Origin of the sequence: Kitasatospora sp. NPDC004723 (genome assembly GCF_040609255.1) — a bacterium.
Taxonomy (GTDB): domain Bacteria; phylum Actinomycetota; class Actinomycetes; order Streptomycetales; family Streptomycetaceae; genus Kitasatospora.
This window is the reverse complement of the sequence record NZ_JBEXJT010000013.1, coordinates 1-114,368: the sequence shown is the minus strand read 5'-3', so window position 1 is coordinate 114,368 and position 114,368 is coordinate 1. Positions and strand designations below refer to the sequence as shown.

Below are 114,368 nucleotides of genomic sequence, written 5' to 3'. Positions count from 1 at the left end.
GGCGGTGGTCTTCGCTACGGTCCATGCTGTCCACACTCTGCTGATTCGTGGTGCGCTGCCCCACCTTGAGCTGGGAGTGTTCCTGCACCGGGATGGTGTTGCTTTCGACGGTGTTCACGGCGGCCCCTCTCGACGGCTGTCCTCTCCTTTTTCCAGCCCAACGCACCCCGTATCGAAAGGTTGCGCCAAACACACGTTCGAGTGAATTATTCGGGAGTTGGCTGACTCGATCAAGGCTTTGTTGTACATCGATTAAATGTTCGATCGGAAGGCGCTCCCGGAATCCTAGTCCGCGCCGACACGCCCATGGGTCTACTTCCCTCGCAGGCCTAGATGTAGTGGCTACAGTCCTCTCCGTGGCCCAGTACTTGTGGTCGAGGCCTCAAGATCGGGTTGCGACCAGCGGCCCGGGATCGCATAGACTCGACCAGTCCGCACGTCCTGCCAGGGAGGGATCCTCAGGTGCACTGCCCCTTCTGCCGGCACTCCGACAGCCGCGTCGTCGACAGCCGGACCACCGAGGACGGCAGCTGCATCCGCCGTCGTCGGCAGTGCCCGGACTGCGGCCGCCGCTTCACCACCGTGGAGACGGCCGCCCTGATGGTCATCAAGCGCAGCGGCGTCACCGAGCCGTTCTCCCGGGAGAAGGTCATCTCCGGCGTCCGCAAGGCCTGTCAGGGCCGCCCGGTCACCGAGGACGCGCTCGCCCAGCTCGGCCAGCGGGTCGAGGAGTGCGTGCGGGCCACCGGCAACGCCGAGCTCACCACCCATGACGTCGGGCTGGCCATACTCGGCCCGCTGAAGGAACTCGACGTCGTCGCCTACCTGCGCTTCGCCAGCGTCTACCAGGCGTACGACGGACTGGAAGACTTCGAGGCCGCCATCGCGGAACTCCGCGCCGAGCGGCCCGCTCCCGAGGCGGACGGCACGCCCGTGCCCGTCGCCTCCGCCGCGCCCTAGCCGGCCCGGCCCCCCTCACCGGCCCCTTCCGGGGTCGGCAGCACCCCCGGCCCCTTCGAGGGCCGACGTGTGCCCGAAAACGGCGCACAGACCATGACAAATCGTGCGCGGTCGGCGGGGACTCCCGCCTGCCCGCACACCGGAAGAGCGAACCAGCCGTGCCCGGATTTTTCGGGGCACTCCGGGCGTTTGCCCAACCAGGAGGAGGAACAGAAGTGACAGACACCACGAGCGGTTCCGCACGCGGGTCGAAGTCCGACAAGACGGCGGCCAAGGGCGGCGCCGGCAAGGCCCCCAAGGGCGGCCTTCGGATCGGGCGCATCTACACCACTCCTGGCGTGCACCCGTACGACGAGGTCCGTTGGGAGCGGCGCGACGTCGTGATGACCAACTGGCGTGACGGTTCGATCAACTTCGAGCAGCGCGGCGTCGAGTTCCCCGACTTCTGGTCGGTCAACGCGGTCAACATCGTCACGTCCAAGTACTTCCGCGGCGCGGTCGGCACCCCGCAGCGCGAGTGGAGCCTCAAGCAGATCATCGACCGCGTGGTGCTCACCTACCGCGCCGCGGGGGAGAAGAACGGCTACTTCGCCACCCCGGACGACGCCGAGGTGTTCGAGCACGAGCTGACCCACGCCCTCCTCCACCAGGTGTTCAGCTTCAACTCGCCGGTCTGGTTCAACGTCGGCACCAAGCAGCCCCAGCAGGTCTCCGCCTGCTTCATCCTGTCCGTCGACGACTCCATGGAGTCGATCCTCGACTGGTACAAGGAAGAGGGCATGATCTTCAAGGGCGGCTCCGGCGCCGGCCTCAACCTCTCCCGGATCCGCTCCAGCAAGGAACTGCTGTCCTCCGGCGGAAACGCCTCCGGCCCGGTCTCCTTCATGCGCGGCGCCGACGCCTCCGCCGGCACCATCAAGTCCGGTGGCGCCACCCGCCGCGCGGCCAAGATGGTCGTGCTCGACGTCGACCACCCGGACGTCGAGGCCTTCATCGAGACCAAGGTGAAGGAGGAGGAGAAGATCCGCGCCCTGCGCGACGCGGGCTTCGACATGGACCTCGGCGGGGACGACATCACCTCCGTCCAGTACCAGAACGCCAACAACTCGGTCCGCGTCAGCGACGAATTCATGACCGCCGTCGAGAACGGCACCGAATTCGGCCTGCGCGCCCGGATGACCGGCGAGGTCATCGAGACCGTCGACGCCAAGAAGCTCTTCCGCAAGATGGCCGAGGCCGCCTGGGCCTGCGCCGACCCCGGCATCCAGTACGACTCCGTCATCAACCACTGGCACACCTGCCCGGAGTCCGGCCGGATCAACGCGTCCAACCCCTGCTCCGAGTACATGCACCTGGACAACTCCAGCTGCAACCTCGCCTCGCTCAACCTCATGAAGTTCCTCCGCGACGACGACTCGTTCGACGCCGAGACCTTCGCCAAGGTCGTCGAGCTGGTCATCACCGCGATGGACATCTCGATCTGCTTCGCGGACTTCCCGACCGAGAAGATCGGCGAGACCACCCGCGCCTACCGCCAGCTGGGCATCGGCTACGCCAACCTCGGCGCCCTGCTGATGGCCACCGGCCACGCCTACGACAGCGAGGGCGGCCGTGCCCTGGCCGGGGCCATCACCTCGCTGATGACCGGTACCGCCTACCGCCGCGGCGCCGAACTCGCCGGTGTGGTCGGCCCGTACGACGGCTACGCCCGCAACGCCGCCCCGCACCAGCGGGTCATGAAGCAGCACGCGGACGCCTCGAAGGCCGCCGTCTCCTTCGACGACCTGGACGCCCCGGTCTGGGCCGCGGCCACCGAGGCCTGGGGTGACGTGCTCCGGATCGGCGCGCAGAACGGTTTCCGCAACGCCCAGGCGTCGGTGCTCGCCCCGACCGGCACCATCGGCCTGATGATGGACTGCGACACCACCGGCGTCGAGCCGGACCTCGCGCTGGTCAAGTTCAAGAAGCTGGTCGGCGGCGGCTCGATGCAGATCGTCAACGGCACCGTCCCGCGCGCCCTCAAGCGCCTGGGCTACCAGGACGAGCAGATCGAGGCGGTCGTCGCCCACATCGCCGAGCACGGCAACGTGGTGGACGCGCCGGGCCTGAAGACCGAGCACTACGAGGTCTTCGACTGCGCCATGGGCGAGCGCTCGATCTCCCCGATGGGCCACGTCCGGATGATGGCCGCGATCCAGCCGTGGATCTCCGGCGCCATCTCCAAGACCGTGAACATGCCGGCCTCGGCGACCGTCGAGGACGTCGAGGAGATCTACTTCGAGGCGTGGAAGCTGGGCGTCAAGGCGCTCGCCATCTACCGCGAGAACTCGAAGGTCGGCCAGCCGCTCTCGGCCAAGAAGAAGGACGAGAAGGCCGAGGAGGCCCCGGCCGCCGCGGTCGAGAAGGTCGTCGAGTACCGCCCGGTCCGCAAGCGCCTGCCCAAGGGCCGCCCGGGCATCACCACCTCCTTCACGGTCGGTGGCGCCGAGGGCTACATGACCGCCAACTCCTACCCGGACGACGGCCTCGGCGAGGTCTTCCTGAAGATGTCCAAGCAGGGCTCGACCCTCGCGGGCATGATGGACGCCTTCTCCATCGCCGTCTCGGTCGGCCTCCAGTACGGCGTGCCGCTGGAGACCTACGTCTCGAAGTTCACCAACATGCGCTTCGAGCCGGCCGGTCTGACCGACGACCCGGACGTGCGGATGGCGCAGTCGATCGTCGACTACATCTTCCGCCGCCTGGCGCTGGACTTCCTGCCGTTCGAGACCCGCTCGGCGCTCGGCATCCACTCCGTCGAGGAGCGCCAGCGCCACCTGGAGACCGGGTCCTACGAGCCGCTGGAGGCCGAGGAGGAGCTGGACACCGAGACGCTCGCCCAGTCCGCCCCGGTGGCCCCCGCCGCCAGGCCGGCCGCCGCTGCCGCCCCGGCCGCGAAGGCCACCCCGGCCCAGGCCCACAACTCGACCGAGCTGATCGAGATCCAGCTGGGCCTGAACGCCGACGCGCCGCTCTGCTTCTCCTGCGGCACCAAGATGCGCCGCGCCGGCAGCTGCTACCTCTGCGAGGGCTGCGGCTCCACCAGCGGCTGCAGCTGACCCCGGCCCGCACCTCGCGGATGAGGTGAGCCACCGCTGAAGGCGGGGCGAGGACATGACGTCCTCGCCCCGCCTTCCGGCTTTTCGCGTCAACCGGGGTTGACGCCGGACTGGTGTCAACCTAGGTTGACACCATGAACGAGAGCGGAGAGCTGGCGGCCGCAGCCGGCAGCCGGGACCCCGCAGTGGGGCTCCGGGCCGTCCGGGCCCTGCGGGACCTGGCGGACCGGCTGGAGGGCCTGCAGGTCGACAACGCGCGGGGCCAGGGCTGGTCGTGGCAGTCCATCGCGACCTGTCTGGGAGTGACCAGGCAGGCGGTGCACAAGAAGTACGCGAAGCGCGGGACCGGCGATGCCGGGAAGGGCGGGGAGTGAACCATGTTCGAGCGATTCACCGAGGAGGCCCGGCGGGTGGTCGGGCGCGCGGGGCAGGAGTCCGCCGAGCTGCGGCACGACCACATCGGCACCGAGCACCTGCTGCTGGCGATCCTGGCCGAAGTGGAGGATCCCGCGGCGCGGGTGCTGATCGAGGCGGGCCTCGACCGTGCGGCCGCCGGGCGGGCGGTGCGGCGGCTGCTGGGGGAGGGGGACGACGCCAGGGCGCTGGCCTCGATCGGCGTGGACCTGGACGCCGTGCGGGCCGCCGTGGAGTCGGTGTTCGGCGAGGGCGCACTGGACGCGGCGCCGAAGGAGGAGCCGCGGCGGCGTGGATGGTTCCGTCCCCAGGGGCGGGCCGGGCGCTCGCCGTTCACCGCGCGGGGGCGGAAGGTGCTGGAGCTGTCGCTGCGCGAGTCGCTGCGGCTGAAGTCCGGTCACATAGCGGTGGGTCACCTGCTGCTCGGACTCCTTCGGGAGGGCGAGGGGCTCGGGGCGCGGGTGATCGCCGATCACGGCCTGGACTTCGGCGCTGTGCGGCGTGCGGTGGAGGCGGCGGCCGTGCGCTGACCGGCGCGGGGGTGGCGGCCGTCCTACGGGTGATCATTGCGGCGGGTCACGAGACCGCGGTGAACCTGATCGGCAGATGCCGTGCGGGCGCTGATCTCCCTTGGACGTCGCCGACCAGCAACTCCCGGGACACCCGGGAGCGAAGGGCGTTCCCGGACCTTGGCGGCGCGTGGCGGCTGCGTTAACGTCTTCAGATCGGCCGGCCGCCGCGTCCCTGTCGATCGTCCAACTCCTGCACAGCGCAATGTCGTTCCGTCGTACAGCCGAGCGTTCGCGCCCTGGCGAGGAGGACCGCGTTGACTCCCACCCCGACCGTGCCGCCCACGACCGCCCTGCCGCCCGCCGACCGCAGGCACCGGCGCCGCCCGCGCCGGCCGCTCGCCGCGGTGGCCCTGCTGGCCGCCGCCGCACTGACCGCGGCCTGTTCCAACAGCTCGGACAGCTCCGGAAGTTCGGGAGGGTCGGGCGACGGCCGGACCCTCTCCGCCGACTGCGCCGCCTACCAGCCGTACGCCGGGCACTCCGGCAGGACGGTGACGGTCTTCGCCTCGATCCTCAGCCCCGAGTCGGACAACCTGGAGAAGTCCTGGGCGGACTTCGCGAGGTGCACCGGCATCAAGATCAGTTACGAGGGCAGCAACGACTTCGAGTCCCAGCTGCCGGTGAGGGTGAGCGGCGGCAACGCCCCGGACTTCGCGATCATCCCGCAGCCCGGCCTGCTGGCGCAGATGGTCAAGAGCGGCAAGGTGGTCAAGCCGCCGGAGCGGACCGTGGCCAACCAGGGGAAGTGGAGCCCGGTCTGGAAGAGCTACGGCTCGGTCAACGGCACCTTCTACGCCGCGCCGATGAGCGCCAACATGAAGTCCCTGGTCTGGTACTCGCCCAAGGCGTTCAAGCAGGCCGGTTACACCCCACCGAAGACCTGGGCCGACCTGATGGCGCTCAGCGACACGATCGCCAAGGCGGGCGGTGGCAAGCCGTGGTGCGGCGGCATCGCCTCCGGCACGGCCACCGGCTGGCCGGCCACCGACTGGCTGGAGGAGGTGGTCCTCGGCTCGTACGGCGGTGAGGTGTACGACCAGTGGGTGAACCACCAGGTGAAGTTCTCCGACCCGAAGATCGCCGCGGCGATGAAGACGGTCGCCGACTGGATGCAGAACCCGGCCTGGGTCAACGGCGGCTACGGCGACGTGAAGTCGATCGCCACCACGACCTTCCAGGACGCGGGCGCGCCGATCCTCACCGGCAAGTGCTTCATGCTCCAGCAGGCGTCCTTCTACAAGGCGCAGTGGCCCAAGGAGACCAGGATCGGCCCGGACGGCGACATCTTCGCCTTCCCGCTGCCGGCGGTGAGCCCGTCGGTGGCCAATCCGGTCGAGGGCGGCGGCGAGTTCCTCACCGCGTTCGCGAACCGGCCCGAGGTGCAGGCGGTGCAGAACTACCTGTCCAGCAGCGAGTGGGCGAGCAGCCGGGTGCGGACCGCGACCGGCTGGGTTTCGGCCAACCAGGGCGTGGACAAGAGCCTGTACACCGATCCGATCGACCGGATCTCCGCCGACGCCCTCACCGACCCGGCGGCGACCTTCCGGTTCGACGGCTCGGACCTGATGCCGGCCGCGGTCGGCGCCGGGCAGGAGTGGAAGTCGCTCACCGCCTGGTTCGCCGAGGGGCAGTCGATCCAGAAGACCGCCGCGGACATCGACGCCGCCTGGCCGCAGTAGCGGCGCGCGGCGCAGGACCACCTGCCGAAGGGCGGTGCGGGGCCACCCACCCGCACCGCCCGCCCCTCTCCGTGCTTCCCGGCCCTCCCCGCACTCCCGAGCCTGCCGCCGCCCCCTGTCTCCGGCGTGCGCGGGTCTCGGGTCTCGGGTCTCCACACCTTCTGTTCCTCCCGGTTCCCCGTTCCGCCCTCCGTTGGGAAAGGACGTCCCGCCATGTCCCTCTCCGCCGGCGCCTGGGGCGACGCGATGGTCAAGTTCGGCAACGGCTTCGGAGCGATCGCCGGCTTCCTCGGCATCCTGTTGCTGGTCTTCCTGGTCGCCGGGCGCGCCTCCGGCCGGCTCGCCCGCCCGCTGGCCGTCCTGGTCCTGCTCGGTCCGGCCGTGGTGCTGCTGCTGGTCGGCCTGGTCGCGCCGCTGGTCCGCACGGTCTACCTGAGCTTCTACAGCGACGACAGCAGCCGGTTCGTCGGCGGCGAGAACTTCCGCTGGGCGCTGACCAACGACTCGGTGCGCGACGTCCTGGTCAACACCCTGCTGTGGCTGGTGATCGCCCCGCTGGCGGCCACCGGTCTCGGCCTCGTCCTGGCCCTGCTGGTGGACCGGATGCGCGGTCAGGCCGTCTACAAGTCGCTGCTCTTCATGCCGATGGCGATCTCGCTGGTCGGCGCCTCGATCATCTTCAAGTTCGTCTACGAGTCGCGCGATCCCTCGCAGCGGCAGATCGGCCTGCTCAGCCAGGTGGCGATCACGCTCGGCTGGGACGATCCGCCGAACTGGCTGCTCTCCCAGCCGCTCAACACCTTCCTGCTGATGGCCGTCATGGTGTGGGTGCAGACCGGCTTCGCGATGGTCGTGCTCTCGGCGGCGATCAAGGCGATCCCGGACGAGGTGACCGAGGCGGCCCGGCTGGACGGCGCCCGGGGCGTGCGGCTGTTCTGGTACGTCACCGTGCCGATGATCCGCACCACCGTGGTGGTGGTGCTGACCACGGTGATGATCACCACGCTGAAGGCCTTCGACATCGTCCGCACCATGACCGGCGGCAACTTCGGCACCCAGGTGCTGGCCAACGAGATGTACTCGCAGTCCTTCGTCCAGTTCAACACCGGGCGGGGCAGCGCGCTGGCGGTGCTCCTCTTCCTCGCGGTGCTGCCACTGGTGGCCTACAACATCCTCCAGCTGCGCAAGGAGCGTGCGGTCCGATGAGCGTACGGCGCGACGGCAACGCCGTCCGGAAGGCCTTCTCCTCCCCACTCGGCTCGGTCTTCGTGATCGCGGTGACGGTGCTGTGGACCGTTCCCACGCTCGGGCTGCTGGTCACCTCGCTGCGCCCCAAACAGGACGTCACCGCCGACGGCTGGTGGAACGCCCTGCTCCACCCGGACCTCGGCCTGGACAACTACCACACCGTGCTGTTCGAGGGCGGCTCCGGCGTCTCCACGGGGCTGATGCCCTTCCTGGTGAACTCGCTGGCGATCAGCGTGCCGGCCACGCTGTTCCCGCTGGTGCTGGCGGCGATGGCCGCGTACGCGCTGGCCTGGGTGCGGTTCCGGGGCAGCGACACGCTGTTCTTCGTGATCTTCGCGCTCCAGGTGGTGCCGATGCAGATGGCGCTGATCCCGCTGCTCCAGCTGTTCTCGGGCGGGGCGCACCTGGGCTCGCTGACACTGCTGCCGGCGCTGGACCTCAAAGGCACCTACGCGCCGGTCTGGCTGGCGCACACCATGTTCGCGCTGCCGCTGGCGACCTTCCTGCTGCACAACTTCATCGCCCAGCTGCCGCGCGACCTGATGGAGGCGGCGGTGGTGGACGGCGCCTCGCACATGAAGATCTTCCGCTCGATCGTGCTGCCGCTCTGCACCCCCGCGCTGGCCTCGTTCGCGATCTTCCAGTTCCTCTGGGTCTGGAACGACCTGCTGGTGGCGCTCACCTTCGCCGGCGGCACACCGGAGGTGGCGCCGATGACGGTCCGGCTGGCGCAGCTGTCCGGCTCCTTCGGCGGGCGGTGGGAACTGCTCACGGCGGGGGCGTTCCTGTCGATCGTGATCCCGCTGGGGGTGTTCTTCGCGCTCCAGCGGTACTTCGTGCGCGGGCTGCTGGCCGGGTCGGTCAAGGGGTGACCCCGGCTCCGTCCGGGCCGGGTGGGGCGTTGCCCGGGGGACGTCGGGGTTCACGCCGTTCGATGGCGAATGTGGTGATTCTGTGGACACGGCCGACGGGCAACCGGTACACCGTTAGGGAGTTGGCCGAGATGACACAGGGGGGCGGTCATGGCGGACGCGGGTGCCGGCATACGCGCACGAGCGGGTACGGGCGGCGCGGGCAGAGGTGGAGACCGAGGCAGGGGCGGTTCGTGGCGGCGGCGGGCGGTGGGACTGCTCGCGGCGCTCGCCACCGCGGCGGCGCTGGCCACCGGACCGGGCGCGCCCCCGGCGGCGGCCGCCTCGGCGACGCTGGGCGCCACCGAGGCCGGCGCCCGTACCGACACCGCCGACTCCCACTACCTCAACGCCTCGCGCTACGTGACCGGTTCGTCGGGCGGCACGGTCAGCAGCATCTCGGTGTACGTGGACAGCGTGGACGCCGCGCCCAACGACCGGTTCCAGACGGCGATCTACCAGGACAACGGCGGCAGTCCGGGGGCGCTGCTGGCGAGCAGCGACACCGCGACCCTCACCGGGCCGGGCTGGAACAGCGTCCCGGTGGCGGCCACCCTGGCCGCCAACACCCCCTACTGGCTGGCCTACAACACCAACGGCTCCGGCCCCACCGTCAACAACCTGCGCTACGCCCCGGGCGGCACCAGCGCCTACGGCAACGCCGGCCAGCCGTTCGGCAGCTGGCCGGCCACCGCGGGCCCGGTCACCACGATCGCCACGAGCTTCTCGATCCACGCCACGTACACCACCGCCGAGGTGGCCCCGTCCGATCCGGCCCCGGGCGCCGGGCCGGGCGCGGAGGGCCCGATCCTGCTGGTCACCAGCCAGGCCAGTCCGTACAGCCGCTACCTGGCGGAGATCCTCAAGGCGGAGGGCCTGAACGCCTACCGCCAGGTGGACGTCTCCGCCGTCACCAGCGCCGTACTGGCCTCCGCCGATGTGGTGCTGCTCGGCGAGATGCCGCTCACCGCCGCCCAGGCGAACCTGTTCAGCACCTGGACCACCGCCGGCGGACAGCTGGTGGCGATGCGCCCGGACAAGCAGCTCGCGCCGCTGTTCGGGCTCACCCCGGCGTCCGGTACCCGCGCCGACGCCTACCTCAGGGTGAACACCGCGGCCGCGCCCGGCGCCGGGATCACCGGCGACAGCATGGGCTACCACGGCGCCGCCGACCTCTACACGCTGAACGGTGCCACCGCCGTCGCCACCCTGTACAGCGACGCGGCGACCGCGACCGCCAATCCGGCGGTCACCCTGCGCGCGGCCGGCCGCGGCCGGGCCGCCGCGTTCAGCTACGACCTGGCCAAGTCGGTGGTGCAGACCCGCCAGGGCAACCCCGCCTGGGCCGGCCAGCAGCGCGACGGTGTCGACGGCTACGAGGCCAGCGAGATGTTCTTCGGGACCGGCGGCCAGCCGGACTGGAACGACCTGGACAAGGCGCTGATCCCGATCGCCGACGAGCAGCAGCGGCTGCTCGCCAACCTGCTCACCCAACTGGCCTCCGGCGAGAAGCCGCTGCCCCGGTTCTGGTACTTCCCGCGCGACGTCAAGGCCGTCGTGGTGATGACCGGTGACGACCACGGCGTCGGCGGCACGGCCGGCCGCTGGGACGGCTACCTCGCGCAGAGCCCGCCCGGCTGCTCGGTCGCCAACTGGGAGTGCGTGCGCGGCTCCTCGTACATCTACACGGACGACCCGCTCACCCCGGCCCAGGCCAAGGCGTACAGCGACCAGGGCTTCGAAGTCGGCGTGCACGTCACCACCGACTGCCGCCCCTGGGGCAGCACCGCGGTCCTGCAGGGCTACTACCGTGACCAGTTGGCCGCCTGGCGGGCCAAGTACCCGAACCTGCCGAACCCGTCGAGCAGCCGCACGCACTGCGTGGAGTGGGACGACTGGGCCACCCAGGCGAAGACCAAGCTGGCCAACGGGATCCGGCTGGACACCGACTACTACTTCTACCCGTCGAGCTTCACCCAGGACCGGCCCGGCTACTTCAACGGCACCGCCCAGATCATGCGCTTCGCCGACACCGACGGCAGCGTCATCGACGAGTACCAGGCCACCACTCAGCTCACCGACGAGTCCGGCCAGTCGTACCCGGGCACCGTCACCACGCTGCTCGACGCCGCGTACGGCGCCCAGGGCTACTACGCGGCGCTGACCGCCAACATCCACACCGACTTCGCCGCCTCCGCCGCGTCGGACGCGGTCGTCGCGGCGGCCAGGGCGCGGGGCGTGCCGGTGGTGTCCGGCCGGCAGATGCTCACCTGGCTGGACGGGCGCAACGGCTCGGCGTTCGGAAAGCCGGCCTGGCACCCGAGTGCCCCGGGCGGGGGCTCGCTGACCTTCGACATCACCGGCGGGGCCACCGGGCTGCGCGCCATGCTGCCGTTCAACGCGGCCGCCGGCACGCTCACCGGGATCACCTCCGGGGGCCGCCAGGTGCAGTACCGGGTCGAGACGGTCAAGGGCGTGGCGTACGCGTTCTTCGACGGCGCGGCGGGCTCGTACACGGCCGACTACGGCCACGACGACACCGCGCCGACGGTGCTCGGCACCACCCCGGCCGCCGGGGCGAGCGGGGTGGCGCCGGGCACGGCGGTGCGGTTCTCCTTCGGCGAGCCGCTGGACCCGGTGAGCGTGACCGGCGGGTCCGTCACCCTGCGGCCCGCCGCGGGCGGCGCGGCCGTCGCGGGGACGGTGGGCTACGACGCGTCGACGGCGAGCGTGGTGTTCACCCCGGGCGCCCCGCTGGCGCTGACCACCGGGTACACCGCGACCGTCCAGGGCGTGCGGGACCTCGCCGGGAACGCGCTGGCGGGTCCGTACGCGGTCTCGTTCACCACCGGGGGAGCGGAGCCGCGCACGATCGGGAACACGGCGGTGGGCTCGCTGATCGACGACACCGACTCCAACCACCTGAACGGCAGCCGGGTGACCACCGGGGCCGACCCGGTGGCGCTCACCTCGCTGAGCGTGCACGTCGGTCCGGTCGGCGCGGCGCCCGCCAACCGGTACCAGCTGGCCGTCTACACCGACGAGGGCGGTTCGCCCGGGGCGCTGGTCGCCAGTACGGGGACCGGCACGCTGACGGCCAACGCCTGGAACTCGCTGCCGGTGGACCTCACGCTGAGCGCCCGCACCTCGTACTGGTTCGTCTACAACACCAACGGGGCGAGTTCCACGGTCAACAACATGAACTACTCGACGGGTGCCGCCGGGCAGGGCGCGTACAGCAACACGGTGGTGCCGTTCGGCACGTGGCCGGCGGACTTCGGGCCCTCGGTGAAGGACTCGTTCCGGTACTCGCTGTTCGGGACGTACTGAGCGCGCGGCGGCGCTGACCGGGCCGGCGCCGAAGGGCTCTGAGCGCTGCTCAGGAGTGCGCCGGGACACCGGACCCGGTTCTGTCACAGGGGTGTGACGGAGCCGGGTCCGGTGTTTTTGAACTTGTTCAGAATGGTCTACAGTCGGCATCGGCCGCGGTGCCCGGTGCCTTCACCGGTGTGGTTCCGCGTGCTCGTCGGCGGACCGCCCGGAGGGTGGCTTCCGCACGCCCACCCGACCATTGAGGGGGAAGCCATGTCCGGATTCAGCATGCCCGCCGCGGACGGAGTGCCGCCCGGCGGCGGCGCCGGGGCCGGTTCCGTGCCCGGGGCCGCGCCCGGTTCCGTGCCCGGGGCCGCGCCGGGTTTCGGGCCCGGGGCCGCGCCGGGTTTCGGGCCTGCCTCCGGCTACGGCCCCGGCGTTGGACACGGCCCCGGCTACGGCCCCGGTCCCGCCGCCGGACCGTACCGGGCGCCCGGTACGCCCGCGCCGCAGCCGTTCGCCTGGCTGCGGCCCGGCGACCCCGACAAGAAGGCCCCGGCCACCGGCCGGACGGTGCTGGCGGCGGTGCTGGCCGGCCTGCTCACCTCCTGGCTCCTGATCGACGGACTCGGCGTCAACCTGCTGCTCTGCGCGGCGTTCACCGCCGCCGGTGCCGGGATCGCCGCCCGCGCGGCCGGCCGCCGGCTGCGCGTCTGGACCGTCGTGTGGAGCGCGGTGGCACTCGCCCTGCTCGCCGTCCCGGCGCTGTACGAGGCAGGCTGGCCGGTGCTGCTGAGCACCGTCCTGGCCCTCGGCCTGGCCTCGCTGGCGCTGCACGGCGGGCGGCGCTGGAGCGGTGTCCTGCTCGCGCTGCCGGGCGTGCTCTGGCAGCTCGTGCCGGCCCTGGTGTGGGCGCGGGCGAGCCTGCGGGCCCGCGGCGGGAACGGCCGCGCCCGAGTGGTGCCGGTGCTCAAGGGGGTCGTCGTGGCGGCCGTGCTGCTGGCCGTCTTCGGCGCCCTGTTCGCCAGCGCCGACGCCGCCATGGCCGACGTCCTCGGAAGCCTGGTGCCCAGCCTGGACCTCGGCCGGCTCCCCGCCCGGGTGGCCCTGTTCGTGCTCGGTCTGGCGACCGCGCTGGGCTTCGCCCACATCGCGGCGGGCCCGCGCCGCTGGGACCGCACGCGGGTCCGGCCGGGCCGCGCCAGGGGCCGGCTGGAGTGGGCCGTGCCGCTGGTCGCGCTGAACCTGATGTTCGGCGCCTTCGCCGTGGTGCAGGGTGTGGTGGTGCTCGGCGGCGGCGAGGCGGTGCTGGAGCGCACCGGGATGAGCCGATCCGAGTACGCCCGGCAGGGCTTCTGGCAGCTGCTCGCGGTCACCGTGCTGGCGCTGGTGGTCGTCGCGGTCGCCAAGCGCTGGGCGCCGCGCGGGACCGGGACCGACCGCCGGCTGGCGCGGTCGCTGCTCGTCGCGCTCTGCCTGCTCACCCTGGTCGTGGTGGCCTCGGCGCTCGGCCGGATGTGGTTCTACGTGGACGCCTCCGGGCTGACCACGCTCCGGCTCTGGGTGCTGGCGGTCGAACTGTGGCTGGGGGTGGTCTTCCTGCTGCTGGTCGCGGCGGGCCTGACCCCGTCGGCTGGCTGGCTGCCCCGCGCGGTGGTGCTCAGCGCGGCGCTGGCCGCCGCCGGGTACGGGCTGATCGGGCCGGACGCCCTGGTCGCGGAGCAGAACGTGGCCCGCTTCGAGCGGACCGGGCAGATCGATCTGCGCAATGTCCGCGGCCTCTCGCCGGACGCCGTCCCGGCCCTGGACCGGCTGCCGGGCGACTACCGGATCTGCGCGCTGAACGTCGTCGCCGCCGACCTGGCGCAGGACGGTCCGGCCCCCTGGTACGCCACCAGCCTGGCCGGGGCGCGGGCCCGGGACATCCTCACCGATCGCCCGGCGGCGGATCGCCTCTCGGACGGGAAGAACGCCTGCGACCGGGTCGGGCTGCGCCCCGGCCGCACCTTCGGCGGCTGAGCCCGGCCGGGGAACGGTGCGGGGGACGGGGGACGGGGGACGGGGGACGGGGGACGGCGAGGGCCGGCCGGGAGCGTGCTGCTCCCGGCCGGCCCTCGCCCGTCCGGTCCGCCTCCCCCGGGAGGGCGGCCGATCGGTGCGTCGTGACGTCGGTGCGTCGTGAGGTCAGTGCAGCGCGACGCCGGCGGTGTCCGACGGCAGGTCGGCGGCCTTGGCCTTGACGACGACGACGGCGACCACGAAGGCGAGGCCCGCCATCACGGCGCCCACGATGAAGCCGTGCGAGATGCCCTGCGCGAGCACCTCGTTGGCCGCGGCGGTGCCCTTGGGGAACTCCTGCTTCTCCATCAGCCAGGCCTTCTGCTCCGGCGTGGCGGTGGCCATGAAGCCGGGCAGCTGCGCCTTGGCCTCGCTGGTCGCGTAGTGCGCGAACACCGTGGTCAGGATCGACAGGCCGAGCGAACCGCCGATCTGCTGCATGGAGTTCAGCAGGCCGGAGGCGGCCCCGGTCTCCTGGCCGGAGACGCCCGCGACGGAGAGCAGCATCACCGGGACGAAGATCAGGCCCATGCCGAAGCCGAAGACCACCGTCGGGCCGAGGATCCCGTCGACGTAGCCGCTGTCCGCGTTCATGAAGGTCAGCCAGGAGAGCCCGACGGCGACCAGCAGCGCGCCACCCGCCATGAACGGCTTCGGGCCGTACTTGACCTGCAGGCTGGAGGCGAGCTGGGCGGCCACGATGATGGACGCGCTGATCGGCATGAACGCGAAGCCGGCCTTGAGCGGGCTGTAGTCCAGCGGGCCCTGCACGAAGAGGGTGATGTAGAAGAAGATGCCGAACATGGCGGCGGCCACGCAGAGCATCATCACCAGGCCGCCGGTGCGGTTCCGGTCGGCGAACAGTCTGAGCGGGGTGATCGGCTGCGCGGTCCGGCGCTCGATGATCACGAACGCGACCAGCAGGATCACACCGGCGGCGAAGGAGCCGAGCGTCAGCCCGTCCTTCCAGCCGTCCGACGCGGCGCGGATGAAGCCGTAGACCAGGCCGACCAGGCCGAGCGTCGAGGTGAGCGCGCCGGGCAGGTCGAAGCGGCCCGGGTGGCGCTCGGACTCGGCGATGTAGCGCGGCGCGGCGAAGGCGATGAGCACCGCGATCGGCACGTTGACGAAGAAGACCCAGCGCCAGTCGAGGTACTCGGTCAGTACACCGCCGGCCAGCAGGCCGATCGCGGCGCCGGAACCGGCCACCGCCGAGAACACGCCGAAGGCCCGGTTGCGTTCGGGTCCTTCGTCGAAGTTGGTGGCGATCAGGGCGAAGGCCGTCGGTGAGCAGATCGCGCCGCCGATGCCCTGGAGCGCGCGGGCGGCCAGCAGCATGCCGCCGTCCTGCGCGAAGCCGCCGAGCAGCGAGGCCAGGCCGAACAGCAGCGTGCCGGCGATGAAGACCCGGCGCCGGCCGAGGATGTCGCCCGCGCGTCCACCGAGCAGCAGCAGGCCGCCGAAGGTCAGGGTGTAGGCGTTGATCACCCAGGACAGGTTGGTGGTGGAGAAGTCCAGGGCGTCCCTGATCTGCGGCAGGGCGATGTTCACGATGGTGGCGTCGAGCACCACCATCAACTGCGAGGCCGCGATGACGGTCAGGGTGATGCCCTTGTGCGTGCTGCGGCCACCCTGCGGTGGAGAGTTCTTGCTGAGCGTGTCGGAGATAGCCAAGTTGATGCCCCCTGCTGGCTATTGCTTCGTATGCTGCGGACCTTGGGGTCCGGCGCGGCCCGTCGGCGTCCCGCGGGCTATGAAGGAACGGAATCGTTCACTAATGTGGACGATAGCGTTGGCGAGATTATGAACGCAAGCGTTCCTTAGGGTTGGTGACAATGGATCAGTTGGTGCGGCGCCAGGCGGCGGACCGCTCGGGCGGTCTCCCGGTGGCTCTTCCGGCAGGTCTCCCGGTGGCTCCTCCGGTCGGCCGGTCGGCCGGTCGGCCGGCGCAACGGGGATCCGAGGCCCCGCGGGCCGCCTGCCCCGTCCAGGTCGTCGCCGAGGCCCTGGGGCGGCCGGGTCGGCGGCGGGGGAGGGAGCTGGAGGCGGCGATCTTCGAAGCGGCGCTCGATCAGCTCACCTCCGGCGGATTCGCGCGGCTGACGATGGAGGGGGTCGCCGGTGCCGCCCGGACGGGGAAGGCCGCGCTGTACCGGCGGTGGGCGTCCAAGGTGGAACTGGTCATCGACGCCCTGGACTCCACTCTGCCACGCCCCACCGACACCCCCGCCCTCGGGTCCGCCCGAGCCGAACTGCACCACCTCGTCGAGAGTTTCGTCTCCGTCACGAGCTCCCGGGCGGGTGGCGCGGTGAGCGCGCTGATGGCCGAGCTGGATCACGACCAGGCCGAGCTGTTCAAGGACTTCATCGCCCAGCGGATGCTGGAGCCGACCAAGGCCGTGATCCTGGCCATCCTCCGCCGGGGCGCCGAGCGCGGCGACGTCCGGCCGGGTGCGGCCACCCCGCTGGTCGCCGACGTCGTTCCGGCGATGCTGCTGTACCGGATCAAGGTGTGCGGCCGCCGGACCGGCCCCGAGTTCGTCGACCAACTGGTCGACGAGGTGCTGGTCCCCTTGATCCGCCCCTGAGGCCGCTCCGGTCCCGGGGCGGGGCTGTGCCGGCTCGGGGCGGGGCGGTGCCGGGCCGAGCCCCGGGGGTGCGACGGTGTGACGTCGACGCCACCCGGGCGCGCCGACGGGTGGCATAGGCTGGAGTCCGACCAGCTGAACGGACCCCATCATGCCCATCGTCCCGCCGACGCACTCCGTCGAGCGCTCGCTGCGCCGCGCCGGTGCCAAGGTCGTCGTCGGCCTCGACGAGGTCGGGCGCGGTGCCTGGGCCGGGCCGGTCACCGTGGGCGCGGCCGTCACCGGCCTGCGCCGGCCCCCGGAGGGCCTGACCGACTCCAAGCTGCTCACCGAGCTCCGCCGCCGCGCGCTCGCGCCCGTGCTCGCCGACTGGGTCACCGCGTACGCGCTCGGCCACGCCTCGGCGCTGGAGTGCGACGAGCTCGGGATGACCGCCGCGCTGCGGCTGGCCGCCGTCCGCGCGCTGGAGGCGCTGCCGGTGGAGCCGGACGCGGTGATCCTCGACGGCAAGCACGACTACCTCGGCGGCCCCTGGCGGGTGCGCACGGTGATCAAGGGCGACCAGTCGTGCATCTGCGTGTCCGCCGCCTCGGTGCTCGCCAAGGTCCACCGCGACGGTCTCATGGCCGATCTCGGCGAGCAGTGCCCCGAGTACGGGTTCGCCGACAACGCCGGCTACCCGTCCCCGGTCCACCGGGCCGCGCTGGAGGAGCTCGGTCCGACCGAACACCACCGCCTCTCCTGGTCCTATCTCGACGGGCTGCCCCGGTGGCGCCACCTGAAGCGGATCCGGACGGTTCCCGGACCCGGCGGCGTGGGCTCCGCGGAGCCCGTCGGCGAGCAGCTTGCGCTCGGTTTCTGACGGTACGTCTGGAAACTCCCCGGGTCGCCGGTGGGGCCCGCGGTGCCCAAGGGGTGGGGCGCCCGTGCGCGCCCGACCGGCATTTGATAGATATCCGGGTATGCCTGTCTTCCCCGAGGAGCCGGAGATTAACGAGAGCCTCCCGGGCCCCGGCGTTCCCAGCCCCCGCGAGTCGGACGCACAAGCCCTCCGCGTGCCCGCCACCGGCGGCGCGACCACCGCCGTACCGTCGGCCGTCGGAGCCGTGCCGGCCCCGGCCCCGGTGCCGGGCCCCCGCCCCGCACCGCCGCGGCCGGCAGCGCCGCGTACGGCGGCCGCGCGGGCGGACCGTCCGGGGCCTTCGCCGCGCCCGAACCCGATCCCCAAGCCCACCCCTCCGCGACCCGCGCCGCGCCCGGCGTCGGTCGAGGTCCGGCACGTCCCCGCCACCGAGGCGGAGGCGCTGGACCGCGCGGACGAGACCGTCGACCAACTGCTGGACTCCGGCCGCGACCCCGGCACCGTCCTGGTGCTGACGGTCGGCGCGGCGCACCCCTGGCAGCAGCACGAGCTGACCTTCGGCGAGGAGCGCTACTGGGCGCAGCTCGCCGAGGGCGGCGACGTGTTCTACGCCGACGCCGAGCTGACCCGCCCGGCCCGCCGACCGGTGGTCGTGCTGGCCGTCAACGGCGGTCCGGCCGACCGTGCCGCAGCGGCGTACGCCAAGGCGCTGCGGCACGCGGAGGCGCTGCTGGTGGTCTGCGGCGGAGCCGCTCCGGCCACCGCCGGTGCGTCGCGCGCCGCGACCGGTGCTCCGGCCCCCCGCAGGCAGTCCGCCTGACACCGGCGGCGGGGCCCGGCGGTCCTGACCGCCCGGGAGACCCGACGACCATCCCGGCCCGGCACCCCTCGTGGTGCCGGGCCTCGGCGTTCCCGCCGCGCGCCGACGGGTGCGCGGGGCCGGGGCCCGGTCACGGGTGTCGGCCGTGGGCCGTGCCGGACCGCGGGCGGGCCGACGAAAGGTCAGCGGGTGCGTCAGGCGGTGCCGGTGCGCCGGGCCGTTTCGATCGCCGCGACCCGGGCCGGCCCCCACGGGCGCTCGGACTGGCGGGACCGCGGGGAGCGCTCGCCGCGCTGCGGCAGTTCCGTCACGGTGTGGACCGGCCCCTCCGCCCACGAACCCGCGTGCGGATTGCGTCCGCTCCGTCCGTCGCCGAGGATCTGCCAGCCGGCCGGGGTCAGCGCGACATACGCTCCGCAGCGCAGCCCGTGCAGGCCGGCCGCGTCCCGCAGCGCCCACATCCAGGCGCCGTCCTGCTCCGTCCAGCCGGCCGAGCCCTCGCGGCAGCTCAGCAGGACGGCCGTCCGCTTCGGGGCGGGCAGCCGCAGATCGTGCGGGGTGACCTGGCGCAGGTGAGTGAGGATCGCGTTGCGGTGCAGCCAGCCGTCCGTGTCGTGCGGCCAGGGCGCGAACGAGGCCGAGGCGGTCACCCGGTGCAGCGCGTCCAGGACGGCGACCACCACCGTGCCGGGCTGCGGCAGATGGCGCCGGTGCAGTTCCAGGACGAATTCGCGGGGATCGCGGAGCAGCGGGATCCCCGAGGCCGTCCAGGTCTCCAGATCGAGCACCCGTCTGAGGGTCGAACTCCGGACGAGGGGATACTGACCTCGGTCGGTTCCGCTGATCACGGCCCTCCTTCCCGACCCGCGGGTGCGCGGGTGCCTGCGTACGCCAGAGGCATGGTCCAAAGGACCAGGCTCCGGGTACGGTCCAATTCTCAGGGCAGATGGGGTTGAGCGGCAATGATGAAATGATGAACGCCGCCCGAAAGCCAACGTTCTGCCGGATATATTCCACGGCCGCCCGGAACCGGCCCGGCCGTCGCCGGACCGTGGTCCGGCCGGACCACGGGGCGCTGCGAAGCCTTCCGGACAACTCCGTCCCTCCTTTTCCGCGACGATCTCCCGGTGGTCTCCCCTCCGCCCGGTCGACGGTTCCGGCCGGGTACGGAGAGATGGACGAGAACCTGTGATTACTCCGATCGGGTGCGGCGGTCCTGCGAGGTGGTGCTGCGACGCGGCCTGGTGATGCGGTCCCGCTCCGGCCGGTGCCGCGTCCGGTCGTGCGGGGAGGCGGTCAGCCCTGGACGCCCAGCACCAGCGGCAGCACCGCGCCCGCCCCGGCGCGGCGCAGCAGCCGGGCGGCCACGGTGACCGTCCACCCGGAGTCCACCAGGTCGTCCACCAGCAGCACCGGCCCGCCCGCGGCCGCCACCGCCGACGCCGTCTCCGGCGGGAGGGTCAGCGCGCCCGCCACCGAGTTCAGCCGCTGGGCGCTGTTGCTGCGCGAGCCGTGCGGCGGCTGCCCGGTCGCGTACTCGATCCGCCCGAGCAGCGGCAGCCGCCCGATCTCGGCGATCCTGGCCCCGAGGCTGCCGACCAGCTGCGGCCTGGTGGAGGAGGCCATCGTCACCACGCCGACCGGCCGCTCCAGCCGGGCACCGTCGGTGGTCGCCGGGCCGGCCCAGCCACCCGGCCCGCGCGCCCAGTCGGCCAGCACGGTGACCAGGGCGTCCACCACCTCGCCGGGGACGGGCCCGTCCGGGGCCTGGTCGGCGAGCAGCGAACGCAGCCGGGTGCCCCAGCCGATGTCCGAGAGGCGGCCGAGTGCCCGGCCCGTCTCGGCCTGCTCGCCCGCCGGGATGCGGCCCTTGAGCGGGACGCCGAGCGCGTCCATGCCGGTGGGCCAGAGCCGGCGCGGCTCGAAGCCGACGCCCGGCCGGCCGAGGGCGGCGCGGGCGGCCTCCAGGGCCTGCGCCGAGACCTCTGGTCCGTGCAGCGGCCCGGCGCAGTTGTCGCACCGACCGCAGGGTGCCGCCTGCTCGTCGTCCAGCTGGCGGCGCAGGAACTCCATCCGGCAGTCGCCGGACGCCGCGTACTCGCGCATCGCCCGCTGCTCCGCCTCCCGGGAGGCGGCCACCTTGGCGTAGCGGGCGGTGTCGTACTCCCAGCTCCGGCCGGTGGCCGTCCAGCCGCCCTTGACCCGCCGGACGGCGCCGTCCACGTCGAGGACCTTGAGCATGGTCTCCAGCCGGGTGCGGCGAAGGTCCACCCGGGGCTCCAGCGCGGCGGTGGACAGTGGCCGGCCGGCCTCGGCCAGCGCGTCGATCGTCCGGCGGACCTGCTCCTCGGGCGGGAAGGCGAGCGAGGCGAAGTAGCGCCAGATCGCCTCGTCCTCGCGGCCGGGCAGCAGCAGCACCTCGGCCCGGTCGACCCCGCGCCCGGCCCGGCCGACCTGCTGGTAGTAGGCGATCGGGGAGCTGGGGGAGCCGAGGTGGACGACGAAGCCGAGGTCCGGCTTGTCGAAGCCCATGCCGAGGGCGGAGGTGGCGACCAGCGCCTTGACCCGGTTGGCGAGCAGGTCGGCCTCGGCGGTGCGGCGCTCGGCGTCCTCGGTGCGGCCGGAGTAGGAGGCCACCGGGAAGCCGCGCTCGCGCAGGAAGGCGGTGACCTCGTCGGTGGCGGCGACCGTGAGGGTGTAGATGATGCCGGAGCCGGGCAGCCGCTCGAGGTGGTCGGCGAGCCAGGCCAGCCGGTGCGCGGGGTCGGGCAGGGTCAGCACGCCGAGGGTGAGGCTCTCGCGGTCGAGCGGGCCGCGCAGCACGAGCGCGTGCTCGTCGCCGGTGCCGGTGCCGAGCTGCTCGGCGACGTCGGCGGTGACCCGGGAGTTCGCCGTGGCGGTGGTGGCCAGCACCGGGACGCCCGGCTGGAGCTCGGCGAGCATGGTGCGCAGCCGGCGGTAGTCGGGGCGGAAGTCGTGGCCCCAGTCGGAGATGCAGTGGGCCTCGTCGACCACGAGCAGGCCGGTGGAGGCGGCGAGCTTGGGGAGCACCTGGTCGCGGAAGTCCGGGTTGTTCAGCCGCTCGGGGCTGACCAGCAGGACGTCCACCTCCCCGGCGGCGACCTCGGCCTGCACGGCGTCCCACTCGTCGGTGTTGGCGGAGTTGATGGTGCGGGCGTGGATGCCGGCCCGGGCCGCCGAGTCCACCTGGTTGCGCATCAGGGCGAGCAGCGGCGAGACGATCACCGTCGGACCGGCGCCGCGGGCCCGCAGCAGGGCGGTGGCGATGAAGTAGACGGCGGACTTGCCCCAGCCGGTGCGCTGCACCACCAGGGCCCGGCGGTGGTCGACGACCAGGGCCTCGATGGCCGTCCACTGGTCCTCGCGGAGGGTGGCGCCGGGGCCGGCCAGCTCGCGCAGGACGGCCTCGGCCCGCGTCCGGACCTCGGCGCGGTCGGCGGCGGTGGCGGTGGTGTGGGTCTTCGGCTGCTGCATGGCCCCCATGTAACCCCGAGGAACCGACAAGGGGCGAACGGCGGCGGGTGCGGAGCGGGCGAAGCCGGGAGGTGTTTCATCCGTTCTTCTGCTGAACGGCAGCCGATTTTCCCCCGGAAGAGTGGCTCGACGATAGGCCGATCGAGGGAGGAGATATTCACAGGCCGGGTTTATCCACAGATCCGGAAGAATTTTCCAGGAGCTCCGGGGAATTGCGGCAGCCTTCCGCCCATGACCGACGAACCCATCGCGCTCCCCTTCGGCGACGGCCCCGGTGGCCGTCCGATCACCATGCGGGGCCCGGCCGACATGGCCGAGGCGCTGCCCTACCTGCTCGGCTTCTTCCCCGACGACAGCATTGTCGCGGTCGGCCTCCAGCCGCCCGGCCTGCACCAGGGCGGGGTGATCCGGCTGGACATCCCCGAGTCGGCCGAGGAGTGGCCGGCCGCCGCCGAGGAGACGGCCGCCCTCCTCGTCCGGCTCTCCGAGCGGCAGGACCGACGGCCGGTCCAGGTCCTCCTGTACCTCTGCCAGGATCCCGCCGGGCCGCGGCCCGGCGGGGAGCACGGCCCGCCGGTCGCCGAACGGCTGCGACCGCTCGCGGAGCGGTTGCAGCAGGCCTTCGAGAGCCGCGGTGTGCGGGTCAAGGAGTCGTTGTGCGTCTCGGCGGACCGCTGGTGGTCCTTCCTCTGCACGCGGGAGGGCTGCTGCGATCCGGCGGGGCACCCGATCCACCGCACGCCCGGCCCCGGCCCGGTCGCGGTGGCGGCGACCGTCGCCGGCCTGGCGCCGCGCGGCAGCCGCAAGGAGATCCTGGCCGCCCTGGCCCCGCTCGGGCCGCCCGGCGCGGACGCCGTGCGCGGCGCCCTCGCCCGGGCCGGGGCCGGGCCGTCGCCCGGGCGGCGGCTGTCGCTCGACCGGCGGGAGCACGCCGCGCTGCTCGACGCGGCCGTGGCCGAGTTCATGGCCGGAGCCACCGAACTCGACGAGGAGCGGACGGCGCGGCTGCTGCTGGCGCTCCAGGACCGGATCGTCCGGGACCGCGCGGCCGAGTACGCCAGACCGGACGAGCTCGCGTCCGCCCAACGGCTCTGGCGCTTCCTGGCCACCCGCTGCGTGGCGCCCTACGAGAGCTGTGCCGCGCCGCCGCTCACCCTGCTGGCCTGGACCTCCTGGGTCGCGGGGGACACCGCCACCGCGCGCGTGGTGCTCGGCCACACGCTCCGCCGCCACCCTTCCTACCTGCTCGCGCAGCTGCTGTACGAGTCGCTGAACAGCGGCTTCTCGCCGGACACGCTGTTGACGAGCGTGGAGACGGAGCGCCGTCGCCGCACCGAGCGGGAGGCACGGGAGGAGCAGGAGCGGGCGGTCGAGCAGGCGGCCGGGGACCGGGCGCCGGAAGCCGATCCGGACCCCGAGGGCGATCCGGAACGGGAGTCCGGGCCGTCGTCGGGTCCCTCCCCGGCGCCGGCGCCCGTCGCGGAGGGGCCCGCGCCCGGGAAGGTGCGTGGCCGTGGCCGTCGACGGCGCGGCCGTCCGGCGGTGGCGGGTACCGAGGGTGCGGCGGGCACCGCGGAGGCGGCCTCCGACGGGCCCGCGGGCCCCGGCCGCCCGGCCGGGGTGCCGCCCGGGCGGGAGGGCACGGGCGGCGACCCGTCGGGTGGCCGAGGCACCGGGACGGCCACCGCGCGGGCGCGGTGCGCGGCGGTCGGTGTCCGCCCGGGCGCCGCTCCGGCGCCGGGCTGCCGGGCCCAGGACCGCCGGCGTGCCCTCCGCACGGCACGGTTCGCCCGCCCGATCCCCCGGCCGGTGCCCTGCCCGTCGTCCGCGGCGGTGGGCGGCTGCCGGCGGGGCCGCCTCCGGGGCGTGTGCGGAGAGGCGGCGGAGCGTCGTGGCCGCTGACGTCCTGGCGGTCGCGGCGGGTGGGCCGGGCCCGTCCGGCCGCCACCGGAGCGGCTTCCCCGACCGGCGCGCCGGGCGGCCGGGGAAGCCCCGGCCGGGCCCGTTCCGCCCGGTGGCCGGTGCCGGTGACGCGCTACGCCTCGCCGCGCGCCATCGCGATCAGGCGGTCGAGTACCTTGCCCCCGCTGACCCGCAGGCCGTCGTGCTCCCACTCGTTGGTGATCCAGGTCCGCAGCCCCCGCACGGCCCGCGCGGTCTCCAGCGAGTCGGCGGTGTCGACGTACATGTCGTCGTGGTACACGGCCGCCACCACCGGCACGTCGTTGGCGGCCAGCCGCTCGGGGTCGTAGAGGTCGGGCCAGTCGGTGCGGGCGGCCAGCAGCTCCGCGGTCTCCTTCAGCGGGCGCAGCGCCGGGTCGGTGTCGAACATCCAGGGGTAGATCATCTCCCCGGTGAACAGCACCGGCGCGCCGGACTCCAGCGCGGCCCGGGCGTCGAACTCCGGGAACTCCGCGCGGACGCGTGCGGCGGACCAGCCGGTGCCGGCCGGGTCCACCGAGCGCTGGCCGTAGATCGACTCGTGCAGGACGGCGTAGAGCGGGCCCTGCGCGAAGGAGAGCTGCGCCTGGGTGCCGGCGAGGAAGGTGTCGGAGAGCTCGGGGCCGGCCGGGCCCTCCACCCAGGCCTCCTCCAGCAGGTAGTGGAGGGTCCCGGAACCGCTGCCGCCGCCGAGCAGCAGCCCGAGCGCCTGGAACGCCTCGACGGTGAGCCGGCCGCCGTCGGGCAGGTCGGCGGGGGCGTCGGCGAGGTGGGCGGCGATCCGCCGCACCGCCTCGACGTCCTGCGGGAAGCGCGCGTAGTGGCCCTCGTTCTTGCGGACGACGCGCGGGTAGGCGGCCCGGTAGACGTCGTCGGCGGAGCTGCGCAGGCCGGCCAGGCCACCGGTGATGAAGGCCTGGTCCAGTCCCTCGGGAGCGATGGAGAGGTAGGTGAGGGTGCAGAAGCCGCCGAAGCTCTGACCGAGCACGCTCCACCGGCGGTCGTCGCCGAGCAGCCGACGGCGGATCAGCTCGGCGTCCCGCACGATCGAGTCGGCCCGGAAGCGCGCCAGGTAGTCCGCCTGCTCCTTGGCGCCGCCCCGCCGGGCCAGCGTCTGCCGGGTCGCGGGGGTGGACCGCCCGGTGCCGCGCTGGTCGAGCAGCAGCACCCGGTGGTCGTCGAGCGCGCGATCCAGCCAGCCGTCCCGGCCGAGCGGGCGGCCGGCCTTGCCGCCCGGGCCGCCCTGGAGGAACAGCAGCCACGGCAGACCGGTGTCCCCGGTGCGGTCCGCGGCGACCACCTCACGGGCGTACACCTCGATCTGCTCGCCCTGCGGGGCGGCGTGGTCGAGCGGCACCCGGAAGACGTGGTCGGTGAAGGCAATCCCGGGCAGCCGGCTGGCGGTGGACATACAACTCCTCGGTCTCTGCTGGTCACAGCGGTCGCGCCGGCCCAGGCCGGGGTTGCCGGTGACGGGGCCGCGACCACCGCACCGTATCCTGACCGCGGTCCGAGGCCGCCCCGGCGGCCACCGCCCGCGACCGCCCACCCGGCGGCCCGTGCGGCCGGGCGCGACGGACCGGCAGCGGCAGCGGTCCGGCCGGCGGCCACGCCGCTCGGGCCGGCACCGGTGCCCGGTCGACCCGGCGGGCGTGACCTGCCGCCGGTCTCCGGCGTTCACTCCGGGGGCCTTGTGCCGGCGCGCCGACAGCCCCGCGGGGAACGGGCGCCGGTGCCGGACCAGGGTCCGGCGTCGTCACCGGCGCGGGCGGGCCGAGGGGCCCGGCGGTGTGCCGGGCGGTACGGCGGCGGCCGGGTGCGACGACGCCCGGCGGCGAACGACGCGGGGCCGGTACCGATTCGGTACCGGGCGCCGCTTGGCACGGCCCGGCACCGGGTACGGCCAGACACGGCACAGCGGCCGGCGGGGTGTCCGCCGACCCGACACCAGCACGCACGCGATCGAACATGCTCGCGGCCCACCGGCCCTGACCGGCCACCGGACCGCCGAGGGGAGGAGAGTCCGGTGACCGCGATCAGGCCACCACAGGCCACGCCGGCCGAGAGTGTGGTCGGCGCGCCGAGACCGGTCGGCCGGCCGGAGCAGGCCCAGCCGGCCGGCCCCGGCGTCCCGGCCCGGCCCGCGCCGCCGCGCCCGCAGCCGGCCGCCACCCACCACGCGGTGCTCTGCGTGAACGCGCCCGCGATGGCGGCCTCGGGTCCCGACGGCCAGCTGCGCGGACACGGCCTGCACGGCTTCTACCGCTCCGGGGTCCGGGTGGTCGCCCGGATGGAGCTTCGCCTCGGAGGGGTCGAGCCGCTTCCGCTCCAGGGCACCCTGACCTCGGCGGCCCAGGCCCGCTTCCTGGGCGCCGTCCGCCTCCCCGGCGACCTCGACCCGGACCCCGCGCTCACCGTCGAGCGGGTGCGCCACGCCGACGGCGTGGAGACCGTCACGGTGCGCAACGCCGGCAGCCGTCCGGCCCGGCTGCCGCTGGAGATCGCCCTCGCCACCGACCTCGGCCCGGTCGGCGAGATCGCCGCCGGCCACCGCCCCCCGGACCTGCCCGGCCAGGTGCAGTCCGCGGGGCTGCGCTGGGCGGGGCCCACCCACAGCGCCACGGTCAGCGCCCAGCCCTCGCCGCACGCCGTGCTGGCCGGGGCCGGCGTGCTGCGCTGGGACCTGGAGGTCCAGCCGGGCGCGCGCTGGTCGGTCGAGCTGCGGGCCGTGCTGGAGGCCGCGGCGCCCGCCCCGCGCCCGCCGGGAGGCCGCGGCGCCGGGGTCCCGCTGCCGTGGGCCGAGCCCGAGGTGCGCTGCGACGACCCTCGCGCGGGCCTGGTGGTGTCGCGTTCCCTGGACGCCCTCGGCGGGCTGCTCTTCGCCGACCCCGACCGCCCCACCGACCTCTACCTGGCCTCCGGCGCGCCCTGGCGGTTCGGCCTGGCCCCGGCCGACGCGCTGTGGGCGGCCCGGCTGACCCTGCCGCTCGGCACCCGGCTCGCCGCCGGCACCCTGCGGGCCCTGGCCCGCCGTCAGCAGCCCGCCGGCGCACCCGGCCAGGGCCCCCGCCGCCCCGACGGGCTGCTCCCCGGCGCGCTGCGGCACGGCGGCCCCGAGCTGCCGCCGACCTGCACCGCCACCGAGGCGACCCTGCTGTTCGTCACCGTGCTGGCCGAGGCCTGGCGCTGGGGCCTGTCCCGGGCCGAGGTGGCCGAACTCCTCCCGGCCGCCGAGCGCGCGCTCGGCGCGCTGCGCGAAGGCCTGGTGGACGGCTTCGTCACCGACCTGAGCCGCCCCGTCGAGGAGCGGTCGGCCCACCCGGTGCCGGCCAGGGCCGAGGTGCAGGCCCAGGCGCACCGGGCCGCGCTGCACGGCGCCGAACTGCTGGAGGCCTTCGGACGGCCCGGCGCCGAGGAGTGGCGCGGCTGGGCGACCGCCCTGCGCGGCCGGTTCCGCGACCGGTTCTGGGTGGACGACCTCTCCGGCGGCCGCCCCGCCGCCGGGCTCGCCCCGGGCGGCCAGCCGCTGCCCGCCGTCGCCGCCTCCCTGGTCCACCTCCTCGACCCGGGCCTGTCCGCCGACGGGGGCCGGCACGAGAGCCTGCTGGACCGCGAGCAGACCAGGCTGCTCGCCCAGCGGTTGGCCGCGCCCGAGCTCGACAGCGGCTGGGGGCTGCGCACGCTCAGCGCCAAGTCGCCCCGGTTCAACCCGCTGGGCCACCGCAGCGGGGCGGTGCGCGTCCACGAGACCGCCCTCGCCGTCGCCGGGCTCGCGGAGGCCGGTCACGAGAATGAGGCCGGGGCCCTGCTGGAGGGACTGCTCGCCGCCGCCGCCCACTTCGAGGGCCGGCTGCCCGAGATGTACGCGGGGGAGCAGTGGACGCCCGGCAGCCCGCCGGTGCCGCACCCCGGGGCCTGCCGGCCGGCGGCGGTCTCGGCTGCCGGGGCCGCGCACGCGGTGTTCGCGCTCGCCGGCGTCCGGCCGGACGTCCCCGGCGGGCGGGTGCTGGTCCGCCCGGCCAGCACGGCGCCGCTCGGGGAACTGGAACTGACGGGGCTGCGGGTGGCCGGCGAGCCGTTCTCGGTGAGGGTCAGCCGGATCGGCGTGGCGATGGTCGAGGAGGCCTCCGCCGAGCTCCAACTGGTGGCCCGCTGACGCCGTCCCCGCCCCCACCGCCCGGGCGCGGGCCGGACTCCACCGGCCCGCGCGGGGCGGACGGCGTGAACGGACCGCCGCAGTACGGCCCGTCCGCGGGCCTGTGCTTATCGTCAGAGAGACGACTATGATCGTCGCCATGTCGCGTTATGACCCGTCGGCCTTCCCGCCCTTCGCTGTCACGGTCGACCTGGTCGTGCTGACGGTGCGCGAGCACGCGCTCTGCGCCCTGCTGGTCCGCCGGGGCGAGCCGCCCTACCAGGGCTACTGGGCGCTCCCCGGGGGATTCGTGCGCCCCGACGAGGGACTGGCCGAGGCCGCTTCGCGGGAGCTGGCCGAGGAGACCGGTCTGCGCGCCTACTCCGCCCCCGGCCACGACGCGGCCGGGCCCGGCACCGCCGGCGCCCACCTGGAACAGCTCGCCACCTACGGCCACCCGCAGCGCGACCCCCGGATGCGGGTGGTCAGCGTGGCCTACCTGGTGCTCGCGCCCGACCTGCCGACCCCGCGCGCCGGCGGCGACGCCAGCGGCGCCCGCTGGGCCCCGGTCACCGAACTCCTCGGCCCGAACCAGGTCGACGGCGTCCCGCTCGCCTTCGACCACGGGCTGATCCTGGCGGACGGGGTGGAGCGGGCCCGCTCCAAGATCGAGTACTCCTCGCTCGCGACGGCCTTCTGCTCGGCCGAGTTCACCGTCGGCGAGCTGCGCCGGGTCTACGAGGCGGTCTGGGGCGTGGTCCTCGACCCGCGGAACTTCCACCGCAAGGTGACCGGCACCCCCGGCTTCCTGCTGCCCTCGGGCGGGACGACGACCCGTCAGGGCGGACGCCCGGCCCAGCTGTTCACCTCCGGCGGGGCCAATGTGCTCAACCCGCCGATGCTGCGCCCGGAGTCCTGAGCCGCCGCGCCGGGAGCCCTGAGCCCCTCGCGGCCGGTGGTCCGAACGTCCAGGTCGCAGGATCGGATTGTCCCCTGATCGGGTGAGGTGTGCGGGCGGTGGGCCCGTGCCGCTCCCGTAATGCCCGGAATCGCCGCCGTGGCCCCCTAATGTGCTGGCGCGGAACCGTACCGGCGCGATCCGGCGCCGCGCGGAGCAGGTCGGCCGAGGGCATGGGAGCAGCCAGCGATGATCCAGATCACCGGACTGACCAAGGTCTACCGCCGGGGCGTTCCACCGGCGCTCCTGGACCTGACCTTCGACGCCCGCCCGGGTGCGGTGACGGCGCTGCTCGGTCCCGAGGGAGCGGGCAAGTCGACCGCGCTGCGGCTGATGCTGGAACTCGAACGCGGCCGGGGCGTCACGCTCTTCGCCGGCCGGACCTACCGCCGGCTGCGGCGGCCCGAGCACGAGGTCGGCGTGCTCCTCGCCGGAGCGGGCGGTGCGCCGGTGGCGGCGGAGACCGTCGGACACCCCGACCGGAAGGCCCGGGGACACCTCAGGATGCTGGCCGCGGCCGTCGGGGTGCCGACCCGGAGGGCCGACGAACTGCTGGAACAGACCCGGCTCGCGGCCGTCGCCGACCAGCGACTGCGCACCTTCTCGCCCGGGATGCACCGCCGGCTCGCGCTCGCCGCCGCGCTGCTCGGCGAGCCCGGCACGCTGCTCCTGGACGCGCCCACCGAGGGGCTCTCCCCGCGCAACGTGGAGTGGTTCCACTCCTTCCTGCGCTCGTTCGCCGCCGCTGGCGGCACGGTGCTGGTCACCACCCGCACCCCGCAGGAGGCCGCCGCTCTCGCCGACCGGGTGATCACCCTGGACGAGGGCCGGATGGCGGCCGACCAGCCGGTGCCGGAGTTCCGGCGCACCAGGCTCAGCCCCGAGGTCGCCGTCCGGGGACCGCAGATGGCCCGGCTCGCCGATCTGCTGGCGGGCCACGGCGCGCAGGTCCGCCGGGACGGCGGGGCGGGGCTCGCGGTGGCCGGGATCGGCCGGACCGAGATCGGCGAACTCGCCTACCGGCACGGCATCCTGCTGCACGAGCTCGCCGACCGGGTGGTCGAGCAGCCCGCCCCCAGGGCCGCCCTGCCGGCCGGCTCCGGACGGTCGGGCCACCTCCGGACGCAGGCCGGGCCCGCGCCGGCCCGGCCGTCGAAGCCCCGGGCGGCGGGGGACGGGGCCGAGGAACGGCCGGGCGACCGGGCCACGGCACCGGCGACGGCAGCGGTGATGGCAGCGGTGATGACACCGGCGACGGCCGAGCGGACGACGGCGATGCCGGTGGTCCGGCCGCCGGCGGAGGAACCGGTGCCGGAGGGAGCGGCGCTGGAGAAGACGGTTCCGGAGAAGGCCGCGACGGTGATGCGGCGGGGCGCCGTCGATCGGGAGCGGGACCCGGCGCCCACCCTCGCGCTGCCGGTCGTGGCCCCGGCGGGCCTCTCGGCCGCGACCGCGCTGTCGGCGCTGACCGCCCGCAGCGGGATCAGGGCCGTCCCCCGGCGCGCGCCCGCCGAGAGCGGGCGGGCCCTGCCGGCGGCCGGTGGCGGTGGGCGGCGCGAGGAGGAGGGCTCGCCGGTCGTCGCCGTCGACCGGCTCTTCCGGGACGGGCTGACCGGCCTCGTCCGCCCGGCGGACGGCCGCCCCGGCGAGGCCACGGACCTCAGGGCGGACGACACCATCCGGCTGGGCCGCGTCGCGCACCCGACCGTCGCGCACCCGCCGGTCACCCGGCCGCCCGCCGCACAGCCCCCCGCCGTGCAGCCGCCCGTCGCGAAGCCGCCCGCCGCCCGTCCGGCCACCGAGCAGCTGCCCGCCGAGGCCCCCGTCGTTCCCCTGACCTCTGACCTTCGGAGCGAGTGAACCGTGCGAGTTCTGGCATACGAGCTGCGCCGGGTGCGCGGCCTGCGTTCGACCTGGCTGCTGCTCGGCCTGGTGCTGATCGCCGACGCCGCGGTCGCGGGCGTGCTGGCGAACCGGACCGCCGACGGCGAGCTGGACGGTGCGGCGGCGGTGCGGCTGCTGACGGCGGCGGTCCCGCTGGTGCCGCTGCCGTTCGCGGCGCTGGGGGCCGGGCTGCTGGGCGCGCTGTCGTACGGGCACGAGGTCCGGCACCCGGGGCTGGCGGCCTCCCAGGTGGGCTGTCCGCGCCGGGTGCGGATGCTGGCGGGCAAGCTGCTGGTGACCGGCGCGGTCGCGGCGCTGCTGGCGCCGCTGACGCTGCTGGTCGACGCGGTGACCGTGCACTTCGCGCTGCCGGCCGGGGTGGCGGTCGAGGCCTGGTCGGACCCGGACGCGCTCTCCGGGCGGGTCGTACGGGTGCTGGCCCGGGCCGGTCTGGGCGGGGCGGACGCGCTGCCGGGGGCGCTGGCGCCGCTGGCCCTCGGGGCCGGCCACGGGACGCCGGCCGCGCTGCTGGCGTTCGTCCTGCTGGTGGTCGTGGCGGCCTGGACCGGGGTGCTGGCCGCCGCGCTGACCCGCAGCACGGTCGCCGGGATGCTGCTGCTCTGCGCGCTGCCGCCGCTGCTGGAGTCCGGGGTGACGCTGCTGCTGCGGTGGACCGGGACGCCCTGGCCGGCCCGGGCGGCGGAGCTGCTGCCGTTCCACTCCGGGATCGAGTGGGCGTACGGATGGGTGTACGGCGGGGGCCGCCGGGTTGCGGCGGGCGGTTCGGTGCTGTCCGATCCGGCGCTGCTGGCCGCGGTGACGGCGCCGGCCTTCGTATTGCTGCTGGTCACCCTGGCGGTGCAGGTCAGACGCCGCGCGCTGTGACTCCCGGCCCGCCGGGGGCGGTTCGTCTGCGGTTCGTCAAGATCGACCAAGGGTGACCGCAATGCGTGCTTCGCCCTGATAAGAAGTCAATTATCCAGTCACGGTCGATCACCCTTTCGTGTGCTTTTCACGAGAATTCTCAAGCTGCGCCCGCCGATCGCCGACAAAGGACCTGTGAACACCCTTGCGCACCCCACCATGACCCCCGCCCGTTCCGTCGACGGGGCCATCCCCGGCCCCGCCGACCTGGACCGCTTCTCCTACGCCGACCGGCCCACCCCGCCGGCGCCCCGCTGGGAGGGCGCCGAGTCGGACCTCGCCCGGGTCGGCCGCAAGACCACCAGCAGCCGAGGCCGCGGCCTGCACGGCCAGCTCGTCCAGCAGCTCGGCCAGATGATCGTCTCCGGCGACCTCGGCGCCGACCGGCCGCTCGTCCCCGAGGAGATCGGCCAGCGGTTCGAGGTCTCCCGCACCGTCGTCCGCGAATCGCTGCGGGTGCTGGAGGCCAAGGGCCTGGTCAGTGCCCGCCCCAACGTCGGCACCCGGGTCCGCCCGGTCAGCGACTGGAACCTGCTCGACCCGGACATCATCGAGTGGCGCGCCTTCGGCCCGCAGCGCGACGAACAGCGCCGGGAGCTGTTCGAGCTCCGCTGGGCGATCGAGCCGCTGGCCTCCCGGCTCGCCGCCGGGCACGGCCGGGAGGACGTCCAGCAGCGGCTGGCCGAGCTGGTCGAGATCCTGGGGCACGCCTGCGCCCAGGCGGACCTCGCCACCTACGCCCGGGCCGACGCCGAGCTGCACGGCCTCGTCCTGCAGCTGGCGGGCAACCGGATGCTGGAGCACCTCTCCGGGATCGTCGCCTGCGCGCTCCAGGTGTCCGGCGGTCCGGCCACCTCCTGCGAGCGGCCCTCGGAGCCCTCGGTCGGGCTGCACGCCCGGCTGGTGGACGCGCTCGGCACCGGTGACGGCACCGCCGCCGAGACCGCGATGCGGGCGCTGCTCACCGTCCACCCCGAGATCGAGCCCTCCGTCCCGGCGCCCCGGGAGCACTGAGCGGACCGTTCGGCGACCGGGCGCCGCACCTCGGCCCCGCGACCCGTCCACGGACCGCCCCGTCATGATCCGTCCGACCGAGACCCTCCCCGCGGCCTTACGCCGCCCCCTCCGCGACCCGGGCCCTCCGGCTGCCGCCACGGTGCAGCCGGGGGGCCTCCGCGTTTTCACCGGCGGCCGCCGACGGAGTCGAATGTCGTGTCCATGGAGAATGGTTGGTGCGCGGGTGGGGGATGATGGAAGTCGGCCCCGGGCCGCGGGGCGCCGTCCGGTGTGACCCGCGACACGAAGGCCATGCGTAACACTTGACGAGTAGCAGCGATGTGTCCTGAGCGGAAGCAGCTCCGGAATACCCCAACATGTCAGAATGCTGTGTTGGTCTGCGGCGCTGCTGCCGTCCTGCAAACCCAGTCCTCAAGCCCGAGTCGGTCGGAATCGACACCGCGTGCCCGACGCGCGTTTTCCTTCCCCGCCCGCTCGGGCGGCCGGTACGGGTTCGAGTCCACTCATCGTCCGAGAGGTTGTTCGTGTCGGCCAGCACATCCCGTTCGCTTCCCCCCGAGATCGCCGAGTCCGCGGCTCTGCTGGCGCTCATCGAGCGGGGCAAGGCCCAGGGGCAGATCGCCGGTGACGACGTGCGCCAGGCGTTCGAGGCGGACCAGATCCCGGTCACCAAGTGGAAGAACGTCATGCGCAGCCTCAACCAGGTTCTGATTGAGGAGGGGGTGGACCTCATGGTCAGCGCGGCCGAACCGGCCGGCGCCAAGCGCAAGAGCGTTGCCGCCAAGAGCCCCACCAAGCGCACGGCGACCAAGGCGGTCACCACCCGGACCCCGGCCGCTCCGTCGGCCCCGACCAAGCCGCCCGTGCGCATCGCGCCCGGTGCGACCATCTCCACCCCGGCGGTCGCCGCAGCCGCGGCGCCGGTCGGCACGGTGTCCGCGGAGATCACCTCCGCCGCGACGGCCCCGGCCGCCGAGGCGAAGGCCGCGCCGGCGAAGAAGGCGGCCCCGGCCAAGAAGGCCGCCGCCAAGAAGACCGCCGCGCCGGCCAAGAAGGCCGCCGCCAAGAAGACCGCCGCCGGCAAGACGGCCAAGGGTGACGAGGAGCTGCTCGGCGAAGAGGAGCTGCTGGAAGAGGTGGCCCTGCCGGGCGACAAGCCCGGTACCGAGGGCGACGCCCCGGAGGAGGAGTCGGAGGGCTTCGTCCTCTCCGACGACGACGAGGACGACGCGCCGGCCCAGCAGGTCGCCGTCGCCGGTGCCACCGCCGACCCGGTCAAGGACTACCTGAAGCAGATCGGCAAGGTCCCGCTGCTCAACGCCGAGCAGGAGGTCGAGCTCGCCAAGCGGATCGAGGCCGGCCTGTTCGCCGAGGACAAGCTCTCGGCCGCCGACAAGCTCGCCCCCAAGCTCAAGCGCGAGCTGGAGATCATCGCCGAGGACGGCCGCCGCGCCAAGAACCACCTGCTGGAGGCCAACCTCCGCCTGGTCGTCTCGCTGGCCAAGCGCTACACCGGCCGCGGCATGCTCTTCCTGGACCTCATCCAGGAGGGCAACCTCGGTCTGATCCGTGCGGTCGAGAAGTTCGACTACACCAAGGGCTACAAGTTCTCCACCTACGCGACCTGGTGGATCCGCCAGGCGATCACCCGCGCGATGGCCGACCAGGCCCGCACCATCCGCATCCCGGTGCACATGGTCGAGGTCATCAACAAGCTGGCCCGCGTCCAGCGCCAGATGCTCCAGGACCTGGGCCGCGAGCCCACCCCGGAGGAGCTGGCCAAGGAACTCGACATGACCCCGGAGAAGGTCATCGAGGTCCAGAAGTACGGTCGCGAGCCCATCTCGCTGCACACCCCGCTGGGCGAGGACGGCGACAGCGAGTTCGGTGACCTCATCGAGGACTCCGAGGCGGTCGTCCCGGCCGACGCGGTCTCCTTCACCCTGCTCCAGGAGCAGCTGCACTCGGTGCTGGACACCCTGTCCGAGCGCGAGGCGGGCGTGGTCTCGATGCGCTTCGGCCTGACGGACGGTCAGCCGAAGACGCTGGACGAGATCGGCAAGGTGTACGGGGTCACCCGTGAGCGCATCCGCCAGATCGAGTCCAAGACCATGTCCAAGCTGCGCCACCCGTCGCGCTCCCAGGTGCTGCGCGACTACCTGGACTGATCACCCGCTGGACTGATCACCGGTACCGGTCACCGGTACCGAACGGAAGGCCCGGAGCCCTGCGCTCCGGGCCTTCCGGCCGTTCGGGGCGGGTCGGCGTCAGCGTCCGGGTGGCCGTTGTCGCTCGTCCGGGTGGTGGTTCGGCGGTGATCGGTCGCGGATCGTAGCCGGTCACCTACGCTGTGCCGGTTGCCTGCTGCCGAGCCACCTGGAGCCACGGTGTCGCCCACCCCGGACCGTCCGGACCGCGTCGATCCACCGACCCACGCGCCCGCCGCGGCGCCCGTCGCACCCGCGGCCGCGGGCCCGGTGTCCCGGCGGCGCCGGGCCGCCGCCCTGGCGATGCTGGCCGCGCTGCCCGCGCCGCTGCTCGCCCTCGGCCCGTCCGCGCCGGCCGCCCAGGCCCGGCCGCAGGGCCGGATCGTCGGCGGCGGGGCGGTGACCACCGGCGACCACCCGTGGATGGTCGCGCTGTCCAGCCGCCAGCAGTTCGGCTCCGGCCGCTCGGGCCAGTTCTGCGGGGGAGCGCTGGTCACCCCGACCAAGGTGGTCACCGCGGCGCACTGCTTCTACGACGAGTCCAGCGGGCGCCGGGTGGAGCGGCCCGGTCTGCGGGTCGTGGTCGGCCGGGACGACCTGCGCGGTTCGGCCGGCCGCGAGGTGGCGGTGCGCACCGTCTGGGTCCACCCCGACTACTCCTTCACCACCAACATGAACGACGTGGCGGTGGTCACCCTGGCCGAGGCGCAGAGCGGTCCGGTGATCGACCTGGTCGGCCAGGGCGAGACGGAGCCCTACCGGCCGGGGACCAGGGCGCAGGTGTACGGCTGGGGGGACACCACCGGCCGCGGCGACTACTCGCCCGCGCTGCGCAGCGTGGACGTGCCGGTCATCCCCGACCAGGCGTGCGCCCAGGCCTACCCGGGCGGCCCGGAGGGGCGCTTCGACGCCCGGGGCATGGTGTGCGCGGGTGAGCAGCGGGGCGGCAAGGACGCCTGCCAGGGGGACAGTGGCGGACCGCTGGTGGTCGCCGGCCGGCTCGCCGGGCTGGTCTCCTGGGGGACCGGCTGCGCCGAGGCGGAGCATCCGGGCGTCTACACCCGGATCGCCTCGGTGGCCGACGCGGTGCGTTCCGCTCTGTAACCGTTCGGGCACCGGGTGCCGACCCCTCCGGGCCGCGCCCGGGACGCGGGCGGGGCGGCGGGTGGAGCCGGTCCGGGAACGACGAAGCCGGACGACCGGCCCCCGGAGGGGCGGTCGCCCGGCTCACCCGGTCACGCGCGGTGCGGTACCGGACACACAGCTCGACGCTGGTTGCTGTTTGGCGCCTCGGATCAGCGCTCGTCGTCGTCGGCCGTGGCGGACGTGCTGCCCAGGCGGCCGCTCTCGTCCTGTATCTCCACGGCGATCTTCTTGAGCTCGGGCTCGAACTTCCGGCCGTGGTGGGCGCAGAAGAGCAGCTCTCCACCGCTGGCGAGTACGACGCGCAGGTAAGCCTGGGCGCCGCAGCGGTCGCAGCGGTCAGCCGCGGTCAGCGGGCTCGCAGGTGTCAGAACAGTAGTCACGTCGCCTCTTCTCTAGCTCGACGAGCTGTCGTACCAGGGTCAACATCCAACCAGGCCGAAAACGTTCCCGCTCGTGGCTTTTCTTCTCTGAGGATTCTGCTGTGTTGATGAGGACGTGCCCCGGGGGCCGGTGGTTCATGCGTACCGAATCCCAGGATCCGCCCGTCGCTCGAACGCCCGATCGGAACCGGGTGCCGGAGTCCGCGTAGCATAATCCTCTGCTGGGTTGGAGCATAAGCCCCGTCCCGGGCCCCGGTAGCCTGCATAACGGCAGTTCCGGAGCCTGTGCCCGGTCCCACGGTCCGCCAGGAGCGGTGGTACCGGGAGGAGATGGAGCCCCGGCGGCCCGAATCCGGCACGGCCCTTGTTCGCGCAGCGCGTACAAGCTGCGCGGGACGGGCCCGCCGTGCTGTGCACCCAGCGGAGGGGTGCGCACACGCAGGGGAAGCGGCTGTCGGTGCGGCGTGCTGCACTGGCGGACGGTTCCGGACACGTCCGGATGTGACCGATGAGACAGAACTTGACCGAGGAGAGTGCCGCGTGAGTGCCGAAACGACCGTGCCGTCCGCTCTGCTGGCCGGCGACGACGGTTCCAACTACACCGCTCGGCACCTGCTCGTCCTGGAGGGCCTGGAGGCGGTCCGCAAGCGCCCCGGCATGTACATCGGCTCGACCGACAGCCGTGGCCTCATGCACTGCCTCTGGGAGATCATCGACAACTCCGTCGACGAGGCGCTGGGCGGCTACTGCGACCGGATCGAGGTCGTGCTGCACGAGGACGCCTCGGTCGAGGTCCGCGACAACGGGCGCGGCATCCCGGTGGACGTCGAGCCGAAGACCGGGCTCTCCGGCGTCGAGGTCGTGATGACCAAGCTGCACGCCGGCGGCAAGTTCGGCGGCGGCTCCTACGCGGCCTCCGGCGGTCTGCACGGCGTCGGCGCCTCCGTCGTCAACGCGCTCTCCGCCCGCCTGGACGTGGAGGTCGACCGCAGCGGCCACACCCACGCGATCAGCTTCCGCCGCGGCACCCCCGGCATCTTCACCGAGTCCGGGCCGGACGCCCCGTTCGAGCCGGCCAACGGCCTGGCCAAGGCCCGCAAGGTGCCCAAGACCCGCACCGGCACCCGGATCCGCTACTGGGCCGACCGGCAGATCTTCCTCAAGGACGCCCGGCTCTCCCTGGAGCACCTGCACGCCCGGGCCCGGCAGACCGCCTTCCTGGTGCCCGGCCTGACCATCGTCGTGCGTGACGAGCGTCTCACCGAGAGCGAGAAGGTCGAGGAGAGCACTTTCCGCTTCGACGGGGGCATCGCCGAGTTCTGCGAGTTCCTGGCGCCCGACAAGCCGATCTGCGACGTGCTGCGGCTGCACGGCGAAGGCACCTTCAAGGAGACCGTGCCCGTCCTGGACGAGCTCGGCCACATGACGCCGACCGAGGTCACCCGGCACCTCGGGGTGGACATCGCGCTGCGCTGGGGCGCCGGTTACGACACCACGCTGCGCTCCTTCGTCAACATCATCGCCACCCCCAAGGGCGGCACCCACGTCACCGGTTTCGAGCGCTCGCTGGCCAAGACGGTCAACGAGGCGCTGCGCGCCGCCAAGCTGCTGCGCGTCGCCGAGGACGACATCACCAAGGACGACGCCACCGAAGGCCTCACCGCCGTGGTCACCGTCCGGCTCGCCGAGCCGCAGTTCGAGGGCCAGACCAAGGAGGTGCTCGGCACCTCGGCGGCCAACCGGATCGTCGCGGCCGTCGTCGCCAAGGAGCTCAAGGCCTTCCTCACCTCCGGCAAGAAGGACGAGAAGGTCCAGGCCCGGGCGGTGCTGGAGAAGGTCGTGGCCGCCGCCCGCACCCGGGTCGCCGCCCGCCAGCACAAGGAGGCCCAGCGCCGGAAGACCGCGCTGGAGACCAGCTCGCTGCCGGCCAAGCTGGCCGACTGCCGCAGCGACGACGTCGACCGCAGCGAACTCTTCATCGTCGAGGGCGACTCCGCGCTCGGCACCGCCAAGCTGGCCCGCAACTCCGAGTTCCAGGCCCTGCTGCCGATCCGCGGCAAGATCCTCAACGTGCAGAAGGCGTCCGTGAGCGACATGCTCAAGAACGCCGAGTGCGCGGCGATCATCCAGGTGATAGGGGCCGGTTCGGGCCGCACCTTCGACATCGACCAGGCCCGCTACGGCCGGGTCATCTTCATGGCCGACGCCGACGTCGACGGCTCGCACATCCGCTGCCTGCTGCTGACGCTGTTTCAGCGCTACATGCGGCCCATGGTCGAGCAGGGCCGGGTGTTCGCCGCCGTGCCGCCGCTGCACCGGATCGAGCTCACCAACCCCAAGCGCGGGCAGGAGAAGTACCACTACACCTACTCGGACGCCGAGCTGCGCTCCACCCTGCTGGAGTTCCAGCGCAAGGGCCTGCGCTGGAAGGACCCGGTCCAGCGGTACAAGGGTCTCGGTGAGATGGACGCCGACCAGCTGGCCGAGACCACCGTGGACCCGCGCCACCGCACGCTGCGCCGGATCAACCTGGGCGACCTGGAGCAGGCCGAGAAGGTCTTCGACCTGCTGATGGGCAACGACGTGGCGCCGCGCAAGGAGTTCATCGTGGACTCGGCGGCCACCCTGGACCGCTCGCGCATCGACGCCTGAGCCGTCCCGGCGCCGGAAGGGCCCTCCACCCGCGGGTGGAGGGCCCTCGTGCGTCCGTTCCACCTGCCGTCCACCCGGGCGCCGATGCCCCGCGGGCGCCGGATCCGTAGCGTCAAGGAGGTCAGCCGGATCAGCCTCCCGGACGGAGAAAACCGATGTCTGCCCAGGTCAACGCCGCTCTGGTGGTCGTGGTGATGCTGCTGGTGCTGCGGCGCCAGATGAGCGCCCGGCGGCTGGACACCGAACGCCGCTTCTGGGTGCTGCCGGTGGTCCTCGGCGCGGTCGCGCTGCGTGACCCGCAGCTGCTCGACCACCGGGACACCGCGTGGTCCGCCGTGCTGGTCGGCTCCGGGCTGCTCGCGGTGCTCGCGGCGGGCTCGGTCTGGGGCTGGACGGTCCGGATCTGGCGGGAGCCGGACGGGGCGCTCTGGGTCCGGGGCACCGCGGCGACGCTGGCCGCCTGGGGCGGGCTGATCGCGATCAGGTTCGGTCTGTTCGGGATCGGGGAGGTCCTGCACCTGCACCAGTCGAGCAGCGCGCTGCTGCTCGGGCTGGCGGTCCTGCTGCTGGTCCGCACGCTCGTGGTGAACTGGAGGGCGCGGGCGCTGGAGCCCCCGGGGCGGGCGACCGAGTCCTGCTGACCGTCGTCGTGAACTCACCGGGAGGAACGTTTGGCCAAGGGGTACTGGACCCGCTGGCCGGCCCATGAGGGGCTGCGGCACGACGCCGAGAGCCGGCCGCGGCGGATCCTCACCGCGCTCGGCCGGCTCGTCGTCCTGGTCAGCGTCTGCTGGGGGACGTTCGCCGGCGGCAGGTACAGCGGCTGGGCGATGGTGGCCGGGGCGGTCGGGCTGGTCGCGGCGGTCGGCCTCGCCGCCGGCTACCTGCACGCCAGCCGGGAGCAGTGGGCGACGCGCTCGTACCTGCTGGCCGCCGGGGTGTTCGCAGCCGCCTGGCTGGCCAACTGGGGGAAGGCCTACCTGCTCTCCGACGTGCTCTGGTACGGACTGGCGGTGACCGCGCTGATCCGGCTGCCGGTCGGGCCGGCGCTGATCGTGGCCGGGGCCTCGCTCGGCTCGTACGCCGCGGTGAGCTGGGCGAGCTGGCTGAGCATCACGGCCACCGCCGGCGGACTGGTGCTGCTCGGCCACCTGCTGCGGCTGGACACCGAGGCGCGCGGCACCGCGCGCCGGCTGCTCGACCGGGAACGGGCCGCCCGGGCCGCCGAGGCGGAGAGCGCCGCGCTCGCCGAACGGGCCAGGATCGCCCGGGAGATCCACGACGTGCTGGCGCACAGCCTCTCCGCCCAGCTGGTCCACCTGGAGGCGGCCCGGCTGATGCTGGACTCCGGCACCGACCGGGAACGGGTCCGGGAGCGGGTGGTGGCGGCGCGGCGGATGGCGCAGGACGGGCTGGCCGAGACCCGGCAGGCGCTGTCCGCGCTGCGCGGCGAGTTCACCCCGGTCGGTGAGTTCCTGGTGGAGCTGACCGGGGTGGAACGCGCGGCGTTCGGGGTGAGCGGGACACCGCGTCCACTGGCCGCCGAGGTGGGGCTCGCGGTCCGGCGCACGGCGCAGGAGGCGCTGACCAATGTGCGCAAACACGCCCCCGGCGCGCGCTGCACGGTCGAGCTCCGCTATCTGACGGACGAGGTGGAGCTGGAGGTGCGCGACCAGCGCGACCAGCGGGCCGGACGGGCCGGGGTGCCGGGCGAACTGGCGGCCAGCGGCGGCGGGTACGGTCTGCTGGGAATGCGCGAACGCGCGGAACTGCTCGGCGGCACCCTGCTGGCGGGCCCGCACGAGGGGGGATGGCGCGTGCTGCTGCGGGTGCCGGCGTGACGGGGCCGAGGGACGTCAGGGTGCTGGTCGCGGACGACCAGACGGTGGTCCGCGAGGGGATCGTGATGCTGCTCGGGCTGCTGCCCGGGATCGAGGTGGTCGGCTCGGCGGCGGACGGCGAGGAGGCCGTCGCGCTGGTGGCCCGGCACCGGCCGGACGTGGTCCTGATGGACCTGCGGATGCCCCGCTGCGACGGGGTCGAGGCGACCCGGCGGATCCGCGCCGGGTACCCGGGCACCGAGGTCGTGGTGCTCACCACCTACGCGGACGACGACTCGCTGTTCCCGGCGCTGCGGGCCGGGGCGCGCGGCTACCTCACCAAGGACGCGGGCGCCGAGGAGATCGCCCGGGCGATCGCGGACGTCCGTTCGGGGGCGGCCGGGCTCTCGCCGCAGGTGCAGCTGAGGCTGCTGGAGCGGCTGGCGGGCGACGCCCCGGCCGCGCCGGAGGGGGATCCGGGTGCCGGAGCGGGTCCGGCACCGGGTCCGGCACCGGGTCCGGCACCGGCGGCGGAGGGGCTGCCGGCCGGGCTGACCGCGCGGGAGGCGGAGGTGCTGGGGCTGATCGCCCAGGGGCTCTCCAACACCGAGATCGCCCGGCGGCTGTACGTCAGCCCGGCCACCGTGAAGACCCACATCAACAACCTGTTCGCCAAGACCGGCGTGCGGGACCGGGCGCAAGCGGTCGCGTACGCCTTCCGACACGGAATCACCGGGTCTCCGTAGTAGTCGGATGAGCGTCTGTCGGATCATCGATCACCTCATCGAGTGAACGTATCTGCGTTGGGAGTTTGGGGAGTTGTGGCGCCCCCATCATGGTTCGCGTCACAACCCCCCGGTCCAGGAGCAGCCGTGCCACAACAGCAGACGAGAAACCCCGAGCCGGGAGGGCAACTGGACTGGTGGGCGCCGACTCCGGTGATCCCGCCGGAGCCGGCAGCCGTGCCGGAGTCGGTGCTCGTGCCGGAGCCCGTGTTCGCGCCGCAGCCGCTGCTCGCACCGGAGCCGGTGCCCGCGTCGGAGCCCGTGCCGGGGCCCAGCAGCATCGAGGTGTACCGGGCCGTCCAGCGCAGCGCGGCCTTCCAGCGGATCCGCCACAGCTACCGGACGTTCGTGTTCCCGGTCAGCGGCGTCTTCCTCGCCTGGTACCTGCTCTACGTGGCCGCCCAGGCGGCGGCGCCCGCGCTGATGCGCACGCCGGTCGCCGGCCCGGTCAACGTCGCCTGGCTGCTCGGTCTCCTGCAGTTCGCCACCACCTTCGTGCTGGCCTGGCTCTACGCCCGCAATGCCCGCACCAAGCGCGACCGGGCCGCCCTGTCGCTGCGCTGGGACACCCAGGACCAGCTGCGATGAGGACCTCCACCCCGCCCCCCGTCGCCCCCGCCGGGGACCACCACGCCCTGGCCGTGGTGCTCTTCGCCGTCGTCGTCCTGGTCACCCTGGGCATCACCTTCTGGGCCGGCCGCCGCGGCAGCGCCGCCGAGGACTTCTACGCCGGCGGCCGCGACTTCACGCCGCTGCAGAACGGCTTCGCGCTCTCCGGCGACTACCTCTCCGCCGCCTCCTTCCTCGGCGTCGCCGGGCTGATCGCGCTGTACGGGTACGACGGCGTGCTCTACAGCATCGGCTTCCTGGTCGCCTGGCTGGTGGTGCTGATGCTGGTCGCCGAACTGGTCCGCAACGCCGGCCGCTACACCCTGGCCGACGTGCTGGCGCTGCGGTTGCGCCGTCGCAAGGTCCGGGCGGCGGCCGGCGGCGCCAGCGTGGTCGTCACGCTGTTCTACCTGGTCGCCCAGATGGTCGGCGCGGGCAGCCTGGTCGCCCTGCTGCTCGGTACCAACAGCGCCCAGGCCCGCACCTGGACCATCGTGGCGGTGGGCGGTCTGATGATCGTCTACGTCACGATCGGCGGCATGCGGGCCACCACCTGGATCCAGATCGTCAAGGCGTTCATGCTGGTCGCCGGCTCGGTGGTGCTGACCGTGCTGCTGGTGGTCCGCTTCCACGGGGACGTCGCCGAGCTGATGCGGCAGGCGGCACAGCACAGCGGCGCCGGGCAGCGCTACCTGGAGCCCGGGCTCAAGTACGGCAAGAGCTTCACCAGCCGGCTGGACTTCTTCAGTCTGGGCCTGGCCCTCGTGCTGGGCACGGCCGGTCTGCCGCACATCCTGTCCCGTTTCTACACCGTGCCCACCGCGCGGGCCGCCCGCCGCTCCACGATGTGGGCGATCGGACTGGTCGGCGGCTTCTACCTGATGGCCATCGCCCTGGGCCTCGGCGCCACCGCGTTGATCGGCTCGGCCGAGGTCCGGCAGGCCAACTCGGCGGGCAACACCGCCGTCCCGCTGCTCGCCCTGGTGCTCGGCGGCGGCAACGGCTCCACGGGCGGGGTGGTGCTGTTCGCGCTGATCTCGGCGATCGCCTTCGCCACCATCCTGGCGGTGGTCGCCGGGCTCACGCTGGCCTCGTCGGCGGCGTTCGCCCACGACATCTGGGCGGGTGCCTGGCGGGGACGGCCGCGCGGTTCACGGGGCTCGCGCGGCGGGCGCGGGCGGAGCGCCGCGGTCCCGGCCTCCCGGCGGTCACGCCGCGGGGCGGACGGCGCGTCGGCGGTCGCCGAGCACAAGGAGGTCCTGGTCGCGCGGATCGCGGCGGTCGGGATCGGTGCGGTGGCGATCGTGCTGAGCCTCTTCGCCCAGCAGCTGAACGTCGCCTTCCTGGTCGGCCTGGCCTTCGCCGTCGCCGCCTCGGCCAACCTGCCGGTGCTGCTCTACAGCCTGTTCTGGCGGCGGTTCACCGCCCGCGGCGCGGTCTGGGCGGTGTACGGCGGGCTGGTTCCGGCGGTGGTGCTGGTGGCCTTCTCTCCGGTGGTCTCCGGCACCAAGGTGGCGCTCTTCCCCGGGATGGACTTCCACTGGTTCCCGCTGGAGAACCCGGGCATCGTCTCCATTCCGCTCGGCTTCCTGGCCGGCTGGATCGGCACCCTCACCTCGCCCGAGCCGGCCGACCCGGACCGGTACGCCGAGCTGGAGGTCCGCTCGCTGACCGGGGCCGGGGCGGTCTGAGCGACCGAGGAACGGACGACCCCCGGCGGGAATCCGCCGGGGGTCGTCCGTTCGTCACCGAGGGTCCGTCAGAGCTCCCGGAGGGAGACGACCTCCATCCGGGACGGGGTGGCCGGGGCCTTGCCGCAACTCTCCGGGCGGGCCGGCTCGCTGACGCCCTCGACCACCTCGGCCTCCCAGGACCGGCCGTCCTCGTGCCGGACCCCGACCCGCCAGCGGCCCGCACCGTCCGGCCGCTGCGCCACGGTGAGAGCCTCGGCCCCGGTCTCGCCGGTGGCCAGCCGCACGGCGTGGTCGGCCGCCTGGCCCGGGCGCTCCCAGCCGGAGCAGCCGCGCGACCACTCCGGCACCATGTGGCCGGACGCCGTCGCCGCCAGCACCTCCTTGGCGGACTCGGCGGTGAGCCGGCCGTACGCGTAGCCGTACGGCAGCACCAGCATGGTGGGGGAGAAGCGGTGGCCGCCCAGGTGGGTCACCTCCCACACCTCGCTGTGCCCGGCGGCGGCCAGGTCGGCGGCGAGCGGGCGGCCGAGCAGGGCGCAGCAGCGGTCCCGGCGGCCGTTGGTGCACACCAGGGCGATCGGGCCGCCGACGTGCGGTGCGCCGAGGCCGCCGTGGTCGCCGGCGCCCAGCGCCGCGAAGTCGAGGGCCAGCAGCTCCGCCGGGTCCGTCACCGCGTGGCGGCGCACCCAGCCGCGGCCGGCCGCCGGGACGGTGTGCGCCACGAGCACCTCGTGCCGGGCCGTCGGCAGGCAGTCCGCGTGCCGCCCGGGCCGGCGGATCAGCGCCACCCGCACCCCGGTGCCGGCGGCCGCGGCATCGAGCGCGCGCCCCACCTCCGGGTCCAGATGGCTCTCGCCGAGCGCCTTCGCGCCCCACGGGCCGTTCTGCTCGACCAACAGCCAGGTCGTCGCGGTCGCGGCGGTGGCGGCCAGCGGCTCCGACAGTTCACGCGACAGCGTCGCACAGGTGCTCACCCCGGTAAGGCTACCCTTGCCCGCCGATCGGGGCGCGGTCGCCGGGGAGGGGAGGACGGCGGGCCGGTGGGGCGGCGCCGGGAATGCCGCAGGGGCGCCGGAACGCGGAGGTCCGGCGCCCCTGCGGGGGAGTGGGGGTGGGTCAGGCGGGGCCGGCGACGGTGCCGATCGGGGCGGTGACGGGGGTGCCGGAGCCGTCGCGGCGGGGGTCGCGGTCGGGGAGGTCGACCGGGGCGCCCTTGGCGGTGGCGGCCCGGGCCGGGGCCGGGCCGGCCCAGGCGAAGGCGAGGGCGTCCTCGCCGCGCAGGAATCGCTGGCAGCGGACGCCGCCGGTGGCGCGGCCCTTGCGCGGGTACTGCTCGAAGGGGGTGACCTTCCAGGAGGACTGGTCCTCGCCGGCGAGCGTGCCGGAGGTGCCGGCGACCGAGACCACCACCGCGTCGGCGGCCGGGTCGACGGCGGTGAAGGAGAGCACCCGGGCGCCGTCGGCGAGCTTGATGCCGGCCATGCCGCCGGCCGGGCGGCCCTGCGGGCGGACCTGTCCGGCGGGGTAGCGCAGCAGCTGGGCGTCGGAGCTGATGAAGACGAGGTCCTCCTCGCCGGTGCGCAGTTCGACCGCGCCGACCACCTCGTCGCCGTCCTTGAGCGCGATCACCTCGAACTCGTCCTTGTTGGCGGGCCATTCGGGGACCACCCGCTTGACGACGCCCTGGACGGTGCCCAGCGCCAGGCCGGGGGAGGACTCGTCCAGGGTGGTCAGCGCGAGGACCCGCTCGTCGGCCTCCAGCCGGAGGAACTCGGTGACGGCGGCGCCGCCGGCCAGCGTCGGCGAGGGGGTGGGCGGCAGCGCCGGCAGGTCGATGACCGGCAGTCGCAGGACCCGGCCGGCCGACGTGACCACGCCGACGTCGGCACGGGCGGTGGTCGGTACCGCGGAGACGATCACGTCGTGCTTGGCGCGCTTCTCGGAGAGCTCGAACGGCTCGCCGTCGGCGGTGCGGGCGAGCAGGCCGGTGGAGGAGAGCAGCACCCGGCACGGGTCGTCGGCGACCTCCAGCGGGACGGTCAGCGAGGCGGCCGGCGCGGCGCCGGCCTCCAGCAGGACGGTGCGCCGCTCGGTGCCGAACTGCTTGGCGACCGCGCCGAGTTCGCCGGAGACGACGCTGCGCAGCTTGCTGTCGGACTCCAGGATCTCGGTCAGGTCGGCGATCTCGGAGATCAGCTTGGCCTGCTCCTGCTCCAGCTCGACCCGGTCGAAGCGGGTGAGCCGGCGCAGCGGGGTGTCGAGGATGTACGCGGTCTGCGTCTCGGACAGCGAGAAGCGCTCCATCAGGCGCTCCTTGGCCTGGGCGGCGTTGTCGCTGGACCGGATGATCGCGATGACCTCGTCGATGTCGACCAGCGCGACCAGCAGGCCCTCGACCAGGTGCAGCCGCTCCTGTCGCTTGCGGCGGCGGAAGTCGCTGCGCCGGCGGACCACCTCGAAGCGGTGGTCGACGTAGACCTCCAGCAGCTCCTTGAGGCCGAGGGTGAGCGGCTGGCCGTCGACCAGCGCCACGTTGTTGATGCCGAAGGTCTCCTCCATCGGCGTCAGCTTGTAGAGCTGCTCCAGCAGGGCCTCGGGCACGAAGCCGTTCTTGACCTCGATGACCAGGCGCAGGCCGTGCTCGCGGTCGGTGAGGTCCTTGACGTCCGCGATGCCCTGGAGCTTCTTCGCGTTGACGAGGTCCTTGATCTTGGAGATGACCTTCTCCGGGCCGACGTTGTACGGCAGCTCGGTGACCACGATGCCCTTGCGGCGGGCGGTGACCGCCTCGATGGTCGTGGTGGCGCGGATCTTGAAGGTGCCGCGGCCGGACTCGTAGGCGTCCCGGACGCCGGAGAGGCCGACGATCCGTCCGCCGGTGGGCAGGTCCGGGCCGGGGACGAACCGCATGAGGGTGTCGAGGTCGGCGTTCGGGTGCTTGATCAGGTGGCGGGCGGCGGCGACGACCTCGGAGAGGTTGTGCGGCGGCATGTTGGTGGCCATGCCGACGGCGATCCCGGTGGCGCCGTTGACCAGCAGGTTGGGGAAGGCGGCCGGCAGCGCGAGCGGCTCCTGCTCGCTGCCGTCGTAGTTGGGGCCGAAGTCGACGGTCTCCTCGTGGATCGACTCGACCATGGCCATCGAGGCGGCGGTGAGCCGGGACTCGGTGTAGCGCATCGCGGCCGGCGGGTCGTCGTTGCCGAGCGAGCCGAAGTTGCCGTGGCCGTCGATCAACGGCAGCCGCATCGAGAACGGCTGGGCCATCCGGACGACCGAGTCGTAGATGGAGGCGTCGCCGTGCGGGTGCAGCCGGCCCATCACCTCGCCGACCAGGCGGGCGCACTTGACGTGGCCGCGCTCCGGGCGCAGGCCCATCTCGTTGGCCTGGTACAGGATGCGGCGGTGCACCGGCTTGAGGCCGTCCCGGGCGTCCGGGAGGGCCCGGGAGTAGATGACGGAGTAGGCGTACTCGAGGAACGAGCCCTGCATCTCGTCCACGACGTCGACGTCGAGGATGCGCTCCTCGAAGTCTCCGGGGGGCGGGGTCTGCGAACTGCGGCGGGCCATCGCGGCGGGGCTCCCTTACGTCTCGCTTGCGTCTCGTCCACGTCTCGTCGGCGCGGTTGTCGCCGGGGCTGTCGGCGGTTCTGTCAACAGGGCTCGGCGCCCCCATTGTGGACCCTCCCGCCGACAGTCCCGGCCAGCGCCCCTCTTCCGCCCCTGGCGAACGCCCCGTCCGCGCGGACACATCCGCGCGGTCCGCGCGTTGCACCACAATGGGGGACGCCACACGAACCCCGACTTCGACGACGGGAAGGACCCGAGCGCATGGCCAACCCGGCCCCCGCCTCCCAGCGAGGCATCGCCATCACCGAGCACCGCCTGGCCAATGGCCTGCGCGTCGTCCTCTCCGAGGACCACCTGACCCCGGTGGCCGCGGTCTGCCTCTGGTACGACGTGGGCTCCCGGCACGAGGTGAAGGGCCGCACCGGGCTGGCCCACCTGTTCGAGCACCTGATGTTCCAGGGATCCGCCAACGTCTCCAACAACGGGCACTTCGAGCTGGTCCAGGGCGCCGGCGGTTCGCTCAACGGCACCACCAGCTTCGAGCGCACCAACTACTTCGAGACCATGCCGGCCCACCAGTTGGAGCTCGCGCTCTGGCTGGAGGCGGACCGGATGGGCTCGCTGCTGGCGGCCCTCGACGAGACGTCGATGGAGAACCAGCGCGACGTGGTGAAGAACGAGCGCCGCCAGCGGTACGACAACGTGCCCTACGGCACCGCGTTCGAGAAGCTGACCGCGCTGTCCTTCCCGGACGGCCACCCCTACCACCACACCCCGATCGGCTCGATGGCCGACCTGGACGCGGCCACCCTGGAGGACGCCCGGGCGTTCTTCCGCACCTACTACGCGCCGAACAACGCGGTGCTCTCGGTGGTCGGCGACATCGACCCCGAGCAGGCCGTCGCCTGGGTGGAGAAGTACTTCGGCAGCATCCCGGCGCACGACGGCAAGCAGCCGCCGCGCGACGGCAGCCTGCCGGAGACCGTCGGCCGCGAGCTGCGCGAGCTGATCCGCGAGGACGTGCCGTCCCGCGCGCTGATGGCGGCCTACCGGCTGCCGCACGACGGCACCCGCGAGGCGGACGCCGCCGACCTGGCGCTGACCATCCTCGGCAGCGGCGAGTCGAGCCGGCTGTACAACCGGCTGGTCCGCCGGGACCGCACCGCCGTCGCGGCCGGCTTCGGCCTGCTGCGGCTGTCCGGTGCGCCGAGCCTGGGCTGGCTGGACGTCAAGACCTCGGGCGACGCCACCGTCGAGCAGATCGAGACGGCCGTCGACGAGGAGCTGGCCCGCTTCGCGGCCGAGGGGCCGACCCCGGCCGAGCTGGAGCGCGCCCAGGCGCAGATCGAGCGCGAGTGGCTGGACCGGCTCACCACGGTGGCCGGCCGCGCCGACGAACTCTGCCGCTTCGCCGTGCTGTTCGGCGACCCGAAGCTGCTGAACGACGCCCTGCCCAAGGTCCTCGACGTCACCGCCGAGGAGGTGCGGGAGATCGCCGCCGCACGGCTGCACCCGCAGAACCGGGCGGTGCTGGTGTACGAGCCGGCCCCGGCCGAGGACACCGCCGACGACACCGCTGCCACCGCCGAGACCGACGAGGAGGGCGCCGCCGTATGAGCACCGAGTACGTCCCCGCCATGACCTTCCACCCGCAGCCCCAGCCCGGCACCCCCAGCCCGTGGGCGTTCCCGGCACCGGAGCGCGCCGCGCTCGGCAACGGCATCACCGTGCTGCACTGCCACCGCCCCGGCCAGCAGCTGGTGGCCGTCGACGTGCTGCTCGACGCGCCGCTCGCGGCCGAGCCGGAGGGCCTGGACGGCGTCGCCTCGATCCTGGCGCGGGCGTTCAGCGAGGGCACCGACACGCTGACCGCCGAGGAGTTCGCGGCCGAGCTGGAGCGGGCCGGCGCGACCCTGGACGCGCACGCGGACCACCCGTGCATCCGGGTCTCGCTGGAGGTCCCGGCCTCCCGGCTGGCCCGCGGCCTGGACCTGCTGGCCGCCGCGCTGGGCAGCCCGGCGCTGCCGGAGGACGAGATCGAGCGGCTGGTCGCCAACCGGCTGGACGAGATCGTGCACGAGCAGGCCAACCCGGCCCGGCGGGCCGCCAAGGCGCTGTACGCCGAGCTGTTCGACGGCGCCGACCGGCTGTCCCGGCCGCGGGCCGGCACCGCCGAGACGGTCAAGACGATCGACCGGGCCGCCGTCCGGGCGTTCTACGAGGCGCACGTGCGGCCCGCCACCACCACCGTGGTCGTCGTCGGCGACCTCACCGGCACCGACCTGCCGGCCCTGCTGGAGTCCACCCTGGGCGCCTGGAAGGGCTCCCCGGCCGAGCCGAGCGCGCACGCGCCGGTGACCGCCGACGACACCGGCCGGGTGATCATCGTGGACCGGCCCGGGTCGGTGCAGACCCAGCTGCTGATCGGCCGGATCGGTCCGGACCGGCACGACCCGGCCTGGGCCGCGCAGATCCTCGGCACCTACTGCCTGGGCGGCACCCTCACCTCCCGGCTGGACCGGGTGCTGCGCGAGGAGAAGGGCTACACCTACGGCGTGCGGGCCTTCGCCCAGCCGCTGCGCTCGGCCGCCGACGGCAGCGGGCGCTCCCTGCTGGCGATCAGCGGCTCGGTGGACACCGCCTCCACCGCCCCGGCGCTGGCCGACACCTGGACCATCCTGCGCGCGCTGGCCGCCGAGGGGCTCACCGACGCGGAGCGCGCCGAGGCGGTGCAGTTCCTGGTCGGCGTGGCACCGCTGAAGTACGAGACGGCGGGCTCGGTGGCCGGCACCCTGGCCGACCAGGTGGAGCAGCACCTGGCCGACGACTTCCAGGCGGAGGTCTACCGGCAGCTGGCCGAGCTGCCGACCGCCGCCGCCACCGAGGCCGTGGTCAAGGCCTTCCCGCCGGACCGGCTGGTCACCGTCCTGGTCGGCGACGCCTCGGCGTTCGCGGACCGGGTGCGGGAGCTGGGCATCGGTGAGGTCACCGTGATCGGCGCCTGACCCAGCACGGGCGGCCAGGGGCCCGGTGGAGCGTTCCGACGCTCCGCCGGGCCCTTTGCCGTCGTCCGCCGTCGTGGCGTTAATTCCCTTGCACGGGACGCGCGGTGCGTGGGTAGATATCCCCCGGCAACCGGTGCACACACGGAGAGGAGGCGGTCACCATGCGGGTCGAGCCATTCCAGCGGCGCTCCCCGAGACTGTCCTCCCGATGCCCCTTGGCCGCCTGAGCGCCGCCAACCCCTGACATCCCCGCGTCGCGCCGGGTCTCTCTTCGCGCGGCATCCCCCCGTGGCGGCTCCCCGCCTAGGCTTGAACCGTCCGACCTTGGAGGTCGTTGAACCATGTCGTACACCGAGGTACCCGGCGTCCGGGTCCCGATCCGGATGTGGACCGATCCGGCCACCGTCGAGGGCCAGGCGATGCAGCAGCTGCGCAACATCAGCTCGCTGCCCTGGCTGCACGGGCTCGCCGTGATGCCCGACGTCCACCTGGGCAAGGGCGCGACGGTGGGTTCGGTGATCGCGATGCGCGGCGCCGTCTGCCCGGCGGCGGTCGGCGTGGACATCGGCTGCGGGATGAGCGCGGTGAAGACCTCGCTCACCGCGCAGGACCTGCCGGACGACCTGTCGCGGCTGCGCTCGCGGATCGAGCAGGCCATCCCGGTCGGCCGCGGCCTGCACGGCGAGCCGGTCGACCCGGGCCGGCTGCACGGGGTCCCGACCGGCGGCTGGGACGACTTCTGGCAGCGCTTCGACGCGGTCGCGCCCGAGGTGAAGTGGCGCCGGGAGCGGGCGGCCCAGCAGATGGCGACGCTCGGCGGCGGCAACCACTTCATCGAGGTGTGCGTCGACGACACCGGCGCGGTCTGGCTGATGCTGCACTCCGGCTCGCGCAACATCGGCAAGGAGCTGGCGGAGCACCACATGGGCGTGGCCCAGTCGCTGCCGCACAACCAGGGGCTGATCGACCGTGACCTCGCGGTGTTCGTGGCGGACACCCCGCAGATGGCCGCGTACCGGCAGGACCTCTTCTGGGCGCAGGAGTACGCCAAGCGCAACCGGGCGCTGATGATGGCGCTGTTCCAGGACGTGGTCCGGCGGGAGTTCCCGCGGGCGAAGGTCGCCTTCGACGAGGTGATCAGCTGCCACCACAACTACGTGTCGGAGGAGCGCTACGACGGCGTCGACCTGCTGGTCACCCGTAAGGGTGCGATCCGGGCCGGGGACGGCGACTACGGGATCATCCCGGGCTCGATGGGCACCGGCTCGTACATCGTCCGCGGGCTGGGCAACGAGGCGTCGTTCAACTCGGCCTCGCACGGTGCCGGGCGGAAGATGAGCCGCAACGCCGCGAAGAAGCGGTTCACCACGCAGGACCTGGCCGAGCAGACCAAGGGCGTGGAGTGCCGCAAGGACGCGGGGGTGGTGGACGAGATCCCCGGCGCGTACAAGCCGATCGAGAAGGTGATCGAGCAGCAGCGGGACCTGGTCGAGGTCGTGGCGCACCTGAAGCAGGTGGTGTGCGTCAAGGGCTGAGGCCCGGTTCCCCGCGACGAAGCCCCCGGCCATCCGGCCGGGGGCTTCGGCATGCCGCCGGTGTGCCGTCCGTGTGCCGTCGGCGTGTTCCCGGTCCGCCGCCGGGCGCGTTCAGACCCCGTCGCGCTTCGGGTTGAGCCGCCGGTAGCCGGGGTGCACCCCGGCGGTGAGGTGCTGGGCCTCGGCGATGCGGCGCAGCAGCTCCGCCAGGGCGATACGTTCCTGCGGCTCCAGGCCCGAGCAGATGGCCTCCTCGTGGGCGAGCGCCGCCTCGGCCAGCCCGCGCATCGCCTCCTCGCCCTTGGGCGCGAGGTAGAGGTCCTGGAACCGGCGGTCCTTGGGGTTGCGCCGGCGCTCGACCAGTCCGCGCGCCTCGATGGCGTCGACGAAGGCCACGAACCGGCTGGGGGACATGCCGAGCCGCCGGGCGAGCTCCTGCTGGTGCTGGCCGGGGGACAGCGCGACCGACCGGAGCAGACCGGCCTGGGCCGGGGTGAGGTCCAGCTCGGCGACCCGTCGGGCGAAGGCCTGGGCGGCGTGTTCGCCCAACTGGGAGAGGAGAAAGGCGACCTGGGCTCCCTGTGGGCCCGTGTGCGCGATCGGGGCGGGGTCGGGAGGTTCGGTCATGAAAACACGATAGCAGTGGACAATGATGTCCCGGGGTGAACTATTCTGGTTTTGGAACTACCGGCGCCGGTGCCGATCCGTTCGGCGCCGCGCCGGGCCCCAACGACCCGTTCTCGACTGGAGCGCCCCCATGACCACGACATCAGCGGTGCCGGCCGCCTCCGCCCGGCGTTCGCAGTCAGGACCGCCCTTGCTGCTGCCCGCCGTGGCGTTCGCGGCATTGATGGTGGTGTCCATCGTGCTGGCCCGGCAGACCCCGCTGCCCACCGATTCGGCAGCCGACACGCTCGCCTACTACAAGGACCACGCGACCGCCGCGAAGGTCTCCGGGACGCTGCAGTTCGGCGCCTCGCTCCCGCTGGCGGTCTGGGCCGCCATCGTCTACCAGCGGCTGCGCCGGCTCGGCGTGGTCGCGCCCGGCCCCGGCATCGCGCTGGTCTCCGGGGTGCTCGCCGCGGCGTCGATGGCGCTGTGCGGTCTCACCGTCTGGGCCGCCTCCCGGGCCGGTGACCTCGGCGACGCGCCGCTGGCCCGTTCGCTGGCGGACCTGACCTTCGCCTCCGGCGGCCCCGGGCACGTCGTCCCGTTCGCCGTGATGCTGGCCGGTGTGGCGGTGCCGATGCTGCTGCTCGGCTTCGGGCCGAAGGGCTTCGCCTGGGCCGGCCTGGTGCTCGCCGGGATCGGCGTGCTCGGCACCCTGGCGCTGCTCTCGACCAGCCTGGGCTTCTTCCTGCCGATCGCCCGCTTCGGCGGTCTGATCTGGCTGATCGCGGCCAGCGTGATCCTGCCGAAGCAGCGCCTGCCGCGCCGCACCGCCGCCTATGAGGCGGAGGCGGAGACGGTCTGAGACGGTCCGGGCCGGCCCGGACCGGTGCGAACCGGTCCGGGCCGGCCGGGATGACTGCTCCGGTGCGGTGACGGCCCGGACCCCCCGTTGGTGGTGCTCCGGGGGTGGGGCCGCCCGGGCCGGGGGAGGGCGACGGGTCGCGGCGCCGGGAGGCGCGGCGGACCGGTCGCGACCGAGCGGGCCGCTGGGCTCGTGAGGAAAAGGGAAGGCGGCGCGGCGGTGTCCTGGGGAGGAAGGCCGCCGCGCCGCCGGCCGTCGTACGGCGGGTGGTGCGTCCGGGTGCGGGTGTGAGTGCGGGCGCGGGCACGCGGGAGGTGGCGAGGGGCCCCGGTGCGCGTGGGGAGGCGCCCTGCCGTCAGGCCGCCGCGAGGCGGCGGTCGAGAACGGCGAGAATCAGCTCCTCGATCCGGCGGGCCACCGCGGCGCTGTCGCCCTCCGGGCCGGCCAGCAGATCGAAGCTCTCGAAGCTGGTCAGCATGAAGAGCAGTTCCACCAGCTCGTCCAGCTCCGCCTCGCCGACCTCGGCGTCGCGGTCGGCGAGCAGCCGGCCGAGCACCACCTGGAGGCCGCCGCGCCGCCGCTCGCCGCGGCTCTGCAGCGCGGTGTCGAGCTCCGGGTCGAGGATGCCCAGGCCGCGCAGTCGCCGCAGCGCGACCCGGCCGGAGGCGTAGAAGCCGGTGAGCACGTCGAGGATGGCGGTGAGCGCCTCCCGGCCGCTGGGCGCCATGAATGCCGCGGGCATCCTGGCCATTCCGCCGCGCTGGGCCAGGTCGTCGAAGAGCGCCTCCAGGAGGCCGGTCTTCGAGTCGAACTGGTAGTAGACGGTCATCCGCGCCACTCCGGCGGTCTTGGCGACGGCGTCCATGCTGAACGAGGCCGGGCCCTTCTCCCCGGTGAGCAGCTCGCAGGCCGCCTCCAGAATGCGGGTGCGGGTCTGTTCGGCGGCTACCTGGCGTTGGCCGGCTCGGTACTGGCGTGGGCTCATGGGCTGTTGACGTCTCCTGAGGCGGGTGCTATGACATTCATTGTACACTCAGTCTATATAAAAATGCGGGGGCAGGGAACGGTCCGGCACGGACCGTCTCCCGGACCCGCCCCCGCGGAGGACCGGCGCCACTCCCACCAACGACATCTCTCCACGCGGAGGCCACGATGAGGTATCGCCATGTGAGTGTGCCGAGGATCGGCGGAGCCGAGGTCCTGAGGCTGTCCAGTGACGAGCTCCCGGCCCCGACCGTCGGTCAGGTCAGGGTCCGGGTGCTCGCCGCCGGCGTCTCCTACGGTGACATTCTGCTCCGTGCCGGTGTCATCCCCGGCGGGCCCAAGCGCCCCTTCACTCCCGGATACGACCTGGTGGGGGTGGTGGACCAGGTCGGACCGGGCACCCGGGCCCCCGAACCGGGACAGCGGGTGGTCGCGCTGGTGCGCAGCGGTGGCTACGCGGAGTACGCGCTCGTCGCCGCCAACCGCCTGGTCCCGCTGCCCGACGGGGTCGACCCGGTCGAGGCCTCGGCGCTCGCCCTCAACTACTTCATCGCCCAGCAGATGCTGCACCGGGTGGCCGAGGTCCGGCCCGGCGGGACGGTGCTGGTGCACAGCGCGTCCGGCGGCGTCGGCACCGCCTTCCTGGAACTGGCCGGGCTCGCCGGGGTCACCGTGTACGGCACCTGCTCCGCCGCCCGGGCCGAGCAGGTGCGCGCGCTCGGCGGGCGTCCGATCGACCGTGCTGAGGACTTCCTGCGGGTGGTGCGCGGACTGCCGGGCGGCGCGGTGGACGCGGTCTTCGACCCGATCGGCGGCCGGCACTTCATGCGCTCGTACCAGGCGGTGCGGCGCGGCGGCGTGATGGTCGGCTTCGGCCAGAACGCCGCGCTGCGCGGGACCGACCGGCGGGACCTGCTGACCGGCGCCCAGGGGTTCCTGGGCGGCATCGTGCTGCCGAAGCTGATCCCGGACGGGAAGCGGACCCTGTTCTACAACGCCTGGAGCCTGGAGAAGTCCCACCCGGCCGCGTACCAGCAGGACCTCGCGACCGTGCTGGAGCTGCTGCAGAAGGGGCTGGTCAGCCCGCGGGTGGGCCGCACCATGCCGCTGGACGAGGCGGCGGACGCGCACCGCGCGATGGAGAGCGCGGCCGTCACCGGGAAGATCGTGCTGGTCCCGGCCACCGCCTAGCCGGCCGCGACCCGGCGCGCGCCACCGGCCAGGGGGCGCGCGCCGGGTCGCCGGGCTTCCGTCCCCGGGGCAGGGCCCCGTGACCGGGGACGGGGCAGGAAAGGTTCCCAGCGTGTTGGGGATTCCCGACCCATGACGGTGGGACGGCCGGTCCGCAGGATGGCCGTAGCACCGCTTCCCCCCGCTGCCGTCCCGCCGGAGGCCCTTCGATGCGAACCGCCCTGCACCGTGCCCACCGCCGTCTCCTGCTGCGCCGGTGGGCGCGGCGGACCGGCCGCTACCTGGCGGACGGGCTGATCTGGCTCGGACTGGCGATGGGGGCGCTCACCTCGCCCTCCGCCCTGCCGGGGGCGCGGAAGCCGGAGGACGTGCTGCCGCCGCCGGGGGTGCCCGAGTGGCATCCGGAACGGACCGGGCCGTCTCCCGCGCCGCTGACCAGGCGCGAGGAGGAGCTGTGGGCGCTCCTGCTGGAGCGCTGACCGGCGCCGCGGGCCGGCCGGCTCAGTTGCCGAGGCCGGCGCGCCGGGCCCGGACGGCCGCCTCGGCGCGGTCCGCGACCTGGAGCTTGCTGAAGATCCGGGAGAGGTAGTTGCGCACCGTCTTCATCGAGAGGCCGAACTCATTGGCGATGTAGGCGTTGTTGCGGCCGTCCGCGAGCATGGTGAGCACCGCCATCTCCCGGGGGGTGAGGTCGGGGAACGGCTCGCGCTCGGGGGCCGGCCGGCGGACCTGCGCCAGCAGGTGGGCGGCGGCCTCCGGGCCGAACAGCGCCCCGCCCTGGCTGACCGCGGTGATCGCCCGGCGGACGTCGTCCAGTCCGGCGCCCTTGACCAGGTAGCCGCGGGCGCCGGCCCGGACGGCCGCGACGATGGAGTCGTCGTTGTCGTCGGCGGTCAGCATCACCACCGCGACCCGCGGGTGGCGGGCGAGCAGGGTCCGGGTCGCCTCGATGCCGTCGGTGCCGGGCATGCCGATGTCCATCAGCACGACGTCGGGCGCGAGCCGCTCGACGGCGGAGAGCACGTCCGCCCCGCTGGATGCTTCGCCGACCACCGTCAGGGAGTCGATCCGGTCCAGGAGTTGGCGTAAACCCGCCCGAAACAGCTCGTGATCGTCGACGACCAGGATGCGGAGGTTTCGGGGCGCGACCGGGTCCATGGGGGCTCCTAGGGGAGGATGAGGGAACGCGTGGAACACGCGGGAGACCGGGGGCGGGCGCGGGTCGGTCGGGCACGGACTCCGCGACGGCCCCGGGACGGGGAGGGAGGGCCGGGAGCGGGTCAGTCGAGCAGGGTGGCGCCGTCGACCAGTGCCGAGTGCGGCAGCCGGATCCGGACCGCGGTGCCGTGCGGGGTCCGGGCCGACACCGAGAAAACACCGCCGAGTTCTTTGGTGCGGACGCACATCGACGGAAGACCGATTCCGCGGTCGGCGTCCGCGGAAATGCCGATCCCGTCGTCCTCGATCGACAGGTCGAGGCCGCTTCTGCCGACCGATGCGGAGATCCGGCAGACCGACGCCCGCGCGTGCCGGGCGACATTGGCGACGGCCTCGCCGGAGATTTTCTTCAATTCGGTCTGGACGTCGGCCGGGAAATCGTCCAGGACGGTCGGCAGCTCCGTGACGAACCGCAGCCGGCCGGCCCCGGCCTCCTCGAAGGCGTGGACCTGCCGGTCCAGGAACTGGCGCAGCGTTCCGGCGGACTCGAGGGTCCGGGGCTCGGAGCGGTCGAGGTCCCGGATCACCTGGCGGACGTCGGCGATGGCGGTGCTGACGTCCTCCCGGGCCTGGGCCAGCAGGGCCGGTGCCAGCTCGGCGTCGCCGTTCAGGTTGAGGCCGGCCAGTTCCATCCGCATGTGCAGCGCGGCCAGCCGGGGAGCCAGTGAGTCGTGCAACTCCCGCCGGAGGCGGCGTCGTTCGTCGAGTCGGGCGGCGGCGTCCGGACAGCCGGACTCCGCATCGGCGGCCGCGGGCGCGGCCGTGGCGGCAGCCGGGCGGCGTGGCTGGGAAGGCGGCAGGCCGGCCGCGCCGAGGCCGGTGACCAGTCCGAGCAGGGTGCTCACCAGCCGGCCGATCCGGTCGGAGGTGTTCCGTTCGCCGCGTGTGGTGAGCGCTGCCGCGCCACCCATGGCCAGGTTGGTCGGTCTTCGGTCGTCCCTGCCGGAGGGTTTGAGTATCTGGTCCAGCATGGTTCCTGAGATCCCCCCGTCGCTCGCGTCTGACCCACTGTGCACGGGCGTTTCCTGGCGCGGGGAAATGGAATTCCTCGGGCATGTCCGAAAATCGGCACGGCGGACCCCTCGCTATCGGTCCGTCGTACGTTTCAATGCCGTGATCCCAATCCACCCGAGACAAGACCTTAGGCGCGCCGTTGCACGGGGCGCAAGGGTGGGCGAGTCGGGCGGGGGAGGGGGCGGTGACGGATTCGGACACTTGGTTGCACCCATGTGAGTGAGCACTTACCCTCATGGAGTCGGGCCACAGCACGACCGGCGAACGAGGCGCGCGGCGCCCCGCCGGCGTCCCCCGGAGAGCCGAGGAGGCGACCCCATGGGCACATCCCGCACCACCGATCTGACGCTCGATCAGATCGCCGAGATCTACCGGACGATGAGCGTGATCCGGGCCTTCGAGGACCGCCTGCACGGCCTGGCGAAGAGCCTCCCGGGCGCGGTCCACCTCTACAGCGGGCAGGAGGCCGTCGCCGCCGGCGTGTGCGCGGCCCTCGCCCCCGACGACTACCTCGCCAGCACCCACCGCGGCCACGGCCACGCCATCGCCAAGGGCTGCGACGTCGAGGCGATGCTGAAGGAGCTGCACGGCCGGCCGGACGGGATCTGTGGCGGCAAGGGCGGCTCGATGCACATCGCGGACTTCGACCGCGGCATGCTCGGCGCCAACGGCCTGGCCGGCGGCGGCGTCCCGCTCGCCTGCGGCGCGGCACTGACGGCACGCCAGCAGGGCACCGGGCAGGTCGCGGTGGCCTTCACCGGCGACGGCGGCGCCAACCAGGGGGCCGTGCTGGAGAGCCTGGTGCTCGCCCGGATGCTCGACCTGCCGGTGATCTTCGCCGTCGAGAACAACGGCTACGCCCAGGCCACCCCCGCCGACCGGCACTTCTCCGGTACCGACATGGCCCAGCGCGCGGCCGGCTTCGGCATCCCCGGCGAGGTGGTCGACGGCTACGACGTGCTCGCCGTGCACACCGCCACCACCGAGGCCGTGCGCCGCGCCCGGGCCGGCGAGGGCCCGACCGTGCTGGAGTTCCGGGCCGAGCGCTTCCACGGCCACATGGAGCTGTGGGACGACCAGTCCTACCGCCCGGGCGCCGACCCGGAGCGGCTGCGCACCGAGTCCGACCCGCTGCTGCTGCTCCGCTCCCGGATCGCCGACGGCACCGTGGCCGGACCCGCCGCCTTCGAGCTCGACCGGATCGACCGGGACGCCACCGCGCTCGTCGAGGCCGCGGTCGCGGCCGCCGCCGAGCCCTTCACGGCCGACCCGCGCAGCCTGCTCGACCACGTCTACACCCGCTGACCGCCCCGGAGGAGGGATCCACGTGCGCACCATCACGTACCAGCAGGCGATCGGCGAGGCGCTGACCCAGCAGATGCGCTTCGACCGCTCGGTGGTCCTCATGGGCGAGGACAGCACCAACGCCTGGGGCCCGACCAAGGGCCTGCACCTCGAATTCCCGGACCGCGTGCTCGACATGCCGATCACCGAGGCCGCCTTCGTCGGCGCCGCGGTCGGTGCCGCCGCGACCGGCCTGCGCCCGGTGGTCGACCTGCTCTTCGTCGACTTCGCCACCGTCTGCTTCGACCAGATCGCCAACCAGGCGGCCAAGTTGCGCTACATGGCCGGCGGGCGGATCTCGGTCCCGCTGGTGCTGCGCGCGATGTGGGGCACCGGCCTGCGCCGCGGCGCCCAGCACTCGCAGGCGCTGCACCCGCTCTTCGTGCACCTGCCCGGCCTCAAGGTGGTCGCGCCGTCCAGCCCGTACGACGCCAAGGGGCTGATGGCGCAGGCACTGGTGGACGACGACCCGGTGCTGTTCCTGGAGCACAAGATGCTCTACTTCGTGCCCGGCGGCGTCCCCGAGGAGCCGTACGCGATCCCGTTCGGCTCGGCCAAGGTGGTCCGGCCCGGGACGGACTGCACGGTGGTCGCGATCGGCCGGATGGTCTCGGTCGCGCTCGCGGCCGCCGAGCAGCTCGCCGCCGAGGGCGTGCAGATCGAGGTGATCGACCCGCGGACGCTGTCCCCGCTGGACACCTCGACCATCTACGGCAGCGTGGAGCGCACCGGGCGGCTGGTCGTGGTCGACGAGGCCCACCCCCGGTGCAGCCTGGCCACCGACATCGCCGCGCAGGTCGCGCAGGACCGCTTCTCGGCGCTGCGCGGGCCGGTCAGGATGGTCACCGGGCCGCACGCGCCGGTGCCGTTCAGCCCCGAGCTGGAGGACGCCTTCGCCCCGGGGCCGGACCAGGTGGCGGCCGCCGTGCGGGCCACCGGACTGGTGCGGAGCGCGGCCTGAGCGCCGTACTGCCGCACTGCCGCACCGACGATCCATCAGCTTCCGTACCGCTGTGCTGCCGGGCCCGGGTCCGGGCCCGCCGACCGAGGAGGAACCGAGTGACGTCCCAACCGTTCGTGAAGCAGCCCGACGAGGGCCGCGCCATCTGGCACGTGGGCGCGCTGCTCAAGTTCAAGGCGACCGGCGCCGAGACCAACGGGCAGTTCTGGCTCGCCGAGCAGCTGTCCCCGGCGGGCTACGCCTCGCCGGTCCACCTGCACACCCGCGAGGACGAGTTCTTCATCGTCCAGGAGGGTGAGATGGTGCTGCGGATCGGCGACGACGAGCACAAGGTCGGCCCGGGTGCGACGGTCTTCGCGCCGCGCGGCATCGCCCACCAGTACCGGGTGGAGACCGAGGGGACCAGGTTCCTGGTGCTGGGCACCCCGGCCGGGTTCGAGGAGTGGTTCTTCCGGACCGGCGAGCCGGCCACCAGCCTGGAGCTCCCGCCGCCGCTGCAGGGCCCGCCGGACTTCGCCCGGCTGCTCGGCGCGCTGGAGCCGCTCGGCGTGCAGCTGGTCGGGCCGCCGCCCGGGCCGGGCGGGCCCGCCGGGCCGCCGCGCTGACCGGTGCCGCCGCTTCCTTCGCCGGCCCCGTCGCCCTTCGCGGGCGGTGGGGCCGGCGTGCTGGTCGAAACCTGTGAGCGGGCACTCACCTGCACGCTATCCTTCGGGTACCCCTCCGCAGCCGCGGACCGGTTCGCAACCGGCCGCCCCGTTCCCTCGGAGCCTTCATGAGTATGCGCGAGCAGATCGTCGACGCCGCCGAGCGGGTGATCCGGGACCTCGGCCTGGCCCGCTGCACCACCAAGGAGATCGCCGAGGTGGCGGGCTGCTCCGAGGGCACCATCTACCGGCACTTCCGCAGCAAGGAGGACGTCTTCCTGGCCGTCCTCGCCGAGCGGCTGCCCGGCCTGCTGCCGGTGCTGCGGGCGCTGCCGGAGGAGGTCACCAGCGAGGGCGAGGTCCGGGCGGCCCTGCAGCAGGTGGCCGAGGAGGCGCTCGCCTTCTACCGGGAGTCGATGCCGATGCTGCTGTCGGTCTTCGCCGAACCCAAGCTGCTCGACCGCCACCGGGAGTGGATGCAGGCCAACAACGCGGGGCCGCACCGGGCCGCCGAGCTGCTGGCCGACTACCTGCGGCGGGCCCAGCGGGCCGATCTGGTCAGCCGGGACGCCGACCCGGTGGCGGCGGCCCAGCTCCTGCTCGGCGCCTGCTACCTGGCCGCCTACGGGGGCGTGTTCGCCAGCCCGGCCGGCGGTTCGGAGGCGCTGCGCGAGGCCGAGGCCTTCGTCCGCCAGCTCTGGCGGACGCTCGCCCCGGTCGACCGCCCCGCGGCGCCCGCGAAGGGCCGCGGCAAGTCCCGCTGAGGCGGTGACCCTCCCCGCCCCGGCGGCGGGAGGGCGAAGAGCGGCCCGCCGCCCGGTGAGCAGTACCGGGCGGCGGGCCTTCGCCCCGGGAGGGGCCGGCGGCGCAACGGGGCAGGGGCGGACGGCTGGATGCCGTCCGCCCCTGCCCCTCGTACCTCGGTTCAGCCCTGGAGCCCCAGGACCTGGGCCGCCGCCGTGACCTGGCCGAGGTCCCCGGCGCACGGCATCAGCAGCAGCTCGTCGCAGCCCGACTCGGCGTACTTGCCGACGATCCCGCGCAGCTTGCCGGGGTTGTCGGCCGCACCGCGCAGGATGTGGTCGACGAACGGCCCGGCGTCCCGGTAGTAGGACCGCAGATAGCCCTCGGTGTGCTTGCCGGCGTCCTCGCCGAGCGCGAAGTACGCCAGCGCCACCAGCCGCGGCGCCCCGGTCCGCCCCTCGGCGGCCCACTGCTCGCGCAGCGCCTGGGCGCCCTGGGCGAACATCACCGGTCCGGTGCCGCCGCCGATCCAGCCGTCGGCCAGCCGGGCCGCCCGCCGCAGCGCGGCCGGCGAGTGCCCGCCCAGGATCAGCTCGGGCCCGTCCGGCCGGACCGGGGCCGGGCCGACCGCCGGCTCCCGGCCGGACTGCGCGTCGGCCCAGTGCCGGCGCAGCTCGGCCACCTGGGTGCCGGTCCGGGCGCCGCGGCCGGTCTTCTCGACCTGCCCGACCTCGAAGTCGTCCTGGCGCGAGCCGACCGCCAGTCCGAGGGTCAGCCGCCCGCCGGAGAGCCGGTCCACGGTGGCCGCCTGCTTGGCCAGCAGCGCGGTGTTGGCGCGCAGCGGCGAGATGAGGATGCTGGTCGCCAGACCGATCCGCCCGGTCACCGCGGCGGCGGCGGCCAGCGTGGTGAGCGGCTCCCAACTGGTGTGCACCAGGCGGTCGATGGTGCCGAGGGTGGAGAACCCGGCCTCCTCGGCGAGCCGGGCCCAGGCGACCACGTCGGCGCCGGCCGCGCCGGCCAGCGAGGTCGGCAGTCCGATTCCGACCTTCATCTCACTCACCCTCGATCGGCTGGTCGTGGCGGCGGGAGAGCACGTTCTCCATCGAGGCCAGCCGGAAGAAGGCCTGTGCGCCCTCCCGGCTGGTCATGTCGCGGGGAACGGCGAGGTGCTTCTCCAGCTCCCGCTCGAACTCGCGGACGGCGGGCTGCTGGCTCATGTGCGCGGCCACCAGCGGCAGCGGGCCCTCGATCTCGATCACCCGGACGGCCAGTTCCCGGCCCACGAAGGCCTGGGTGCCGAGGAGCTTGCCGACCACGGTGCCGTCGGGCGCCTTGACGTCGAAGTCCGGGCGGCCGCTCTTGCGGAAGAGGTCCTTGACGATGTCCTCGCTGCCCGGCAGCAGCGGGTAGTACAGCGCGTGCCACGTGCTCATGGATCGTCTCCTGACGGTTCGGGGCCGGGCTCGGCCCGTCGGTGGGTGGGAAGGCGCGGGGGTCACTGGCTGGCGGTGACGCCGCCGTCCACGTACAGCACCTGGCCGGTGACGAAGCCGGCCCGCGGCGAGGCGAGGAAGGTGACGGCGTCCGCCACCTCGTGCAGTTCGGCGGTGCGGCCGAGCGGGATCCGGCCGAGCACCATCCGCATGAACTCCGGGTTGCCGGCGTTCTCCTGGACGAAGTCGGTCCGCACGAAGCCGGGGGCGACGGCGTTCACCGCGATCCCGTGCCGGCCCCATTCGGCGGCCAGCTGCTTGACCAGCAGGTCCAGGCCGGCCTTGCTGGCGCCGTAGGCGCTGAAGCCGCGCCGGGCGCCGAACTTGCCGCGCACCGAGGAGAGGTGGACGATCCGGCCGCCGCCGGCCGCGATCATCGCCCGGCCGACCGACTGGGAGAGCCAGAAGGCGCCCAGCAGGTTGGTGTCGACGATGGTGCGCCAGTCCTCCTCGGAGATGGTCTCGGCGCCGACGGTGACCAGCGCGCTGGCGCAGTTCACCAGGACGTCGATGCCGCCCCAGTCGGCCGCCACCGCGTCCACCAGCCGGTCGACGTCGGCGCGGTCGGCGACGTCCACGGCGTGCGGGGCGACCGTGCCGCCGCGGGCGGCCAGCGGGTTCAGCCGTTCGGCGGCCTCCTCGGCCTTCTTCAGCGAGCGGCCGGCGACGGCGACCTTGGCGCCCTGGGCGGCGAGGTCCGCCGCCACGGCCGCGCCGATGCTGCCGTAGCCGCCGACCAGCAGGACCCGGCAGCCGAGGAACTCCCGTTCGGTCGGGACGCGTTCGGGCGCGGGACGGGGCGGTGCCGCGGCCCCGGGCGGGCCGCCGATCCCCGGGGGCGGGCCGCCGACGCCCGGGGGTGGTCCGCCGAAGCCCTGGGGCGGGCCGGGCGGTTGGGTCGGTGCGGCTGCCGTCATGGCAGCACCTCCCTGTCGCGTGTCGGTGTGTGCGGTTGTTCTGACGGAGAGTCAGAAGTGCTCAGGCCGCGGCGGACGAGCCCGGCAGGCCGAACAGCTCGGCGGCGTTGTCGTGCCGGATCCGCGCGACGGTGGCGGCGTCCAGGCCGAGGCCGTCCAGCCGGGCCAGCGAGGCGTCCAGCGGCGCGCTCATCGGCGGGGAGTCGGTGCCGAACATGACGTTGCCGGCCCCGAAGGCGTCGACGGCGGCGGCCACGGCCCGCAGGCTCGGGGTCGCGGTGTCGACGTACACCCGGCGCAGCGCCTCGGCGAGCGGCGGTACGGCGGGCCCGCCCGGCCCGCCCGGCCCGGCGGGCCCGGCCGTCCCAGGTCCGCCGGGACCGCCGGGGCCGCCCGCTCCGGGCCCGCCGACCCCCGGGGGCGGCCCGCCGGGGCCGCCCCCGGGAGCACCGCCCGGCCGCCCGAAGGTGACCGGCATCCGCCGGGCCAGCTCCAGTCGCTCCAGCAGCAGCGGCAGCCCGCCGCCGCAGACCGGGGCGACGATCCGCAGCTCCGGGTACTTCTCCAGCCAGCCGGCGAACAGCACCGCCGCCGTCCCGAGCGTGACGTCGCACGGCCGGGCGATCTGCTCGACCAGCCGCAGGTCGTCCAGTTCCCCGGCCCCGGCCGGTTCGGCCGGCGGGTGCAGCATCACCGGGGTGCGGTACTGGGCGGCCATCGCGAAGAAGGCGTCGGCCTGCGGGGTGTCCAGGAACCGTCCGGCGACGGAGGAGTTGACCATCAGCCCGACGAATTCGTCCTGCTCCAACCGCTTGGCGGCGGCGGCGAGTTCGGCGTCGGATCCGAGCGGGTTGGTGTAGACGTAGCCGCGCAGCGCGGTGGGCCGGGCGCGGACCTGCTCGCCGAGCCAGTCGTGGAAGCGTTCGAGGGTGTCCAGCGGCTGGCGGTAGTTGTCCAGGCCGGGCGTGCGCACCATGGTGCCCGCGCCGACGGGACTGCCGACCAGGGACGTGGTGATCCCGGCCGCCGCCTTGAGCTCCACCATGCCGTCGACGTCGGCGAGGCTCGGCGGCATGGGGAAGCGGCGGAAGAGTTCGGGCGACGTGATGTGGCCGTGCACATCGATCGTCATCGGCTCGGCACCTCCTGGGACGGCCGCCGGCCGGTCGGCGCGGCGGGGGTGGTCACGGGCCCCGGGCACTCGGTGAGTGAGTGCCCGCTCGCACCGTAGGGTGCGGTCGGTGGGCGCGTCAACACGGCCCGGCGGTCGGCTGGTTGGTGCAACGAACGGACTGGGCGAACCGCCCGGGACGGCCGGGATTCGGTCCGTGGGCGGCCGGGCGACGTCCCAGCCCGGTGGAGACGGATGCCTCCTGACACTGGGACCGCCCGGCGGCAAGGATGAGGCGGCGGGGCGCCCCGGGGGCCGAGATGCCCCGGTCCCCGGGGTCCCGCTCTCTCGAAGTGGGCGACCCCGCCCCGGTCCGCCGCACCGTCGCGGCGGACGTCCCGCGATCCCCGATCGATTCGAGGAATCGATATGAAGGACATGAAGGACAACACGGACACCTGGCTGGTGACGTCGTCCAGCGTCCAGCTCGGCACCTTGTGGATCATGAAGACCTCGATCCTGCCGATGCTGAACTCGCTCCCCTACGACCGGTACGTGAACACCTGCCAGCTCATCGACATGCACGTGTTCCACCCGATCGCCTTCTGGAACGGCCTCGCCACCGCCGCCGTCGGCGCGACCAAGGCGGTCCGTTCGGAGAACAAGGTGGCCAAGGTGCTGTACGCGGCCGGCACCGTCGGCATGGCGACCGTCGCGGTCGCCTCCGAGGGCGTCAACCGCCCGATCTGGCGCCAGATCGAGCGCTGGAGCCCGTACCGCGACAGCGACGCCGCGTGGCGCGGCAAGCGCCGCCGCTGGCACCTGGCGCACGAGACCCGGACCATGGGCGCGATCGGCGCCGCGGCCTGCTTCGTGCTCGCCTCGTTGCTCTGACCCGATCCCCCAGCCGCTCCCTCCGTCCCCGGACCCGCCCCCGCCCCCGGCCGTGTGCCGGCCGGGCCGTCCGCCGAGAAAAGGACTGTCATGACCTCGTCCACCGAGAGTGCGGTGGAGGCCAACAAGGCCCTCATCCGCGACCTGACCGAGCGGGCGTTCAACGACGGCGACCTCGCCGCCATCGGCGACCGCTTCGCCGAGGACTACGTGGTGCACGCCCCCGGCCTGCCCCCGATGCCGCCCGGCCCGGACTCCTTCCGCCAGGCCGTGCTGCTCTGGCGCAACGCCTTTCCGGACGTCCATGTGACCGTCGAGGACGTGGCCGGCGACGGTGACCGCGTCTACGCCCGGTTCACCACCCGCGGCACCCACCAGGGGCAGCTGTTCGACATCCCGCCCACCGGCAAGCCGGTCACCGTGCACGAGATGTCGTGCCACCGGGTCGTCGACGGCCGGGTCGTCGAGTCCTGGATCGGCGACAACGTGCCCCGGATCCTGCTCGACATCGGCGCCATCCAGCCGGTCGGCCGCCCGCAGCACTGAGCGGCCCGCGGCCTCACGGCCCAGCAGCCCCAACCACCCGAACCAGCCCGAGGGGAGTCCGCATGCACCGCACCCTGATCATCGCCCGGATGGTGCCCGGAGCGGAGGGCGACGTCGCCCGCGTCTTCGGCGAGTCGGACGAGACCGAACTGCCCCGGCTCGCCGGCGTCACCCACCGCTCGCTGTACCTGCTCGGCGACGCCTACGTCCACCTGCTGGAGACCGACGACCCCGGACCGGAGGCGGTCGAGGCCGCCCGCCGGCACCCGGAGTTCGGCCGGGTCAGCGAACGGCTCACCCCGTTCATCTCCCCCTACCTGCCCACCTGGCGTTCGCCGCAGGACGCGGTCGCCCGGTGCTTCTACACCTGGGAGCCCGGCAACGGCGGTCGCTGAGCCCGCCCTCCGCCGGCGGCGCCGGCCGACCCGGGGCCCGTTCACCCCGGCCGGCCGTGCGGCCCAGGAGCAGTCCCTACACCGGAGAAAAGAGGCAGCACCATGACCGACCACCAGGCCGGCGGGACGACCGTCGTCGTCACCGCGGCGGAGATCGAGAACGTCCTCATCACCAGCGCCGGCGCGGCGCCGGACGTCTTCGAGGGTTCCCGGCACGTCCCCCTGGAGGAGCTCGGCCTCGACTCGCTCGCCGTTCTCGAGCTGGAGGCGGTGATCGCCGACCGCTACGGCCTGAAGGTCCCGGACGGCGCCGTCGCCCTCAGCGTCGACCAGATCGTCGCCGAGCTTCAGACCGCCGGGGCGGTGGGCTGAGGATGGCCGGGCACACCGAGAACAGCATCGTCATCCAGGCCCCGCTCAAGCTCGTCTGGGACGTCACCAACGACGTCGCCGGCTGGCCGGAGCTGTTCACCGAGTACGCGTCCGCCGAGATCGTCGAGCGGCGCGGCGAGACCGTCCGCTTCCGGCTCACCATGCACCCGGACGAGGAGGGCCGGATCTGGAGCTGGGTCAGCGACCGCACCGTCAACGTCGCCGACCGCACCGTCCACGCCCACCGGGTGGAGACCGGCCCGTTCGCCTACATGCAGATCCACTGGCGCTACGAGGAGCTGCCCGGCGGCGGCACCCGGATGACCTGGATCCAGGACTTCGCGATGAAGCCCACCGCCCCGGTCGACGACCAGGGCATGACCGACCGGCTGAACACCAACTCGCCCGTCCAGCTGGAGGTCATCAAGGCCAAGGTCGAGGCCCTCGCCGCCGACCCGAACGCCGTCGCCCCGAACGCCGTCGCCCCGAACACCGCCGAGAAGGAGTGAGCGCCGTGGCCGCCAGGAACATCCGCATCATCGCCGCCGACGACGTCCCCGCCAACCGCAAGCGCGGCGGCGAGACCCGCGCGGTGCTCTCGCCCGGCACCGTCGGCTCGACCTCCGGCTTCATGGGGATCGCCCGGCTCCAGCCGGGGGAGCGGATCAGCGAGCACTACCACCCGTACAGCGAGGAGTTCCTGCTCCTCATCCGCGGCGAGCTGACCCTCGACCTCGACGACAAGCCCTTCGAGCTGTTCGCCGGCCAGGGCCTGGTCATCCCCAAGGACGTCCGGCACCGGCTGCGCAACACCGGCTCCGAGGAGGCCTTCGCGGTCTTCCACCTCGGCCCGCTGGCACCGTCCCCCGAGCTCGGCCACGTCGACACCGAGGACGGCCCGGGGACCACGGCGGACGCCCACATAGTGCTGGGGGAACGATGACCGCCTTCCCCGCCACGGGTGCCCGCCGGGTGGTGGTCACCGGGATCGGCGTGGTGGCGCCCGGCGGCACCACCCGGGAGACCTTCTGGGACCTCATCACCTCGGGCCGCACCGCGACCCGCCGGATCTCCGCCTTCGACGCCTCGGCGTTCCGCTCGCAGATCGCCGCCGAGGCCGACTTCGACGGCGCCGCCGCCGGACTGACCCCGCTGGAGCTGCGCCGCGCCGACCGCTACGTGCAGTTCGCGCTCGCCGCCTCCCAGGAGGCGGTGCTGGACGCCGGCCTGGAGCTCGACGAGCGCACCCGGGAGGCCACCGGCGTGGTGCTCGGCTCGGCGGTCGGCGGCACCATCGTCCTGGAGGACGAGTTCGTCGTCGCCAGCGACTCCGGCCGCAAGTGGCTGGTGGACCCGGACGTCACCAGCCCGTTCCTCTACCAGGGCCTGATCCCCAGCAGCCTGGCCGCCGACGTGGCGGTGCGGCACGGGGCGCACGGCCCGGCGGTGGTCGTCTCCACCGGCTGCACCTCCGGCATCGACGCCATCGGCCACGCCTACCAGCTGCTGCTGGACGGCGAGGCCGAGGTGATGATCACCGGGGCCTCGGACTCGCCGATCTCCCCGGTCACCGTCGCCTCCTTCGACGCCATCAGGGCCACCACCCCGGACAACGACGACCCGGAGCACGCCTCCCGGCCGTTCGACCGGGACCGGCACGGCTTCGTACTCGGCGAGGGCTGCGCGGTGCTCGTCCTGGAGGAGCTGGAGCACGCCCGCCGGCGCGGCGCCCGGATCTACTGCGAGGTGGTCGGCTACGCCAACCGCGGCAACGCCTTCCACATGACCGGCCTGCGCCCGGACGGCCTGGAGATGTCCGAGGCCATCAACGACACCCTGCGCCAGGCCCGCTTCAACCCCGAGGACGTCCGCTACATCAGCGCCCACGGCTCCGGGACCCGCCAGAACGACCGGCACGAGACCGGCGCCTTCAAGCGCTCGCTCGGCCACGCCGCCTACGGGGTGCCGATCAGCTCGATCAAGTCGATGGTCGGCCACTCGCTGGGCGCGATCGGCGCGATCGAGATGGCCGCCTGCGCGCTGGCCGTCGAGCGCGGGGTCGTCCCGCCGACCGCCAACTGGCAGAACCGCGACCCGGAGTGCGACCTCGACTACACCCCCAACACCGCCCGCGAGGTGCGGGTGGACGCGGCGCTCTCGGTCGGCAGCGGCTTCGGCGGCTTCCAGTCCGCGATGCTCTTCGCCAAGCTGGGGAGGGGCCGATGAGCACACGGCGCGCGGTCATCACCGGCATCGGCGTGGTCGCGCCGAGCGGCATCGGCAGCGAGGCGCACTGGAAGACGGTCTGCGGCGGCGAGAGCCGGATCGGCCCGATCACGCTGTTCGACGCCGGCCCGTACGAGACCACGCTGGCCGGCGAGGTCCCGGACTTCGACGTCAACCGCTACGTCGAGCGCCGGCTCCAGGTGCAGACCGACCGGTGGACCCACCTCGCCTACGCGGCGGCCGAACTGGCCCTCGGCGAGGCCGAGCTGGACCCGTCCACGGTCGAGCCCTACAAGCTCTCGGTGGCCCTGGCCAGCTCCTCCGGCGGCAACCAGTTCGGCCAGCGCGAGCTCCAGCGGCTCTGGCAGCCGGACACCTCGCGGACCGTCGGCGCCTACCAGTCCATCGCCTGGTTCTACGCCGCGACCGTCGGACAGCTGGCCATCCGGCACCAGGCCAAGGGCCCGTCCAGCGTGCTCGTCTCGGAGGGCGCCGGCGGCCTGGACTCGCTGGCGCACGCCGCCCGGCTGATCCGCCGGGGCGCCGACGTGGTGCTCGCCGGCGGCACCGAGGCACCGCTCGGCCCGTACGCGCTCGCCTGCCAGCAGCGCAGCGGCCGGCTGTACACCGGCACCGACCCGGCCGCCGCCTACCTGCCGTTCGACGAACGGGCCGGCGGCTACGTGCCCGGCGAGGGCGGCGCGGTGTTCATCGTCGAGGACCTGGAGCACGCGCTCGCCCGCGGCGCCAGGATCCGCGCCGAGATCGCCGGCTGGGCCGCCACCCAGGACGCCGTCGCCGCCACCCGGACCGCCACCGGCTCGGTCCGCCAGTACGCCCGCGCGCTCGGCACCGCGGTCGAACGGGCCGGACTCGTCCCCGGGGAGGTCGACGTCGCCTTCCCCGACGCGGTGGGCGTGCCCGGCTACGACCGCACCGAGGCGCAGGCGCTGCGCGCGGTGTTCGGCCCGGCCGGCCCGGCCGCCGTCACCACCCAGAAGCCGCTCACCGGCCGGCTCTACCAGGGCGGCAGCGCCCTGGACGCGGCCACCGCCGTGCTCGCCATGGACTACGGCCTGATCCCGCCCTCGGCGGGCCCGGCCCGCCCGGCGGACGGCTGCGACCTGCCCTTCGTCCGCGAGGAGCAGGCCACCGAGGTGCGCACCGCGCTGATCGGCGCCCGCGGCTTCGACGGCTTCAACAGCGCCGTCCTGCTGCGCGCCCACGGCTGACCCGATCACCCACCGACCCGGAAGGAGACCGCCATGCCGGTCGTCGAGGGCGCGGCACAGGGCCGCGTGCTCTTCCTCATCACCGTCAAGGAGGAGCGCCGGGAGGACTTCCTCGCGGCGTACGAGCAGATCCGCCACCTGGTCGCCGAGGGCGTCCCCGGGCACCTGCGCGACCAGGTCTGCCAGTCCTCCACCGACCCGGAGCAGTGGCTGATCACCAGTGAGTGGCGCTCGCTGGAGGACTTCGTCGCCTGGGAGCGGACCGAGGAGCACCGGGACCTGGTGCGGCCGATGCGCGAGTGCTTCAGCGAGGCCAGGTCCATCCGTTTCCACATCAAGGCCGAGACCTCGCGGGACACCCCGCGGGCGGGCCTTTCCACTGCTACCACCGCGGGGTGAGGTCATGACACGGACAGTGATCATCGGCGGCAGCGTCGCCGGCCTGGTGGCCGCGCTGGCGTTCGCCGACCTGGGGCACGACATCACGGTGCTGGAGCGGGACGCCAACGAGGCTCCGGACACCGTCGACGACGCGCACGGCGACTGGCAGCGGCCGACCGTGCCGCAGCTGCACCACTCGCACGCGTTCGGCTCGCTCGGCACCAACCTGCTGCGCGACCGGCTGCCGTCCGTCTACCAGGCGCTGGTCGGGGCCGGCGCCCGGGAGATCGAGCTGGGCAGGGCCATGCCGCCGACCCTGGCCGACAAGACGCCGCACCCGGCCGACGCCGAGCTGCGCATGCTCGGCAGCCGGCGCACCACCTTCGAACTGATCCTGCGGCAGGAGGCGCTGCGCAAGCCCGGCATCTCCTTCCGCCGGGGCGAGACGGTGCGCGGCCTGACCGTCGCCGACCGCGGACCGGCCCGGGTGACCGGCGTGGTCACCAAGGACGGCCGCACCGTCGGGGCCGACCTGGTGATCGACGCCAGCGGCCGCCGCTCGCAGGGCCACGAGTGGCTGCGCGAGCACGGCCTGGCCGAGCCCGAACTGGTCGCGCACAGCGCCGACATCACCTACTACACCCGCTACTACCGGGCGCTCGGCCCGCGCCCGGCGGGCCCGCTCAACCGCGGCTTCGGCGCCGGCGGGCTCTGGGACCACTACACCGGCGTGATGTTCCTCGGCGACAACAACACCTTCGCCATCTCCTTCGGCATCCTGCCGGACGACGCCGAGCTGAAGCAGATGCGCGCCGAGGACGTCTTCACCGCGGTGGTCCGGGCCACCCCGCTGCTCGCCCCCTGGGTGTCGCCGGAGGCCTCGGTGCCGATCTCGCCGGTGCACGCGATGGGCGGCCTGGACAACTCGCTGAAGCTGTACGGCCAGGACGCGCAGCCGGTGCCCGGCTTCCTGCCGGTCGCCGACGCGGTCTGCACCACCAACCCCTCGTTCGGCCGCGGCGTCTCGCTGGCCATCGCGCACGTGCTCGGGCTGGCCGACCTGGTGCGCGAGCACCCGGAGCCGGACGCCGAGCAGGCCGCGCTGGCGGCCGGCCTGGCCGGGCGGACCTTCCGCCCGTGGTTCGAGGACGCCGTCCGCAACGACGCGGGCCGCGCCCGGCTCTGGCGGGCCACCGTGGCCGGCCAGCAGCTGCCGCCGCTTCCGCCGGACGTGCTCACCTTCGGGACGGTCGCCGAGGCGGCCGCCACCGACGAGGTGGTCTGGCGCCGGCTGGTCCGCACCATGATGTCGCTCGACAACCCGGCCGGCCTGTACGAGGACGAGGAGATCCGGCTGCGGGTCAAGCAGGCGGTCGCGGGCTCGCCGCCGCCGTTCCCCGCCCCGGACCGGGCCACCCTCGTCGACATCGTCCGCCGCGCCGCGGTCTGACGACCCGTCGGAAACCGGCTCCGCCGGAACCCCTTTCGGTACCGCCCAGCCCCGCACCGCACCAGCACAGGAGGAGAGTCATGAAGGTCGTCGACCACCCGAACGCCAAGCTCATGGAAGCGGTCTACGCCGCCTTCACCGTGGGCGACGTGCAGAAGGCGGCCAGCTACTGGACCAAGGACTGCGTGCACTACTACCCGGGCACCAGCGAGCTGTCCGGCGCGCACGAGGGCATCGAGTCCGCGCTGGCCTTCGCCGGCCGGATGTTCGAGATCTGCCAGGGCCGCATCCAGATGGAGATCCACGAGATCGGCGCCAGCGACTCGTTCGCCTTCGCCACCGTGTTCACCCGCTACGAGCGCGAGGGCAGGAGCCTGGAGATGCCCTTCGTCAACGTGGCGCGCATCCAGGACGGCCTGATCGCCGAGTTCTGGACCTACCCCGAGGACCAGTACGCCGTCGACCGGTTCTGGGCCTGACCGCCCCCCCCCGACGATCGAGAGAGGTCGCATCACCATGGCAGGCATCATCAGCAGTTGGGGTGACAACACCAACGGCCAGCTCGGCGACGGCGGGACCGTCAGCCGGAGCACCGCGCAGGAGATCAAGGGCCTGGAGAACGTCGTCCGGTTGGCGGCCGGCAGCGGCCACGCGCTGGCCCTCACCGGCGACGGCGAACTCTGGGGCTTCGGCCGCAACGCCTTCGGCCAGCTCGGCGACGGCTCCACCGAGAACCAGGCCACCCCGGTGCGCACCGTCGGGCTGCCCGGCCGGGTCCGCGCGGCCGGCGCCGGCGGCGGCCACAGCGCCGCCCTGCTGGAGGACGGCACCGTCTGGGCCTGGGGCGCCGGCTTCTTCTGCGCGCTCGGCGAGGCCAACTTCGGCGTGCAGCCCGTGCCGGTCCGGGTCGAGGGCCTGGAGGACGTCGTCGACCTGGCGGTCGGCGGCGCCCACAACCTGGCGCTCAAGGCCGACGGCACCGTCTGGTCCTGGGGCCGCGACGACCGCGGCCAGCTCGGCGACGGGCCCGGCTCGACCCGTGAGGGCCGGATCGTCCGCTCCTACATGACCGCCTCCTTCGACTGCCGGCCGCGCCCGGCCGTGGTCGAGGGCCTGGAGCCGGCCGTCCGGATGAGCGCCGGCGGCGGCCACAGCATGGTCGTGCACGCCGACGGCACCGCCTCGGTCTGGGGCTTCAACGACCGCGGCCAGCTCGGCGACGGCACCACCGTCGACCGTGCCGCCCCGCAGAAGGTCGCCGGCCTGCACTCGGTCACCCAGCTGGTCGGCGCCTACCACCACACGGTGGCGCTGCTGGCCGACGGCACCGTCTGGGCCTGGGGTCTCAACGACGGCGGCCAGCTCGGCGACGGCACCACCGCCGACCGCGCGGTGCCGGCCCCGGTGCCCGGCCTGACCGGCGTCAAGGCGGTGGCGGCCAGCGGTGGCGGCACCGACGCGGCCCCCGGCAACGGCGGGCACGCGCTGGCGCTGCTGGCCGACGGCTCGGTGCGGGGCTGGGGCTGGAACAACTGGGGCCAGCTGGCCGCCGGGCAGGTCCAGATCGTCCCCACCCCGACCCGGATCGCGCTGGCCGGTCCGGCGGTGGGCCTCGCGGCCGGCGGCGAGATCCCGCCGACCAACAAGTTCATGGCGAACCCGGGCGGAGGCTTCGCCTTCGCCCTGCTGGGCTGAGCCCGGCCCCGTGCGAACGCCGGGCGGCCCCGGCCCGTCCAGGGCCGCCCGGCGCGGGCCCGTCCGGCCCGACCACCCATGACCGCTGACCCCTCGGGCCGGGGGCGCCCGTCCGCCCCGGCCCGGTCCCCGCAGGGAGGCCTCACCCCATGACCGCCGTTCCCCAGACCGCCCCTGCCTCGGCCGGCGCGGTGTTCCTCTCCGAATTGATGTTCCCGTCCACCCCGCGCTGCCTGGCCCTGGCCGCCGAGTTCAAGATCGCCGAGCTGCTCGCCGACGGCCCGCTGCCGGCCGCCGAGCTCGCCGAGCGCGCCGGGGTGGCCGCCGGCCCGCTCGCCAAGGTGCTCGGGCTGCTGAGCGAGGACGGCGTCTTCGAGGAGACCGAGCCCGGTGTCTTCGCCAACACCGCGCTGTCCGAACTGCTCCGCCCCGGTGTGCCCGGTTCGATGGACGCGATGGCCCGGATGGTCGGCGCCGAGTGGCTCTGGTCCTCCTGGGGCGCGCTGGACCACAGCCTGGAGACCGGCAAGCCCGGCTTCGAGAAGGTGCACGGCACCGCGCTCTGGCCCTGGCTGCAGCGCAACCCGGCCGCCGCCGCGACCTTCAACCAGGCGATGACCGACTTCACCGACGCACTCGCCGACGCCCTGGTCTCCGCGTACCCCGACTTCGCCGGGGCCGGCGCGGTCTGCGACCTCGGCGGCGGGCAGGGCACCTACCTGGCCGCGATCCTGAACGCCTACGAAGCCGTCGGCCGCGGCGTGCTGGCCGACCTGCCGAGCGTGATCGAGCAGGCCCGCACCCAGCCGGACGTCGCCAAGCTGGCCGAGCAGGGCCGGCTGGAGTTCCAGCCGGTCGACTTCTTCGCCGGGGTCCCGGCCGGGATCGGCACGTACGTCACCAAGCAGGTCTGGCACTCCTGGCCGGACGAGGCGCTGGTGCGGCTGCTGCGCCGGTGCCGCGAGGCCTCGCCGGGCGCCCGCTTCGTCGCGGCCGAGCTGGTGCACCGCGAGGGCGTGCCGCGGTTCGTGAAGAACTTCGACCTGGTCATGCTGGTGACCATGAGCGGTGAGGTGCGGACCGAGGCGCAGTTCGCCGAGGTCTTCCGGCGCGGTGGTTACCGGCTGAACCGGGTGGTGTCGACCGGGACGGCCTTCTCGCTGCTGGAGGCCGTGCCGGACCCCGACCCGCTGGACTGACCCGGCGGAGCGGCCGGCGGCCCGAACCACCGGCCGGAATGGCGCCGGCCCGGGCCCCCGGAATTCCCGGGGGCCCGGGCCGGTTCCCCGGCCGCCCCGGAAAGCCCGGAAAACCCGGAGAAGGGGCCCGGATCCTTCCTGGATCCGGGCCCGCGGGTGTTTTTCCGGGAAATCCCCGGGGATCAGTCGAAGCGGTATTCCGAAAGGCCCCCGACGGGCCGGAAGCCGAGCGACGTGAAGAGCCCCTGGACGGCCGTGTTGGCCTCGCCGAGCACCGCCAGACCGGTCAGCCCGTCCGCACGTTGCCCGGTCACCGCCTCGGCGAGCAGGGCCCGGACGTAGCCGCCGCGGCGGGCCTCGGGCCGCGAGTACACCGGGTTGTAGCGCACCACCCCGGCGACGGCGGCGGTCCGGCCGACCGCGGCGACCGGCTGCCCGTCGTCCTCCCAGACCCGCAGCAGGCCGCCGGCGATCTGGCCCTGGACCGAGCGCCGGGCGATCTCCCGGCTGAGCCGGGCGCCGTGCGCGGCCTCCAGGCACCAGTCGGTGAGCAGCTCCAACTCCTCGGTCCTGGCGGCCCGGGACTGCCCGGACGGGGCTGGCCGTTCGTTCGGCGCGGCCGGACCGTCCAGGCACAGCACGAGTTCGCGCCGGTCCGCCCGGGCCGGGCGGCCGGTGGTCCTGGACCAGGCCTCGGCGAAGGCGCCCGACGCCGGGTCCGAGCCGATCACGCCGGGCAGCGGGTCGGGGCCGGCGCCCAGCTCGGCGCCCAGGGCGGCCGCGGCGGCGGCCGGCATGCCGCTCAGCACGACCAGGTGCGGGGGAGTGAAGGCCGCCGCGCCGACCACCGGGCCGCCGTCGGACGCGGGGTCCTCGATGCGGCTCCAGTTGGTCGGCGGGGCGGTCGGCGGCCGGAATTTCGCCGCTGCCAGCATGGTCAGCAGGATGGAATTCTCGACCGGGTTGCCAGCAATCCACTCACCGGTTTCGGATATGAACTCTTCGGTGTTCCTTGTGGTTTTCACGAGCATATCGAAAAAATACTCGGAGGGTGGATTGCTGGCAATGGGTGGTACGCCGGGAACCGCCCGTGGACGGTGTCGGGTCAGTTGGCGCCCGGGCGTCCGGCGCCCGGAGCGCCCTGACCCGGAGCGCCCTGACCCGGAGCGCCACCCGGAGCGCCCTGGCCGGGGCCGCCCTGGCCCTGGCCCGGAGCGCCGCCGCCGGGCCGCCCCATCGTCCCGGCCGTGACGCCGGCCGTCATGCCGCCCTCCAGCCCGAACAGCGAGCCGGTGACGAAGCTGGCCGCGTCGCTGCCGAGGAAGACCACCGCGTTGGCGACCTCCTCCTCGGTGGCGATCCGGCCCAGCGCGGTGGCCGCCCCGGCCCGCTCCAGCGCACCCGGCTGGCCGCCGACCCGCCGGCGGAAGTCCTCGGTGTCCACCGGTCCGGTGATCAGCGCGTTCACCCGGATGCCGGCCGGGCCGGCCTCCAGTGCGGTGGCCCGGGTCAGGCCGACCACGCCGTGCTTGGCCGCGGTGTACGCGCCCAGGCCGAAGGCGGTGCCCTGGACGCCGGCGGTGGAGGCGTTGTTGATGATGCTGCCGCCGCCGTTCGCCCGCATGACGGCGATCTCGTGCTTGAGCGAGTGATAGGTGCCGATCAGGTTGACGGCGATCACCTGGGTGAAGGCGTCCGCCGGGACCCGGTCCAGCGGGCCGAACGCCCCGCCGCCGCCCGCGTTGTTGAAGGCGATGTCCAGCCGGCCGTGTCGCTCGACCGTGGTACCCACCAGCCGGGCGACGTCATCCTCGACGGTGACGTCGGCGGCGATGAACTCCGCCTGTCCGCCCTTCTCGCGGATCCGCTCCACGACGGCGTTGCCCAGCTCGGCGCGGCGGCCGGAGACCACCACGTGCGCCCCCGCGGCGGCCAGGGCGGCGGCGGCGGCCGCCCCCATGCCCGAGGTAGAACCGGTCACGAGCGCGATCTTTCCCTGCAGTTGACTCATCGTTAGCTGCCCCTCCGGGCGGCCGGTGGTCGCCCTTGACGTTGGCCCTTGACGGCTAATTTTGATTGTATAGTCTATACGAATTCAAGCTTGGAGCAAGGACTCCGAGCCGGCGAGCGCCTCCTCGAGGAGTACCCCATGAGCGCCCCGTACGCAGCACCAGCCCCGGAAGTGCCACGTAAAACCTTCTTGACGATCTTCGCTGCCCTGGTGCTTGCCATGTTCCTGGCAGCCCTGGACCAGACGATCGTGGCGACGGCCCTGCCGACCATCGCCGGTGACCTCGGCGGCGTGACCCACCTGTCGTGGGTCGTCACCGCCTACATGCTGGCCGCCACCGCGGCCACGCCGCTCTGGGGCAAGCTGGGCGACCTCTACGGCCGCAAGCTGATGTTCCAGTCGGCCATCACGATCTTCCTGCTCGGCTCGGCGCTGTCCGGGATCTCCGGCAACATCGGCCAGCTGATCGGCTTCCGCACCCTCCAGGGGCTCGGCGCGGGCGGCCTGATGGCGCTGGCCATGGCCCTCATCGCGGAGCTGGTGCCGCCGCGCGAGCGCGGCAAGTGGCAGGGCTTCGCGCAGTCCTGCTTCGTGGTCGCCGGCGTGGTCGGCCCGCTGATCGGCGGTACCTTCGTCGACCACCTGTCCTGGCCGTGGATCTTCTACATCAACCTGCCGATCGGCGTGGTCGCGCTGCTGGTCGTCAGTTCGGTGCTGAAGCTGCCGGTCCGCAAGCAGCAGAAGCAGCTGGACTACCTCGGCTCGGCGCTGCTCAGCGGGGCCATCGTCTCGGTGCTTCTGGTCTCGGTCTGGGCCGGCGACCAGTACGCCTGGGGCTCGGTGCAGATCATCGGCCTGCTGGTGCTCGCGCTGCTGCTGCTCGGCGCCTTCGTCTGGCAGGAGAACCGGGCCAGCGAGCCGGTCGTCCCGCTGGCGCTGTTCAAGGACCCGGTGGTCCTGGTGGCCACCCTCGGCCTCTTCCTCACCTCGGTCTCGCTGTTCGTGGCGACCGTCTACACCCCGCTCTTCCTCCAGATCGCCAACGGCGACAGCGCCACCGAGTCCGGTCTGCTGCTGGTCCCGATGATGCTCGCCACCGTGGCCAGCCTGACGCTCTCCGGCAAGGTGGTCGAGAAGACCGGGAAGTACAAGCTGTTCCCGATCGTCGGCCTGCTGGTCATGGCGGTCGGCCTCTACCTGATGTCGACGCTCAAGGCGGACTCCTCGCAGGTCTCCGCGGGCGTCTTCCTGGCGGTCTTCGGCCTCGGCTTCGGTCTGGTCACCCAGGTCCTCATCGTGGCGGTGCAGAACTCCGTCGAGATGCGGCAGCTGGGCGTGGCGACGGCCGCGGCGAACTTCTTCCGCTCGCTCGGCGGTGCCATGGGTGTGACCATCTTCGGCGCGATCCTCAACTCGCAGCTGCGTGACTGGCTGCCCAAGAAGGTTCCGGCGGACGCCCTGGAGCGGCTCGGTACGGACGGTCTGCTGACCGCGCCGGCCAAGGTCCGGGCGCAGGCGCCGCCGGTGCGCGACGGTGTCGCCGCCGCGCTGGCCGAGTCGCTGCACGTGGTCTACCTGATCGGCATGGTCATCGCGCTGGTCGGTGCCCTGGTGGTGGTCTTCCTCCAGGAGCGGCCGATGCGCGCGCCGATGGGCGCGCCCGGCGGCAAGGGCCCCGGTGGCCCGGGCGGCCCCGGCGGTCAGCAGCAGGGCCAGGGCGGCGGCCAGTGGCAGGGTCAGGGTCAGGGTCAGGGTCAGGGCGCCCCGGCGGGCCAGGCCGGCCAGCAGGGTGCCCCGGGTGCCCAGCCCGGCTCCGCGGCCGGCGGGCGACCGGAGACGGCGACCGGCTGACCGCCGCGGCCGGACCGTACCGGTCGGGCGGACCGGCGTTCGCCACCGCTGCCCCTCCTCCCCCACCGTTACCCCCGGCGGTGGGGGAGGAGGTCTGTCCGGACCGTTCCCGGATGCTCCAGGGCGGCTGGGAAAGGTAGTTGACGGCGCCTCAGTGAACGATGCGGCTCGAAACGGACGCCGGAAGCCATCGCGGAGTGAGTGTTCACCCGCTAGGCTGGACAGGCAGTCGGCACCCCGGCCGCGGTGGGGCGGGGTGTCTGGCACGGCCTTCCCCGCCGCACTCCGAGCGCCGGGAACCCGGCGCGACCAGCCCACCAGGAAGCGGGTCGACTCCATGGCCGACATACCCAGCCAGCGGCGTGCACTCTCCCGGGACCTCCCGCCCGCCGCCACCCCCGGCATACCCCCGGCGACCAGGATCGGTGTCATCGGTCTCGGCGTGATGGGCGGCGGGATGGCCTCCCGGCTGCTCGACCAGGGCCACCGGATCGTGGTCCACAACCGCACCCCCGAGCGCACCGCGCCGTTCGCCGCCCGCGGCGCGGAGGTCGCCGCGACCCCGGCCGAACTGGCCGCGCGGGTGGACGTGGTGCTGCTCAGCCTCGCCTCCGAGGCGGCCGTCGAGGAGCAGCTGTTCGGCACCGGCGGGGTGCTGGAGACGCTGCCCGCGCACGGCATCGTGATGGACACCAGCACCGTCTCCCCGGACTTCGCCCGCACGGTGGCCGAGCGGGTCGCCGGGCGCGGCCGCAGCTCCGTCGACGCCTGCATCATCGGCAACGGCCAGCACGCCAAGGACGGCGAACTGCGCTTCATGGTCGGCGGATCCGCCGAGACCTTCGAGCGGCTGGGCCCGGTGCTGGAGCCGCTCGCCAAGGAGATCCGCCACCTCGGCCCGAGTGGCCTCGGCGCCACCGCCAAGGTCATGCTCAACGTGCTGATGGGCGTCGAGATGCAGGTGCTCGCCGAGTCCGTGACGCTGGCCCAGCGGGCCGGCATCGACCGCGAGCTCGCCCTGTCGATGATCAGCGAGAGCGGCTTCAGCTCGCCGGTGATGCGCTACAAGGCCGGCGTGATGCGCCGCCGGGCCTACGGCGAACCGCAGTTCAGGCTCGACCTGATGCGCAAGGACCTCCGGCTGGCCACCGCCGAGGCCGATCGCCTGGGCGTCGACACCCCCGTCTGCGACGCCACCCACGACACCCTCGTGGCCGCCGCCGAGGCCGGCCTCGGCGAGCTGGACTGCGCCGCCGTGCTCTCCCACGCGGAGGCCGCCGCCGGCCTGGCCGGAACCCCGGACCGTACGTGAACCACTCGCCCTCACCGAGGAGTTGATCCACGTGTCCCAGCCCAGACGGCCCCGGATAGCCGGCTTCGGCACCAGTCTGGTGGCCCTGCTGACCGCCCTCGTCCTGCTCGCCGCCACCAATGGCGCCGGCGCCGAGGACACCGAGGCCCGCCCGCGATCCGGCGCCTGGAGCAGCTGGCAGTTCGACCCGGCCGGCAGCCGGTTCAACGGCCAGGAGTACCGGATCACCCCGTCCAACGTCGCCAACCTCGACCTGAAGTGGGCCTTTGGCCACGCCAAGGTCCCGGGCGTCTTCCTCGGCAGCCAGCCCGCCGTGGTGGACGGCACCCTGTACGTCGGCGGCGTCGAGGGCACCTTCCACGCCCTGGACGCCCGGACCGGCGCGACCCGCTGGACCTTCGACGTCGCCCCGGTGGCCGGCGCGCACTCCACCAGCAGCCCCGACCCGGTGCGCAGCAGCCCGGCCGTCGAGGGCAACACCGTCTACTTCGGTGACAACCGCGGCTACCTCTACGCGCTCGACCGCTGGACCGGTGCGCTGCGCTGGTCGCTGAAGCTCGACGACCACCCGCAGGCCCAGACCACCAGCTCGCCGCTGGTCTACAACGGCCAGGTCTACATCGGCATATCCAGCCGGGAGTCCGGCGCCACCTTCGACCTGACGTACCCCTGCTGCACCTTCCGCGGCTCGGTCGTCGCCGTCGACGCGGCCACCGGGCAGCTCACCTGGCGGCACTGGACCACCCCCGAGCCGCAGCTGGTCGGCACCTGGCCGAACGGCGCCAACCGCTACGAGCCCTCCGGCGTCGCGGTCTGGAGCACGCCGGTGATCGACCGGGAGAGCGGCACCGTCTACGTCGGCACCGGCCAGAACTACAGCGGCGCGGCGGGTGACACCGACTCGCTGCTCGCCCTGAACGCCGCCACCGGCGCCGTCCGCTGGCGCGCCCAGGAGGTCTTCCCGGACACCTTCACGGTCGCCTGCGGCATGGCCGGCGCCGACGCCTACTGCCCCAGCAAGGCCAACGGCACCGACCACGACTGGGACTTCGGCGCCAGCGCCAACGTCTTCAGCATCGGCAACCGGCGGGTGGTCGGCATCGGCCAGAAGAACGGCGTCTACCACGTCTACGACGCGCTGACCGGCGCCAAGGTGTGGGACCGCGCGGTGGTGGCCAACCCCAATACCCAGGGCGGCAGCTCGGGCATCCAGTGGGGCACCAGCTACGACGGGACCCGCCTCTACGTCGCCACCTGGTTCGCCAACCCCGGCACCCTGTACGCGCTCGACCCGGCGACCGGCGCGATCCTCTGGCAGACCGAGAGCCCGGCCGACGGCTGCCAGTGGGGCGGCTCGGCCGCCAACCCGGAGCTCTGCCAGCGCGGCTTCACGCCCGCGGTGAGCAGCAGCCGCGGCCTGGTCTACGAGGGCGACGCGGACGGCAAGATGCGGGTCTTCTCGGCGAGCACCGGCGCGGTGCTCTGGCAGTACGACGTGGTCCGCGACTTCACCACGGTCAACGGCGTTCCGGCGCACGGCACGGCGCTCTCCGGCGGCGGTGGCGCGGTGGTCGCCGACGGCATGCTCTACGTCCAGGCGGCGTACTACCCGCAGTACCCGAGCGCCTCGGGCGGCGCGCTGCTCGCGTTTTCCCTACGGTAGGACCCGTCGGTGTAAGAGAAGGTCAACTCACGGCCGGCGGCACGAAGTTGCCGCCGGCCCCGGCAAGGAGGAAAGTCATGGAGATCGTCGTGGTGGGAGCGGCCGGCCGCACCGGTCGGCTGCTGGTCGAGAAGGCCCTGGAGAACAAGCACGGCGTCACCGCCCTGCTGCGCGACCCGGCCAAGCTGCCGGTCGAGCACGAGCGGCTGACCAAGGTGCGCGGCGACGTGTTCGACGTCGACTCGCTGACCGGTCCGCTGGCGGGCAAGGACGCCGTGGTGGTGTCGCTGGGCGTGACCAGCCGCACCACGACGACGGTGTTCTCCGAGGGCGTGCGCAACGTCATCGCGGCCGCCCGGACGGGCGGGGTGCGCCGGCTGGTCACGATGTCCTCGGCGGGCCTGGAGACCAAGCACCTGCCGGCGATGCAGCGCTTCGTCGCCGAGTTCGTGGTGGACCGGGTCTACCGGAACATCCACCTGGACCTCGGCCGGATGGAGGACGAGGTCGAGTCCAGCCCGCTGGACTGGACGATCGTCCGGGTGCCGATGCTCACCGACGGGCCGGCCACGCCCAACTACCAGGCGGTGGTGGGCGGCCACCTCCCCAAGGCCTCGCGCGTCGCCCGGGCGAACGTCGCCGACTACATCGTCACCCATCTGGATGACCCGGCCACCTACGGCCGGCGCGTCGAGGTGGCCAACTGATGACCCCCGGTGGCGGCCGGCCCGCCCGCGGCACGTCCGCGGCGCGGGCCGGCCGCGCTCCGCACGGCCACCGCTGACCGAGCGACCGAGGAACCGAGGGTCCCAGGGATCAAGGGGGAAACGCACCGTGAACATCGTCGTCTTCGGCGCGACCGGCGGCACCGGCCGCCACTTCCTGGAGCTGGCCGCCGCGGCCGGGCACTCCACCGTCGCCTTCGCCCGCGACCCGCTGGCCCTGGCCGACGCCCGGCCGACCACCATCCGGCAGGGCGACGTCCTCGACCCGGAGGCGGTCGCCCGTGCCGTCGAGGGCGCGGACGCGGTGGTCTCCGCGCTCGGCATCGGCTACAGCCGGGCCGACACCACCGTCTACTCCGCCGGCACCGGCCACATCCTCAAGGCGATGCACGCCGCCGGGGTGGCCCGGGTGCTGTGCGTCTCCACCACCAGCATGAGCCCGGCGCCGTGGAGCGCCGCCCCGCTGCAACGGGCGCTCACCTCCTGGGTGCTGCACCCGATGCTCCGCCGGCCGTACGCGGACATGGCGCGGATGGAGCGGGTGCTGCTGGGCGACACCGACCTGGACTGGACGCTGGTCCGGGCCGCCCGGCTCACCGGCGGCCGGGCCCGCGGCCGCTACCGCACGGCCGCCGGGCGGCGACTGCCCGGGGCCTGGTCGATCTCCCGCGCCGATCTCGCGCACTACCTGCTCGGCGCGCTCGGCGACCCGGCCGCCCGGCGCGCGGTCGTCGAGATCGCGTACTGACCGCGCGTCCACCGACCGCCGACCACGGCCGCCCGGCCGTCCGTACTCAACGAGCGGTACGGGCGGCTACTCCCGCGGTGCGATGCCCGGCCCCCGCGGACCGGGCAGAGTGGGGAGTGATCCCGCGGATCACCCAAGCCGTGGGCCGGCGGCCGCACACCATCCACCCCGGTGGCCGCCGGCCCGTGGCCCGCGTCGCCCCTCGCCCTCCGGAGCACAGCCGATGCCCACACCTCCTGGTCCGCCCGCCGCCGACACCTCCGCGCCCCCGACCGGGGCCACCGCGGGGGAGCCGCCGGTGGCCCCCGACGCGCCCCCGGCCGACCGTGCCGGGCGCCTGCGGCTGCCCCGGCACGCCCGCCGGGTCTGGCTGGTCGTGCACGTCGCCTTCTCGGTCGGCTGGCTCGGCCTGACCGCGGGCGTGCTCGCCCTCGGCATCGCCGGCCGCTTCTCCGACGACCCCGACACCGTGCGTGCCGCCTACCTGGCCCAGCAGATCTTCGCCGACTGGCTGCTGATCCCGGTCAGCCTGGTCTCGCTGCTCTCCGGAGTGCTGCTGTCCCTCGGCACCACCTGGGGCCTGCTGCGGTACCGCTGGGTCGCCACCAAGTTCTGGCTCACCCTGGCCGCCACCCTGGCCTCGATCTTCGCGCTGCGCGCCTTCATCCACGACGCGGCCGGCCAGGTCGCCGCCGGCACCGTCCCGCCGGACGGCCGCGCCCCGCACGTCCTGGTCATCGCCCCCTCGGTGGCCCTGACCATCTACCTGGTCGCCACCGTGCTCTCCGTGGTGAAGCCCTGGGGGATGACCAAGCGCGGCCGGCGCCTCGCCGCCGAGGCCCGCGCCGCGCGCACCAAGCGTCCCGCCGCCGCGGCGCCGGGGCGGTGAACCTCCTCCGTACATGAGCACCGACCACTACCCCTACGGCGGACCGCCGTGGACCAGGCCGTCCTGGACGCGGGTCTCCGCGCTCCTGGCCGCCCTGGTCCAGGTGGTCGGCTCCACCGCCGCCGCCCGCCAGCAGCCGGACCGGGCCGCGCTGGACGCCGCCGGGTACGCGCTGCTGCTGCTCGGCCCGGCCCTGCTGCTGCTGCGCGAGCGCTACCCCGGCCCGGTGGTGGCCGCCGTCACCGCCGTCACCACCGGCTACCTGCTGGCCGGCTACCCGTACGGCCCGGTCTTCCTCAGCCTCGGCGTCGCCGTCTACGGCGCGCTCGCGCGAGGCCGCCGCCGGTGGGCCTGGATCTCGCTGGGCGCCGGCTACCTGGTCCACCTGTCCAGCTCCCACCTGCTGCCGCACGACTGGCAGCGCGCGCCCGGGCCCGGCCCCAGCTGGTGGCAGGAGGCCGGGGCCGCCGCCTGGCTGCTGCTGGTCCTGGCCGGCGCCGAGATCATGCGCAACCGCGGCGAACAGCTGGCCGCCCGCCGGCTGGCCCGGCGGCAGGCGGAGGAGAACCGGGCCGCCGAGGAACGGCTGCGGATGGCCCGCGAACTGCACGACATCCTGGCCCACTCGATCTCGGTGATCCACCTGCAAGCCGGGGTCGCCCTGGAGCTCATCGACGAGCACCCCGACCAGGTCCGCGCCGCGCTGACCGTCATCAAGGCGACCAGCAAGGAAGCGCTGGGCGAGGTCCGCCAGGTGCTCGGGACCCTGCGCGGTCCGGACGGCCAGGCCCCGCGCACCCCGGCCCCGGGGCTCGCCCGGCTGCCCGAACTGGTCACCCAGGCCGGCCACGCCGGGCTCACCGTCACCATCGAGACGGCCGGTACGGCCCGGCCGCTGTCCACCCAGGTGGAGCTGGCCGCCTTCCGGATCGTCCAGGAGGCGCTCACCAACGTCATCCGCCATTCGGCCGCGCGCACCGCCACCGTTCTGATGGACTGGTCCTCCCCGCGGGGGCTGCTGCTCCGGGTGGACGACCCGGGCCCGGCCGCCGGCGGTGAGGGCGGCGGCTCCGGCAACGGCCTGGTCGGCATGCGCGAGCGGGCCGCGGCCTTCGACGGCGAGCTGACCGCCGGACCGCACGGCGGCGGCTTCCGGGTGCGGGCCTGGCTGCCCGACCCGGCGGGGGAGGGCACGGCGAGCGAGAAGGGGCGGTCGGGATGATCGAGGTACTGCTGGCGGACGACCAGGTCCTGGTCCGGGCGGGCTTCCGGGCCCTGCTCGACGCCCAGCCCGACATCGAGGTGGTCGGCGAGGCCGACGACGGCGAGGCGGCCGTCCGGCTGGTGGAGGAACTGCGGCCGGACGTCGTGCTGATGGACATCCGGATGCCCGGCACCGACGGCCTGGAGGCCACCCGGCGGATCTGCAGCCGCCCCGAACTGGCCGCCGTCCGGGTGGTGGTGCTGACCACCTTCGAGCTGGACGAGTACATCTTCGAGGCGCTGCGGCTGGGCGCGGCCGGGTTCCTGGCCAAGGACACCGAGCCCGCCGACCTGCTGCGGGCGGTACGGGTCGCCGCCGTCGGCGACTCGCTGCTCTCCCCGGGCGTGACCCGCCGGCTGATCGACGAGTTCGCCAGCCGCTCCCGCGAGCCCGCCGCGAGCGAGCGGCTGCTGGCCTCGCTCACCGACCGCGAGCGCGAGGTGCTCACCCTGGTCGGCATGGGCCTGAGCAACGACGACATCGCCCGCCGCCTGGTGGTCAGCCCGCTCACCGCCAAGACCCACGTCAGCCGCGCCATGGTGAAGCTCGGCGTCCGCGACCGCGCCCAACTGGTCGTCCTCGCCTACGAGTCCGGCCTGGTCCGCCCCGGCTGGCTGTGAAGGACCGCTCGCCCGCGCGCTGACCGGGTCCGGGCCGGGGCGGGGGCTCGCCGGCCGGGTGCGGCCCGGGGCGGACCGGGAGCAGCACCGCCCCCGCCCCGTACTCCCCGCGTCGTACCCCCGGTGCCGCTCCCCGGAGGACGCGCCGGCCCCCCTCCCGGCGGGACGCTCGTGGTGGCCTCGGGAACGGTCCGGGGCCGGAGCGCGGCCCCCGTCCGAACCCGCGGGGCCCACCGAGGAGTTGACCGACATGCAGAGCACCGCACTGCTAGCCGACACGATCTGCCGGGACGGCTGGGGCCCGTGGAACGGGGGCGGCCCGGGCCCGTGGTTCCTGCTCTTCCCGCTGTTCTGGCTGCTCGTCCTGATCGCCCTGTTCACCGTGCTGCGCCGTCGCGGCTGGGGCCGGCGCGGGCCGTGGGGCCCGCCGTGGGCCGGCCAGTGGGGCGGCCCGTGGGGCGGTGGCCCGGGCTGGCGCGGCGGCTGGCCGGGCGGTCCGGAGGGCCCGCTGGCGAGCCTGGCCCGCCGGTACGCCGACGGTGAGATCAGCGAGGAGGAGTACCGCACCCGCCGGGACACCCTGATCGAGCACCTGCAGGACCCGGGTGACACCAAGCCGGGCCAGGGCGGTGCCAAGTGACCACCTTCCCGGTCCTCGACCTGGTCGACACCGACCGGATGGCCGCCCGGGTCACCGAGGCGGTCAAGGTCTACGGGATAGGCCGCACCGAGGTGCGCGCCCTCGACCACGTGACCGTCGGCTTCCCGGCCGGCCGGCTCACCGCGATCATGGGGCCGTCCGGCTCCGGCAAGTCCACCCTGCTGCACTGCGCGGCGGGGCTGGACCGGCTGACCGCCGGCACCGCGATGATCGGCGACACCGAGCTGGAGAACCTCAACGACCGCCGGCTGACCCTGCTGCGCCGGGAGCGGATCGGCTTCGTCTTCCAGTCCTTCAACCTGGTGCCGGTGCTCACCGCCCGGGAGAACATCACGCTGCCGGTCGACCTGGCTGGCGGCGAGGTGGACCAGGCGTGGGTGGAGACCCTGATCGACGCGGTCGGGCTGCGGGAGCGGCTCGACCACCGGCCGAGCGAGCTCTCCGGCGGCCAGCAGCAGCGGGTCGCGCTGGCCCGGGCGCTGGCCGGCCGCCCCGAGGTGGTCTTCGCGGACGAGCCGACCGGCAACCTGGACTCCCGCACCGGTGCCGAGGTGCTGGAGCTGATGCGCCGCGCGGTGGACGAGATGGGCCAGACGGTGGTCATGGTCACCCACGACCCGACCGCCGCCGGCTACGCGGACGAGGTGCTCTTCCTCGCCGACGGCCGGCTGGTGGACCGCATGGAGCGACCCACCCCGGCCGGGGTGCTGGACCGGATGAAGGCCTTCGACCACGCTCCCGCGGCCGCACGGGGAGGCGTCGGTTCATGAGCAGCAGCGCCACCGCCACCCTGCGGATCAGCCTGCGCTCGCTGTCCGCGCACAAGCGGCGGCTGGCCGGGACCTTCACCGCGATCCTGCTCGGGGTGGCCTTCCTGTCCGGCACGCTGGTGCTCGGCGACACCCTGCGCGGAAGTTTCGACACCCTCTTCACCGACGCCAACCGCGGCACCGACGCGGTGGTGCGCAGCGCCGACGTGATGGACACCGAGAACACCTTCGGCGGCGTACGGGCCCCGGTGGACCTGGCGCTGGCCGACCAGCTGCGCCAGGTGCCCGGGGTGGCGGCGGCCGAGCCGGCGATCCAGGGCTCCGGCCAGCTGATCGGCAAGAACGGCAAGGCCGTGGGCGGCCAGGGCCCGCCCACCCTGGCCGGCTACTGGCAGACGGACAGTGGGCTCAACCCGTACCGGCTGGCCGAGGGCCGGGCGCCGCAGCGGCCGGGGGAGGCGGTGATCAACCGGGGCGCGGCCAAGGCCGGGGAGCTGAAGCTGGGCGACACGACCATCCTGCGCGCCCCCGACCCGGTGACGGTCACCATCGTCGGCATCGCGACCTTCGGCGCCAAGGCCGACGGCATGGGCCAGAACACCTGGACCGGGCTGACCCTGGAGGACGCCGAGCGCTACCTGACCCCGAAGGGGCAGGGCCAGGCCACCTCGATCCAGTTCCGGGCCGAGAGCGGGGTCTCCCAGCAGCAGCTGGTGACGGCGCTGTCGGCGAAGCTGCCGTCCGGCCTGGAGGCGGTGACCGGGACGAAGATCAGCGAAGAGGCCACCAAGCAGGTGTCCAGCCGCTTCCTGACCATGTTCACCACCCTGCTGCTGGTGTTCGCGGGCATCGCCCTGCTGGTGGCGACCTTCACCATCCACAACACCTTCGCCATCGTGGTGGCCCAGCGGACCAGGGAGAACGCGCTGCTCCGCGCGCTGGGCGCGGCGCGCGGCCAGGTGCTGGCGGCGACCCTGGCGGAGGCCGTGGTGGTCGGCGTGGCCGCCTCGGTGGCGGGCCTGCTCGGCGGGATCGGCGTGGCGGCGGGGCTGAAGTCGCTGTTCAAGGTGATCGGCTTCAACCTGCCGACCGGCGGCCTGGTGATCAGCGCGCTCTCGGTGGCGCTGCCGCTGCTGGTGGGCACGGTCACGGCGGTCGCCTCGGCCGTCGCGCCGGCCGTGCGGGCCGGCCGGACGGCGCCGCTGGCCGCGATGCGGGCGGTGGCGGTGGACGGTGCGGCGGCCGGCCGGGCCGGCCGGATCCGCTGGATCGTCGGCGCGCTGCTGGTGGCGGCCGGGGTGGCCGGTACGGTCGTCGGCGCGACCAACGGCCCGTCGGTCGGGCTGACCGCGGGCGGTGCGGTGACCACGCTGCTCGGCGTGGTGGTGCTCGGCCCGGTGTTCGCGACCTACGTGGTGCGGCTGCTGGGCGCCCCGCTGCCGAGGCTGCGCGGTATGCCGGGCGTGCTGGCGGAGCGCAACGCGGCCCGCAACCCGAAGCGGACGGCGGCGACGGCCAGCGCGCTGATGGTCGGGGTCACCGTGGTCTCGCTGTTCACCGTCTTCGGTGCGTCGATCAAGGCGACCATGGACGACACGGTGAGCAAGACCTTCGCCGGGGACCTCGCGGTCTCCACCGGCGGTTTCCGCGGCGGCGGGCTGAGCCCCAAGCTGGCGGACGCGGTCGGCGCGCTGCCGGAGGTGAGCCAGAGCGTGGGCCTGGGCCGCGGCGTGGCCCGGGTGGACGGCCACGGCCGGACCCTGGACGTCACCGATCCGACCCGGCTGGGCGGCATCGTCGACCTCGGCCGGGTGGACGGCTCGCTGCAGCTGGGCACCGACGGCCTGGCGGTGTCCCGCAGCGAGGCCGAGAAGCAGGGCTGGCAGGTGGGCAGTTCGGTGCTGGTGCGGTTCAGCGACGGCGTCGAGTCGGCGTTCACCGTGAAGGCGCTCTACCAGGGCGCCGGCGAGCTGACCGGTGACTACCTGGTCACCCGGGAGGCCTGGGCCCCGCACCGCGGCCAGGACACCGATTCGCTGGTGGCGGTCGCGCTGAAGGACGGGGTGTCGCTGTCGGCCGGCAAGGCGGCGGTGAAGAAGGCGGTGGAGCCGTTCGGCGCCCCGGACGTGCAGACCAGGTCGGAGTACGCGAAGAGCGCCGCCTCGGTGGTCGACATCATGCTGTCGGTGGTCTACGCGCTGCTGGCGCTCGCGGTGCTGATCGCGCTGCTGGGCATCGCCAACACGCTGACCCTGGCGGTGCACGAGCGGACCAGGGAGCTGGGCCTGCTGCGCGCGGTCGGCCAGACCCGCGGCCAGCTGCGGGCGATGGTGCGCTGGGAGTCGGTGCTGGTGGCGATGTTCGGCACCATCGGCGGCCTGGGCCTGGGGGCGTTCCTCGGCTGGGCGCTGGTGCGGGCGGCCGACACCGAGGGGACGGGCAGCTTCGCCGTCCCGCCGCTGCAGCTCACCGTGGTGCTGGTGGCCGGACTGGTGGCGGGTGCGGTGGCCGGGCTGCGGCCGGCCCGCCGGGCGGCCCGGCTGGACATCCTGCGGGCCATCGCGGCCGGCTGATCCGCCGCGGACACACCGGAGCCCGGGCCCCCCGACCAACGGGGCCCGGGCTCCGGACGTGTGCGGTGTGCTCTCAGGCGGCGGCGGGCAGCTCGTCGAGGCCCTCCGAGACCAGCTTGGCCAGGCGGTCCAGGGCCTGGTCCGCGCCCTCGGCGTCGGAGGCCAGCACGACCTCGTCGCCGCCCTGCGCGCCGAGCGCGAGCAGGCCGAGCATGGAGCCGGCGTTGACCGGGTTGCCGCCCGGCTTGGTGATGGTGATCGGCACGCCGGTGGCCGCGACGGCCTTGACGAAGACGGAGGCGGGACGGGCGTGCAGGCCCTCGGCCCAACCGATGGTGACGCGGCGCTCAGCCATGAGACGTGCCTTTCGGTAAAGCTGGTCACGGCCGTGATGGGGGAAACGGACGTGTTGTCTAGACCAGTGTTGCACGCAGCCCCCGCCCGCGAACCGCTGCGTTCGGGAGTTGTGATTGTTTCTTTCAGGGCCATAAACGGCGCATAATCCCCGTTCAGCGGCCCTGTCCACGCTGCGTCCACCCTGCCGGGAACGCACGCCCGGCGCCATTCGGCTCGCCGCCGGATAACCTGACGGTCGTGGACGACTCTGCGGTAGCGCGATCCGAGCCGGAGTACCCCCAGCACTGGGAGGCCGACATCCTGCTGCGTGACGGCGGCACGGCCCGGATCCGGCCGATCACCCCCGCCGACGCCGGCCGGCTGGTCGAGTTCTACGAACAGGTCTCCGACCAGTCCAAGTACTTCCGCTTCTTCGCGCCCTACCCGCGGCTCTCCGACAAGGACGTCCGCCGCTTCACCCACCACGACTTCGTCGACCGGGTCGGCCTCGCCGTCGTCGTCCGCGACCGCTTCATCGCCACCGTCCGCTACGACCGGATCGACCACGACGGGCGCCCCTCCGAGACCGGCACCGACGCCGAGGTCGCCTTCCTGGTCCAGGACGCCCACCAGGGCCGCGGCGTCGCCTCCGCGCTGCTGGAGCACATCGCCGCCGTCGCCCAGGAGCGCGGCATCCGCCGCTTCCAGGCCGAGGTGCTGCCGGAGAACCGCAAGATGGTGAAGGTCTTCACCGACGCCGGGTACGTCCAGCGCCGCAGCTTCGCCGACGGCGTCGTCCACCTGGAGTTCGACCTCGAACCCACCGCCGCCTCGCTCGCCGTCATGCGGGCCCGCGAGCACCGGGCCGAGGCCCGCTCCGTCCAGCGGCTGCTCACCCCGCGCTCGGTGGCGGTGATCGGCGCCTCCCGCCGCCCGCAGACCGTCGGCCGGGCCCTGCTGCGCGACCTGCTCACCGGCTTCGCCGGCGACGAGCGCCCGGTGCACGCGGTCAACCGCAACGCCCCGCCCGGCACCGAGCTGGACGGCGTCCCGGTGCACCGCTCGATCCTGGACGTCCCCGGCCCGGTCGACCTCGCGGTGATCGCCGTCCCCGCCTCCGCCGTCCCCGAGGCGGTCGCCGAGTGCGGCGCGCACGGCGTCCAGGGCCTGGTGGTGGTCTCCGCCGGCTACGCCGAGACCGGCCCCGAGGGCCGCGACCGCCAGCGCGCCCTGGTCCGCCAGGCCCGCGCGGCCGGCATGAGGGTGATCGGCCCCAACGCCTTCGGCCTGATCTCCACCGACCCCGAGCGGCCGCTCAACGCCTCCCTCGCCCCGGTGCTGCCCGCCCGCGGCGGCTTCGGCGTCTTCTGCCAGTCCGGCGCGATCGGCGTCGCCCTGCTGGAGGCCGCCCACCGGCGCGGCCTCGGCATCTCCTCCTTCGCCTCGGTCGGCAACCGCGCCGACGTCTCCGGCAACGACTTCCTCCAGTACTGGGCCGAGGACCCGGCCACCGACGTCGTCCTGCTCTACCTGGAGTCCTTCGGCAACCCCCGCAAGTTCACCCGGATCGCCCGCCGGCTCGCCCAGGCCAAGCCGGTCGTCGTGGTCAAGGGCGCCCGCCACACCGGCAGCCTGCCGCCCGGCCACGCCGTCCCGGCCACCGCCACCGGCCTCAAGGACGCCACCGTCGACGCCCTCTTCCAGCAGGCCGGCGTCACCCGGGTGGAGACCATCACCGAGCTGTACGACACCGGCGAACTGCTCGCCCTCCAGCCGCTGCCGCCCGGCGACCGGGTCGCCGTGATCGGCAACTCCGACTCCCTCGGCCTGCTCACCCACGACGCCTGCCTCTCCGCCGGCCTGCGCCCGCGCACCCCCGTCGACCTCACCACCGCCGCCACCGGCGAGAACTTCCGGATCGCCCTGGACACCGCGCTCGGCGACCCCGGGGTGGACGCGGTGATCGCCGTCGCCATCCCGCCGATCGGCACCTCCGCCCACGCGTTCATGGGCGGCCGGCTCACCGCCCCCGACGACCCCGAGCTCGGCTCCGACGACCCGGAGATCGCCGCCGCCCTGCTGGACGCCGGCGAGCGCGCCCGCGCCGCCGGCAAGCCGCTGCTCCTCGCCCACCTGGCGCTCACCGACCTGCCCGGCCGGCTGCGCCCCGGCGGCATACCCGCCTACCCGGCGCCCGAGCGGGCCGTGCGCGCCCTCGCCCACGCCGTCCACTACGCCGACTGGCGCCACCGGATGGCCGCCGCCGAGGAGACCGCCCGGGTCCCCGAACTCGACCGGATCGACGAGGCCGGCGCCCGCGCCCTGGTGGAGGCCGCGCTCTCCACCCGCGCCGCGGTGGCGGCCCGCACCCAGCCCGGCGGCGCCCGGATCACCCTGCCCGACGCCGACGCCGCCGCCCTGCTCGCCCGCTACGGCGTCGACGTCTCGCCGACCCTGCCCGCCCCCGACGAGGAGAGCGCGGTGCGCGCCGCCGCCACCCTCGGCTACCCCGTCGCGCTCAAGGCCACCGCCCCGCACCTGCGCCACCGCCCCGACCTCGGCAGCGTCCGGCTCGACCTGACCGGCGAGCCCGGCCTGCGTCGCGCCCACCAGGAGCTGGACGCCCTGCTCGGCGGCGCCGCCCAGGCCGAACTGGTGGTCCAGCGGCTCGCCCCGCGCGGGGTGGACACGGTGATCGGCGCCACCGTCGACCCGGCGGTCGGCGCGATCCTCTCCTTCGGCCTGGCCGGCGCCCCCGCCGAACTGCTCGGCGACGTCGCCCACCGGCTGGTTCCGGCCACCGACCAGGACGTCGCCTCGCTGGTCCGCGAGGTCCGGGCGGCGCCGCTGCTGTTCGGCTGGCGCGGCGCCGAGGCGGTCGACACCGACGCCCTGGAGGAGGTCCTGCTGCGGGTGTCCCGGCTGGTCGACGACCTCCCGGAGGTCGCCTCGGTGGATCTCGAACCGGTGGTCGTCGCCCCGCACGGACTGGCGATCCTGGGGGCGCGCGTACGGATCGCACCCCTGCCGGTCCGCAGCGATCTGGGCCCGCGCGCCATGAGCACGCTGTAACCTTCCTTGGTTGCGTCCGGACCGCGGGCGCCGTTGTCCGAAGCTCGGCGCCGCGCCGCCCGCTTCGTCGGCGGACCATGCCAGGATGGAGTTATGGCGAAGACCGGTACCACCACCACGCAGGACCTGCGTTCCGCGATCGAGCGCAGCGGCTACTACCCGGCCCTGGTGTCCGAGGCGGTGGAGTCCGCGGTGGGTCCCGAGCCGATCACCTCCTACCTGGTGCACCAGGAGACCACCTTCGACGCCAACGAGGTCCGCCGGCACGTCACCGTGCTGGTGCTGACCCCGACCCGCTTCGTGGTGAGCCACACCGACGAGCAGACCGGTGACGCCGGCAGCCCCGCCGTGCCGCTGGCCACCACCTCCACCGAGAGCGTCCGGCTGGACCGGATCAACTCCGTGGTGGTGAGCCGGATGGTCGCCAATCCGGAGACCTACACCCCGGGCACGCTGCCCCGCGAGGTGGTGCTGACCATCGGCTGGGGCGCCGTCCAGCGCCTCGACCTCGAACCGGCCGGCTGCTCCGACCCCAACTGCGAGGCGGACCACGGCTACACCGGCTCGGCCACCGCCGACGACCTGTCGCTGCGGGTCAGCGAGGCCGGCGACGGCCCCGAGACGGTCGCCCAGGCCCTGGTCTTCGCCCGGGCCCTGTCCGAGGCGACCATCACCAACGGCCCCCGGGTCTGATCCGCGCCGTCGTCCAGCCCCGCAGTACCGTGCCGCGGTCCGGTACCGCCGCCACGCCCCGCCGCCACGCCCCGCCGCCACGCCCCGCCGCCACGCCCCGCCGCCACGCACCGACCCGCGCCGTCCGGACGCCGCCCCCGCCCGCCCGGACCGTACCGGCCAGCCAGGAAGCCACCTCCGCCACCATGCCCTTCGCCCCCGACGGCCACGACGCCTTCGAGCTCCTCGACCCCGCCACCGCCCCCGCGCCCCCCTACGGCACCGGCTCGCTCTGCGACCTGCTGCCCTCGGTGGCGGCCGGCCTCGGCGTACCCGGCTTCGAGGCGGCGCTGCCGCTGGCGCCCGCCGACCGCGCGGTGGTCTTCCTCGTCGACGGCCTCGGCTGGGAACTGCTGCTGCGCCACCCCGAGTACGCGCCGTTCCTCTCCTCGCTGACGGCCGGCTCGCTCGGCGGCACCGGCCGGCCGCTGACCGCGGGCTTCCCGTCCACCACCGCCACCTCGCTGGCCTCGGTCGGCACCGGCACCCCGCCCGGCCTGCACGGCCTGGCCGGCTACACGGTGGCGGTGCCCGGCGCCGGCCACCTGATGAATCAGCTCCGCTGGCAGCCGCACACCGACCCGGGCAGCTGGCAGCCGTACCCGACCGTCTTCGAGCGCGTCGACGCCGCCGGGGTGGCCACCGCCCAGGTCTCCTCCCCGCTGTTCGCCCAGACCCCGCTCACCCGGGTGGCGCTCTCCGGCGGCACCTTCCTCGGCCGCACCACCGGCGAGGAGCGGATGGACCGTGCCGCCGCCTGGCTGGCCGAGCACGACCGCGCACTCGTCTACACCTACGTCAGCGAACTGGACGGCGCGGGCCACCGCTTCGGCGTGGACTCCGACGAGTGGCGGATGACCCTGGACGCGGTCGACCGGCTGGCCCGCCGGCTGGCCGAACAACTGCCCCCGCGCTCGGTGATGTACGTCACCGCCGACCACGGCATGATCGACATCGCTCCCGAGGACCGGATCGACTTCGACGAGGACTGGGAGCTCGGCGCCGGCGTCGCCCTGCTCGGCGGCGAGGGCCGGGCCCGCCACGTCTACGCCGTCCCCGGCGCCGCCGCCGACGTGCACACGGTCTGGAGCGAGGTGCTCGGCGACCGGATGTGGGTGGCCACCCGCGACCAGGCGATCGAGGCCGGCTGGTTCGGCCCCGCCGTGGACGACCGGGTCTACCACCGGATCGGCGACGTGGTCGCCGCCGCCCGCGACGACATCGCGATCACCGCCTCCCGCAACGAGCCCGGCGAGTCCGCGATGATCGGCCTGCACGGTTCGATGACCCCGGTCGAGCAGTTCGTGCCGCTGCTCGAATTCCGCCGCTGAACTCCCTTGATGTGAAAGGCCCTTGCACCACCCATGGCTGAACTGGTGTTCTTCTCCGGCACGATGGACTGCGGCAAGTCGACGCTCGCGCTCCAGATGGACCACAACCACGCCGCCCGCGGTCGGCAGGGGATCATCCTCACCCGCGACGACCGTGCCGGCGCGGCCACCATCTCCAGCCGCCTCGGCCTGCGCGCCGACGCGGTCGAGGTGGGCGACGACTTCGACTTCCACGCCCATGTGGTGCACCGGCTCTCGGCCGGCGGCCGGGTCGACTACCTGATCTGCGACGAGGCCCAGTTCTTCACCCCCGGCCAGATCGACCAGCTCGCCCGGGTCGTCGACGAACTCGACATCGACGTCTACACCTTCGGCATCACCACCGACTTCCGCACCCGGCTCTTCCCGGGCTCGCAGCGGCTGATCGAGCTCGCCGACCGGGTCGAGGTGCTCCAGGTGGAGGCGCTCTGCTGGTGCGGCGCCCGGGCCACCCACAACGCCCGTACCGTCGGCGGGGTGATGGTGGTCGAGGGTGCCCAGGTGGTGATCGGCGACATCTCGGTGCGCCAGGACGAGATCGGCTACGAGGTGCTCTGCCGTCGCCACCACCGCCGCCGGCTCACCGCCGCCACCGCCCGCGCCGCCGTGCTCTCCCCGGACGTCCTCCCCTTCGAGGAGCAGCAGGCCTGAGGCCGGCGCTAGCTCGTCTCCAGCACCGAGAAGTGCCCGCCGCGCGGGTCGGCCAGCCGGGCCGCGCGGCCACGCGGCGTCGGCTGCGGCTCCACCAGCACCCGGCCGCCCAGCTCCACCGCCCGGCGCGCCGTCAGCTCCACGTCGGCGACCGCGAAGTGGCTGCGCCAGCGCGGCGGGTGGCCGCGCAGCTCGGCGTCCCGCCGGATCCCGGCCACCGGCCGGCCGCCGACCATCAGCGCCGAGCCGCCATCGGCCTCCGCCACCGGCACCCCGAGCACCGCGCGGTAGAAGACCGCCGCGCCGTCCGGGTCCGGGGTGAGCAGCTCGACCCAGGCCGGTCCGCCCGGCTCGCGGCCGGCTTCCCGGCCGAGGTGCTCCTCGCCCTGCCAGAGTCCGAAGACCGCCCCCGAGACGTCCGCCGCGATGGCCAGCCGTCCGGCCCGTTCCGCCTCCAGCGGCCCGACCGCGACGGTCCCGCCGCACTCCCGCACCAGCTGGGCCGAGCGGTCCGCGCTGTCCACCGCGAAGTAGGTGGTCCACTGCACCGGGAAGCCCGTCACCGAGGACACCCCGAGCCCGGCCACCGGCTCCTCGCCGAGCCGGGCCCGCACGTACGTGCCGAGCTGCGCCGGTCCCGGGGTGAACGTCCAGCCGAGCAGTTCGCCGTAGAACGCCCGGGCTCCGGGCAGATCGTCGGTCATCAGGCTGACCCAGCACGGAGTGCCCTGGGCCAGCCGGAGTGTCAGCGCGGACATGACAGGTCTCCTCGGGGGGCGGACGGCGCACGAAACGGCGCAGTGAGGGTGATGCTTCCACCGTGGCGCGCGTCGAACCCTCGGGCCGCGCGGAAAGTCCGGCAAAGACCGCACAAAGAGCACCGGTGCGGTCGCCCTGCGCCAGAATGTCCGCCATGACCACCCTTCACGATGACTCCCCGCTGGTGTCGGTGACCGGCCTGCGGGAGGCGCTCGCCTCCGCCCGTCCGCCGGTCCTGCTCGACGTGCGCTGGCAGCTCGGCGGCCCGCCCGGCATCGAGGACTACACCGCCGGCCACCTGCCCGGCGCGCACTTCGTGGCCCTCGACACCGACCTCGCCGCCCCGCCCGGCCCGCCCGGGCGCGGCGGCCGCCACCCGCTGCCCGACCCGGAGGAGTTCGGCGCCGCGCTGCGCCGTTCCGGCGTCTCGGCCGACCGCCCGGTGGTGGTCTACGACGGCGCCACCGCGATGGCCGCCGCCCGCGCCTGGTGGCTGCTGCGCTGGGCCGGCCACCCGGACGTCCGGGTGCTGGACGGCGGCTTCGCGGCCTGGCGGGAGGCCGGACTGCCGGTCGTCACCGAGGTGCCGCCCGCCGGGGACGGTGACTTCAAGCCGGTGCCGGGACAGTTGCCGGTGACCGACGCGGACGGCGCCGCGGCCTGGGCCCGGGAGGCGCTGCTGCTGGACGCCCGGGCGGGGGAGCGCTACCGGGGCGAGACCGAGCCGATCGACCCGCGGGCCGGCCACATCCCGGGCGCGCTCTCCGCGCCGACCACCGAGAACGTCGGCCCGGACGGCCGCTTCCGGCCCGCCGCCGAACTCGCGGCCCGCTTCCGGGCGCTGGGCGCGGGCGAGCGGGAGACCGCCGTCTACTGCGGTTCCGGGGTGACGGCCGCCCACCAGATCCTGGCCCTCGCGGTCGCCGGCCTGCCGGCCACCCTCTACCCGGGTTCCTGGAGCGAGTGGTCGAGCGACGAGGGCCGCCCGGTCGCCGTCACCGACCAGCCGGGCTGAGCCCGGACACGCCGAAGGGGCGGACGGCCACGGCCGTCCGCCCCTTCGTTCTCGCGCCTACTCCTGCTTCTTGCGCCGACTACCGAAGACGATCTCGTCCCAGCTCGGCACGGTGGCCCGGCGCCCGGGCCGGACGCCGTCCGCCTCGGCCTGCCGGTCGGTGGTGCCGACCAGCCGGTCCCGGTGCGGAGCGACGGCGCGCGGCATCAGGATGTCCGCGTACGCCGAGCCCGCGCCGACCGCCGGGGCGGCGGCCGCCGGCTCCTCCGCCTCCTCGGCCACCTCGGCGGGCACCGGCTCGATCGGCGGCGGCGCGCCGACCGCGAGGTCGCCGCGGAAGGCGGGCACCACGTCCAGCAGGCTGGTCAGCGAGTCGCGGGCCTCGGCCGTCGCCTCGCGGGACTCCCGCACCTCACGGGCCGACATGATGCGGTCCGCCGACGGCCGGTCGATCATCGGGCGCGGCGGCCGGTCCTGGGGGAGCCGGGCGATCCGCGGGATGAACGGGAAGACCGACTCCTCCTCGCGCTCGACCGATTCACCGATCAGCGCCCGGGCCTCGTCGTCGTTCGGCTGGACCAGCCGCCGGGGCGGGTCGTACGTCCACGACGCGCTGCGGCCCTCGCCGTCGGCCCGGTAGGAGAGGATGACCTCCCAGGTGCCGTCGTCGCGCCGCCAGGAGTCCCAGCGCTCGGTCTCCTTCTCCGCGCCGCGCAGCGCCAGCCGCTCGGCCACCGCCTCGCCCAGCTGCGGGCCGGGGGCCTCGCCGTGCCGGCGGATCGCGGTCTTGCGGGCCCGCTCGGCCATGAAGGCGCGCTCGGCCAGCACCGGACCCTCGAAGCGGCGGACCCGGTCGACGGAGATGCCGGCCGCCTGCGCGACCTCCTCGGCGGAGGCACCGGCTCGTATCCGCGCCTGGATGTCCCGGGGGCGGAGGTGGCTCTCGACCTCGATCTCGATCTGGCCGAGGCGCGGCCGGTCACCACGGATGGCGGCGCGCAGCCGCTCATCGATGGGAAGGGTGTACTCCGTGCTGTCGGCAGCCTTGAGCACCAGCCGTGTGCCGTCGTTGCTGACGGCCACAACCCGCAGTTCGGGCACGGTTACCTCCCGGGTGGTGCCTGCCGACGTCACCTGCGTCGCTGCTCCCGTACTGAGTGTGGCCTGCCCACTCGCGACTGGCCACAACCTTGCTGAGTTCCCCGGCGTGTCGGGCTCACGCCCGTCCACGCCGCTGTGGCACGGTTGCCTTTTTGCCACGCCATCCGACGGCGTCGCGCCTGGGTGTCCCGGCCGTCCTCGCACGCGCAGTGTCGCGACGATCCGGGACGGGCGTCGCCGTGCGTGCCTGTGCCGTAGCTCTTCGTCGAGCTGCCGGTTGATGGGCAGTCGACAAGTCGACCCGGGCCTCAGGCTTTACGAACAGTACTCCATTCGTGGCATCCAAAGGGGCGGCTCGCCGCTCAAGTCTCCCGCGATTCACGGGAATCTCAAGAGCACGCGACCCCAATGGCCGAGGATCGACCGGTGAACGGTGATCATCTTCACATATATCTCTCGCGCAGAACCGCATTTTCGACCCTTGTGTCCTTCTTTGTGCAAGATGGAGTGACTTGTTCGAAGGACAGTCGTACTGACTCGAGGGATGTTGATGCCGCAGGTGAAGCCCGCCCCGGACGGAGCCGAGGAAGGTCGCAGGCGAATTGATCTGAGTGTGGCTCAGGTCGCCGCCAGCGCACTGGCCACCGTGGTGGGGGCGGTGCTCGCGTCCGAACTCGGGGTCTACGGAACCATTCTCGGCGCGGCGGTGGTGAGCATCGGCGCCACCACCGGCAGCGCGGTGTTCCAGCACGTCTTCAAACGCACCGGCGAACAGTTGCGCGGCGCCGTGGACCGGACCGCCGGGCCGGGGCAGTTGGCGAACGGACTGCGGCAGGCGCCGGAGCCGGTTCCGGGGGAGGGGCCGCCGCCCTCGGCACAGTGGAACGCGCCGCAGGTGGTCCGGGCGCGTCGGCGGTGGACCTGGAAGTCGTACGCGGCGGTCTCGGCGCTGGTCTTCACCCTCGCGATGGTGCCGATCCTCGCCTTCGAGGTGGCGACCGGGCAGCCGGTGTCGGCGACCGTCAAGGGCGGGTCGGGCACCGGTACCTCGATCGGTGGCCGGGTCGACCGGAAGCCGACCGTCCCACCGGGTGACGCGCCGTCCTCCGGGCCCGCCTCGGTGCCCTCGCCGTCGGCCGGCCGGGACGGCGGCGCCTCCGGGCGGCCGAGCCCCGACACGCGCCCGGGTGCGGAGAGCGGCGAGCCGTCGGCCTCCCCGTCGACCGGCTCCGGTACGGGGGCGGGAACGGAGCCGTCCGCGAAGCCCTCCGCGCGCCCCAGCGGCGAGCCGTCCGCCCCGTCCACGCCCCCCGCGTCCACCGCGCCCTCCGCGCCGGCCGGGGACGGGGCCGCCTCCGCGAAGCCGTCCGGCGGCGCCACCCCGAAGCCCCCGGCCCCGACCACCGCGGTCGAGCCGCCAGCCGCCCCCGCCGCCCCCGCCGCTCCGAGCGGGGCGGCCGGCTAGGCGCCGAGCACCCGGCGCAGGTGGTCGTTGCCGAAGCGGCGGTCCGGGTCCAGCTCGTCGCGCAGCGCGGTGAACTCCGCGAAGCGCGGGTACACCCCGGCGAGGTACTCGGCGTCCCGGGTGTGCAGCTTGCCCCAGTGCGGGCGGCCCCGGTGCTCGGTCATCAGCCGCTCGACCGCCGTGAAGTACCCCTGCTCGGCGGTGCCCCGGTAGAGGTGGACGGCGATGTAGACGGTGTCCCGGCCGTGCGCGGTGGAGAGCCAGACCTCGTCGGCCGGGGCGAACCGCACCTCGACCGGGAAGCTGATCCGCCAGCCGGAGCGCTCGACCATCGCCCGCAGCTCGCGCAGCACCTCGCCGGCCGCCGCGCGCGGCACCGCGTACTCCATCTCGATGAAGCGCACCTTGCGCGGGCTGGTGAACACCTTGTACGCGGTGTCGGTGTAGCTGCGGTCCGACCAGGCACGGCTGGCCAGCGAGGCGATGGCCGGCACCGAACCGGGGAAGCGGCGGCCGACCCGGCAGGCCCCCTCCCAGACGGTGTTGGAGAGGAAGTCGTCCTCCAGCCACTCCTTGAAGCGGGGCAGCGGCGCGGCCGGGCCCTGGCTGCGGTTGTTCCGCTTGGTGGAGCAGCGGTCGGTGTGCGGGAACCAGTAGAACTCGAAGTGCTCGTTGACGGCGGTGAGGTCGTCCAGCCGCTCCAGCACCTCGTCGAAGCGCATCGGCTGCTCGTGCGCGGTGAGCAGGAAGGCCGGCTCGACACCGAGGGTGAGCGCGGTGATCACGCCCAGCGCGCCGAGGCCGAGCCGGGCGGCCTCGAAGAGCCGCGGGTCCTCGGTGGGGGAGCAGCGCCGGATGCTGCCGTCGGCGAGCACGATCTCCAGACCGCGGATCTGGGCGGCGAGCGAGCCGGAGTCCCGGCCGGTGCCGTGCGTGCCGGTGCTGGTGGCGCCGGCCACGGTCTGCACCTCGATGTCACCCATGTTGGTGAGCGACTGGCCCGCCGCGTCCAGCAGTCGGTTGAGCCGGTGCAGCGGCAGTCCGGCCTCGACCGTGATCGTGCCGTTCTCCCGGTCGATCTCGCGCACGGCGGTCAGCGCGTGGGGGCGGACGAGCACGCCGTCCCCGGCGGAGGCGATCGCGGTGAAGGAGTGGCCCGAACCGACCGCCTTCACGGTCCGGCCCTGGTCCGCGGCGCGCAGGATCTCCTTGGCCAACTCCTCCGCGGTGCCGGGGGTGACCACTCGGGCGGGCGCGGCGCTCTGGTTGCCCGCCCAGTTGGTCCAGCGGGTGCGGGTCGCGGTACTGGCCTGGGGCATTGCGGCGCCTCCTGCTCCGTGGCCGAACGGCGTCGGCTCACTTCATTCCCTACCCGCGGGTAGGCCACGGGTAGGGAGGAGGGTAAGTCAGGTCACCGTTCGAGGTCCACGGTTTGGGCCGAGGCCGGGGCGGCCTCCCCGACGGTCTCGCCGGCGGCCAGTCCGGCCCGCAGCCGGCCGAGCCCGGCGACCGCGACCAGCACGCCGAAGGCGCCGGCGGCCACCGGCACCCAGTAGCCCGCCGCCGCGCCGGACGCGTCGACCACCCAGCCGCCGGCCGAGGAGCCGACCGCGACACCCAGCGCCAGCCCGGTGGTCGTCCAGGTCATGCCCTCGGTCAGCTGGGCGGCCGGCACCAGCCGCTCGACCAGGGCCATCGCGGTGATCAGGGTGGGGGAGATGGCGATGCCGGCGATCAGCAGCGCGCCACCGACCGCCACCAGACCGCCGACGCCGTTCACCGTCTCGGCGAGCAGCAGCAGCGGGACCATGCTGACGGCCATGAACACCACGCCGACGAGGAAGCGCACCGGCATCGACCCCCTCGGCTTGAGGGCACCGAAGACCACGCCGGCCACACAGGAACCGAGCGCCCAGAGCGCCAGGATCGGACCGGAGGTGGCGCCGTGGCCCTGCGCCTTGGTGAACGCGACGGTGACCACCTCGACGGAGCCGAAGATCGCGCCGGTGGACACGAAGGTCAGGATCAGCGCCTGGAGGCCCCGGTTGAGGATCACCGGACTGCCGGCGTGGCGGGCGGCCGGATGGACCGGCGGCTCGGTGGAGCGCTGGGCGGCGAACAGGGCCACGCCCACGGCCAGGAACACGCCGGCGAGCAGCACGCCGGCCTCGGGGAAGACCGCGGTGGCCAGCGTCACCGAGAGGATCGGGCCGACGATGAAGCAGATCTCGTCGACCACCGCCTCGAAGGAGTAGGCGGTGTGCAGCTTCGGCGCCTCCTCCCGGTACAGGTGCGCCCAGCGGGCCCGCACCATCGCCCCGGTACTCGGCATCACGCCCATCCCGGCGGCGAACACGAAGAGCGTCCAGACCGGCGCCTCGAACCGGGCGGACAGCAGCAGGCCGATCGCGGCCACGACGGTGATCGCGGTGGCCGGCAGGACGATCCGGCGCTGCCCGTGCCGGTCCACCATCCGGGACACCTGCGGACCGAGGATCGCCGCGGACACCGCCATCGTCGCCGAGACCAGACCGGCGACCCCGAAGGAGCCGCGCAGCTCGGAGAGCATCGTGACGATGCCGATACCCGTCATGGAGATCGGCAGCCGGGATATGAACCCGGTGGAGGAGAAGGCCAGACTGCCGGGGGAGGCGAAGATCTGGCGGTAGCTGGACAGCACGGGGGAGGCTCCGCAGGGGGTAAGGAACGTTGCTGGCAAAGACAGCCTACGAACCTTGGCAAACGGTATTTTTCCGGGCACCCGGAGCCGGCCCGGGCCCGGCCCCCCTGTGCGCAGTGGCAGGATCGGAGCCATGTCCGACGCGCGCAACACCTCCCGCACCGGCGCCGCCCCGTACGACGCCCTGCTGCTGCTCTCCTTCGGCGGGCCCGAGGCCCCCGAGGACGTCGTCCCCTTCCTGGAGAACGTCACCCGCGGCCGCGGCATCCCCAGGGAACGGCTCCAGGAGGTCGGCAAGCACTACTTCCTGTTCGGCGGCGTCAGCCCGATCAACGGGCAGAACCGCGAACTGCTGGCCGCGCTGCGCGAGGACTTCGCCGGGCACGGCCTCGACCTGCCGGTGTACTGGGGCAACCGGAACTGGGCGCCGTACCTGGTCGACACCCTGCGCGGGATGGTCGCCGACGGCCACCGCCGGATCGCCGTGCTGGCCACCAGCGCCTACGCCGGCTACTCCGGCTGCCGCCAGTACCGGGAGAACCTCGCCGACGCGCTGGCCGCGCTGGCCGCCGAGGGACTGCCGGAGCCGCGGGTCGACATGCTGCGCCGCTTCTACAACCACCCCGGCTTCGTCGAGCCGATGATCGACGCCACCACGGCCGCCCTGGCCCGGCTGCCCGAGGAGGTCCGGGCCGGCGCCCGGCTGGCGTTCACCACCCACTCGATCCCGGACACCATGGCCGAGACCTCCGGCGCCCCCGACGACCCGGCCCGCGGCCGTCCCGGCGGCGCCTACGTCGCCCAGCACCTGGAGGTCGCCCGGCTGGTCGCCACCGCCGTCGCCGAGCGCACCGGCGTCGCCGACCGCCCGTGGGAGCTGGTGTACCAGAGCCGCAGCGGCGCCCCGCACATCCCCTGGCTGGAGCCGGACATCTGCGACCACCTGGAGGCCCAGCGGGCGGACGGCGCCCCGGCCGTGGTGATGGTCCCGATCGGCTTCGTCTCCGACCACATGGAGGTCAAGTACGACCTGGACACCGAGGCGGTGGCCAAGGCCGCCGAGCTCGGCCTGCCGGTCGCCCGGGCCGCCACCGTCGGCGCCGACCCCCGGTTCACCGCCGCCGTCCGGGAACTCGTCCTGGAGCGGGCCGCCGCCGAGCGCGGCGAGCCGGTGAGCCGCTGCGCCCTCGGCACGCTCGGCCCCAGCCACGACGTCTGCGCCGTGGCCTGCTGCCCCAACCCGCGCGCCCCCCGCCCGGCCGCCGCCGAGCGCTGACCCGTTCCGCCCCCGGAGGAGATCCCCGTGTCCAGCCCCGCCGTGCCCGATCCCGCCCTGCTCGACGAACTGCTCGACGTCGCCCTGGACGCCGCCCGCCGGGCCGGCACCCTGCTGCTGGAGGGCCGGCCCGCCGACCTCGGTGTCGCGGGCACCAAGAGCAGCCCGGTCGACGTGGTCACCGAGATGGACCTGGCCTCCGAGAAGCTCGTCCTGGAACTGATCACCGCCCGCCGGCCCGAGGACGGCTACCTGGGCGAGGAGGGCGCCGAGCGGCCCGGCACCAGCGGCGTGCGCTGGGTCGTCGACCCGCTCGACGGCACCGTCAACTACCTGTACGGACTTCCCTCCTGGGCTGTCAGCGTGGCCGCCGAGCTGGACGGGCGCGCGGTGGTCGGGGTCGTGTACGCCCCGGCGCGCGGGGAGCTGTTCCAGGCCGTGCTCGGCCGGGGCGCCCAGCGCGACGGCCGCCCGATCGCCGCCCGCCCGGCCCCGCCGTGGGGCCAGGCGCTGATCGGCACCGGCTTCGCCTACGTCCGGGAGGTGCGGGTCCGGCAGGCCGAGGTGGTGCTCGGGCTGATGTCCGAGGTGCGCGACATCCGGCGGGCCGGCGCCGCCGCCGTGGACCTCTGCGACGTCGCCGCCGGCCGGCTGGACGGCTACTACGAGCGCGGGCTGGCCCCGTGGGACCGGGCGGCCGGCTGCCTGATCGCGGCCGAGGCCGGCGCCCTGGTCGGAGGCCGCCCCGGGCGGGGCGCGGACGGCGAGCTGACGGTCGCCGCCGCGCCCGGCGTCTACGAGCCGCTCCAGGAGCGGCTGGCCGCGCTGAACGCCTGGGCGGACTGAGCCCGCGGACGGGCCGGACACATCGAGGGGCCCGTTTCCCGACCGCACCGGCGGTCGGGAAACGGGCCCCTCGCGGATGATCTGGACGACTCTCCGGGCGACGAAGAGCCCTGACATACGGGGGATGCCAGGGCCTGGGTTTCGCACGGCCCCCACAGGGCCGCTGGTGCCGGAGATCCGGCGACGGGTCGGACTGGGGATCAGGCGGCGGTGCGGTGGCGCTCCAGCACCGTGTCCACGCCGTGCTCGGCGGCGAGACGGCGCAGATCGTCCAGCTCGGACTGTTCCACCTCGGCGAGGAACTCGTCCCCGGCCTCGATCGCGCGGTGCAGGTCCTGCTCGGCATTGGCGATGCGCTGCAGGATTCCGGCGGTGAAGGCGTCCATACGGGCCCCCTTACTGTGTCGGACGTGCACGGTCGTGCGCCCCCCGCCCCGGGGTGACGGCGGCCAGCGGAAGCATCCGGTCCGGGTGGCGTACCTCTCCGGACGGACGCGGAGACGGCCCTCGGCCGCTCCCGGTGACTCCCCTGCCCCAGGGCCGGCGCGGATGAACGCACGGCGGGTGGGTGCGATCGGCTCAGAAACCGGATCGCGGGTGTGCGGATGTCCTCCCCGCCCCGGGGGCCGGGAAACCTCCGGACGGAAGAAAGTTGCCTGCGTCACAGTCCAACCGGACTGCTTCCGCCGCGAACCACGCCCGTGCGCGCCCGGCGCCGCCCGCGGGCAGCCGTGCCTCCGGGGCAGCTTATCGCTGCCTTACCGCCGGACCAGGCAGGATGGAGGCAGCGTCGGAGCCGTGCGTCCGCTTCCCGGGCCGGCCTGAAGAAGGGACAACCACCGTGCGGGTTCTCGTCGTCGAGGACGAGCAGCTGCTCGCCGAGGCAGTGGCCACCGGTCTGCGCCGCGAGGCGATGGCCGTCGACGTGGTCTACGACGGGGAGGCCGCGCTCCAGCGCATCGCGGTCAACGACTACGACGTGGTCGTGCTCGACCGCGACCTGCCGCTGGTCCACGGTGACGACGTCTGCCGCAGTGTGGTCGAGCAGGGGCTGGCCACCCGGGTGATCATGCTGACCGCCTCCGGCGACATCAGCGACCGGGTCGAGGGCCTGGAGATCGGAGCGGACGACTACCTTCCGAAGCCGTTCGCCTTCAGCGAACTCGTCGCCCGGGTCCGCGCCCTGGGCCGCCGCGCGACCGTCCCGCTGCCCCCCGTCCTGGAACGGGCCGGCATCTCGCTCGACCCCGGCCGCCGCGAGGTGATCCGCGACGGCCGACCCGTCCAGCTCGCCCCCAAGGAGTTCGCCGTCCTGGAGGTGCTGATGCGGGCCGGCGGCGCCGTCGTCTCCGCCGAGCAGCTGCTGGAGAAGGCCTGGGACGAGCACACCGACCCGTTCACCAACGTCGTGCGCGTCACCGTGATGACGCTGCGCCGCAAGCTCGGCGACCCGCCGGTGATCGTCACCGTCCCGGGTTCCGGCTACCGGATCTGACCGGACCCCGCGGCTCCGAACGGAACCCGCGGTCCCGCCAGGAACCGGCCCCCACCCACGCGCCCGCCCCGGCGGACGCCCCGAGAGGACCATCATGACCACCCCGCCCTCCGCCGGCGGGCCCTCCGGCGCGCCCACCGGCGGGCGCGCCATGCCCAATCGGCCCGTACCGCCCAAGCCCGCCCACCCGCCGCGCGCCCCCCGGCTGCACTCCTCGCACGACACCTACGTGCCCGGCGACGGCATGCTCGCCTGGCTGCCGTTCCGCCCCACCATCCGGATCCGGCTCACCCTGCTCTACGGCGGGATGTTCCTGATGGCCGGCGTGGTGCTGCTGCTGCTGATGTACGTCTTCGTCAAGCAGGCCCTGCGCGACGTCCAGCCGCCGCCCTTCGACTTCGGGCCCTCGGGCGCCCGGGTGAACGGCGCCTGGATGAGCACCGACCAGTTCAACCAGTACCTCGCCAACATGCACACCCTGAAGTCGGACAGCGCGCTCAACACCCTGCTGCGCAAGTCGCTCACCATGCTGGTCTGCCTCGCCGTGATCGCCTTCGCGGCCGGCTACGCGATGGCCGGCCGGGTGCTGCGCCCGCTCGGCCGGATCACCCGCACCGCCCGCGAGGTGGCCTCCTCCGACCTGCACCGGCGGATCGAGCTGGACGGCCCGGACGACGAGCTCAAGGAGCTGGCCGACACCTTCGACGACATGCTGGAGCGCCTCGACCGGTCCTTCGACTCCCAGCGCCGCTTCGTCGCCAACGCCTCGCACGAGCTGCGCACCCCGCTGGCGATCAACCGCACCCTGCTGGAGGTCCAGCTCTCCGACCCGCAGGCCTCGCCCGACCTCCAGCAGCTCGGCAAGACCCTGCTGGCCACCAACGAGCGCAGCGAACAGCTCGTCGAGGGCCTGCTGCTGCTCGCCCGCAGCGACAACGAGCTGACCGACCGCCGCCCGGTGGAGTTCTCCGAGGTCGCCACCCGGGCCCTGGAGCAGACCAGGGCGGAGGCCGTCCGGCGCGAGGTCGACCTGCGCGCCTCGCTGCACCCGGCGACGGTCTCCGGCAACGGCGTCCTGCTGGAGCGGATCGCGCTGAACCTGCTGCAGAACGCCGTGCGCTACAACGCCCCGGACGGCTGGGTCGAGATCACCACCGCCCCGGTGCCCGGCGGCGGCGAGCTGGTGGTCTCCAACACCGGCCCGGTGGTGCCCGGCTACGAGCTGGAGCACATCTTCGAGCCGTTCCGCCGGGTCAAGGGCGCCGACCGGACCCGCAGCGACAAGGGGGTCGGCCTCGGCCTCTCGATCGTCCGCTCGGTGGTCCGTGCCCACAACGGCACCATCGAGGCCACCCCGCGCGCCGGCGGCGGCCTCACCATGCGGGTGCGCATCCCGGCCGGGTGACCGGCCTCCCGACACACCGGGCGCCCTCCCCTCCGGGCGGATGCTCCCCGGGCCTCCGCGGCCCCGTCACGGCCCTTCTCGGGGCCATGGCGGGGCCGCTGCGCCGTCCGGGTGAGCGAAGTCCGTGCGCCGACCGTTTCCAGCCGCCCCCGCCAGGCCCGTCAAGACGACATAAGGCCTGGCGGGGGCGGCTTGTCATTTCCGGCCCGGGCAACTTACGGTGTCGTAACCTACGCGACCGTAAGTGCCGTCCGAACGGACTCCGGCGTACCCGTCCAACGCGCCCGTACCGCGCGTGCCCGTCCCCCAGGAGCCAGCCCCGTGACCATCGCCCCCGCGCAGCGCAGCACCTCGCCCGGTTCGAGCGCCTGGACCGACACGCGGCTGATCCTGGCCCTGGAAGAGGTCGTCGAGAAGGAGCTCAACCGGCACCTCAAGGTCGCCAAGGACTGGATGCCGCACGAGTACGTCCCGTGGAGCCAGGGCCGCGACTTCGACGGCGTGCTGGGCGGCGAGGCCTGGGAGCTCGGGCAGTCCAAGGTGACCCCGCTCGGCCGGGTCTCGCTCGTGGTCAACCTGCTCACCGAGGACAACCTCCCCAGCTACCACCACGAGATCGCGACCATGTTCGGCCGCGAGGGCGCCTGGGGCGAGTGGGTCCACCGCTGGACGGCGGAGGAGGGCCGGCACGGCATAGCCATCCGCGACTACCTGCTCACCACCCGGGCCGTCGACCCGAACGAGCTGGAGCGGGCCCGGATGGCCCACATGTCGGACGGCTTCTCGTCCGACAACGCGCACAGCATGCTGCAGTCGGTCGCCTACGTGGCCTTCCAGGAGCTCGCCACCCGCATCGCGCACCGCAACACCGGCCACTTCGCCGGCTGCCCGCTGGCGGACCAGCTCCTCGCGAAGATCGCCAACGACGAGAACCTGCACATGGTCTTCTACCGGAACCTGCTGAAGGCCGCCCTGGAGATCGCCCCGGACCAGGCCATGCGCGCCGTCGCCGACGTGGTGACCAACTTCCGGATGCCCGGCCACGGCATCCCCGGCTTCGAGCGGGCCGCCGCCCAGATCGCCCTCGGCGGCGTCTACAACCTGCGCATCCACCACGACGACGTGCTGCAGCCGGTGCTGCGCCACCTCAAGATCATGGAGCTGGACGGCCTCGGCCCGGACGGCGTGCAGGCCCAGCAGGAGCTGGGCCTCTTCCTCGACGGGCTGGAGGCCCAGGCGGCCAAGTTCGAGGAGCGGCAGGCCGCGCTGCTGGCCCGTCGCGCGGCCCGGCGGCAGGCATAGGGGCTTGGGCGGATTTTCCACGGTTTGCCCGGGGTGGCGACGAACGTGAGCAAGCTCACACCGTGTCGCTCCTCGGGATCGGCCGATGTCGGAGAGTGATCATGCCGCCGGCCCCTCCGATCGCCGTCCGTGAGTGGGACGGCGACCGGAGGCGGGTCGGAGGGTTGGCCTCCCGCCCAGGTGGGCAAGGGAATTGGCGGGCGCACCGAGGAGCTTCGCTCACGGAGCATGTCCAGCATGTGGTCACTCGTGCCCCGCGACGATGGCCCTGCGTGAAGCCCCGAACGCCCGAGTGGATCACCCCAACGGACCCCTGGCTGAGTGTCGATTGAGTAACGGGGCTTGAAGTAAGGCAAAATCTCCGCCTCGGGTCGGGCACAAGACCGACCCCCCATGCGTTACGTGCGCTGGAGATACCGCACACACCGCACAACCCGGAGGGGGAGAGCGAAATATGGCTACCGACTACGACACCCCACGCAAGACCGACGACGAGCTCAACGAGGACAGCATCGAGGAGCTCAAGGCCCGCAGGAACGACAAGGGCGGCAGCTCGGTCGACGTCGACGAGTTCGAGGCGGCCGAGGGCATGGAGCTCCCCGGCGCAGACCTCTCGAACGAGGAGCTCTCCGTCCGGGTGCTGCCGCGGCAGGCCGACGAGTTCACCTGCATGAGCTGCTTCCTGGTCCACCACCGCAGCCAGCTGTACAGCGAGAAGAACGGCAACCCGATCTGCCGGGACTGCGGCGCCTGAGATCCAGGGCGGTCATGACTCGGGCCTCGCGGTGTTCGCGAGACCGGTGCGACGCCCCTTCCGGCCCCGGGCAGCGGGGCCGGACGGCAGCTCCGGCGTCCGTCGTGACGGACGCACCAGTCATACGGTCGGATGGAAAGCGTTTCCAGGAAACGCGAAGGGACGGTACCGCCCAGGCGGTACCGTCCCTTTCCGTTCGGTCGTCTTCGGCTCCGTCCCGACCAGCCCCGACCGGGCCCGCTGCCCGGCCGGACCTCAGGCGCGGGCGTTGCGGCGGGCCTCGTCCAGGGCCTCCGCCAGCTTCATCGGCGAGCGGGTCGAGAGATAGAGGTACGGCGTCGGGTCCGTCGGGTCGCTCACCTCGACCCGCAGCGCCGTCGGCACGTAGCTGCGCAGCAGCATGAAGGCCCGCGGGTCGGCCTTCGGCCCGCGCCAGGCGGCGGCGTCCGCCGGGCCCAGGGCCTGAGCGGCGCCGAGGGCGTCCACCGGGATCCGGGCCGGGCCGGCCACCAGCGAGCCCTGGACCACCCGGATCCGGACCGAGCCGTAACTGCTGATCGCGGCGGCGCCGGCGGCGATGCCGACCACCAGCCCGACCAGCGCGCCCACCGCGCTGAGGCGCAGCAGGATCAGGGCGAGGGTGAGGCCGATCACGACCGGGAACAGCCACCAGGAGCGCGGCACGGTGAGGCGTTCGTCGTACATGCCCTCCATTGTGGGCGCCATGACGGCGGCGCCCGGACGCAACCCCCGTCCGGGGCCCGGCTACCGCTCGGTAGGGTGGGGCGGCGTGACCGGTTCGACTGCCCCCACCGCGCCCGCCGCCCCCACGACCCCCACCACGCCGCCGCCGGAGGCCGTCCTCCCGCCGCGCGCCCCCGAGGCCCCCGCCCCCGGCACCCGGCTCGGCTCCCACTACGAGCACTGCTTCGGCTGCGGCCCGCAGCACCCCGGCGGCCTGCGGATCGACGCGGTGGCCGGCGAGGGCCTCGACGTCACCGCCGAGTTCACCGTCCGCCCGGAGCACCAGGGCGGCCCAGGCCTGGCCCACGGCGGCCTGCTGACCACCGCCATGGACGAGACCCTGGGAACGCTCAACTGGCTGCTGCACGCCCCCGCCGTCACCGGTCGGCTGGAGACCGACTTCCTCTCCCCGGTGCCGGTCGGCTCCACGCTGCACCTGCGCGCCTGGGTCACCGGTGTGCACGGCCGGAAGATCTACAGCGCCGGCGAGGCACGGATCGGCGGCCCCGACGGGCCGGTCGCGGTGCGCGCGCAGGCACTCTTCGTCCAGGTGAAGCTGGAACACTTCACCAAGCACGGTCGACCCGAGGACATCGAGAAGGTCCTCGACGACCCCGACCTGATGAAGCGCGCCCGAGCCTTTGAGGTGAACCCTTGAGCACCACCCCCCGCGAGCCCCTGGACGTCCTGATCCGGCGGATCGACCCCGAGCTGCCGCTGCCCGCGTACGCGCAGCCCGGCGACGCCGGCGCCGACCTGCGGACCACCGTCGACGCCGAGCTGGCCCCCGGCGAGCGGGCCGTGCTGCCCACCGGCATCGCCATCGCGTTGCCCGACGGCTACGCCGCGTTCGTCCACCCCCGTTCGGGACTGGCAGCTCGTTGCGGCGTTGCTCTGGTGAACGCCCCAGGGACGGTCGATGCCGGGTACCGTGGAGAGATCAAGGTGATCGTCGTCAATCTGGACCCGCGCGAGGGAGTCAGCTTCCGCCGAGGGGACCGGATCGCCCAGCTGGTGATCCAGCAGGTCGAGAAGGCCCGCTTCCACGAGGTGGCCGAGCTGCCTGGGTCGGCACGCGCCGAGGGCGGGTTCGGGTCGACCGGCGGCCACGCCGCGGTCTAGGCTGCCCGCGGCCTCGCAGGAAGCCGAGCAGGTATTCGCATCGGTCTTGGACCGGGAAGGACAGTGACCGTGTTCCGTCGTCGCCAGAAGAGCGAGGACGCTGTCGAGCAGCTCGCCGACGACGCCATCAGCGCCGACGAGACGGCCGATGACGTCGAAGGTTCCGCCGAGAGCGAGAACGTGACCGAGCTGGACCCGGCGGACCGGGTCGGCCTGCCGCCGGCCCCGCGTCCGGACGGGCCGTGGGACCACTCCGAGCTGGAGAACCCGGAGGAGGGCCGCGTCGACCTCGGGGGCCTGCTGGTCCCCGGTGTCGAGGGCATGGAACTCCGGGTGGAGGTGGCCGGCGAGGCGATCGTGGCCGCCACCCTGGTCCTCGGCAACAGCGCCATCCAGCTGCAGGCCTTCGCGGCCCCCAAGTCGGAGGGCATCTGGGGGGAGGTCCGCGAGGAGATCGGCAGCGGCATCACCGCGCAGGGCGGCATCGTCGAGGAGGAGGAGGGCCCGCTCGGCTGGCACCTCCGCGCCCAGGTCCCGGTGCAGCTGCCGGACGGCACGCAGGGCGTGCAGCTGGTGCGCTTCGTCGGCTGCGACGGCCCGCGCTGGTTCCTCCGCGGCGTGATCTCCGGCCAGGCCGCCGTCCAGCCCGAGATGGGTGGGGTCCTGGAGCAGGTCTTCCGGCAGACGGTCGTCGTCCGCGGTGAGATCCCGATGGCGCCCCGCGACCCGATCGTGCTGAAGCTCCCCGAGGACGCGCAGATGGTCGCCGACGGCGGCGGCGCCGTCGCGGCCACCGGCGAGGGCGAGAACCGCTTCGGCAACACCGCGTTGGACCCGTTCGCCCGCGGCCCGGAGATCACCGAGGTCCGCTGAGCAGCACAGGTGAGCTCGCCGATCGCCCCCGCCCGCACCACCGGGCGGGGGCGATTTGCATGTGGCGGCCCCGTCCCCGTACAGTTCCGGAGTCGCCGCGAGAGAGCGGGGACAAGCGGAAAGCGAAGTCCGATGAATGAAACTCCGGAAAACGGAGCGGAAAACATCTGGTAAGCTGGAAACACGAAAGAACGAAGCGCCCGGAGGGCCGGTGTGAAAGCCGCCTGAAGGAAGCGTCCGTTCCTTGAGAACTCAACAGCGTGCCAAAAGTCAACGCCAGATATGTTGACATCCCCGGCCTCAGATTCTCTGGGGTTGGAGATTCCTTTTGAAATAACACTAGCGAGGACGCAGTGCGCGGGATCACCCTATTCCGGTGGTTGCCGTGCCGCTCACCGCGGGTGTGAACCCGATTACGGGTAATCATTCACGGAGAGTTTGATCCTGGCTCAGGACGAACGCTGGCGGCGTGCTTAACACATGCAAGTCGAACGGTGAAGCCCTTCGGGGTGGATCAGT

General features: G+C 73.8%; 99 protein-coding genes and 1 rRNA gene. 76 read left to right on the top strand and 24 right to left on the bottom strand.

The annotated features are described in order from the left end of the window. Positions 1-462: 462 nt before the first annotated feature. The 9 genes from nrdR (at position 463) to ABZW10_RS16180 (ending at position 14,213) form a co-directional block, all read left to right on the top strand. Positions 463-960 carry a transcriptional regulator NrdR gene (nrdR, locus tag ABZW10_RS16220; protein ID WP_355365127.1) on the top strand — a complete coding sequence of 166 codons (498 nt, stop codon included), beginning with the start codon at positions 463-465 and terminating at the stop codon, positions 958-960. 215 nt (positions 961-1,175) lie between these two features. After that, positions 1,176-4,058, top strand: a complete 2,883-nt coding sequence (locus ABZW10_RS16215; protein ID WP_355365124.1) for a vitamin B12-dependent ribonucleotide reductase — start codon at positions 1,176-1,178, stop codon at positions 4,056-4,058. Positions 4,059-4,192: 134 nt separating this feature from the next. Next, positions 4,193-4,432: an RNA polymerase subunit sigma-70 gene (locus tag ABZW10_RS16210; protein WP_355365121.1), complete on the top strand. Its 240-nt coding sequence runs from the start codon at positions 4,193-4,195 to the stop codon at positions 4,430-4,432. 3 nt (positions 4,433-4,435) lie between these two features. Beyond that, positions 4,436-5,002: a Clp protease N-terminal domain-containing protein gene (locus ABZW10_RS16205; protein WP_355365118.1), complete on the top strand. Its 567-nt coding sequence runs from the start codon at positions 4,436-4,438 to the stop codon at positions 5,000-5,002. Between the two features lie 296 nt (positions 5,003-5,298). Beyond that, complete coding sequence (locus ABZW10_RS16200; RefSeq protein ID WP_355365115.1) at positions 5,299-6,723, top strand: ABC transporter substrate-binding protein; 1,425 nt, start codon at positions 5,299-5,301, stop codon at positions 6,721-6,723. A 213-nt stretch (positions 6,724-6,936) separates the two neighbouring features. Next, positions 6,937-7,929 (top strand): sugar ABC transporter permease, encoded by a 993-nt coding sequence (locus ABZW10_RS16195; protein WP_355365112.1) that lies wholly within the window; start codon positions 6,937-6,939, stop codon positions 7,927-7,929. After that, the gene (locus ABZW10_RS16190) at positions 7,926-8,843 is read left to right on the top strand and encodes a carbohydrate ABC transporter permease (RefSeq protein WP_355365109.1); all 918 of its coding nucleotides are present in this window, start codon (positions 7,926-7,928) and stop codon (positions 8,841-8,843) included. Before ABZW10_RS16195 ends, ABZW10_RS16190 begins: the two co-directional genes overlap by 4 nt. A gap of 249 nt (positions 8,844-9,092) precedes the next feature. Beyond that, entirely contained in the window at positions 9,093-12,212 is a 3,120-nt protein-coding gene (locus ABZW10_RS16185) for an Ig-like domain-containing protein (RefSeq protein WP_355365106.1), read from the top strand. 255 nt (positions 12,213-12,467) lie between these two features. Beyond that, a complete protein-coding gene (locus ABZW10_RS16180; RefSeq protein ID WP_355365103.1) occupies positions 12,468-14,213 on the top strand; it encodes a DUF4173 domain-containing protein in 1,746 nt (581 codons plus the stop codon). 165 nt (positions 14,214-14,378) lie between these two features. Here the strand turns inward: ABZW10_RS16180 and ABZW10_RS16175 are convergent, their stop codons facing one another. Then, positions 14,379-15,920: an MFS transporter gene (locus ABZW10_RS16175; RefSeq protein ID WP_355365260.1), complete on the bottom strand. Its 1,542-nt coding sequence runs from the start codon at positions 15,918-15,920 to the stop codon at positions 14,379-14,381. A 242-nt stretch (positions 15,921-16,162) separates the two neighbouring features. On the opposite strand from ABZW10_RS16175, the gene ABZW10_RS16170 reads away from it, so the two are divergent. From ABZW10_RS16170 to ABZW10_RS16160, 3 genes are all read left to right on the top strand, one after another. Continuing rightward, positions 16,163-16,840 carry a TetR/AcrR family transcriptional regulator gene (locus ABZW10_RS16170; RefSeq protein ID WP_355365100.1) on the top strand — a complete coding sequence of 226 codons (678 nt, stop codon included), beginning with the start codon at positions 16,163-16,165 and terminating at the stop codon, positions 16,838-16,840. Positions 16,841-16,991: 151 nt separating this feature from the next. Then, positions 16,992-17,702 carry a ribonuclease HII gene (locus ABZW10_RS16165; RefSeq protein ID WP_355365097.1) on the top strand — a complete coding sequence of 237 codons (711 nt, stop codon included), beginning with the start codon at positions 16,992-16,994 and terminating at the stop codon, positions 17,700-17,702. Positions 17,703-17,802: 100 nt separating this feature from the next. Next, positions 17,803-18,522: a hypothetical protein gene (locus ABZW10_RS16160; protein ID WP_355365094.1), complete on the top strand. Its 720-nt coding sequence runs from the start codon at positions 17,803-17,805 to the stop codon at positions 18,520-18,522. A 194-nt stretch (positions 18,523-18,716) separates the two neighbouring features. Here the strand turns inward: ABZW10_RS16160 and ABZW10_RS16155 are convergent, their stop codons facing one another. Both ABZW10_RS16155 and ABZW10_RS16150 read right to left on the bottom strand, forming a co-directional pair. Beyond that, a complete protein-coding gene (locus ABZW10_RS16155) occupies positions 18,717-19,310 on the bottom strand; it encodes a hypothetical protein (RefSeq protein ID WP_355365091.1) in 594 nt (197 codons plus the stop codon). 508 nt (positions 19,311-19,818) lie between these two features. Next, the gene (locus tag ABZW10_RS16150) at positions 19,819-22,017 is read right to left on the bottom strand and encodes a RecQ family ATP-dependent DNA helicase (RefSeq protein ID WP_355365088.1); all 2,199 of its coding nucleotides are present in this window, start codon (positions 22,015-22,017) and stop codon (positions 19,819-19,821) included. A gap of 231 nt (positions 22,018-22,248) precedes the next feature. Here ABZW10_RS16150 and ABZW10_RS16145 point away from each other — a divergent pair, with 231 nt between their 5' ends. Next, on the top strand, positions 22,249-23,919 hold the full coding sequence (locus ABZW10_RS16145; protein ID WP_355365085.1) for a DUF4192 family protein: 1,671 nt from the start codon (positions 22,249-22,251) through the stop codon (positions 23,917-23,919). A gap of 133 nt (positions 23,920-24,052) precedes the next feature. Here ABZW10_RS16145 and ABZW10_RS16140 read toward each other — a convergent pair whose 3' ends face one another. Then, complete coding sequence (locus ABZW10_RS16140; protein WP_355365082.1) at positions 24,053-25,369, bottom strand: alpha/beta fold hydrolase; 1,317 nt, start codon at positions 25,367-25,369, stop codon at positions 24,053-24,055. A gap of 615 nt (positions 25,370-25,984) precedes the next feature. Between ABZW10_RS16140 and ABZW10_RS16135 the strand changes: the two genes are divergently transcribed. The 7 genes from ABZW10_RS16135 (at position 25,985) to ABZW10_RS16105 (ending at position 36,187) form a co-directional block, all read left to right on the top strand. Beyond that, the gene (locus ABZW10_RS16135; RefSeq protein WP_355365079.1) at positions 25,985-28,114 is read left to right on the top strand and encodes a glycogen debranching N-terminal domain-containing protein; all 2,130 of its coding nucleotides are present in this window, start codon (positions 25,985-25,987) and stop codon (positions 28,112-28,114) included. A 139-nt stretch (positions 28,115-28,253) separates the two neighbouring features. Beyond that, a complete protein-coding gene (locus ABZW10_RS16130; RefSeq protein WP_355365076.1) occupies positions 28,254-29,012 on the top strand; it encodes an NUDIX domain-containing protein in 759 nt (252 codons plus the stop codon). A gap of 228 nt (positions 29,013-29,240) precedes the next feature. Further along, positions 29,241-30,911 (top strand): ATP-binding cassette domain-containing protein, encoded by a 1,671-nt coding sequence (locus tag ABZW10_RS16125; RefSeq protein WP_355365073.1) that lies wholly within the window; start codon positions 29,241-29,243, stop codon positions 30,909-30,911. A 3-nt stretch (positions 30,912-30,914) separates the two neighbouring features. Then, complete coding sequence (locus ABZW10_RS16120; RefSeq protein WP_355365070.1) at positions 30,915-31,820, top strand: hypothetical protein; 906 nt, start codon at positions 30,915-30,917, stop codon at positions 31,818-31,820. 120 nt (positions 31,821-31,940) lie between these two features. Beyond that, a complete protein-coding gene (locus ABZW10_RS16115) occupies positions 31,941-32,873 on the top strand; it encodes a FadR/GntR family transcriptional regulator (RefSeq protein WP_355365067.1) in 933 nt (310 codons plus the stop codon). 521 nt (positions 32,874-33,394) lie between these two features. Beyond that, complete coding sequence (locus ABZW10_RS16110) at positions 33,395-35,044, top strand: RNA polymerase sigma factor (RefSeq protein ID WP_355365064.1); 1,650 nt, start codon at positions 33,395-33,397, stop codon at positions 35,042-35,044. A gap of 342 nt (positions 35,045-35,386) precedes the next feature. Then, the gene (locus ABZW10_RS16105) at positions 35,387-36,187 is read left to right on the top strand and encodes a serine protease (protein ID WP_355365257.1); all 801 of its coding nucleotides are present in this window, start codon (positions 35,387-35,389) and stop codon (positions 36,185-36,187) included. 191 nt (positions 36,188-36,378) lie between these two features. Here ABZW10_RS16105 and ABZW10_RS16100 read toward each other — a convergent pair whose 3' ends face one another. Then, on the bottom strand, positions 36,379-36,609 hold the full coding sequence (locus ABZW10_RS16100; protein ID WP_355365061.1) for a hypothetical protein: 231 nt from the start codon (positions 36,607-36,609) through the stop codon (positions 36,379-36,381). 540 nt (positions 36,610-37,149) lie between these two features. Here ABZW10_RS16100 and ABZW10_RS16095 point away from each other — a divergent pair. The 6 genes from ABZW10_RS16095 (at position 37,150) to ABZW10_RS16070 (ending at position 44,166) form a co-directional block, all read left to right on the top strand. Beyond that, the gene (locus ABZW10_RS16095) at positions 37,150-39,261 is read left to right on the top strand and encodes a DNA topoisomerase IV subunit B (protein WP_355365058.1); all 2,112 of its coding nucleotides are present in this window, start codon (positions 37,150-37,152) and stop codon (positions 39,259-39,261) included. 155 nt (positions 39,262-39,416) lie between these two features. Then, positions 39,417-39,902, top strand: a complete 486-nt coding sequence (locus ABZW10_RS16090) for a DUF1453 domain-containing protein (RefSeq protein ID WP_355365055.1) — start codon at positions 39,417-39,419, stop codon at positions 39,900-39,902. A gap of 30 nt (positions 39,903-39,932) precedes the next feature. Further along, the gene (locus ABZW10_RS16085) at positions 39,933-41,102 is read left to right on the top strand and encodes a histidine kinase (protein ID WP_355365052.1); all 1,170 of its coding nucleotides are present in this window, start codon (positions 39,933-39,935) and stop codon (positions 41,100-41,102) included. Continuing rightward, positions 41,099-41,827, top strand: coding sequence for a response regulator transcription factor (locus tag ABZW10_RS16080; protein ID WP_355365049.1), 729 nt, complete (start codon positions 41,099-41,101; stop codon positions 41,825-41,827). Before ABZW10_RS16085 ends, ABZW10_RS16080 begins: the two co-directional genes overlap by 4 nt. A 126-nt stretch (positions 41,828-41,953) precedes the next feature. Continuing rightward, entirely contained in the window at positions 41,954-42,454 is a 501-nt protein-coding gene (locus tag ABZW10_RS16075) for a DUF485 domain-containing protein (RefSeq protein ID WP_355365046.1), read from the top strand. Next, a complete protein-coding gene (locus ABZW10_RS16070; protein WP_355365043.1) occupies positions 42,451-44,166 on the top strand; it encodes a cation acetate symporter in 1,716 nt (571 codons plus the stop codon). The genes ABZW10_RS16075 and ABZW10_RS16070 overlap by 4 nt, the downstream gene beginning before the upstream one ends. A 68-nt stretch (positions 44,167-44,234) precedes the next feature. Here the strand turns inward: ABZW10_RS16070 and ABZW10_RS16065 are convergent, their stop codons facing one another. Further along, complete coding sequence (locus ABZW10_RS16065; RefSeq protein ID WP_355365040.1) at positions 44,235-45,143, bottom strand: sucrase ferredoxin; 909 nt, start codon at positions 45,141-45,143, stop codon at positions 44,235-44,237. Positions 45,144-45,285: 142 nt separating this feature from the next. Continuing rightward, positions 45,286-47,736: a DNA topoisomerase IV subunit A gene (locus tag ABZW10_RS16060; RefSeq protein WP_355365036.1), complete on the bottom strand. Its 2,451-nt coding sequence runs from the start codon at positions 47,734-47,736 to the stop codon at positions 45,286-45,288. 261 nt (positions 47,737-47,997) lie between these two features. Between ABZW10_RS16060 and ABZW10_RS16055 the strand changes: the two genes are divergently transcribed. From ABZW10_RS16055 to ABZW10_RS16045, 3 genes are all read left to right on the top strand, one after another. Further along, positions 47,998-49,353, top strand: coding sequence for a pitrilysin family protein (locus tag ABZW10_RS16055; protein ID WP_355365033.1), 1,356 nt, complete (start codon positions 47,998-48,000; stop codon positions 49,351-49,353). Positions 49,354-49,373: 20 nt separating this feature from the next. Continuing rightward, positions 49,374-50,741, top strand: coding sequence for a pitrilysin family protein (locus tag ABZW10_RS16050; RefSeq protein WP_355365254.1), 1,368 nt, complete (start codon positions 49,374-49,376; stop codon positions 50,739-50,741). Positions 50,742-51,082: 341 nt separating this feature from the next. Continuing rightward, positions 51,083-52,276: an RtcB family protein gene (locus ABZW10_RS16045; protein WP_355365030.1), complete on the top strand. Its 1,194-nt coding sequence runs from the start codon at positions 51,083-51,085 to the stop codon at positions 52,274-52,276. Between the two features lie 111 nt (positions 52,277-52,387). On the opposite strand, the gene ABZW10_RS16040 is transcribed toward ABZW10_RS16045, so the two are convergent. Next, positions 52,388-52,903: a MarR family winged helix-turn-helix transcriptional regulator gene (locus ABZW10_RS16040; RefSeq protein ID WP_355365027.1), complete on the bottom strand. Its 516-nt coding sequence runs from the start codon at positions 52,901-52,903 to the stop codon at positions 52,388-52,390. A gap of 130 nt (positions 52,904-53,033) precedes the next feature. Between ABZW10_RS16040 and ABZW10_RS16035 the strand changes: the two genes are divergently transcribed. Next, positions 53,034-53,750, top strand: coding sequence for a DUF4386 domain-containing protein (locus tag ABZW10_RS16035; RefSeq protein WP_355365024.1), 717 nt, complete (start codon positions 53,034-53,036; stop codon positions 53,748-53,750). A 355-nt stretch (positions 53,751-54,105) separates the two neighbouring features. Here ABZW10_RS16035 and ABZW10_RS16030 read toward each other — a convergent pair whose 3' ends face one another. Next, positions 54,106-54,735: a helix-turn-helix domain-containing protein gene (locus ABZW10_RS16030; RefSeq protein WP_355365021.1), complete on the bottom strand. Its 630-nt coding sequence runs from the start codon at positions 54,733-54,735 to the stop codon at positions 54,106-54,108. Between the two features lie 167 nt (positions 54,736-54,902). Between ABZW10_RS16030 and ABZW10_RS16025 the strand changes: the two genes are divergently transcribed. Both ABZW10_RS16025 and ABZW10_RS16020 read left to right on the top strand, forming a co-directional pair. Further along, on the top strand, positions 54,903-55,925 hold the full coding sequence (locus ABZW10_RS16025; protein WP_355365018.1) for a medium chain dehydrogenase/reductase family protein: 1,023 nt from the start codon (positions 54,903-54,905) through the stop codon (positions 55,923-55,925). Positions 55,926-56,134: 209 nt separating this feature from the next. Beyond that, positions 56,135-56,404 (top strand): hypothetical protein, encoded by a 270-nt coding sequence (locus ABZW10_RS16020; protein WP_355365015.1) that lies wholly within the window; start codon positions 56,135-56,137, stop codon positions 56,402-56,404. Positions 56,405-56,426: 22 nt separating this feature from the next. Here the strand turns inward: ABZW10_RS16020 and ABZW10_RS16015 are convergent, their stop codons facing one another. After that, the gene (locus ABZW10_RS16015; RefSeq protein ID WP_355365012.1) at positions 56,427-57,083 is read right to left on the bottom strand and encodes a response regulator transcription factor; all 657 of its coding nucleotides are present in this window, start codon (positions 57,081-57,083) and stop codon (positions 56,427-56,429) included. Positions 57,084-57,205: 122 nt separating this feature from the next. Then, positions 57,206-58,114 carry a histidine kinase gene (locus ABZW10_RS16010; protein WP_355365009.1) on the bottom strand — a complete coding sequence of 303 codons (909 nt, stop codon included), beginning with the start codon at positions 58,112-58,114 and terminating at the stop codon, positions 57,206-57,208. A gap of 361 nt (positions 58,115-58,475) precedes the next feature. Between ABZW10_RS16010 and ABZW10_RS16005 the strand changes: the two genes are divergently transcribed. The 4 genes from ABZW10_RS16005 to ABZW10_RS15990 all read left to right on the top strand — a co-directional run bounded on the left by ABZW10_RS16005 (position 58,476) and on the right by ABZW10_RS15990 (position 61,870). Then, entirely contained in the window at positions 58,476-59,462 is a 987-nt protein-coding gene (locus ABZW10_RS16005) for a thiamine pyrophosphate-dependent dehydrogenase E1 component subunit alpha (RefSeq protein ID WP_355365006.1), read from the top strand. A gap of 22 nt (positions 59,463-59,484) precedes the next feature. Continuing rightward, positions 59,485-60,462, top strand: a complete 978-nt coding sequence (locus tag ABZW10_RS16000; protein WP_355365003.1) for a transketolase C-terminal domain-containing protein — start codon at positions 59,485-59,487, stop codon at positions 60,460-60,462. Positions 60,463-60,560: 98 nt separating this feature from the next. Then, entirely contained in the window at positions 60,561-61,067 is a 507-nt protein-coding gene (locus tag ABZW10_RS15995; RefSeq protein ID WP_355365000.1) for a quercetin 2,3-dioxygenase, read from the top strand. Positions 61,068-61,234: 167 nt separating this feature from the next. Beyond that, positions 61,235-61,870, top strand: a complete 636-nt coding sequence (locus tag ABZW10_RS15990; RefSeq protein ID WP_355364997.1) for a TetR/AcrR family transcriptional regulator — start codon at positions 61,235-61,237, stop codon at positions 61,868-61,870. A 161-nt stretch (positions 61,871-62,031) separates the two neighbouring features. On the opposite strand, the gene ABZW10_RS15985 is transcribed toward ABZW10_RS15990, so the two are convergent. The 4 genes from ABZW10_RS15985 to ABZW10_RS15970 all read right to left on the bottom strand — a co-directional run bounded on the left by ABZW10_RS15985 (position 62,032) and on the right by ABZW10_RS15970 (position 65,395). Beyond that, complete coding sequence (locus ABZW10_RS15985; RefSeq protein WP_355364994.1) at positions 62,032-62,904, bottom strand: LLM class flavin-dependent oxidoreductase; 873 nt, start codon at positions 62,902-62,904, stop codon at positions 62,032-62,034. Position 62,905: 1 nt separating this feature from the next. Next, entirely contained in the window at positions 62,906-63,286 is a 381-nt protein-coding gene (locus tag ABZW10_RS15980; RefSeq protein WP_355364991.1) for a SchA/CurD-like domain-containing protein, read from the bottom strand. A 62-nt stretch (positions 63,287-63,348) separates the two neighbouring features. Then, the gene (locus tag ABZW10_RS15975; RefSeq protein ID WP_355364988.1) at positions 63,349-64,263 is read right to left on the bottom strand and encodes an SDR family oxidoreductase; all 915 of its coding nucleotides are present in this window, start codon (positions 64,261-64,263) and stop codon (positions 63,349-63,351) included. Between the two features lie 61 nt (positions 64,264-64,324). Further along, a complete protein-coding gene (locus ABZW10_RS15970) occupies positions 64,325-65,395 on the bottom strand; it encodes an amidohydrolase family protein (protein WP_355364985.1) in 1,071 nt (356 codons plus the stop codon). Between the two features lie 408 nt (positions 65,396-65,803). Between ABZW10_RS15970 and ABZW10_RS15965 the strand changes: the two genes are divergently transcribed. The 13 genes from ABZW10_RS15965 to ABZW10_RS15905 all read left to right on the top strand — a co-directional run bounded on the left by ABZW10_RS15965 (position 65,804) and on the right by ABZW10_RS15905 (position 75,764). Further along, the gene (locus ABZW10_RS15965; RefSeq protein WP_355364982.1) at positions 65,804-66,268 is read left to right on the top strand and encodes a hypothetical protein; all 465 of its coding nucleotides are present in this window, start codon (positions 65,804-65,806) and stop codon (positions 66,266-66,268) included. A 90-nt stretch (positions 66,269-66,358) separates the two neighbouring features. Next, complete coding sequence (locus ABZW10_RS15960; protein ID WP_355364979.1) at positions 66,359-66,814, top strand: ester cyclase; 456 nt, start codon at positions 66,359-66,361, stop codon at positions 66,812-66,814. A 62-nt stretch (positions 66,815-66,876) separates the two neighbouring features. Then, the gene (locus tag ABZW10_RS15955; protein ID WP_355364976.1) at positions 66,877-67,209 is read left to right on the top strand and encodes a TcmI family type II polyketide cyclase; all 333 of its coding nucleotides are present in this window, start codon (positions 66,877-66,879) and stop codon (positions 67,207-67,209) included. Between the two features lie 102 nt (positions 67,210-67,311). Next, a complete protein-coding gene (locus ABZW10_RS15950) occupies positions 67,312-67,581 on the top strand; it encodes an acyl carrier protein (protein WP_355364973.1) in 270 nt (89 codons plus the stop codon). Between the two features lie 2 nt (positions 67,582-67,583). Then, positions 67,584-68,090, top strand: coding sequence for an SRPBCC family protein (locus ABZW10_RS15945; RefSeq protein WP_355364970.1), 507 nt, complete (start codon positions 67,584-67,586; stop codon positions 68,088-68,090). A gap of 5 nt (positions 68,091-68,095) precedes the next feature. After that, the gene (locus ABZW10_RS15940; protein WP_355364967.1) at positions 68,096-68,524 is read left to right on the top strand and encodes a cupin domain-containing protein; all 429 of its coding nucleotides are present in this window, start codon (positions 68,096-68,098) and stop codon (positions 68,522-68,524) included. Continuing rightward, positions 68,521-69,807 (top strand): beta-ketoacyl-[acyl-carrier-protein] synthase family protein, encoded by a 1,287-nt coding sequence (locus ABZW10_RS15935; RefSeq protein WP_355364964.1) that lies wholly within the window; start codon positions 68,521-68,523, stop codon positions 69,805-69,807. Before ABZW10_RS15940 ends, ABZW10_RS15935 begins: the two co-directional genes overlap by 4 nt. Next, positions 69,804-71,039, top strand: coding sequence for a beta-ketoacyl synthase N-terminal-like domain-containing protein (locus tag ABZW10_RS15930; protein ID WP_355364961.1), 1,236 nt, complete (start codon positions 69,804-69,806; stop codon positions 71,037-71,039). Before ABZW10_RS15935 ends, ABZW10_RS15930 begins: the two co-directional genes overlap by 4 nt. A gap of 33 nt (positions 71,040-71,072) precedes the next feature. Further along, positions 71,073-71,438, top strand: coding sequence for an antibiotic biosynthesis monooxygenase family protein (locus tag ABZW10_RS15925; protein WP_355364958.1), 366 nt, complete (start codon positions 71,073-71,075; stop codon positions 71,436-71,438). A gap of 4 nt (positions 71,439-71,442) precedes the next feature. Next, positions 71,443-72,870 (top strand): tryptophan 7-halogenase, encoded by a 1,428-nt coding sequence (locus ABZW10_RS15920; RefSeq protein ID WP_355364956.1) that lies wholly within the window; start codon positions 71,443-71,445, stop codon positions 72,868-72,870. Positions 72,871-72,950: 80 nt separating this feature from the next. Beyond that, positions 72,951-73,349, top strand: coding sequence for a nuclear transport factor 2 family protein (locus ABZW10_RS15915; RefSeq protein WP_355364953.1), 399 nt, complete (start codon positions 72,951-72,953; stop codon positions 73,347-73,349). 37 nt (positions 73,350-73,386) lie between these two features. Further along, positions 73,387-74,565 carry a hypothetical protein gene (locus tag ABZW10_RS15910; RefSeq protein ID WP_355364950.1) on the top strand — a complete coding sequence of 393 codons (1,179 nt, stop codon included), beginning with the start codon at positions 73,387-73,389 and terminating at the stop codon, positions 74,563-74,565. Between the two features lie 149 nt (positions 74,566-74,714). Beyond that, the gene (locus ABZW10_RS15905; protein WP_355364947.1) at positions 74,715-75,764 is read left to right on the top strand and encodes an ArsR family transcriptional regulator; all 1,050 of its coding nucleotides are present in this window, start codon (positions 74,715-74,717) and stop codon (positions 75,762-75,764) included. Positions 75,765-75,946: 182 nt separating this feature from the next. On the opposite strand, the gene ABZW10_RS15900 is transcribed toward ABZW10_RS15905, so the two are convergent. After that, the gene (locus ABZW10_RS15900) at positions 75,947-76,795 is read right to left on the bottom strand and encodes a GNAT family N-acetyltransferase (protein ID WP_355364944.1); all 849 of its coding nucleotides are present in this window, start codon (positions 76,793-76,795) and stop codon (positions 75,947-75,949) included. Between the two features lie 74 nt (positions 76,796-76,869). After that, positions 76,870-77,745 carry an SDR family oxidoreductase gene (locus ABZW10_RS15895; RefSeq protein ID WP_355364941.1) on the bottom strand — a complete coding sequence of 292 codons (876 nt, stop codon included), beginning with the start codon at positions 77,743-77,745 and terminating at the stop codon, positions 76,870-76,872. A gap of 219 nt (positions 77,746-77,964) precedes the next feature. Here ABZW10_RS15895 and ABZW10_RS15890 point away from each other — a divergent pair, with 219 nt between their 5' ends. The 11 genes from ABZW10_RS15890 to ABZW10_RS15840 all read left to right on the top strand — a co-directional run bounded on the left by ABZW10_RS15890 (position 77,965) and on the right by ABZW10_RS15840 (position 90,851). Beyond that, a complete protein-coding gene (locus ABZW10_RS15890) occupies positions 77,965-79,626 on the top strand; it encodes an MDR family MFS transporter (RefSeq protein ID WP_355364938.1) in 1,662 nt (553 codons plus the stop codon). 337 nt (positions 79,627-79,963) lie between these two features. Then, a complete protein-coding gene (locus ABZW10_RS15885) occupies positions 79,964-80,938 on the top strand; it encodes an NAD(P)-dependent oxidoreductase (RefSeq protein WP_355364935.1) in 975 nt (324 codons plus the stop codon). A 31-nt stretch (positions 80,939-80,969) separates the two neighbouring features. Next, positions 80,970-82,601: a PQQ-binding-like beta-propeller repeat protein gene (locus ABZW10_RS15880; protein WP_355364932.1), complete on the top strand. Its 1,632-nt coding sequence runs from the start codon at positions 80,970-80,972 to the stop codon at positions 82,599-82,601. Between the two features lie 77 nt (positions 82,602-82,678). After that, positions 82,679-83,308, top strand: coding sequence for an NAD(P)H-binding protein (locus ABZW10_RS15875; RefSeq protein WP_355364929.1), 630 nt, complete (start codon positions 82,679-82,681; stop codon positions 83,306-83,308). Between the two features lie 127 nt (positions 83,309-83,435). Beyond that, positions 83,436-84,074 carry an NAD(P)H-binding protein gene (locus ABZW10_RS15870; protein WP_355364926.1) on the top strand — a complete coding sequence of 213 codons (639 nt, stop codon included), beginning with the start codon at positions 83,436-83,438 and terminating at the stop codon, positions 84,072-84,074. A 223-nt stretch (positions 84,075-84,297) separates the two neighbouring features. Next, on the top strand, positions 84,298-84,963 hold the full coding sequence (locus ABZW10_RS15865; RefSeq protein WP_355364923.1) for a DUF2269 domain-containing protein: 666 nt from the start codon (positions 84,298-84,300) through the stop codon (positions 84,961-84,963). A gap of 13 nt (positions 84,964-84,976) precedes the next feature. After that, positions 84,977-86,185: a histidine kinase gene (locus tag ABZW10_RS15860; RefSeq protein WP_355364920.1), complete on the top strand. Its 1,209-nt coding sequence runs from the start codon at positions 84,977-84,979 to the stop codon at positions 86,183-86,185. After that, on the top strand, positions 86,182-86,847 hold the full coding sequence (locus ABZW10_RS15855; RefSeq protein ID WP_355364917.1) for a response regulator transcription factor: 666 nt from the start codon (positions 86,182-86,184) through the stop codon (positions 86,845-86,847). Before ABZW10_RS15860 ends, ABZW10_RS15855 begins: the two co-directional genes overlap by 4 nt. 250 nt (positions 86,848-87,097) lie before the next feature. Next, positions 87,098-87,487, top strand: a complete 390-nt coding sequence (locus ABZW10_RS15850; RefSeq protein WP_355364914.1) for an SHOCT domain-containing protein — start codon at positions 87,098-87,100, stop codon at positions 87,485-87,487. Positions 87,488-87,525: 38 nt separating this feature from the next. Beyond that, positions 87,526-88,278: an ABC transporter ATP-binding protein gene (locus ABZW10_RS15845; RefSeq protein WP_355365251.1), complete on the top strand. Its 753-nt coding sequence runs from the start codon at positions 87,526-87,528 to the stop codon at positions 88,276-88,278. Then, positions 88,275-90,851, top strand: a complete 2,577-nt coding sequence (locus ABZW10_RS15840; RefSeq protein WP_355364911.1) for an FtsX-like permease family protein — start codon at positions 88,275-88,277, stop codon at positions 90,849-90,851. The genes ABZW10_RS15845 and ABZW10_RS15840 overlap by 4 nt, the downstream gene beginning before the upstream one ends. A gap of 73 nt (positions 90,852-90,924) precedes the next feature. Here ABZW10_RS15840 and ABZW10_RS15835 read toward each other — a convergent pair whose 3' ends face one another. Further along, positions 90,925-91,206, bottom strand: a complete 282-nt coding sequence (locus ABZW10_RS15835) for an HPr family phosphocarrier protein (protein WP_355364908.1) — start codon at positions 91,204-91,206, stop codon at positions 90,925-90,927. Between the two features lie 239 nt (positions 91,207-91,445). On the opposite strand from ABZW10_RS15835, the gene ABZW10_RS15830 reads away from it, so the two are divergent. From ABZW10_RS15830 to ABZW10_RS15815, 4 genes are all read left to right on the top strand, one after another. Beyond that, positions 91,446-94,259, top strand: a complete 2,814-nt coding sequence (locus ABZW10_RS15830) for a GNAT family N-acetyltransferase (RefSeq protein WP_355364905.1) — start codon at positions 91,446-91,448, stop codon at positions 94,257-94,259. 93 nt (positions 94,260-94,352) lie between these two features. Next, positions 94,353-94,952: a DUF5998 family protein gene (locus ABZW10_RS15825; RefSeq protein WP_355364902.1), complete on the top strand. Its 600-nt coding sequence runs from the start codon at positions 94,353-94,355 to the stop codon at positions 94,950-94,952. 185 nt (positions 94,953-95,137) lie between these two features. Continuing rightward, positions 95,138-96,322, top strand: coding sequence for a nucleotide pyrophosphatase/phosphodiesterase family protein (locus ABZW10_RS15820; protein WP_355364899.1), 1,185 nt, complete (start codon positions 95,138-95,140; stop codon positions 96,320-96,322). Positions 96,323-96,355: 33 nt separating this feature from the next. Further along, positions 96,356-97,012, top strand: coding sequence for a thymidine kinase (locus ABZW10_RS15815; protein WP_355364896.1), 657 nt, complete (start codon positions 96,356-96,358; stop codon positions 97,010-97,012). An 8-nt stretch (positions 97,013-97,020) separates the two neighbouring features. Here the strand turns inward: ABZW10_RS15815 and ABZW10_RS15810 are convergent, their stop codons facing one another. Continuing rightward, complete coding sequence (locus tag ABZW10_RS15810; protein WP_355364893.1) at positions 97,021-97,770, bottom strand: VOC family protein; 750 nt, start codon at positions 97,768-97,770, stop codon at positions 97,021-97,023. Positions 97,771-97,925: 155 nt separating this feature from the next. Here ABZW10_RS15810 and ABZW10_RS15805 point away from each other — a divergent pair, with 155 nt between their 5' ends. Next, positions 97,926-98,786: a sulfurtransferase gene (locus tag ABZW10_RS15805; protein WP_355364890.1), complete on the top strand. Its 861-nt coding sequence runs from the start codon at positions 97,926-97,928 to the stop codon at positions 98,784-98,786. A gap of 57 nt (positions 98,787-98,843) precedes the next feature. On the opposite strand, the gene sepH is transcribed toward ABZW10_RS15805, so the two are convergent. Further along, on the bottom strand, positions 98,844-99,920 hold the full coding sequence (gene sepH / locus ABZW10_RS15800; protein WP_355364887.1) for a septation protein SepH: 1,077 nt from the start codon (positions 99,918-99,920) through the stop codon (positions 98,844-98,846). A 580-nt stretch (positions 99,921-100,500) separates the two neighbouring features. On the opposite strand from sepH, the gene ABZW10_RS15795 reads away from it, so the two are divergent. Continuing rightward, the gene (locus ABZW10_RS15795) at positions 100,501-101,352 is read left to right on the top strand and encodes a hypothetical protein (RefSeq protein ID WP_355364885.1); all 852 of its coding nucleotides are present in this window, start codon (positions 100,501-100,503) and stop codon (positions 101,350-101,352) included. On the opposite strand, the gene ABZW10_RS15790 is transcribed toward ABZW10_RS15795, so the two are convergent. Together ABZW10_RS15790 and ABZW10_RS15785 are read right to left on the bottom strand one after the other, a co-directional pair. Beyond that, positions 101,349-102,671 (bottom strand): D-arabinono-1,4-lactone oxidase, encoded by a 1,323-nt coding sequence (locus ABZW10_RS15790; protein ID WP_355364882.1) that lies wholly within the window; start codon positions 102,669-102,671, stop codon positions 101,349-101,351. The two genes, ABZW10_RS15795 and ABZW10_RS15790, sit on opposite strands and share 4 nt — an antisense overlap. A gap of 92 nt (positions 102,672-102,763) precedes the next feature. Further along, positions 102,764-104,032, bottom strand: coding sequence for an MFS transporter (locus tag ABZW10_RS15785; protein WP_355364879.1), 1,269 nt, complete (start codon positions 104,030-104,032; stop codon positions 102,764-102,766). 133 nt (positions 104,033-104,165) lie between these two features. Between ABZW10_RS15785 and ABZW10_RS15780 the strand changes: the two genes are divergently transcribed. Further along, entirely contained in the window at positions 104,166-105,308 is a 1,143-nt protein-coding gene (locus ABZW10_RS15780) for a ferrochelatase (RefSeq protein ID WP_355364876.1), read from the top strand. A gap of 42 nt (positions 105,309-105,350) precedes the next feature. After that, positions 105,351-106,154: an inositol monophosphatase family protein gene (locus ABZW10_RS15775; protein WP_355365248.1), complete on the top strand. Its 804-nt coding sequence runs from the start codon at positions 105,351-105,353 to the stop codon at positions 106,152-106,154. A gap of 200 nt (positions 106,155-106,354) precedes the next feature. On the opposite strand, the gene ABZW10_RS15770 is transcribed toward ABZW10_RS15775, so the two are convergent. Next, positions 106,355-106,540, bottom strand: coding sequence for a hypothetical protein (locus ABZW10_RS15770; protein ID WP_030301315.1), 186 nt, complete (start codon positions 106,538-106,540; stop codon positions 106,355-106,357). 455 nt (positions 106,541-106,995) lie between these two features. Here ABZW10_RS15770 and ABZW10_RS15765 point away from each other — a divergent pair, with 455 nt between their 5' ends. The 4 genes from ABZW10_RS15765 (at position 106,996) to ABZW10_RS15750 (ending at position 111,110) form a co-directional block, all read left to right on the top strand. Next, a complete protein-coding gene (locus tag ABZW10_RS15765) occupies positions 106,996-107,649 on the top strand; it encodes a response regulator transcription factor (RefSeq protein ID WP_355364871.1) in 654 nt (217 codons plus the stop codon). 244 nt (positions 107,650-107,893) lie between these two features. Next, on the top strand, positions 107,894-109,054 hold the full coding sequence (locus ABZW10_RS15760; protein ID WP_355365245.1) for a HAMP domain-containing sensor histidine kinase: 1,161 nt from the start codon (positions 107,894-107,896) through the stop codon (positions 109,052-109,054). 321 nt (positions 109,055-109,375) lie between these two features. Then, entirely contained in the window at positions 109,376-110,356 is a 981-nt protein-coding gene (locus ABZW10_RS15755) for an acyl-ACP desaturase (RefSeq protein WP_355364868.1), read from the top strand. A gap of 454 nt (positions 110,357-110,810) precedes the next feature. Next, entirely contained in the window at positions 110,811-111,110 is a 300-nt protein-coding gene (locus ABZW10_RS15750) for a DUF4193 domain-containing protein (RefSeq protein WP_327681335.1), read from the top strand. A 255-nt stretch (positions 111,111-111,365) separates the two neighbouring features. Here ABZW10_RS15750 and ABZW10_RS15745 read toward each other — a convergent pair whose 3' ends face one another. After that, positions 111,366-111,824: a DUF3093 domain-containing protein gene (locus ABZW10_RS15745; RefSeq protein WP_355365242.1), complete on the bottom strand. Its 459-nt coding sequence runs from the start codon at positions 111,822-111,824 to the stop codon at positions 111,366-111,368. Between the two features lie 76 nt (positions 111,825-111,900). On the opposite strand from ABZW10_RS15745, the gene ABZW10_RS15740 reads away from it, so the two are divergent. The 4 genes from ABZW10_RS15740 to ABZW10_RS15725 form a co-directional block, all read left to right on the top strand. After that, positions 111,901-112,512, top strand: a complete 612-nt coding sequence (locus ABZW10_RS15740) for a PaaI family thioesterase (protein ID WP_355364865.1) — start codon at positions 111,901-111,903, stop codon at positions 112,510-112,512. Next, a complete protein-coding gene (gene dut, locus ABZW10_RS15735) occupies positions 112,509-112,976 on the top strand; it encodes a dUTP diphosphatase (RefSeq protein ID WP_350572406.1) in 468 nt (155 codons plus the stop codon). Before ABZW10_RS15740 ends, dut begins: the two co-directional genes overlap by 4 nt. 69 nt (positions 112,977-113,045) lie before the next feature. Next, a complete protein-coding gene (locus tag ABZW10_RS15730; protein ID WP_355364861.1) occupies positions 113,046-113,849 on the top strand; it encodes a DUF3710 domain-containing protein in 804 nt (267 codons plus the stop codon). Positions 113,850-114,275: 426 nt separating this feature from the next. Then, positions 114,276-114,368: ribosomal RNA gene (locus ABZW10_RS15725) — 16S ribosomal RNA — on the top strand; the annotation flags it as partial.

Coding starts and splice junctions, on each gene's coding strand:
- ABZW10_RS16210 (WP_355365121.1), top strand. CDS start 4,193: ATGAACGAGAGCGGAGAGCTGGCGGCCGCAGCCGGCAGCCGGGACCCC.
- ABZW10_RS16205 (WP_355365118.1), top strand. CDS start 4,436: ATGTTCGAGCGATTCACCGAGGAGGCCCGGCGGGTGGTCGGGCGCGCG.
- ABZW10_RS16195 (WP_355365112.1), top strand. CDS start 6,937: ATGTCCCTCTCCGCCGGCGCCTGGGGCGACGCGATGGTCAAGTTCGGC.
- ABZW10_RS16190 (WP_355365109.1), top strand. CDS start 7,926: ATGAGCGTACGGCGCGACGGCAACGCCGTCCGGAAGGCCTTCTCCTCC.
- ABZW10_RS16180 (WP_355365103.1), top strand. CDS start 12,468: ATGTCCGGATTCAGCATGCCCGCCGCGGACGGAGTGCCGCCCGGCGGC.
- ABZW10_RS16165 (WP_355365097.1), top strand. CDS start 16,992: ATGCCCATCGTCCCGCCGACGCACTCCGTCGAGCGCTCGCTGCGCCGC.
- ABZW10_RS16160 (WP_355365094.1), top strand. CDS start 17,803: ATGCCTGTCTTCCCCGAGGAGCCGGAGATTAACGAGAGCCTCCCGGGC.
- ABZW10_RS16150 (WP_355365088.1), bottom strand. CDS start 22,017: ATGCAGCAGCCGAAGACCCACACCACCGCCACCGCCGCCGACCGCGCC.
- ABZW10_RS16145 (WP_355365085.1), top strand. CDS start 22,249: ATGACCGACGAACCCATCGCGCTCCCCTTCGGCGACGGCCCCGGTGGC.
- ABZW10_RS16140 (WP_355365082.1), bottom strand. CDS start 25,369: ATGTCCACCGCCAGCCGGCTGCCCGGGATTGCCTTCACCGACCACGTC.
- ABZW10_RS16130 (WP_355365076.1), top strand. CDS start 28,254: ATGTCGCGTTATGACCCGTCGGCCTTCCCGCCCTTCGCTGTCACGGTC.
- ABZW10_RS16125 (WP_355365073.1), top strand. CDS start 29,241: ATGATCCAGATCACCGGACTGACCAAGGTCTACCGCCGGGGCGTTCCA.
- ABZW10_RS16105 (WP_355365257.1), top strand. CDS start 35,387: ATGCTGGCCGCGCTGCCCGCGCCGCTGCTCGCCCTCGGCCCGTCCGCG.
- ABZW10_RS16090 (WP_355365055.1), top strand. CDS start 39,417: ATGTCTGCCCAGGTCAACGCCGCTCTGGTGGTCGTGGTGATGCTGCTG.
- ABZW10_RS16070 (WP_355365043.1), top strand. CDS start 42,451: ATGAGGACCTCCACCCCGCCCCCCGTCGCCCCCGCCGGGGACCACCAC.
- ABZW10_RS16060 (WP_355365036.1), bottom strand. CDS start 47,736: ATGGCCCGCCGCAGTTCGCAGACCCCGCCCCCCGGAGACTTCGAGGAG.
- ABZW10_RS16055 (WP_355365033.1), top strand. CDS start 47,998: ATGGCCAACCCGGCCCCCGCCTCCCAGCGAGGCATCGCCATCACCGAG.
- ABZW10_RS16050 (WP_355365254.1), top strand. CDS start 49,374: ATGACCTTCCACCCGCAGCCCCAGCCCGGCACCCCCAGCCCGTGGGCG.
- ABZW10_RS16045 (WP_355365030.1), top strand. CDS start 51,083: ATGTCGTACACCGAGGTACCCGGCGTCCGGGTCCCGATCCGGATGTGG.
- ABZW10_RS16040 (WP_355365027.1), bottom strand. CDS start 52,903: ATGACCGAACCTCCCGACCCCGCCCCGATCGCGCACACGGGCCCACAG.
- ABZW10_RS16035 (WP_355365024.1), top strand. CDS start 53,034: ATGACCACGACATCAGCGGTGCCGGCCGCCTCCGCCCGGCGTTCGCAG.
- ABZW10_RS16030 (WP_355365021.1), bottom strand. CDS start 54,735: ATGAGCCCACGCCAGTACCGAGCCGGCCAACGCCAGGTAGCCGCCGAA.
- ABZW10_RS16025 (WP_355365018.1), top strand. CDS start 54,903: ATGAGGTATCGCCATGTGAGTGTGCCGAGGATCGGCGGAGCCGAGGTC.
- ABZW10_RS16020 (WP_355365015.1), top strand. CDS start 56,135: ATGCGAACCGCCCTGCACCGTGCCCACCGCCGTCTCCTGCTGCGCCGG.
- ABZW10_RS16015 (WP_355365012.1), bottom strand. CDS start 57,083: ATGGACCCGGTCGCGCCCCGAAACCTCCGCATCCTGGTCGTCGACGAT.
- ABZW10_RS16010 (WP_355365009.1), bottom strand. CDS start 58,114: ATGCTGGACCAGATACTCAAACCCTCCGGCAGGGACGACCGAAGACCG.
- ABZW10_RS16005 (WP_355365006.1), top strand. CDS start 58,476: ATGGGCACATCCCGCACCACCGATCTGACGCTCGATCAGATCGCCGAG.
- ABZW10_RS15990 (WP_355364997.1), top strand. CDS start 61,235: ATGAGTATGCGCGAGCAGATCGTCGACGCCGCCGAGCGGGTGATCCGG.
- ABZW10_RS15985 (WP_355364994.1), bottom strand. CDS start 62,904: ATGAAGGTCGGAATCGGACTGCCGACCTCGCTGGCCGGCGCGGCCGGC.
- ABZW10_RS15980 (WP_355364991.1), bottom strand. CDS start 63,286: ATGAGCACGTGGCACGCGCTGTACTACCCGCTGCTGCCGGGCAGCGAG.
- ABZW10_RS15975 (WP_355364988.1), bottom strand. CDS start 64,263: ATGACGGCAGCCGCACCGACCCAACCGCCCGGCCCGCCCCAGGGCTTC.
- ABZW10_RS15970 (WP_355364985.1), bottom strand. CDS start 65,395: ATGACGATCGATGTGCACGGCCACATCACGTCGCCCGAACTCTTCCGC.
- ABZW10_RS15965 (WP_355364982.1), top strand. CDS start 65,804: ATGAAGGACATGAAGGACAACACGGACACCTGGCTGGTGACGTCGTCC.
- ABZW10_RS15960 (WP_355364979.1), top strand. CDS start 66,359: ATGACCTCGTCCACCGAGAGTGCGGTGGAGGCCAACAAGGCCCTCATC.
- ABZW10_RS15955 (WP_355364976.1), top strand. CDS start 66,877: ATGCACCGCACCCTGATCATCGCCCGGATGGTGCCCGGAGCGGAGGGC.
- ABZW10_RS15950 (WP_355364973.1), top strand. CDS start 67,312: ATGACCGACCACCAGGCCGGCGGGACGACCGTCGTCGTCACCGCGGCG.
- ABZW10_RS15945 (WP_355364970.1), top strand. CDS start 67,584: ATGGCCGGGCACACCGAGAACAGCATCGTCATCCAGGCCCCGCTCAAG.
- ABZW10_RS15935 (WP_355364964.1), top strand. CDS start 68,521: ATGACCGCCTTCCCCGCCACGGGTGCCCGCCGGGTGGTGGTCACCGGG.
- ABZW10_RS15930 (WP_355364961.1), top strand. CDS start 69,804: ATGAGCACACGGCGCGCGGTCATCACCGGCATCGGCGTGGTCGCGCCG.
- ABZW10_RS15925 (WP_355364958.1), top strand. CDS start 71,073: ATGCCGGTCGTCGAGGGCGCGGCACAGGGCCGCGTGCTCTTCCTCATC.
- ABZW10_RS15920 (WP_355364956.1), top strand. CDS start 71,443: ATGACACGGACAGTGATCATCGGCGGCAGCGTCGCCGGCCTGGTGGCC.
- ABZW10_RS15915 (WP_355364953.1), top strand. CDS start 72,951: ATGAAGGTCGTCGACCACCCGAACGCCAAGCTCATGGAAGCGGTCTAC.
- ABZW10_RS15910 (WP_355364950.1), top strand. CDS start 73,387: ATGGCAGGCATCATCAGCAGTTGGGGTGACAACACCAACGGCCAGCTC.
- ABZW10_RS15905 (WP_355364947.1), top strand. CDS start 74,715: ATGACCGCCGTTCCCCAGACCGCCCCTGCCTCGGCCGGCGCGGTGTTC.
- ABZW10_RS15900 (WP_355364944.1), bottom strand. CDS start 76,795: ATGCTCGTGAAAACCACAAGGAACACCGAAGAGTTCATATCCGAAACC.
- ABZW10_RS15885 (WP_355364935.1), top strand. CDS start 79,964: ATGGCCGACATACCCAGCCAGCGGCGTGCACTCTCCCGGGACCTCCCG.
- ABZW10_RS15875 (WP_355364929.1), top strand. CDS start 82,679: ATGGAGATCGTCGTGGTGGGAGCGGCCGGCCGCACCGGTCGGCTGCTG.
- ABZW10_RS15865 (WP_355364923.1), top strand. CDS start 84,298: ATGCCCACACCTCCTGGTCCGCCCGCCGCCGACACCTCCGCGCCCCCG.
- ABZW10_RS15860 (WP_355364920.1), top strand. CDS start 84,977: ATGAGCACCGACCACTACCCCTACGGCGGACCGCCGTGGACCAGGCCG.
- ABZW10_RS15855 (WP_355364917.1), top strand. CDS start 86,182: ATGATCGAGGTACTGCTGGCGGACGACCAGGTCCTGGTCCGGGCGGGC.
- ABZW10_RS15850 (WP_355364914.1), top strand. CDS start 87,098: ATGCAGAGCACCGCACTGCTAGCCGACACGATCTGCCGGGACGGCTGG.
- ABZW10_RS15845 (WP_355365251.1), top strand. CDS start 87,526: ATGGCCGCCCGGGTCACCGAGGCGGTCAAGGTCTACGGGATAGGCCGC.
- ABZW10_RS15840 (WP_355364911.1), top strand. CDS start 88,275: ATGAGCAGCAGCGCCACCGCCACCCTGCGGATCAGCCTGCGCTCGCTG.
- ABZW10_RS15835 (WP_355364908.1), bottom strand. CDS start 91,206: ATGGCTGAGCGCCGCGTCACCATCGGTTGGGCCGAGGGCCTGCACGCC.
- ABZW10_RS15825 (WP_355364902.1), top strand. CDS start 94,353: ATGGCGAAGACCGGTACCACCACCACGCAGGACCTGCGTTCCGCGATC.
- ABZW10_RS15820 (WP_355364899.1), top strand. CDS start 95,138: ATGCCCTTCGCCCCCGACGGCCACGACGCCTTCGAGCTCCTCGACCCC.
- ABZW10_RS15815 (WP_355364896.1), top strand. CDS start 96,356: ATGGCTGAACTGGTGTTCTTCTCCGGCACGATGGACTGCGGCAAGTCG.
- ABZW10_RS15810 (WP_355364893.1), bottom strand. CDS start 97,770: ATGTCCGCGCTGACACTCCGGCTGGCCCAGGGCACTCCGTGCTGGGTC.
- ABZW10_RS15805 (WP_355364890.1), top strand. CDS start 97,926: ATGACCACCCTTCACGATGACTCCCCGCTGGTGTCGGTGACCGGCCTG.
- ABZW10_RS15790 (WP_355364882.1), bottom strand. CDS start 102,671: ATGCCCCAGGCCAGTACCGCGACCCGCACCCGCTGGACCAACTGGGCG.
- ABZW10_RS15780 (WP_355364876.1), top strand. CDS start 104,166: ATGTCCGACGCGCGCAACACCTCCCGCACCGGCGCCGCCCCGTACGAC.
- ABZW10_RS15770 (WP_030301315.1), bottom strand. CDS start 106,540: ATGGACGCCTTCACCGCCGGAATCCTGCAGCGCATCGCCAATGCCGAG.
- ABZW10_RS15760 (WP_355365245.1), top strand. CDS start 107,894: ATGCTCGCCTGGCTGCCGTTCCGCCCCACCATCCGGATCCGGCTCACC.
- ABZW10_RS15750 (WP_327681335.1), top strand. CDS start 110,811: ATGGCTACCGACTACGACACCCCACGCAAGACCGACGACGAGCTCAAC.
- ABZW10_RS15745 (WP_355365242.1), bottom strand. CDS start 111,824: ATGGAGGGCATGTACGACGAACGCCTCACCGTGCCGCGCTCCTGGTGG.